The 98,122-nt window shown below is 35.2% G+C and carries 90 protein-coding genes, 5 tRNA genes, 1 other RNA gene and 1 pseudogene (1 of these 97 running past the window's edge); 60 read left to right on the plus strand and 37 right to left on the minus strand.

What is annotated here, in order from left to right; translation table 11 throughout:
- The 14 genes from AB9K26_RS01590 to AB9K26_RS01655 all read right to left on the minus strand — a co-directional run.
- A protein-coding gene (locus tag AB9K26_RS01590; RefSeq protein WP_369970782.1) for a YitT family protein crosses the window boundary here: on the minus strand, positions 1–870 show its 5' portion. The gene continues 45 nt to the left of window position 1, outside the view; the window shows 870 of its 915 coding nt (coding positions 1–870); it begins with the start codon at positions 868–870; the stop codon falls past the left edge of the window.
- A 10-nt stretch (positions 871–880) separates the two neighbouring features.
- Positions 881–1,756 (minus strand): alpha/beta hydrolase, encoded by an 876-nt coding sequence (locus AB9K26_RS01595; protein WP_369970783.1) that lies wholly within the window; start codon positions 1,754–1,756, stop codon positions 881–883.
- On the minus strand, positions 1,753–1,980 hold the full coding sequence (locus AB9K26_RS01600; protein WP_369970784.1) for a hypothetical protein: 228 nt from the start codon (positions 1,978–1,980) through the stop codon (positions 1,753–1,755). The genes AB9K26_RS01595 and AB9K26_RS01600 overlap by 4 nt, the downstream gene beginning before the upstream one ends.
- Positions 1,981–2,032: 52 nt before the next feature.
- Positions 2,033–2,797 carry a tryptophan synthase subunit alpha gene (gene trpA / locus AB9K26_RS01605; RefSeq protein ID WP_369970785.1) on the minus strand — a complete coding sequence of 255 codons (765 nt, stop codon included), beginning with the start codon at positions 2,795–2,797 and terminating at the stop codon, positions 2,033–2,035.
- Between the two features lie 110 nt (positions 2,798–2,907).
- A complete protein-coding gene (locus AB9K26_RS01610; RefSeq protein ID WP_369970786.1) occupies positions 2,908–3,174 on the minus strand; it encodes a GIY-YIG nuclease family protein in 267 nt (88 codons plus the stop codon).
- Positions 3,175–3,255: 81 nt separating this feature from the next.
- On the minus strand, positions 3,256–4,437 hold the full coding sequence (trpB, locus tag AB9K26_RS01615) for a tryptophan synthase subunit beta (RefSeq protein ID WP_369970787.1): 1,182 nt from the start codon (positions 4,435–4,437) through the stop codon (positions 3,256–3,258).
- Positions 4,421–5,041: a phosphoribosylanthranilate isomerase gene (locus AB9K26_RS01620; protein ID WP_369970788.1), complete on the minus strand. Its 621-nt coding sequence runs from the start codon at positions 5,039–5,041 to the stop codon at positions 4,421–4,423. Before AB9K26_RS01620 ends, trpB begins: the two co-directional genes overlap by 17 nt.
- Complete coding sequence (gene trpC, locus AB9K26_RS01625) at positions 5,038–5,823, minus strand: indole-3-glycerol phosphate synthase TrpC (RefSeq protein WP_369970789.1); 786 nt, start codon at positions 5,821–5,823, stop codon at positions 5,038–5,040. The genes AB9K26_RS01620 and trpC overlap by 4 nt, the downstream gene beginning before the upstream one ends.
- Positions 5,823–6,815, minus strand: a complete 993-nt coding sequence (trpD, locus tag AB9K26_RS01630; protein WP_369970790.1) for an anthranilate phosphoribosyltransferase — start codon at positions 6,813–6,815, stop codon at positions 5,823–5,825. Before trpD ends, trpC begins: the two co-directional genes overlap by 1 nt.
- Before the next feature lie 82 nt (positions 6,816–6,897).
- Complete coding sequence (locus AB9K26_RS01635) at positions 6,898–7,206, minus strand: four helix bundle protein (protein ID WP_369970791.1); 309 nt, start codon at positions 7,204–7,206, stop codon at positions 6,898–6,900.
- A 51-nt stretch (positions 7,207–7,257) separates the two neighbouring features.
- Positions 7,258–7,830 carry an aminodeoxychorismate/anthranilate synthase component II gene (locus tag AB9K26_RS01640; RefSeq protein ID WP_369970792.1) on the minus strand — a complete coding sequence of 191 codons (573 nt, stop codon included), beginning with the start codon at positions 7,828–7,830 and terminating at the stop codon, positions 7,258–7,260.
- Positions 7,827–9,227 carry an anthranilate synthase component I family protein gene (locus tag AB9K26_RS01645; protein WP_369970793.1) on the minus strand — a complete coding sequence of 467 codons (1,401 nt, stop codon included), beginning with the start codon at positions 9,225–9,227 and terminating at the stop codon, positions 7,827–7,829. The genes AB9K26_RS01640 and AB9K26_RS01645 overlap by 4 nt, the downstream gene beginning before the upstream one ends.
- Positions 9,228–9,467: 240 nt before the next feature.
- Positions 9,468–10,040: a YceI family protein gene (locus AB9K26_RS01650; RefSeq protein ID WP_369970794.1), complete on the minus strand. Its 573-nt coding sequence runs from the start codon at positions 10,038–10,040 to the stop codon at positions 9,468–9,470.
- Positions 10,037–10,498, minus strand: a complete 462-nt coding sequence (locus tag AB9K26_RS01655) for a MarR family transcriptional regulator (RefSeq protein ID WP_369970795.1) — start codon at positions 10,496–10,498, stop codon at positions 10,037–10,039. Before AB9K26_RS01655 ends, AB9K26_RS01650 begins: the two co-directional genes overlap by 4 nt.
- Positions 10,499–10,604: 106 nt before the next feature.
- Here AB9K26_RS01655 and AB9K26_RS01660 point away from each other — a divergent pair, with 106 nt between their 5' ends.
- From AB9K26_RS01660 to AB9K26_RS01680, 5 genes are all read left to right on the plus strand, one after another.
- Positions 10,605–11,123: a TlpA family protein disulfide reductase gene (locus AB9K26_RS01660; protein ID WP_369970796.1), complete on the plus strand. Its 519-nt coding sequence runs from the start codon at positions 10,605–10,607 to the stop codon at positions 11,121–11,123.
- 8 nt (positions 11,124–11,131) lie between these two features.
- Entirely contained in the window at positions 11,132–11,746 is a 615-nt protein-coding gene (locus tag AB9K26_RS01665; protein WP_369970797.1) for a thioredoxin family protein, read from the plus strand.
- A 119-nt stretch (positions 11,747–11,865) separates the two neighbouring features.
- Complete coding sequence (locus AB9K26_RS01670) at positions 11,866–12,180, plus strand: rhodanese-like domain-containing protein (RefSeq protein WP_369970798.1); 315 nt, start codon at positions 11,866–11,868, stop codon at positions 12,178–12,180.
- 13 nt (positions 12,181–12,193) lie between these two features.
- Complete coding sequence (locus AB9K26_RS01675; protein WP_369970799.1) at positions 12,194–12,592, plus strand: rhodanese-like domain-containing protein; 399 nt, start codon at positions 12,194–12,196, stop codon at positions 12,590–12,592.
- A 130-nt stretch (positions 12,593–12,722) separates the two neighbouring features.
- Positions 12,723–15,128 (plus strand): protein-disulfide reductase DsbD domain-containing protein, encoded by a 2,406-nt coding sequence (locus tag AB9K26_RS01680; protein ID WP_369970800.1) that lies wholly within the window; start codon positions 12,723–12,725, stop codon positions 15,126–15,128.
- Here the strand turns inward: AB9K26_RS01680 and AB9K26_RS01685 are convergent, their stop codons facing one another.
- Both AB9K26_RS01685 and AB9K26_RS01690 read right to left on the minus strand, forming a co-directional pair.
- The gene (locus tag AB9K26_RS01685) at positions 15,129–15,857 is read right to left on the minus strand and encodes a nitroreductase family protein (protein WP_369970801.1); all 729 of its coding nucleotides are present in this window, start codon (positions 15,855–15,857) and stop codon (positions 15,129–15,131) included.
- 24 nt (positions 15,858–15,881) lie between these two features.
- Entirely contained in the window at positions 15,882–16,124 is a 243-nt protein-coding gene (locus AB9K26_RS01690; protein WP_369970802.1) for a hypothetical protein, read from the minus strand.
- Between the two features lie 126 nt (positions 16,125–16,250).
- On the opposite strand from AB9K26_RS01690, the gene AB9K26_RS01695 reads away from it, so the two are divergent.
- Together AB9K26_RS01695 and AB9K26_RS01700 are read left to right on the plus strand one after the other, a co-directional pair.
- Positions 16,251–18,563: a transglycosylase domain-containing protein gene (locus AB9K26_RS01695; protein WP_369970803.1), complete on the plus strand. Its 2,313-nt coding sequence runs from the start codon at positions 16,251–16,253 to the stop codon at positions 18,561–18,563.
- 93 nt (positions 18,564–18,656) lie between these two features.
- The gene (locus tag AB9K26_RS01700; protein WP_369970804.1) at positions 18,657–20,015 is read left to right on the plus strand and encodes an NAD-dependent succinate-semialdehyde dehydrogenase; all 1,359 of its coding nucleotides are present in this window, start codon (positions 18,657–18,659) and stop codon (positions 20,013–20,015) included.
- 17 nt (positions 20,016–20,032) lie between these two features.
- Here AB9K26_RS01700 and AB9K26_RS01705 read toward each other — a convergent pair whose 3' ends face one another.
- The 3 genes from AB9K26_RS01705 to ssrA all read right to left on the minus strand — a co-directional run bounded on the left by AB9K26_RS01705 (position 20,033) and on the right by ssrA (position 22,479).
- A complete protein-coding gene (locus tag AB9K26_RS01705) occupies positions 20,033–20,509 on the minus strand; it encodes a hypothetical protein (protein WP_369970805.1) in 477 nt (158 codons plus the stop codon).
- 31 nt (positions 20,510–20,540) lie between these two features.
- Entirely contained in the window at positions 20,541–21,449 is a 909-nt protein-coding gene (locus AB9K26_RS01710) for a sialate O-acetylesterase (RefSeq protein WP_369970806.1), read from the minus strand.
- A 634-nt stretch (positions 21,450–22,083) separates the two neighbouring features.
- Positions 22,084–22,479, minus strand: a transfer-messenger RNA (tmRNA) gene (gene ssrA / locus AB9K26_RS01715).
- A 336-nt stretch (positions 22,480–22,815) separates the two neighbouring features.
- Between ssrA and AB9K26_RS01720 the strand changes: the two genes are divergently transcribed.
- Complete coding sequence (locus tag AB9K26_RS01720; protein WP_369970872.1) at positions 22,816–24,021, plus strand: NAD(P)-dependent oxidoreductase; 1,206 nt, start codon at positions 22,816–22,818, stop codon at positions 24,019–24,021.
- A gap of 138 nt (positions 24,022–24,159) precedes the next feature.
- Positions 24,160–26,562, plus strand: coding sequence for a hypothetical protein (locus AB9K26_RS01725; protein ID WP_369970807.1), 2,403 nt, complete (start codon positions 24,160–24,162; stop codon positions 26,560–26,562).
- A 48-nt stretch (positions 26,563–26,610) separates the two neighbouring features.
- Here the strand turns inward: AB9K26_RS01725 and AB9K26_RS01730 are convergent, their stop codons facing one another.
- The 6 genes from AB9K26_RS01730 to AB9K26_RS01755 form a co-directional block, all read right to left on the minus strand.
- Positions 26,611–27,264 carry a DUF1361 domain-containing protein gene (locus AB9K26_RS01730; protein ID WP_369970808.1) on the minus strand — a complete coding sequence of 218 codons (654 nt, stop codon included), beginning with the start codon at positions 27,262–27,264 and terminating at the stop codon, positions 26,611–26,613.
- Entirely contained in the window at positions 27,252–27,632 is a 381-nt protein-coding gene (locus AB9K26_RS01735; protein ID WP_369970809.1) for a DUF2809 domain-containing protein, read from the minus strand. The genes AB9K26_RS01730 and AB9K26_RS01735 overlap by 13 nt, the downstream gene beginning before the upstream one ends.
- Before the next feature lie 379 nt (positions 27,633–28,011).
- Entirely contained in the window at positions 28,012–29,403 is a 1,392-nt protein-coding gene (gene creD / locus AB9K26_RS01740; RefSeq protein ID WP_369970810.1) for a cell envelope integrity protein CreD, read from the minus strand.
- A 50-nt stretch (positions 29,404–29,453) separates the two neighbouring features.
- Positions 29,454–29,747, minus strand: coding sequence for a winged helix-turn-helix domain-containing protein (locus AB9K26_RS01745; protein ID WP_369970811.1), 294 nt, complete (start codon positions 29,745–29,747; stop codon positions 29,454–29,456).
- A 64-nt stretch (positions 29,748–29,811) separates the two neighbouring features.
- Positions 29,812–30,420: a hypothetical protein gene (locus tag AB9K26_RS01750; protein WP_369970812.1), complete on the minus strand. Its 609-nt coding sequence runs from the start codon at positions 30,418–30,420 to the stop codon at positions 29,812–29,814.
- A gap of 106 nt (positions 30,421–30,526) precedes the next feature.
- On the minus strand, positions 30,527–32,299 hold the full coding sequence (locus tag AB9K26_RS01755; protein WP_369970813.1) for an ion channel: 1,773 nt from the start codon (positions 32,297–32,299) through the stop codon (positions 30,527–30,529).
- A gap of 93 nt (positions 32,300–32,392) precedes the next feature.
- Between AB9K26_RS01755 and AB9K26_RS01760 the strand changes: the two genes are divergently transcribed.
- The gene (locus AB9K26_RS01760; protein WP_369970814.1) at positions 32,393–32,752 is read left to right on the plus strand and encodes a DUF1801 domain-containing protein; all 360 of its coding nucleotides are present in this window, start codon (positions 32,393–32,395) and stop codon (positions 32,750–32,752) included.
- Position 32,753: 1 nt separating this feature from the next.
- Here the strand turns inward: AB9K26_RS01760 and AB9K26_RS01765 are convergent, their stop codons facing one another.
- The 3 genes from AB9K26_RS01765 to AB9K26_RS01775 form a co-directional block, all read right to left on the minus strand.
- Positions 32,754–33,227: an N-acetyltransferase family protein gene (locus AB9K26_RS01765; RefSeq protein WP_369970815.1), complete on the minus strand. Its 474-nt coding sequence runs from the start codon at positions 33,225–33,227 to the stop codon at positions 32,754–32,756.
- A 3-nt stretch (positions 33,228–33,230) separates the two neighbouring features.
- Positions 33,231–34,049 (minus strand): 3-deoxy-8-phosphooctulonate synthase, encoded by an 819-nt coding sequence (kdsA, locus tag AB9K26_RS01770; RefSeq protein ID WP_369970816.1) that lies wholly within the window; start codon positions 34,047–34,049, stop codon positions 33,231–33,233.
- Between the two features lie 85 nt (positions 34,050–34,134).
- A complete protein-coding gene (locus AB9K26_RS01775; protein ID WP_369970817.1) occupies positions 34,135–34,494 on the minus strand; it encodes a hypothetical protein in 360 nt (119 codons plus the stop codon).
- A gap of 259 nt (positions 34,495–34,753) precedes the next feature.
- Between AB9K26_RS01775 and typA the strand changes: the two genes are divergently transcribed.
- The 9 genes from typA to AB9K26_RS01820 all read left to right on the plus strand — a co-directional run bounded on the left by typA (position 34,754) and on the right by AB9K26_RS01820 (position 45,403).
- A complete protein-coding gene (typA, locus tag AB9K26_RS01780; protein WP_369970818.1) occupies positions 34,754–36,553 on the plus strand; it encodes a translational GTPase TypA in 1,800 nt (599 codons plus the stop codon).
- 79 nt (positions 36,554–36,632) lie between these two features.
- Positions 36,633–36,845 (plus strand): hypothetical protein, encoded by a 213-nt coding sequence (locus AB9K26_RS01785; RefSeq protein WP_369970819.1) that lies wholly within the window; start codon positions 36,633–36,635, stop codon positions 36,843–36,845.
- Complete coding sequence (locus AB9K26_RS01790) at positions 36,835–38,217, plus strand: class I SAM-dependent methyltransferase (protein WP_369970820.1); 1,383 nt, start codon at positions 36,835–36,837, stop codon at positions 38,215–38,217. The genes AB9K26_RS01785 and AB9K26_RS01790 overlap by 11 nt, the downstream gene beginning before the upstream one ends.
- Entirely contained in the window at positions 38,214–39,701 is a 1,488-nt protein-coding gene (locus AB9K26_RS01795; protein ID WP_369970821.1) for a sulfatase-like hydrolase/transferase, read from the plus strand. The genes AB9K26_RS01790 and AB9K26_RS01795 overlap by 4 nt, the downstream gene beginning before the upstream one ends.
- Before the next feature lie 184 nt (positions 39,702–39,885).
- The gene (locus AB9K26_RS01800; protein ID WP_369970822.1) at positions 39,886–40,719 is read left to right on the plus strand and encodes a GNAT family N-acetyltransferase; all 834 of its coding nucleotides are present in this window, start codon (positions 39,886–39,888) and stop codon (positions 40,717–40,719) included.
- Complete coding sequence (locus AB9K26_RS01805) at positions 40,716–41,819, plus strand: DegT/DnrJ/EryC1/StrS family aminotransferase (RefSeq protein ID WP_369970823.1); 1,104 nt, start codon at positions 40,716–40,718, stop codon at positions 41,817–41,819. The genes AB9K26_RS01800 and AB9K26_RS01805 overlap by 4 nt, the downstream gene beginning before the upstream one ends.
- Complete coding sequence (locus tag AB9K26_RS01810) at positions 41,820–43,118, plus strand: O-antigen translocase (RefSeq protein WP_369970824.1); 1,299 nt, start codon at positions 41,820–41,822, stop codon at positions 43,116–43,118.
- A 37-nt stretch (positions 43,119–43,155) separates the two neighbouring features.
- Positions 43,156–44,649, plus strand: a complete 1,494-nt coding sequence (locus AB9K26_RS01815) for an O-antigen translocase (protein WP_369970825.1) — start codon at positions 43,156–43,158, stop codon at positions 44,647–44,649.
- Positions 44,642–45,403, plus strand: a complete 762-nt coding sequence (locus AB9K26_RS01820) for a transferase (RefSeq protein ID WP_369970826.1) — start codon at positions 44,642–44,644, stop codon at positions 45,401–45,403. Before AB9K26_RS01815 ends, AB9K26_RS01820 begins: the two co-directional genes overlap by 8 nt.
- Before the next feature lie 6 nt (positions 45,404–45,409).
- Here AB9K26_RS01820 and AB9K26_RS01825 read toward each other — a convergent pair whose 3' ends face one another.
- Both AB9K26_RS01825 and AB9K26_RS01830 read right to left on the minus strand, forming a co-directional pair.
- Positions 45,410–45,886 (minus strand): DapH/DapD/GlmU-related protein, encoded by a 477-nt coding sequence (locus AB9K26_RS01825; RefSeq protein WP_369970827.1) that lies wholly within the window; start codon positions 45,884–45,886, stop codon positions 45,410–45,412.
- Between the two features lie 9 nt (positions 45,887–45,895).
- Positions 45,896–47,035 carry a glycosyltransferase gene (locus AB9K26_RS01830; RefSeq protein ID WP_369970828.1) on the minus strand — a complete coding sequence of 380 codons (1,140 nt, stop codon included), beginning with the start codon at positions 47,033–47,035 and terminating at the stop codon, positions 45,896–45,898.
- 91 nt (positions 47,036–47,126) lie between these two features.
- On the opposite strand from AB9K26_RS01830, the gene AB9K26_RS01835 reads away from it, so the two are divergent.
- Both AB9K26_RS01835 and AB9K26_RS01840 read left to right on the plus strand, forming a co-directional pair.
- Positions 47,127–47,909: a glycosyltransferase gene (locus AB9K26_RS01835; protein ID WP_369970829.1), complete on the plus strand. Its 783-nt coding sequence runs from the start codon at positions 47,127–47,129 to the stop codon at positions 47,907–47,909.
- A gap of 6 nt (positions 47,910–47,915) precedes the next feature.
- Positions 47,916–48,311, plus strand: coding sequence for an FdtA/QdtA family cupin domain-containing protein (locus AB9K26_RS01840; protein ID WP_369970830.1), 396 nt, complete (start codon positions 47,916–47,918; stop codon positions 48,309–48,311).
- Here AB9K26_RS01840 and AB9K26_RS01845 read toward each other — a convergent pair.
- Positions 48,291–49,235, minus strand: a complete 945-nt coding sequence (locus tag AB9K26_RS01845; RefSeq protein WP_369970831.1) for a glycosyltransferase family 2 protein — start codon at positions 49,233–49,235, stop codon at positions 48,291–48,293. The genes AB9K26_RS01840 and AB9K26_RS01845 overlap by 21 nt on opposite strands.
- Positions 49,232–50,122: a glycosyltransferase family 2 protein gene (locus AB9K26_RS01850; RefSeq protein ID WP_369970832.1), complete on the minus strand. Its 891-nt coding sequence runs from the start codon at positions 50,120–50,122 to the stop codon at positions 49,232–49,234. Before AB9K26_RS01850 ends, AB9K26_RS01845 begins: the two co-directional genes overlap by 4 nt.
- 140 nt (positions 50,123–50,262) lie before the next feature.
- On the opposite strand from AB9K26_RS01850, the gene AB9K26_RS01855 reads away from it, so the two are divergent.
- Positions 50,263–51,840, plus strand: a complete 1,578-nt coding sequence (locus tag AB9K26_RS01855; RefSeq protein ID WP_369970833.1) for a right-handed parallel beta-helix repeat-containing protein — start codon at positions 50,263–50,265, stop codon at positions 51,838–51,840.
- Here AB9K26_RS01855 and AB9K26_RS01860 read toward each other — a convergent pair.
- Positions 51,837–52,520, minus strand: a complete 684-nt coding sequence (locus AB9K26_RS01860) for a cell division ATP-binding protein FtsE (protein ID WP_369970834.1) — start codon at positions 52,518–52,520, stop codon at positions 51,837–51,839. The two genes, AB9K26_RS01855 and AB9K26_RS01860, sit on opposite strands and share 4 nt — an antisense overlap.
- 230 nt (positions 52,521–52,750) lie before the next feature.
- Here AB9K26_RS01860 and AB9K26_RS01865 point away from each other — a divergent pair, with 230 nt between their 5' ends.
- The 3 genes from AB9K26_RS01865 (at position 52,751) to AB9K26_RS01875 (ending at position 59,235) form a co-directional block, all read left to right on the plus strand.
- On the plus strand, positions 52,751–55,774 hold the full coding sequence (locus AB9K26_RS01865; RefSeq protein ID WP_369970835.1) for a tetratricopeptide repeat protein: 3,024 nt from the start codon (positions 52,751–52,753) through the stop codon (positions 55,772–55,774).
- A gap of 4 nt (positions 55,775–55,778) precedes the next feature.
- On the plus strand, positions 55,779–57,497 hold the full coding sequence (locus AB9K26_RS01870; protein ID WP_369970836.1) for a TonB-dependent receptor: 1,719 nt from the start codon (positions 55,779–55,781) through the stop codon (positions 57,495–57,497).
- Between the two features lie 97 nt (positions 57,498–57,594).
- Positions 57,595–59,235 carry an amidohydrolase gene (locus AB9K26_RS01875; protein ID WP_369970837.1) on the plus strand — a complete coding sequence of 547 codons (1,641 nt, stop codon included), beginning with the start codon at positions 57,595–57,597 and terminating at the stop codon, positions 59,233–59,235.
- Here the strand turns inward: AB9K26_RS01875 and AB9K26_RS01880 are convergent.
- Positions 59,210–59,917, minus strand: coding sequence for a class I SAM-dependent methyltransferase (locus AB9K26_RS01880; RefSeq protein ID WP_369970838.1), 708 nt, complete (start codon positions 59,915–59,917; stop codon positions 59,210–59,212). The two genes, AB9K26_RS01875 and AB9K26_RS01880, sit on opposite strands and share 26 nt — an antisense overlap.
- A gap of 43 nt (positions 59,918–59,960) precedes the next feature.
- Here AB9K26_RS01880 and AB9K26_RS01885 point away from each other — a divergent pair, with 43 nt between their 5' ends.
- From AB9K26_RS01885 to AB9K26_RS01905, 5 genes are all read left to right on the plus strand, one after another.
- Complete coding sequence (locus tag AB9K26_RS01885) at positions 59,961–60,455, plus strand: YkgJ family cysteine cluster protein (protein ID WP_369970839.1); 495 nt, start codon at positions 59,961–59,963, stop codon at positions 60,453–60,455.
- A 10-nt stretch (positions 60,456–60,465) separates the two neighbouring features.
- A complete protein-coding gene (locus AB9K26_RS01890) occupies positions 60,466–61,362 on the plus strand; it encodes a hypothetical protein (RefSeq protein WP_369970840.1) in 897 nt (298 codons plus the stop codon).
- A 4-nt stretch (positions 61,363–61,366) separates the two neighbouring features.
- Positions 61,367–62,200: a sterol desaturase family protein gene (locus AB9K26_RS01895; protein ID WP_369970841.1), complete on the plus strand. Its 834-nt coding sequence runs from the start codon at positions 61,367–61,369 to the stop codon at positions 62,198–62,200.
- Positions 62,201–62,484: 284 nt separating this feature from the next.
- Positions 62,485–63,120: a hypothetical protein gene (locus tag AB9K26_RS01900; RefSeq protein ID WP_369970842.1), complete on the plus strand. Its 636-nt coding sequence runs from the start codon at positions 62,485–62,487 to the stop codon at positions 63,118–63,120.
- Positions 63,121–63,273: 153 nt separating this feature from the next.
- Positions 63,274–63,666, plus strand: a complete 393-nt coding sequence (locus AB9K26_RS01905) for a hypothetical protein (protein ID WP_369970843.1) — start codon at positions 63,274–63,276, stop codon at positions 63,664–63,666.
- Between the two features lie 4 nt (positions 63,667–63,670).
- Here the strand turns inward: AB9K26_RS01905 and AB9K26_RS01910 are convergent, their stop codons facing one another.
- Positions 63,671–64,918, minus strand: a complete 1,248-nt coding sequence (locus tag AB9K26_RS01910) for an exo-beta-N-acetylmuramidase NamZ domain-containing protein (RefSeq protein WP_369970844.1) — start codon at positions 64,916–64,918, stop codon at positions 63,671–63,673.
- 21 nt (positions 64,919–64,939) lie between these two features.
- Between AB9K26_RS01910 and AB9K26_RS01915 the strand changes: the two genes are divergently transcribed.
- From AB9K26_RS01915 to AB9K26_RS02055, 29 genes are all read left to right on the plus strand, one after another.
- The gene (locus AB9K26_RS01915; protein WP_369970845.1) at positions 64,940–66,178 is read left to right on the plus strand and encodes an ABC transporter permease; all 1,239 of its coding nucleotides are present in this window, start codon (positions 64,940–64,942) and stop codon (positions 66,176–66,178) included.
- A 209-nt stretch (positions 66,179–66,387) separates the two neighbouring features.
- On the plus strand, positions 66,388–67,368 hold the full coding sequence (locus AB9K26_RS01920; RefSeq protein WP_369970846.1) for a PLP-dependent cysteine synthase family protein: 981 nt from the start codon (positions 66,388–66,390) through the stop codon (positions 67,366–67,368).
- A gap of 84 nt (positions 67,369–67,452) precedes the next feature.
- Positions 67,453–68,259, plus strand: a complete 807-nt coding sequence (locus tag AB9K26_RS01925; RefSeq protein WP_369970847.1) for a DUF6597 domain-containing transcriptional factor — start codon at positions 67,453–67,455, stop codon at positions 68,257–68,259.
- 65 nt (positions 68,260–68,324) lie between these two features.
- The gene (locus tag AB9K26_RS01930; protein WP_369970848.1) at positions 68,325–69,626 is read left to right on the plus strand and encodes a WD40/YVTN/BNR-like repeat-containing protein; all 1,302 of its coding nucleotides are present in this window, start codon (positions 68,325–68,327) and stop codon (positions 69,624–69,626) included.
- A 49-nt stretch (positions 69,627–69,675) separates the two neighbouring features.
- Positions 69,676–70,944 carry a DUF2851 family protein gene (locus tag AB9K26_RS01935; protein ID WP_369970849.1) on the plus strand — a complete coding sequence of 423 codons (1,269 nt, stop codon included), beginning with the start codon at positions 69,676–69,678 and terminating at the stop codon, positions 70,942–70,944.
- Between the two features lie 37 nt (positions 70,945–70,981).
- Positions 70,982–71,209 (plus strand): PspC domain-containing protein, encoded by a 228-nt coding sequence (locus AB9K26_RS01940; protein WP_369970850.1) that lies wholly within the window; start codon positions 70,982–70,984, stop codon positions 71,207–71,209.
- Positions 71,210–71,211: 2 nt separating this feature from the next.
- Positions 71,212–72,234, plus strand: a complete 1,023-nt coding sequence (locus tag AB9K26_RS01945; protein ID WP_369970851.1) for a TrkA family potassium uptake protein — start codon at positions 71,212–71,214, stop codon at positions 72,232–72,234.
- Positions 72,235–72,331: 97 nt separating this feature from the next.
- Positions 72,332–73,954, plus strand: a complete 1,623-nt coding sequence (locus tag AB9K26_RS01950; RefSeq protein ID WP_369970852.1) for an alanine/glycine:cation symporter family protein — start codon at positions 72,332–72,334, stop codon at positions 73,952–73,954.
- Between the two features lie 16 nt (positions 73,955–73,970).
- Complete coding sequence (locus AB9K26_RS01955) at positions 73,971–74,840, plus strand: ComEA family DNA-binding protein (protein ID WP_369970853.1); 870 nt, start codon at positions 73,971–73,973, stop codon at positions 74,838–74,840.
- 21 nt (positions 74,841–74,861) lie between these two features.
- The gene (locus AB9K26_RS01960) at positions 74,862–76,028 is read left to right on the plus strand and encodes an acyl-CoA dehydrogenase family protein (protein WP_369970854.1); all 1,167 of its coding nucleotides are present in this window, start codon (positions 74,862–74,864) and stop codon (positions 76,026–76,028) included.
- 23 nt (positions 76,029–76,051) lie between these two features.
- Positions 76,052–77,482 carry a carboxypeptidase-like regulatory domain-containing protein gene (locus AB9K26_RS01965; protein WP_369970855.1) on the plus strand — a complete coding sequence of 477 codons (1,431 nt, stop codon included), beginning with the start codon at positions 76,052–76,054 and terminating at the stop codon, positions 77,480–77,482.
- A gap of 94 nt (positions 77,483–77,576) precedes the next feature.
- Positions 77,577–77,771 carry a 30S ribosomal protein S21 gene (rpsU, locus tag AB9K26_RS01970; protein WP_369970856.1) on the plus strand — a complete coding sequence of 65 codons (195 nt, stop codon included), beginning with the start codon at positions 77,577–77,579 and terminating at the stop codon, positions 77,769–77,771.
- Positions 77,772–77,882: 111 nt separating this feature from the next.
- Positions 77,883–78,773, plus strand: coding sequence for a tyrosine-type recombinase/integrase (locus AB9K26_RS01975; protein WP_369970857.1), 891 nt, complete (start codon positions 77,883–77,885; stop codon positions 78,771–78,773).
- 24 nt (positions 78,774–78,797) lie between these two features.
- The gene (hpf, locus tag AB9K26_RS01980) at positions 78,798–79,100 is read left to right on the plus strand and encodes a ribosome hibernation-promoting factor, HPF/YfiA family (protein ID WP_369970858.1); all 303 of its coding nucleotides are present in this window, start codon (positions 78,798–78,800) and stop codon (positions 79,098–79,100) included.
- Positions 79,101–79,201: 101 nt separating this feature from the next.
- Positions 79,202–79,275: transfer RNA gene (locus AB9K26_RS01985), tRNA-Thr, on the plus strand.
- A gap of 45 nt (positions 79,276–79,320) precedes the next feature.
- Positions 79,321–79,403 (plus strand) — tRNA-Tyr (locus AB9K26_RS01990).
- A 41-nt stretch (positions 79,404–79,444) separates the two neighbouring features.
- Positions 79,445–79,517, plus strand: a tRNA-Gly gene (locus tag AB9K26_RS01995).
- A gap of 64 nt (positions 79,518–79,581) precedes the next feature.
- Positions 79,582–79,653, plus strand: a tRNA-Thr gene (locus AB9K26_RS02000).
- Positions 79,654–79,706: 53 nt separating this feature from the next.
- Complete coding sequence (tuf, locus tag AB9K26_RS02005) at positions 79,707–80,894, plus strand: elongation factor Tu (RefSeq protein WP_369970859.1); 1,188 nt, start codon at positions 79,707–79,709, stop codon at positions 80,892–80,894.
- A gap of 62 nt (positions 80,895–80,956) precedes the next feature.
- Positions 80,957–81,029 (plus strand) — tRNA-Trp (locus AB9K26_RS02010).
- Between the two features lie 15 nt (positions 81,030–81,044).
- Positions 81,045–81,236, plus strand: coding sequence for a preprotein translocase subunit SecE (secE, locus tag AB9K26_RS02015; protein ID WP_369970860.1), 192 nt, complete (start codon positions 81,045–81,047; stop codon positions 81,234–81,236).
- A gap of 25 nt (positions 81,237–81,261) precedes the next feature.
- Positions 81,262–81,819, plus strand: a complete 558-nt coding sequence (gene nusG / locus AB9K26_RS02020) for a transcription termination/antitermination protein NusG (protein WP_369970861.1) — start codon at positions 81,262–81,264, stop codon at positions 81,817–81,819.
- Between the two features lie 73 nt (positions 81,820–81,892).
- Positions 81,893–82,333 carry a 50S ribosomal protein L11 gene (gene rplK, locus AB9K26_RS02025; protein ID WP_369970862.1) on the plus strand — a complete coding sequence of 147 codons (441 nt, stop codon included), beginning with the start codon at positions 81,893–81,895 and terminating at the stop codon, positions 82,331–82,333.
- 11 nt (positions 82,334–82,344) lie between these two features.
- Positions 82,345–83,034, plus strand: a complete 690-nt coding sequence (gene rplA, locus AB9K26_RS02030) for a 50S ribosomal protein L1 (RefSeq protein WP_369970863.1) — start codon at positions 82,345–82,347, stop codon at positions 83,032–83,034.
- Positions 83,035–83,053: 19 nt separating this feature from the next.
- The gene (gene rplJ / locus AB9K26_RS02035; protein ID WP_369970864.1) at positions 83,054–83,575 is read left to right on the plus strand and encodes a 50S ribosomal protein L10; all 522 of its coding nucleotides are present in this window, start codon (positions 83,054–83,056) and stop codon (positions 83,573–83,575) included.
- 58 nt (positions 83,576–83,633) lie between these two features.
- A complete protein-coding gene (rplL, locus tag AB9K26_RS02040) occupies positions 83,634–84,011 on the plus strand; it encodes a 50S ribosomal protein L7/L12 (RefSeq protein WP_369970865.1) in 378 nt (125 codons plus the stop codon).
- 125 nt (positions 84,012–84,136) lie between these two features.
- On the plus strand, positions 84,137–87,949 hold the full coding sequence (gene rpoB, locus AB9K26_RS02045; RefSeq protein WP_369970866.1) for a DNA-directed RNA polymerase subunit beta: 3,813 nt from the start codon (positions 84,137–84,139) through the stop codon (positions 87,947–87,949).
- A gap of 65 nt (positions 87,950–88,014) precedes the next feature.
- Complete coding sequence (rpoC, locus tag AB9K26_RS02050) at positions 88,015–92,316, plus strand: DNA-directed RNA polymerase subunit beta' (RefSeq protein WP_369970867.1); 4,302 nt, start codon at positions 88,015–88,017, stop codon at positions 92,314–92,316.
- Positions 92,317–92,433: 117 nt separating this feature from the next.
- A complete protein-coding gene (locus AB9K26_RS02055; protein ID WP_369970868.1) occupies positions 92,434–92,748 on the plus strand; it encodes a DUF3467 domain-containing protein in 315 nt (104 codons plus the stop codon).
- A 157-nt stretch (positions 92,749–92,905) separates the two neighbouring features.
- Here the strand turns inward: AB9K26_RS02055 and AB9K26_RS02060 are convergent, their stop codons facing one another.
- Positions 92,906–93,136, minus strand: a complete 231-nt coding sequence (locus AB9K26_RS02060; RefSeq protein WP_369970869.1) for a (4Fe-4S)-binding protein — start codon at positions 93,134–93,136, stop codon at positions 92,906–92,908.
- A gap of 137 nt (positions 93,137–93,273) precedes the next feature.
- Positions 93,274–94,863, minus strand: coding sequence for a peptide chain release factor 3 (locus AB9K26_RS02065; protein ID WP_369970870.1), 1,590 nt, complete (start codon positions 94,861–94,863; stop codon positions 93,274–93,276).
- A 400-nt stretch (positions 94,864–95,263) separates the two neighbouring features.
- Here AB9K26_RS02065 and AB9K26_RS02070 point away from each other — a divergent pair.
- A pseudogene (locus AB9K26_RS02070) lies at positions 95,264–98,122 on the plus strand (hypothetical protein); the annotation flags it as partial.

Genomic DNA, 98,122 nt, shown 5'->3' on the forward strand with positions numbered 1-98,122 from the left:
CTTTTTGTTGAGGTAGCGTCTTAAAACACCTCCTTTAACACTATTGACATCAAACTCTACAATAAAGGCTTCCTCGTCAATATGGGAAACAATTCGGTACATCTTCTTGATGTCAATACGATTGATGATGGTATGTATAATATCAAAATCTTGTATTTCACCTTTACTTCCGAAGCCTTTTTTTCCTTTATAAATGGTCATTCCTGCTCCCAATTCCTTAATGATTGAAATCTTTATAGCTTCATATTCTTTGGAAACAATGGTAATACCGATAAAATCTTCAAATCCTTCAATAATCAAGTCGGTCACTTTAGCCGTAACGATATAAGTAAGGATGGAATACAAAGCAATCTCAACAGAAATGACGAGTGCTGTAATTGAAAATAGAATGACATTGAAGAATAAAATAACTTTACCAATACTGATCCCAAAACGATCATTGATAAAAACACCCAATATTTCTGAACCATCTAACACCGAACCATTTCTAATGGCTATGCCAATTCCAGATCCGAGAAAGAGTCCGCCAAAAATGGAAATGAGCAATTTATCGTCTGTTATGGTGTCGAAATTTTCAAAGTGAATAAAAAGAGCCAAGCCTAAAATACTGATAATCGACTTTGCTATGATTCGTTTTGAAAGTGTGAAATAGCCAAGAATAAGAAACGGAACACTAAAGATTATGAGTAATAACGAAAGGTTAATATCAACGAGTGTTTCGATTAAAAGAGCGACTCCTGTGACACCTCCATCAAGAAATCCGTTTGGTAATAAAAAAGCTTTTAATCCAATACTGGCAAGGACAATTCCCAAAAAAATTTGAGCATATTCGGAAATTGTTTTGAGTACTTTTTTTCGTTTCGATTCCATAAAATTAAGATTAATCTTTTATTGCCTTGCTAATAAAACGTATCCCATCGGGAAGTGCCGTTTTCCAATAATTCCAATCGTGTGAGCCATCTTTAACTCGATACTCGTGTGGAATTCCTTTCTGTGTTAATAAGATATGCAATTGGGCATTTCCAACAGTTACAAAATCATCATCACCACAATCAAAATAAATTTGAATTGATTTAAGAATGTTAGCATTAGTATGTTTCACCCAATGCAAAACATCATAATCTTCAATTGTACTATTGAGTCTATCTTTCCCTTTTTTCCCAATCACAGATGGAGAAATGCGACCAAAATAAGGTTCAAAGGTCTCAGAAGCTTCGTTTGCAATTTCCTCTTCAGTAGAGATTCCTGCACTAAAGGCCACACTAACTCCAAATATATCATGGTGTTTAAACGCTAATCGTAAAGCACCAGAGCCTCCCATTGATAAGCCACAGATGGCACGCTGTTTTTTATTTTTTTTTATTCGGTATTTAGATTCAATTAAAGGAATAAATTCAGTTATAAACATATCTTCATAAGGGTAGCTGCCATCCTCTTTGTTCATGTATAATCTATCATCTCCATCAGGCATGATGACGACCATCGGAACGATGTCTTCAGATGTAATAAGCTTGTCAACTGTAGTTTGTAAGTCGCCAATTCTAATCCAATCGGTTTCATTTCCTAAGAATCCATGGAGGAGATATAAAACTGGATATGTTTGTTCGGATGAGTTATAATTTTCAGGCAAGTATACCGAATAGTTTATCTCCTTATTCAATAACTTACTGTCTATAGATAAACTTTCCATAATGCGACTCTGACCAAAGCCATAATGACCATAAATCAGAAGCATGAAGACAAGAATTTTTTTCATGATGGATGCTTTACACGAATTAATTTAACAAAAACCAAACGCATTAATAAAACCCATGGAAATCCATGAAGAAAGGTATCAAACCAATCCATGGCCTGCATGCCTTTGGCACCTCCAGCAATCCATTTCAGTTTTCCCCAAATGTGCGGTTCTGGAACGAATGGTGCTAAGCCTAAAGTGAAACAAAGGAGCAGGATGATTTTATAGTTATTGAGTGTCTTCATGCATTAAGTATAGATTGTATAAAACCTATTCAAAAATAATGAATCAGCTTTTTTAATTTCTGATATCATCTATAAATTTTGATATGTCCTCTAAAGGGTTATTCTTCAAGAATTTAATAAAAGCAGAACCTATAATTGCGCCTTTACTATAAGTTGTTGCTTGCGTAAAGGTATCATGGTTGGAAATTCCAAAACCAACTATCTGTGGATTTTTCAAATTCATATCAGCAATGCGCTTGAAATAATCCAATTGTGGTTTTCCAAAACCAGATTGACTACCAGTAACACTAGCAGTGCTAACCATATAAATGAAACCATTAGAAATTTCATCAATGTACCGAATGCGTTCTTCAGAGGTTTGAGGCGTTATTAAAAGCACATTTATAAGATTGTGTTTGTCAAATATAGTTTTGTAGTTGTTATGATAAACATCTACTGGTAGGTCTGGAATGATCAGTCCGTCAATACCTATATCCTCACATTTGGCACAAAAAGCTTCGACGCCATATTGCAGTATCGGATTGAAATAACCCATAATGATTAAAGGAATGGAAACGGTATTTCGAATATCTTTTAGTTGTTCAAAAAGGATTTCGGTTGTCATTCCATTTTTTAAGGCTTGGGTTGAACTTTGCTGAATGGTTGGTCCATCTGCTAAAGGATCGCTAAATGGTAATCCGATTTCTATCATGTCTACACCACTTTTTTCCAAATTCTCAATAATAGAAACGGTGTCATCAAGATTCGGAAATCCAGCTGAAAAGTAGATAGACAATAATTTTTTGTCTTCCTTGAGTTTATGCTGTATTCTGTTCATTTTTTCTTTTCAGTAGCTGAAATAAATTCAGTTTAACTTATTTTTTAATTATTGATAACTATTTCAAAAGGACGATCTCATCGTCAACCTGAACTTGTTTCAGGTTCTCATTATATTTGTAATGTATTTAATTTTCTAATTAAGTTAAGTTTCCATTCCTTTTTCCAGTTTTTGATTTGTTTTTCACGTGCTAAAGCTTGATTGATATCGGTGAATTCCTCAAAGTAGATTAAATCCTTTAGATTGTATTTTGAAGTAAATTTTGAACCAATGCCCTTTTGGTGTTCAATTATTCTCTGACTTAAATTTGCAGTGATGCCAACATAAAATGTAGTTCTGTATGTATTAGTGATTATATAGATATAACTTTTTTTCATGACAAGATGAGATGCTGAAACAAGTTCAGCATGACGTTCCAGTTTTTAAGTTTTATTCTTTTTTTGTGAATCCTGTTCATTTTAAAGTTTAAAATAATCAATATAATTCTCTAAATCTTTGTCGCCTCTACCAGATAGGTTGATGACAACAATGTCGTTTTTCTGAAATGTTTTCTGATTAAAAATGGCTAAGGCATGAGACGTTTCAATAGCTGGAATAATACCTTCCAACTGACTTAGTTCTAGACCAGCAATCATGGCTTCATCATCTGTAATCGATATGAATTCTGCACGACCTGAAGCATATAAATGTGCATGCATTGGTCCGATACCAGGATAATCCAATCCAGCAGAAATAGAATAAGGCTCAGTAATTTGTCCATCATCGGTTTGCATCAAAAGCGTTTTGCTTCCATGGATAATCCCTTCTCGGCCAAGCATTGACGTTGCAGCACTTTCTCCAGAATAAACACCCTTTCCAGCAGCTTCAACTGCAATAAGATTGACATCAGTATCGTTAAGGAAATGATAGTAAGCACCAGCAGCATTACTGCCTCCTCCAACACAGGCGACTACATAATCAGGTTTGTCAGTGTTTTCTTGTGCCTTCAATTGTACTTTGATTTCTTCTGAAATTACTGCTTGAAATCGTGCTACCATATCTGGATAAGGATGAGGTCCAACCACGCTTCCAATAATATAATGTGTATCTATCGGATTGTTGATCCAATCACGAATAGCTTCATTGGTAGCATCTTTTAAGGTTTTGCTTCCCGACTTAGCAGGTCTAACTTCAGCGCCTAACATTTTCATGCGTGCCACATTAGGTGCTTGACGTGCCATATCGATTTCTCCCATATAGACTATGCATTGCATTCCCATAAGCGCACAAACTGTTGCTGTGGCAACACCATGTTGTCCAGCACCTGTTTCGGCAATGATTCTAGTTTTTCCGAGATGCTGAGCCATTAATATCTGACCAATGGTGTTGTTGACTTTATGTGCACCTGTATGATTTAAATCTTCTCGTTTTAGATAAATCTTGGTGTTGTACTTTTTACTCAATCGTTTAGCAAAATAGAGAGGAGAAGGCCTTCCAACGTAATCTTTCAAAAGTTGTTCAAACTCTTTTTTGAACGAAGGTTTACGCATTATCTCGAGATAATTGAGACGTAGCTCCTCAACATTTGGATAGAGCATTTCAGGAATAAATGCACCTCCAAAATCACCATAATAGCCTTTATTGTTAATATTGTAGTTCATACATAAATTGTTTTAAATCTTTATGGTTCTTTAAACCAGGTTCTATTTCAAATTTGCTATTGACATCAATGGCATAACAATATGTGGAAGCTTCAGTTTTTAAAAATAATTGCAATTCTTTTGTTTCTTCAAGTCCGATGCCACCACTTAAAAAAAAGGGTTTTGTGGATGAATACTTATTTAAGATGTTCCAATTGAATGTGTAGCCATTACCACCTGGAAGCTTTCCTTTGGTATCAAATAAAAAGTAGTCACAACCAGTTTCATAAGGCCTCAATACGGAAAAATCAAAGTTGTCATGAATACTGAAAACTTTTATGATTTCAACTTCTAATCCTTTTAATTTTAAACAATACTCTGGAGATTCATTGCCATGCAGTTGTACGGCATTTAAGTTGTGTTTTTTTACGGAGTCCATTACGACGTTTATTTCAGCATTGACAAACACACCAACCTTTTTAATGTGTTCAGGTAAGTCAGGAATCTTGCCATCAAAAAAGCGGGTTGATTTCTCATAAAAAATAAATCCGAGATAGTCTGGATTTAATTCAGCTATGGTTTTAATGTTTTCTGTATTTGTCATGCCGCAAACTTTCAATTTCATGACTCTAAGTTTTTGATGAATTCGGTTGCGCTTTGACCTGGATCATTCGTTTTCATGAAGTTTTCACCAATCAGAAAACCTTGGTATCCATACAATTGAAGTGATTTAATAGCTTTAGTATTGCTGATGCCACTTTCTGAAACTTTAATAAACTCATCAGGAATCAAATTGCTTAAAGATTTACTAGTTTCTAAACTAACTTCAAAGGTTTTAAGGTTACGATTATTCACGCCAATCATATCAATAGTTGGCATCATGGATTTTTGGAGTTCTTCTTCATTGTGAATTTCCAATAGGACATCTAATCCAAGTGATTTTGCTAAAGTTGAAAATTCAGAAATCTCTTCTTTGGTCAAAATAGCTGAAATCAACAATATGGCATCTGCGCCAAAGGCTTTAGCTTCCACAATTTGATAGATGTCAATAGTGAAATCTTTTCTCAATAGTGGTAAAGTGCAACTCGCTCTTGCCATGAGCAAATCGTCTAAACTACCACCAAAATATTTACCGTCGGTAAGAACCGAAATGCCACAAACTCCAGCAGATGCATAACCTTTAGCAACATCATAAACATTCAAACTATGATTGATGGTCGCTTTGGATGGTGAGCGACGTTTATGTTCGGCAATGATACCATTTTTACTTTGCGCCAGTCGTTCGGACAAGGCTATAGGTTCTCGATTAAAAAGTACTGATTGTTCTAGTTGCTGAATAGGTATCAACTCTTTTTTATAGTTGATCTCAATGCGTTTGTCACGTACTATTTTTGATAGGATATCCATTAGTTCGTCAATTCTATAAGTTGTTTCAATTTGGTATTTGCTTGTCCGCTTTTTAGGCTTTCCTTGGCCAATTCAAAACCATCTTGATGAGAGATTTGTTGAACTGTAGCTATCGCTAAACCTGCATTGGCACAAACCACATTGTTTTGTTCTTCAGTTCCATTACTTTCAATAATAGTTTTAAATATTTTAGCTGCTTCATCAACAGTAGCTCCTCCAAAAATGTCTGAAGGTAAAACTTGATCAATATTTAAATCACTTGGATGCAACATGATTTCTGAGTTGTTAGTCACAATTTTGGTGTTTCCGGTGAGTGAAATTTCATCATAGCCATCCAATGCATGAACAATACTGTAGTTTTTATCTGTATTTTGATACAGATAACTGTAAAGTCGTTGTAATTCCAAACTAAAAACGCCTACCATTTGATTTTTTGGAAAGGCTGGATTCACCATTGGTCCGAGCATATTGAAAAATGTTTTTACACCTAATTCACGTCTTATTGGCGCCACATTTTTCATGGCAGGATGGAATAGAGGAGCATGCATGACACAAATTCCCGCTTTATCAATGCATCGCTTTAAAATGTCTTCATTATTTGTGAATTTAACACCTAAGGCTTCCAGTACATTTGAAGATCCTGATGCTGAAGATACACCATAGTTGCCATGTTTAGCAACTTTAATTCCTGCGCCAGCAGTTACCAAAGAGGATAACGTTGATATGTTAAAAGTGTCTTTGCCATCACCACCAGTGCCACATAAATCAATGGTATTAAAATCTGATAAATCCACAGGAATACACAATTCAAGCAAAGCATCTCGAAACCCTTGGAGTTCTTCAATGGTAATACTGCGCATCATGTAAATGGTTAGAAAGGAAGCAATTTGGCTTGTATTGTATTGTCCTTCTGAAATATCTACCAATACACGTTTGGCTTCCTCAGTAGAAATGCTTTCGTGATTTATTAGTCTGTTAAGTATATGCTTCATTGTTTTTTAGAAATGAGATCTTAGATAATAGAATCTAGATTTTTGAAAATTTTTTAATTAATGTATAAATCATTTTTTGGATTTAAGTTAATAATTCAAAAACATGTTTTAATTCGTTTTCTTGTAAATACCCGATTCTGTTTATTAAAATTAATTGGGTGTTCAATTCATTACAAGATCCATTGGCTATGGATAAAAAATGTTTGAATTCTTTGTTAGAATTCCTAACAGCACCTTCTGCTATATTTGAAGGAATTGATATTGCACTTCTTTGTATCTGGCTAGTTAAACCATATTTTTCTTCTGAAGGTAGCTTTGTACAAACATTATATACTTCTTCAACAAGAAGCATTGATTTTTGCCAAACCACTAATTCTCTATAGTTGTTCATGTCTATTGTCTAATATCTATCGTCTAATATCTATTGTCTAATATCTAAAATCTATTGTCTTTTATCTTTTATCCAGTTTTCCAAAATTTGCTTTCCTTGTGGTGTTAAAACCGATTCTGGATGAAACTGTACGCCTTTCACATCATAAACTTTGTGCCTCAAGGACATGATTTGTCCATTGTCATCAAAAGATGTGGCTTCCAAAGCTTCAGGTAAATTGGTATCGACAACCCAAGAATGGTAGCGACCCACTTCAATTTGTTTGGGCATATTATGAAATAGAATTTCATCATCTACAGTAATCTTTACTAAAGTGGCTACACCATGAAATACTTCATTAAGGTTGCTTATCGTTCCACCGAAGACTTCTCCAATAGCTTGCTGACCTAGACATACACCCAAAATACTTTTTGTAGGTGCATAGGTTTTGATAATGTCTTTAAGCAATCCAGCCTCATCAGGTATTCCTGGCCCTGGAGATAAGACTATTTTTTCAAAGGGTTCAACCTCTTCAAGACTTAATTTGTCGTTTCGTTTTACGATGACTTCACAGTGTAAATCTTCTAGATAATGGACCAGATTATAGGTGAAACTGTCATAGTTGTCAATTACTAATACTTTCATATCTCTTTTGCTAATTCTATCGCTTTTGTTAAGGCGCCAAGTTTGTTATATACTTCCTGAAGCTCATGTTCAGGATTTGATTTAGATACCAATCCTGCTCCAGCTTGCCAATGCAATCTATGGTTTTTGCTTAAAAATGTTCTGATCATGATAGCATGATTGTAGTTTCCTTCAAAATCCATAAAACCAATGGCGCCACCATAAAACTCACGACTAGTTTTTTCGTAAGTTTCAATGAGTTGCATCGCTTTGTGTTTTGGAGCTCCACTAAGGGTTCCTGCTGGGAACGTGTCAGCAACCACTTGAATGGTTGGTGTGTTTTTGTGAATTTTTCCAGTGACCTTACTCACTAAATGAATCACGTGAGAAAAAAACTGAGCTTCTCTGTAGGTCTCTACTTTAACCTGACTGCCATGACGACTTAAATCGTTTCGAGCCAAGTCGACCAACATCACATGTTCGGCATTTTCCTTATCGTCTTCAGCGAGTTGCTTTGCTAGCTTTTGATCTTCCTCATCGTTCCCAGTACGTTTAAAAGTTCCAGCGATTGGATGGATTTCAGCTTGTGAATCCTTTACCACTAATTGTGCTTCTGGAGAACTTCCGAAGATCTTAAAATTACCGTAATCGAAATAAAATAAATATGGTGACGGATTGATACTTCGCAAGGCTCTATATACATTGAACTCATCACCTTTAAACGCTTGCTCAAATTTTTTAGACAATACCAACTGAAACACATCACCTCGAGCACAATGTTTTTTTGCTAATTCTACATGCGTTTTATAGTCCTCATCTGTGAGGTTTGAGGTTATTTCTGAATCGGTCTGAAAATTATAAGATGCAAAATTCTTGGAATGGATCAATTGAAGTACTTCATCAATATTGTTTTCAGTTTCAAAACAATGTGCAAAAATATAGGCTTCGTTTTTAAAATGGTTGATGGCAATGATATTTTGATAAACGGCATAGTAGATGTCAGGAATTCCCAAAACCTTATCCTTTTTCGAAATATCGATATCTTCAAAATACTTAACAGCATCATAGGCTGTATATCCGAATATACCATTATTGATGAATTTGAAATTGGTATCTGAATTGATTTTAAAACGTTTAGTGAACTTGTGAATTTCTTCCGTTACGGAAACGCTTTCTGTATAGTTTTTCTTTGAACTTCCATCGGGATATAGTTGTTCAATGGTGTTGTTTTTAACTTGAATGGAGGCAATCGGATTGAAGCAGATATAGGAAAAACTGTTGTCATTGGCATGGTAATCACTACTTTCCAATAAGATACTGTTAGGGTAATTATCTCGAATTTTCAAATAGATACTCACTGGTGTAATGGTATCTGCCAATATTTTTTTGTAATGTGTATAGAGACTAAAGGTTTTCATTGTTGTTTAAATTAAAAAAGGCTTGTCGTGAATGACAAGCCTTTTCAATATTTTGTAAAAATATACTATAGGTTTAGTTCACGAAGACTGAGTTTCGAGAATTCCACCACCAAGTATGATTTAATTTTGTGTTCATAATTATCAGGTCCAAATATAGAAATGAAATTTTAGAATTCAAATAAAAGAGAAAAGATTCTCACAAGTCGTGAGAATCTTTTCAAGCTATTAATCAAATTTCAATTAATATTTAAGAGTAACGTTGATGTCAAATTCATCATAAATAGCCTTGTCTTTTAAATCATCAAAGAAACTATTGGAACGGTATTTAATATCATATTTTGTTCTGTCAATTTTAAAATTAGCAGTTACAGTGTTTCCATCAACCGTCATTTTCAAAGAATGAGGAAGTGTTTGTCCTTTAATGGTCAAATCTCCAAATACTCTGTAATCTCCATTTTCTCCTGTGACTTTGTTGATTTTGAAAATGGCTTTTTTATGTTGGTCTACACCAAAAAAATCATCAGATTTAAGGTGGCCTTCTAATTTTTCTTTTCCTCTACCAGCCTCTAAATCGGTTACATTTATAGTGGTCATATCGATTACGAATTCACCTCCAACTAAGTTTTCACCATCGAATTGTAAAGCACCTTCAGATAAATTGATGGTACCTTCATGAGATCCAGTTACTTTATAACCTTTCCAAGTTACAGAGCTATCTTTTACAGCTACTTTTTTATCTTCAATGGTAGTGAATGAGGCAATAGATATTGCTAATACCATTAGCAATCCGGTTTTTAAAATGTTGTTTTTCATTGTTCTTTTGATTTAAGTTTTAATAATAATTTGTTTAATTGTTCTAATTCGGTCATTGTCAGATTTGAGGTGATGTCTTTTTCTGTTTGTTCAATAATTACATCTAAGGTTTTCAATATTTCTAGACCTTCAGAAGTAATGTAAATTTCAATCTTGCGTCTATTTTCCTTGCATTGATTACGTTTGACAAACCCCTTTAATATTAATTTATCTACTAAGCGCGTTGTGTTACTCATCTTATTCACCATGCGCTCTTGAATATCTTGCAGATTTATGGGATTACCTTTTTGTCCTCTTAAAATCCGTAATACATTAAATTGTTCTATAGATAAATCGTAAGGTTTCAAAACAGCTAAAATTTCGTTTTTTACCCATGTGCTGGATAAAAACATATTGATTACCATTTGCTTTTCTAATGGTAATCCTGTTTTTGTTTTTAAACGTTCCTTTAGATTCATTTATATACAATAATTGTATATACAAATGTATACTTTATTTTAAATATCAAAACTAATATTTTGTTAAAGTTTTAATTCCGAATGGAAGGAATACTAACTTTATATCATGAAGTATTTATGGTTATTGGTTTTGGTTCTTACTTTTTCATGTAAAGAACAGGAACATAAAAAGGAAGTTGCAACTTTGTCTGATCCGGAAATCTCAAGTGAAACATTAGAAGTTTATGATTTTGATGGATTGCAGAAGTTTTTGAATACAACAGACGATAAAGTCCATGTGGTTAATTTTTGGGCGACTTGGTGTAAGCCTTGTGTGAAAGAATTGCCATATTTTGAACAAATCAATGAAAAATATAAAGGTGATGTAGAGGTCTTGTTAGTGAGTTTGGACTTTCCTAGTAAATATGAAACAAAGTTAAAACCTTATATAAAGGAAAAAAAATTACAATCAAAAGTGGTCGCTTTAGATGATGTGAACTCAAATGTATGGATTCCAAAAGTAGATGAAGAGTGGACTGGAGCTATTCCTGCAACGATTATTTTCACAAAGGACAAACGCAAATTTTATGAGCAATCTTTTGATTATACAGAACTTGAAAACGAAATAAAACAATTCCTTAAATAAATAAACCCATGAAAAACACATTTAAAACAGTATTCTCGCTAATTACCATTGTGGCTTTATCGTCCTTTACCTATTTAGGAGGAGGCCATGGTTATCATGTTGGCGATGTTGCTACAGATTTTGAATTAGAAAACATTGACGGTAAAACAGTTTCCCTATCCGATTATAAATCGGCTAAAGGATTCATTGTCATCTTTACCTGTAACACGTGCCCTTATGCAGTGGCTTATGAAGATCGTATAGAAGCTTTGAATAAGAAGTATGCAGATCAAGGCTATCCTGTTATCGCTATTATGCCTAACAATACAGATGTAAAGCCTGGCGATAATATGGAAGCAATGCAAGCTCGAGCTAAGGCTAAAGGATTTACCTTCCCATATTTAATGGATGAAGGTCAAAAGATATATCCGCAATATGGAGCGACCAAAACACCTCATGTATATGTATTACAAAAAACCACAAAAGGTAATGTTGTTAAATACATTGGAGCTATTGACGATAATTACCAAGATGCCAGTGCTGTCAACACAAAATATGTAGAAGATGCCGTAGATGCTTTGTTGGCTGGAAAAGAAATCAAGGAAACTCAAACCAGAGCTATCGGGTGTTCTATTAAAGTTTAAAATCATTTGACAAAGAAAATTTATGAACCTGGAGTGTAACACTTCAGGTTTTTTTTCGTCTTTTTCATAAGGAAAAGTTAATTTTGCATGGTTTTTGATACTAAATTAATTTATCAATTATGGCAGATTTAACACAAGAAGAGTGGATTTCAAAATTGAAATCGGATAATAATGCAGTAATTTTAGACGTTAGAACACCTATGGAAGTGGCTCAAGGAGTAATACCTGATGCCATTCATATCGATATTCATAGAGGTCAAGGCTTTGTTTATGAGGTAGATCAATTGGATAAAAACAAAAGTTATTTTGTGTATTGTAAAGTAGGAGGGAGAAGTGGTCAGGCTTGTGCTATTATGAATCGATTGGGATTTGAAAAAACATACAACCTATTAGGAGGCTTCAGTGCATGGCAAGGTGAAGTATCCTATTTATAAACCAATCAAAAAAATGAAACATTTTAGAATTTTAACACTAATGGTTATAACGCTTTTGCTTTTCAATTGCAAAGACAATAACAATTCTACAGTAAAAGTGATCACTCCAGATGAAATGCAAACCCTTCTGGAGTTGGAAGAAGTTCAAATTGTTGATGTAAGAACTCCTGAAGAGTATGAACACGGTTTTATCAACAATTCTCAAAACATCGACTTTATGTCACCTACATTTGATGAGGATATTGCTAAGTTGGATAAGTCCAAACCTGTTATCTTATATTGTAAATCAGGTGGTCGCAGTGCTAAATGTTCCGAAAAGCTTGAAGAAGCAGGTTTTGTGAAAATTTATGACTTGGAAGGTGGCATCACCCAATGGCAATTTGAAGGCAGGGAAGTCAAAACTTTTGAATAAAAAATTGAACCGAACATTATGTTCGGTTTTTTTATGCCTTACATTGAGATTTGTTAATCTAGTTCTAATGCGCTCGTTTAATCCTATTGTTTTTTATAAATTAGCGTCATTCAATACCTAATGACTTTTGATGAAGAATCTTGTTATAACACTGTGTAGTGTTTTAGTGTTTTCCCTAACAGCTTTTGCCCAAGTTTTAGAACCTGTAAAATGGGAAACTTCTGTTACTAAAATATCAGATACTGAATACGATTTAATTGCCACAGCTACTATCGATGAAGGTTGGCATTTGTATTCACAAAATGTTCCTGAAGACGGACCAATTCCTACGACGTTTAATTATACTACAACAAGCGATTTTAAATTGGTTGGTAAAACACTTGAAGATGAAGGTCATACCATTGACGATCCAGTGTTTGAAATGAAAATCAAGTTTTTTGAACTTAAAGCAGACTTCAAACAACGCATAAAAATCTTAAATAAAGATTTGTCTATAGTTAAAGGTGAAGTCGAATTTATGGTCTGCGACGATAAGCGTTGTTTGCCTCCAAGCTATGTCGATTTACAGTTTGATCTTTCTGTAGGACAAGAAATTAATAATATTCCTGCTGGAGGATTATTTCAAGCTTCCAGTGATGAAGCATCTCAAATAGTAGAACCTGTTAAATGGAAAAGCGACGTTGAAAAAATTTCGGATACTGAATTTGTTCTAGTATCAATAGCATCTATTGATAAAGGTTGGAAACTTTACTCTCAAAATGTTCCTGAAGACGGACCGATTCCTACTGAATTTATATATGAATTGCCTGAGGGTGTTGAATTGGTTGGAACAACTTCTGAACCTGAAGGACAAGTAGTTCAGGATAAAGTCTTTGAGATGGAAATCAAATTCTTTAAGAACACAGCAGAGTTTAGACAACAGGTTACATTAGCAGATAGTTCTGTTAAAGCAATTACTTCTGAAGTTGGATTTATGGCCTGTAATGATGAAAGATGTACAGCACCAACGTATGTGGATTTAAATTTTGATTTGACCAATGTTACAAAGCTGGCATCTGCAGAATCAACTTATACTTCTTCTAAAGAAGATGGTGCCACGCGAGGCTTATGGTCGATTTTTATCGTGGCGTTCCTTTCCGGTTTTGTTGCTTTGTTAACGCCTTGCGTCTTCCCAATGATTCCAATGACGGTTAGTTTCTTTATCAAACAAAGTCAATCTAAAGCAAAAGGAATCAGAAATGCCATTATCTACGGCTTGTCAATTATTGTGATTTATGTATTGCTAGGAACGATTATTACAGCCATTTTTGGTGCGGATGCTCTCAATGCTCTTGCGACCAATGTATGGTTTAACTTGATATTTTTCTTACTACTGGTGGTATTTGCTATTTCCTTTTTGGGCGCATTTGAAATTGTGCTTCCAAATTCTTGGGCAAACAAAGCAGATCGTCAAGCCGATAGAGGCGGATTTATTGGTATTTTCTTTATGGCCTTGGCATTGGCCATTGTGTCATTTTCATGTACAGGACCAATAGTGGGTACGATTTTAGTAGAAGCTGCTTCTAAAGGAGGTATTGCTCCAGTTGTTGGTATGCTTGGTTTTTCAGCAGCTATTGCATTACCTTTTGCATTATTTGCAGCATTTCCAGGATGGTTAAATTCCCTACCAAAATCAGGAGGATGGTTAAATACGGTTAAAGTGGTTCTCGGATTTTTAGAATTGGCATTGGCATTTAAATTCTTGTCTCAAGCAGATTTAGTATTACAATTACACCTGCTTGAGCGTGAAGTGTTCTTAGCCATATGGATTGCTATTTTTGGAGCCTTGTCCTTATATCTCTTCGGAAAAATACAATTACCTCATGATTCACCTTTGAGTCATATTTCCGTAGGCCGATTGATGCTCGGGCTCTTAACCTTATCGTTTACAATTTACATGATTCCTGGACTTTGGGGAGCACCATTGAATCTGATTAGTGCATTTCCGCCACCTTTAGATTATAGTGAATCGCCTTATGGTGTAGGGAATTCCAAAAATGGAACGGCATTGAGTGCTTCCGATCATTCCGAATTGCCCGAGGGTGGACATTTGTTGGCACCTCATAATATTCTAGCATTTAACGATTACGATAAAGGTCTTGCTTATGCTAAGGAAGTTGGAAAACCAGTCATGATAGATTTTACGGGTTGGGCTTGTGTGAATTGTAGAAAAATGGAACAAAATGTTTGGGTCAAGGACCGTGTTTTGAATACCTTAAAGAATGACATTGTTTTAATTTCTTTGTATGTAGATGATAAGCGTCCGTTGCCTGAAGATGAAGTTATGGAATCAAAACTAAGACCAGGAAAAAAACTAAAATACATTGGTCAGAAATGGAGTGAACTACAAACCATAAAATATAAAACCAATACGCAACCTTTTTATGTTCTAATGGGTCATGATGAACAAAATTTAATCGCTCCTGTTGGTTATACGCCTGATGCAGATGAATATTATAATTGGCTTAGCGAGGGAATTGGTAATTTTAAGAAGTAATTATTTTTCAAAGTAAACTTCCTCAAAGGGTACTCGAAATCGTGGACCATAAATTCCTTTGTCGTCTCTAATCCCACAGCCAATAATCATATTGATTTCGGCTCCTCGAGGTAATCCCAAAATTTGTTTTACACGAAGGGTGTCACTTCCTTCCATAGGGCAAGTATCATAACCTATAGCAGCCATGCTGATCATGAAATTTTCGGCTGCTAATCCTGCACTCTTATGAGCAACAATACGCATATCGCTTTGCCTGGTTTGACGATAAATGGGTCTAAATAATCCAACGATCTGAAATATCCAATATCTTAAGAAGCCAAGGATTCCGAGAATATCAAAATAGATGTTAGGAATTAATTTTTTATAATAATCGGTAGCTTGTTTTTTGCGTTTTTGCAACCTTGGTTCTAGGTCAGGTTTGTCAAAAGCCTTATTCAAAAATGCAATATTGGCTTGAGCGCGTTTTCTCCATAGGTCTTTTCTGGTAACCACAACTACTAATTGTTGTGCAGTTTTAGCTGCATTTTGATTAAAGCAGGCTTTAGCTATAGCTCCTAAGGTGTCCTTTGAAGTAACATGGTAAAACTCCCATAGTTGAAGATTGCTACTGGTAGGTGCTAACGCTGCATTTTGCAAACATTGCTTAACTTTTTCCGAATCGATAGCAATATCTTTATAGATACGTGTCGATCGTCGGTATTGAATGGCTTCGGTAACTGTTTTTTCCATAGATGAAAAATAAGTAATTAAAATCTAGGAGAAAAACCATCCATAACATTTAAGTCCTAACCAATATCCACAACCTAGTATAAAAGGGTAGAATAAGAATAACCAAAGGTAATCCAATACTTGAAGTTGACTAAAAGTTGCTGAACCATTTTTGGTTAACAGTCCGATAAAGTCATACCAGGATTTTAATCCGAGATAAGCGGCCAGTACATTTGCTATAATGGCAATAATAAGGATAAAAAGACCTATAAGATAAATTTTAAGCATAGAAGTTTATTCTTAAAGATAAGAAAATGATTATGAAACAGTTGATTCCCAATATTGAAAAAAAATGGTCATAAAACAACAATTTTACAATTTCGTCCGTATATATTTAAACCGCTATTCTGAACTATGAGACCAAAAATCAAATCCCTTTGGCTAAAACGTAGTATTAAAGCTTTTGGGCTTGGTCTACTAATGTTTTTTCTATTCTTTTTTTCTGTGTACATCGGACTTTGGGGTAAACTACCTACAAAAAGCGAGTTGAAGGATTTAAATCAAGCTGAGGCTACGGTGCTTTTAGATGCCAATGAGGAACTTTTAGGGAAGTATTTCATTTTTGATCGTCAGATTATTTCCTATGAGGATCTACCACAGCATTTGGTTGATGCTCTTATTGCAACTGAAGATGCACGTTTTTATGAACACAGTGGTGTCGACTATACTAGTTTTTTACGTGTATTTTTTAAGTCTATTCTTCTTCAGAATAATAGTTCAGGAGGAGGTAGTACCATAAGTCAGCAGTTGGCTAAAAACATCTATGGTAGAGAAGATTTTGGTTGGTTTAGCATGCCTGTTAATAAAACCAAGGAAATGATTTTGGCAAAACGCTTCGAAAGTGTGTATTCCAAGGAAGAAATTATTGCCCTTTACTTAAATACGGTCGCATTTAGTGAAAATGTTTACGGCATCGAAAGTGCTTCTCAACGCTTTTTCAGTCAAAAAACCAAAGATTTGAGTTTATCGCAAGCAGCAGTTTTGGTCGGAACTTTAAAAGCACCACATAGTTATAACCCAAGATTATTCCCAGAACGTAGCCAATTGCGTCGTGACGTGGTTTTAAAGCAGATGGAAAAATACAATTACATTTCTTATGAAGTAAATAAAAAAACATGTGAACAGCCACTAGAGATTCAGTATAGAAGATTCAATCACTCTGAAGGAATTGCACCTTATTTTAGGGAATTGGTTCGTAAAGATGTGATTAGGATTTTAGACAGTATCAATTCGGAAACTAAGTCAGAATACAATCTTTATAAAGACGGATTAAAAATCCAAACCACAATCGATATTGATATGCAGCGTTATGCCGAAAAGGCTATGAAGCAGCATATGTCGTCATTGCAATCGCAATTAGAGGCATCTTATGGATCACGAGCACCTTGGCAATCCAATACGTCATTAATTGATAAAAAAATCAAGCAATTACCAATTTATAAACGCTTGAAGAAAACAGGGTTAAAAGAAGGCCAGATTATGGATTCCCTTCAAGTCAAAAGTAAAAAATCATTGTTTTCCTGGAAAGGTGAGATAGTGAAAGACCTCTCAACTATCGACAGTTTAAAATATATGATGAAGTTTCTCAATTCAGGATTTTTAGCAGTTACTCCACAGTCAGGTGCCATCAAGGCTTATGTAGGAGGTATTGATTTTGAATATTTCAAATATGATCATATATCACAATCTAAAAGACAGGTTGGTTCAACGTTTAAGCCCTTTGTGTATGCAACGGCTTTAGAACAGGGAATGAAAGCTTGTACGTATTATTCGGTTAAGGAGGTTACTTACACAAATCAAAAAGATTGGACACCAACAAACTCTGGAAAGGAAGAAGAGGATCGGCACTTAAATTATTCTTTAGAAAAAGCCATCAGTGAATCGGTCAATACCATTGCCGTAAAAGTTTTGGAAGATGTTGGGATTGATGCCGTTACAAAGCAAGCTCATAAAATGGGAATTCAATCGAAACTACCTCAAGTACCTTCATTAGCATTGGGTACAGCCGAATTGTCAATGCTTGAACTCACCACGGCATTTACAAGTTTTGCTAACCAAGGTCAAGTTTCTAAACCCTATTACATCACTAAAATTGTAGATAAATCTGGTAAGGTCATTTATGAAAGTCCGAAACCGCAATCATCAGAACCTGCCCTGTCTGAAACAACAACAGAGACTATGATTGAAATGATGAAATCTACCATCAATACTGGTACTGCCAGACGTATTCGTACAACTTACGGATTGCAAAACGATTTGGCAGGAAAAACAGGAACTACCCAAAATAATAAAGATGGTTGGTTTGTAGGGATCAGTCCAAACTTACTTATGGTTTCATGGACAGGCAATGATGATCATCGTTTAGGGTTCAGTAATACAGGAATAGGCCAAGGAGCCAATTCAGCTTTGCCAACAGTAGCTTTATTTTTAAAACAACTGAATAGTGACTCAAAATATAATGCTATTACCAAGGCTAAGTTTGATACGCCTTCTGAAGATGTCATTGCTGCCTTGGATTGTCAAGATGAAAAGCGAGATGGATTTTTAAAACGTCTTTTTTCAAAAGATAAAAAAGAGCGAGCCTTTGAATCTGAAGAGGAAGAGAAAAAGAAGAAAAAGAAAGGTATCTTTTCATTTTTAAAAAAGAAAGACAAAAACCAATCTTAAAAATTTAAGGTTAGATGTCCTAAAATTATATTAAAACGGTCGGCATTATGGTTTAAGATTAAAAAAACTCTTATCTTAAATAAAAACATAATAATGGCTACAATAACAACTACAAATCCTTACACCCAAGAAGAACTTAAAACATATTCCTTAATTTCTGATAACGATTTAAATGCAAAACTTGAGCTTGGCCAAGAACAGTTTGACCAATGGAAATCAGTTTCTATTAAAGAGCGCTCTAAGTTATTAAAGCAAGTGGCTAAACTATTGCACAAGCGAACTGAGAAATATGCCAAACTAATGCTTTCTGAAATGGGAAAACCAATAACCCAAGGAATAGCTGAAGTTGAAAAATGTGCTTGGGTCTGTGATTTTTATGCTAAGAATGCCGAACGGTTTTTAGCCGACCAGCTTATTGAAACAGATGCAAAAGAAAGCTTTATCAGTTATGATCCACTAGGTGTGATTTTGGCAATCATGCCGTGGAATTACCCATTTTGGCAAGTGATGCGATTTGCCGCACCAACACTCATGGCTGGAAACACTGCTGTTTTAAAGCATGCTTCCAATGTTAGTGGATGTGCATTGGAAATCGAGCAATTGTTTTTGGATGCTGGTTTCCCAAAAGGTTGTTTTCAGACGCTTTTGGTTTCCCACGAACAAATTGAGACCATCATTTCTAGTTCTACAATTAAAGCGGTAAGCTTAACAGGAAGTGAACCAGCAGGAAGAAAGGTTGCTGAGTTGGCAGGATCACAATTGAAAAAGTGTGTTTTGGAATTAGGAGGAAATAATGCTTGTATCGTTTTAAATGATGCCGATTTAGATAAACATATTAAAACCATGGTTCAGGCCAGAATGCAAAATGCAGGACAAAGTTGTATTGCAGCCAAGCGTTTTATAGTTGAAGCATCAATTTATGATGAATTCATGAAAAGATTTCAAGACGAAGTCTCAAATTTAATTTTAGGAGATCCATCACAAAATGAAACCGATATGTCTGCAATGGCTCGTGAGGATTTGGCTAAAGAAGTTGAGCAACAAGTTCATAAGTCTATTGATAAAGGTGCCAAAGTTGTTTATGGTAATTCCAGAACTGGAGCCATCTTTCAACCGACCATCGTTGAAAATGTACAACCTGGAATGCCGCTTTTTGATGAAGAAGTGTTTGGTCCTGTAGCTGCCATTATTAAAGTAGAAAATGAGGAGGAAGCTTACCAAATGGCAATGAGATCTAGATTCGGATTAGGAACTATGGTGTTTACTAAAGATGTTAAAAAGGCAAGGCATCAGATAGATGATATAGGAGATGGTGCTTTCTTTATCAATGAAATGGTTAAATCAGATCCAAGATTACCATTTGGAGGGACAAAAGCATCAGGTTATGGTAGAGAGTTGTCCAAAGAAGGTATCATGGAGTTTGTCAATAAAAAAACCGTTTACATAAAGTAACTTTTTGACCTTTAAGCTTACTTGCTTTTATGCTGCCTTATGATCTTCTTTATAGCTCTGGTTGGTTTCATGTTATTGTTGCTGTCTGAACAATAGTTCACCAATATCGTTTCAGCTTTGGTATAAATCTCGTCGGCAGTTAGATCTTTTTCTCCTTTATGTTCGATAATGGCTTTTGACATTGCTGCTAGATACAATCCAAACAAATCAGAATTCCCTTTGGTCAGATCCATTTCCCTTTCACCAATTTCAAAGTAATAGTCTGGTGTACCTTCCATCCATTTCATGATATATTGTACAGCGGTTAAACGATTAAAAGGCTCATAATCTGAGGGATTTTCAAAAAGGTAGTTAGCACATTTTAAAACAACATCCTTTTCAGTACGATAACTCTCAACATACTTGAATTCGTACTTGGAAAGTTTTTCAAAATTTTGACAAAATGAAAACTGAAATAAAAATGTAATGGCTAGAATAAGATAAAATTGTTTCATAGATTGTTGTGTTAATTATGATTGAAATTTATCATTGTTTACATAAGGCATAAATAGCATTTGCAAACTGTTTTCCCAAGTCAATATAACCGATGCTGTCATAATGCCAAGGATCAGAATATTTATAATATCTAGTGCTTCTCACAATGGTAGCATTGGTGTCAGTTCTCGCAAATTTTTCTTGCGCATATTGAATGAGTTCGCCATATTTCCAAACTTTGCCTACATCACTATTCCAAGAATCCGAAATTTTACCTATTACAATCGGTAAATCATCAGTCCTAAACGTCGCTCGCATCAAGTCCATTAACCGTTTCAGATTATCATAATAACGAAGTGCTATGGCTTCCGTAAATGCGGCATCAGCTTCACCTTGCATCCAAATTATTCCTGTTGGAATAAGATGGTCTTTCTTTCCATTTTCATCAATGTCAGTCGTTTTTAAGGCATTGTTTACTGTTGTTAAAAAATGATCGTATTGATTGATTCCGCTCTTACCTTGAAAATCTGGTTCCCAAGACCCGAAACCTCCTGCCGCTAAACTGTCGATGGAAGAGCCTCCTCGAGAGTATTTAATGATGGCAATTTTTTCGTTGGGATAGAGTTTTTGAAGCTGTTTGGCAAACGATAGCTCGATTCCAAAACGATTGGAAAGCGTATTGGTCTTACCATCAGAAGTGAAACCTGTACCATGTCCAGGTTTTAGGGTTTCCCAAATACCTTTTCCGCCATTTTGGGCTTCATCAGGAACAGGATTGCCTTCAAAAATCCATACATTATCATAATTAGATCGCAATGAATCTGGTAAATCCTTAGTGTATCCAAAGCCTTCCATATTGGATTGACCTCCTAAATAAAACAAACGGATTGGGTCGTTTTCTTGGGACTGTATTGAGACTGAGAAACTAAAAAGAAAGAGAAAAATAACGTATTGTTTCATTTTCTACTGAATATGAATGGTTTTAAATGACTTAGTAAATATAAAAATTTATGGTATTAAGATATAAAAATATCTAGCGTACCAAGTTAAGTCCTGAATAGCTTTGGATGACATTAATTTCAAAATGAGGTTTCCCGTAAGGTAAATCAGTTTTTAAGCATTAATGTTATGCTGTTATTTTAGATTAACATGATTTCACAATATAAGGTCGATCAAGAAACGGTTGATGTATCAAATCAATCGAACCCAATTTTATTTATTTCCATACTGCTTTTGCTAATTTATATTTTGATCAAACTTTATAAATATTTTGATAATGATCAATTTGATGATTGATTTACAAGGTTTGCATAATTATAGGGTTATGAATTAGCTTCGCTGTTCCCTGTTGCTCCCATTCGGTAAATGAACCTTTTGGTCTTTACATCTTTAAATTTGAAAAGCCCAACAAGTAAACTCGTTGGGCTTTTCGGTTTAAATTTGTTATTAAGCTTCGCTTAATTGTGGAGTCTGAGGATTAAAGCTCCCGCCTTACCAAAATTGGAAATCAAAATTTTGATTTGTTTTATGTCATTTCAATCTTGAAAATAAATTTTCAGATTTCCACTTTATAAAACCAGCCAATTTTGGCTTCATGTGGAGTCGGAGGGATTCGAACCCTCGTCCAAACAAGCTATTAAAGAGCTTTCTACACGTTTAGTCTTTTCTTGGTTTGTAGGCGAAAAGCTGGCTAAAGACAACCTACTTATCACTTAGCTTCTAAATCTCGAAAGTGCATCGAAGCGCTACACAATCTTAGTCAATATTTACGATGCCTCTAAGTAGAACGCCATTAACCAAGGCTTTCTGGAGACATTTAGCTTTCCTACCTTGTAGGACGTGGCTTAATCTTACTATAATTCAGATTAGGCAGCTAAAGCGTAGTTATTCTCGCCGTTTAAAAAGTTGATCTAGCCTTTTACGTGTGTCAAGATCCTTACACGACGTGCTTACCGTTTAATGAGTCTCGCTGTCAAAACCAGTCGACCCCATTGTAATGAGATAGCAAAATCTTGTTTTGCGACATCGAATTAATCCTAAACTTGGTTCAGGATCTCATACCTATCTCTCTAATTCTTTTGGGCGTTTCCCTCTTTCACTATCGTTTCAGAGGGTCAGGCTTTTCGCTATATCTTTTGCAAAGGCAAAAGGATGCCGCTACAATCCTTAACGCAAATATCCAAAGGAGCGCAAAGTTATCAAAAAGTTTGTATAACCTTACATTTCCTCCTATTTTCGTGCAAATTTTATACCATTGTCGCTTTGGCAGTATAGCCTTTGTAGATAACAATTCAATAGTCCAATTTTAAAATTACACAGAATGAGTATCACTTTTGGAATTATCAAAGAGCGTAAAAATCCACCAGACAGACGTGTGGTGTTTTCTCCTGAAAAACTGGTTGAAGCCCAACTCGCTTTTCCACAGGCAAAATTTGTGGTGGAAGCTTCAGATATTCGTGTGTTTCCTGATGATGCCTATCGTCAAAAAGGATTTACGGTAACCGACGATATGTCAGACTGCGATGTATTGCTTGGTGTCAAGGAAGTGCCTCTTGATGCGCTTATTCCGAATAAAAAATACTTCTTCTTTTCACATACCATCAAAAAGCAACCTTATAACCGAAAATTACTGCTTGAGATTTTAGAGAAGCATATTGAATTATATGATCATGAAACCATTGTCAAGAAAAGTGGAGCACGCCTTATTGGTTTTGGTCGTTATGCTGGTTTGGTTGGTGCTTACAACGGATTTAGAGCGTTGGGATTACGTGATGGTTTGTTCAACTTGCCTAAAGTAGAAACCCTTGCCGATTTGAATGAAGTCAAAGCTGAATTGGATAAAATTACCATTCCGAATGTAAAAATCGTATTGTCAGGAACAGGAAAAGTCGCTTATGGCGCCAAGGAAATTCTCGATCATTTAAAAATTAAGGAAGTCAGTGATGCCTTATACCTTACATCGCAATTCACAGAACCTGTCTACTGCATGATTGATGTGATGGAATACAGCAAGCGATTGGATGGCAAGGTTGGTAATAAGTTTGAATTTTATAAGGACCCTTCAGGTTATGAAAGTAATTTTATGCCTTATGCCAAAGAAACCGATGTTTTTATTGCTGGTCATTTTTATGGTGATGGTGCACCTTTTATTTTTACTCGTGAAGATGCTAAGCATCCCGATTTTCGTATCAATCTGGTAGCTGATATTTCTTGTGATATTGACGGACCAGTAGCCTCGACCATTAGACCATCAACCATTGCAGACCCATTTTATGGTTACGATCCACATTCAGAAAACGAAGTGGCTTTTGATGCCGACGAAGCCATCACTGTCATGGCTGTCGATAATTTACCTTGTGAGTTGCCAAAAGATGCGAGTGAAGGTTTTGGTGACATGTTTATGGAGCATGTGATTCCAGCCTTTTTCAATGGTGATGAACGTGGTATTTTAAAACGCGCAAAAATGACCACATCTGATGGAAAATTAACCGAGCGATTTAAATACTTACAAGCTTATGTTGATGGTAGGTAATTAATTTCCTCTTATTTTCTATAACCTTACTTAGGTTGTTAGTTGACTTTAAGGAATTTCAATAAAAATTTTCTTACTTTTATGAGGCAATCATTGTAAGATTAGCAATTAACATTTGACAATCAACAACTTAACTCCATGACATTAATCAAAAGATGTTTTGTAATAGTAGGACTGCTATTACTCACAACCACATGCTCTGAAGACGATAACTGGAACACTGATAATCCACCCATCAACCAACAGCAAAATTCTAATTTTTCCGAAAACTTTGGAAGTCCAATAAACGCTCGTTTCATTGGAAAAGTCATCAATGAAGCTAACAATCCAATTTCTGATGTGACCATTATGGTTGGTAATACTATAACCACAACAGATGCCAATGGTGTTTTTTCAGTTGAAAGTGCTTCGGTGTTTGAAAAGTTTGCTTACATAAAAGCATCTAAAGATGGTTTTATCGATGGCTCTAGAGCTATCGTGCCTTCAGATGGTATCAATCAGGTAACTATTATGTTATTAGATTTAGACACCACGGCAAGCATCAATTCTGGAGAAACGAGTACTGTTAATTTGCCTAATGGTGCTCAAGTAGTTTTTGATGGAGCCTTTGAAGATGCACAAGGCAATCCTTATTCTGGTGCAGTAAAAGTGACCTTAAAGCATTTAAACCCTGATTCTAATGTCATGGAAATGCAAATGCCAGGTATGTTGTTTGCAGAAAACACCAATGGTTCAGCCCGAATATTAGAAACATATGGAATGATTGCTGTAGAAATGCGTAGTACTTCAGATGAAGAACTCAATTTAGCTAATGGCAGTTCTGCACAAATCTCAATACCTATGCCTTCAAGTGTCAACAACGCTCCAAATACAATTCCGTTATGGTATTTTGACGACGAAGGTGGTTATTGGAAAGAGGAAGGACAAGCCACCTTACAAGGCAATAACTATGTTGGTAATGTTTCACATTTTACTTTTTGGAACTGGGACTTTGATTATCCTTTTGTTCAATTGTGTATAACACTAACTGATATGGATGGGAATGTTTTGCCTTATACAGCCCTAGACCTTTATTCACCTGCATTGGCATCAACAGGTACCTATGGCTATACCAATGGTTCAGGTATTGAATGTGGTTTAGTTCCTGCTAACGATGAATTAACACTTACAGTTCCTGCTTATGGATGTGTCAACAATGACTTCAGTACTGCAATCGGTCCTTTTTCAACAGATCAGAATATAACGATACAAGTGACTGATGCTGATGCTTTGACTACCAATTTTATTGGTGTATTCAACGATTGTGATGGCAATCCAATTACAAATGGTTATATGCAATTGTTTTATAACGATTCTACCCAAACCATTCCAATTGATAATGGCATCATCGACTTAACAATCGATTACTGCAGTAGTGATACAAGTTACTCTGCATTGGTTGTCGATTTGTTAGGTAGTCAAACCACAGATGTAACAACAGGTGATTTTGTACAACCAACAACAGATTTAGGGACACAATTATCTTGTGTGGACCTGGTTGATAGTGATGGTGATGGAATTTTGGATATTGATGAAGATGTCAATGGTGATGGTAATTTAGATAACGACGATACTGATGGTGATGGGATACCTAATTATTTAGATGAAGATGATGATGGTGATGGCGTTAATACTGCTGATGAAGATCGTGATAATGATGGTAATCCTGCAAATGATGATAGTGATGGTGATCAAACACCAGATTATTTGGATGCTTTAGACGTTTTGATTTATGCATCTGAAATTTCTGGAACTGGCTGTGCACCTAATATTGAATATGATTTTAATGTCATTATTGATCAAGTATATGGAGAACTTATCAATAATACCTATGCATTTTATCTTTTGGAACCTGATGCGGTTGCAGGTATAAATCCGATACCAAATCCTTTTATTGATGACGGTTCCACAAATTCAATCTTTGTGAAAGCAACAAATATCTTATCCAATCAATCTGATATTTCCGAGATATATTTGTTTGAAATCTATGCAGATTCAGATCAAGATGGTTTAACCGACTGTGAAGAAACTACAGGAGTAAACAGTAACAATTCAAATTGTGATCCTAACGGTAATATTACAGATCCAAACGATGCTGATAGTGATGATGACGGATTTGATGATTGCGAAGAAGCTGAAGCTGGTACAGATCCAAATGATGCTTCAAGTTTTCCTGATATAATAGATAGTGATGGTGATTCGGTTTTAGATAGTCAAGAAGCTATTGATGGTACAGATCCTAATGATGTTTGCGATTACAATGAAGCCAATTTTGATTATAGTTTGGCTACTAACGCTTGGTATAGTGCCAATTGTGATGGCGATTTTCATATAAACGAATGCGATCCAAGTCCGTTAGATCCTTGCGGATTTGAATTTGGATTTTGCGATTTTGCACCAACAACAGCTGAATGGGATGCTCTAGACTGTGATAGCGATGGTGTTTCCAATGGTGTTGAAATGACCAACGGTACAGATCCTGGTGATCCTACAGATAATTAAAGAATGGTACATTTAATAGTAAAGGGAAAGCATTGTGCTTTCCTTTTTTTATGCTTTTAATGAAACAGACTTCAATAGCCAATAGGTGATGCCCAAAAAACAACCAAACATTATTGTGAATAACCAAGCTTCAGTGTTGGGTTGAACAATGATTTTCAAAGTATCTGAAAAGATTGCTGAGGGCTGATTGATTATTTCCCAAGAATTGTAACGTAAAAAGCGTCCGAGATAGATTCCAAAAGCTGTGAGTCCAAATACAGTAAATACAATTGGTGCTATCAATTTTGGTCTGATGTAATGCACTAGAAGTTCTTCCATATCCAAAAGCGAAAGGTAAAAGAGGATTAATCCGTTTAAGGCAAATGACAAAATGACCAACACATCCAGCCATAAAAGCGAATTATTGGAGTTGCTTATGTGAAATAAATCGGTGGTTATATAAGGCGCATTAGGCAAAAACAAAAGCCATATCATAAATGTTGCCAAGAATGTTAATTTATTCATTTTTGGCTTGCTTACCATTATAGTTGTAATAGCGAATGGAATTACAGCAAGAAATAAATTCCATACTAAAAACAAGAGATAAAACGATTGATGAAGTTTTGCTCTCACCATTAATAATACAATGCTCAAGGTTAAGGACAAGGATAGTAAAGCCATCATTTTGAAACGGTTGATAAAAAGTGTTTTTAAGGTTTCCATATTGAAGTTTTTAAGTCAATAATTAAAATGGTTAAGGTGCCTAAAGCATAGGCTATAAGATCTGATATATGAAAGGTGCTTCCCAAGATGAGATTGGCTAGGGTATTTTGTCTTAGTTTAAAAAAATCCAAAAGATTGAAAAGTTGTAAAAACTCTACGGCAAATGCTATACAGAGTACTATTATAGCTAAGCTAATCGGACGAATGTCTTTAATACTCTTTATGGCACAATACATTAAAATCACCACCAAAAAGTCTCCAAAAGTATGACGAATAAAACCTGTTTTTAAGGTTAAGGCAATGGCAATTTCAATCACCAAAATGACGAGGCTAATTATAAAGTAGACAGTATTGAACTTAAGTGTCATATCAAAATATTATAATAAGGAAACGTAATAATCATGTACATATATAAAATAGCAATAGGGATATTTAGCAGCATCATAAAGCATGTTTTTATGACTTGGATTCTCTGTGACGGATTGAATATTCCATAGCCTATCAACATTATAAAAATTATCAAATTCACAATAACCATTATTAAAATACAAGCAAAGGCAAATTCAATCGCTAGAAAGCCTTCACCAAAGTATAGGTATAACGATAATAGAGAAGTGCCTATGACAAAACTAATTAACGCTATGGCTTGTCCGAATTCGTGAATATTATTTAGCATACGTTTTAATTTAAATGAAACCTCGTTCATTTCAAGAAATGAAAGCGGAACGAGGTCACACCACCAACTAATTAATCGTTACTCCAATCAATTTTCCTTGAGACAAACATGACGATGGCAAGGATGATAAAGAGTCCAATACTACCAACGAGTAGAGCATAATTTTCCAATTGAATGATCACATAGATGAACGCATACAAAGCTGTCAAAGAAGTGCCAATCAAGACGGAAAACTTGTTACTCTTTAAAATAGACCTTGAATATAAAGTGATTAAGGCCACAACCGCTATTCCTGCTACGAGATAAGCGTTAAGGAAATTACTGTGTTCAGAAATAGAAACCAATAAGGTATAGAACATAGTCAATGCCAAGCCGATCATTAAATATTGGAAAGGATGGATTTGTATTTTGCTCATGGTTTGAATCAAGAAGAATATGAGAAAAGTGAGTGCGATCACTAAAAATCCATATTTAGCAGAACGTTCACTTTTTTGATATTCATCGACCATGACCATAAACTTTGTTCCGAAGGCAAACTCCCTAAGATCTGGAATGTTGTTTAAATGTTGTTGTGAAAAGGCACGATTGATGTGAAGTACTTTCCAATCTGCTTTAAATCCGTCTTTTGAGATTTCCTTGGTTTCATCATTAGGTAGATAATTACCAATGAAACTAGGATCAGCCCAATTGGAAATCATCTTCATGGTCGTAGTTTTACCAATTGGTATCAAATCAATTTGTTCAGTCCCATTAAAAACTATTTGGATATTGAATGTATCATTGTGGTCATCTGAAAGGTCTTCTGCTTTGATAAAACTCGATTCTAAAATATCCAAGCGATTATGACTATTGGAATTATTGTTGTAATTGCTTTGGAAACTGTACTCCTCTGCATTCATTTTCAAAACCATTTCACTTCTGATACCTTTCAAGTTTGAGGTTTTTATGATGATGGAAGCTTTATCCCAAATGATATCTTCGGTTTTGATGCCTTTTGCATCCAGATTAGCTGGAATGAATTCTCCTGAAAAATCCATGACAGTTGTAAATACAGCCGATTCAAAATTGCCTCTTTTTAAAGGTTTGGAATCTACATTGGCATCAGTATGTAAACTCTCTGGAAAGATATAAGCGTAATTGATGTGCGTTTCGGTCTCCTTAAAATAGGTCTTGGTTTTTTCGTTATAGGTCTTGGTTTCCGAATAGGTTTTATAAGGTAGTTTTAAAATGGGTCCATATACAACGACATTATTTCCCCATTTTTCATTGATTTCCTTTACGACATCTGCTTGTCGTAAGGCACGTTCGTTAATCAAGCTATTGATGTAAGATAGTGGTATGAGTAAGACAATAATTAAAAATCCAACCATAAGCATGCGTGCTGTGATTGAGTTTTTTAACCAATAAAAAAATTTGTTTGTTTGAGGTTGCCGATTTGGTTGAGGTGTGTTTGACTGTTCCATGTTTTTTAATTAAAGTACTTTGAAATACAAAGTAAAGAGTTAAAAAAATATTATTGTTTATGTATTAATTTTTCAAGGGCTTCAATATGTTTTTTAAATTCTGCTCTACCCAATTTGGTGGTAGAGTAGCGTGTATTTGGTTTTCTCCCGATAAACTGTTTTTCAACTTCAATATAGTTGGCATTTTCCAAGGCTTTGGTGTGACTTGCCAAATTACCATCGGTAGCACCTAACAATTCTTTCAATGTATTAAAATCAGCATATTCATTTACCATTAAGACCGACATGATTCCCAATCGGATTCTATGGTCAAAGACTTTGTTTATGTTATTTATGATGCTCAAATCGAGTTCAAAATTTAGAGGTTAAAGTTAAAGGTTTTTCAGCCATTATGCTGACACCTTAAATTTATCGTTTATCGTATTTGAAATGCATCCAAGTTCCATAAACGATATGCATGATTCCAAAACCTGCGACCCAAAACCAAAATCCATAACTCGGTACTACAGCACATATCAAGCCTAATATAATTTCAGTAAAACCTAAATAACGAATATCGCCTAAGCTATATTTAGACGCATTAATCAATGCCAAACCATAAAATATCAACATCAAAGCAGCTGTATGTCCATAACGTTCTTGATTTAAGATGATCAGTATGTAAATACCACCAGTAACCAAAGGAATTAAAAAATTAATCAATAGACGTTTTGATGAGCTATCCCAAATTTTTTCACCATTTTTCTTTGCCTTTTTGGTCGTCAAGATGATGCCTGTTAAGATACTTAAAGCCGCAACACCTAAAAGAATACCAACACAAATTCTAAAGACATAGCCATCTAATATAAGATAGCCTCTTACCGAATTTGACACTAAGTAATAGGCAATGGCTGCACCAACAAGGGCATATATTCCAGCTAAAACTCCTGAAAGACCACTTAATGAAATAAATCGTGATGATTTGTTCATCATAGATTTAATCTCTGTGATATCGTCTAAATATTTTTTGGATTCCATATAAAGTACTTTGAATTGCAAAGTAAATAAATATAATTGATTTATCGACTATAAATTTTTGTTAAATATTTGATGCCGAAATTGTTTTTATGGATTTTTTTGAGAGTCAACTCAATAGTTGGGAAATCAGTGATACACTAAATATTGTAAGCATAAACCAGCCAATAAAACCTTGAATAATGGCAAGATATCTTGGTAAACCTTTTATTGGTATCTCTCCAAAGCCAAGCGTGCTAAAGGTATTGATGCTAAGCATTAGCGCGTTGAGAAACTTGATTATGATGTCGTAAAGAATAGCAATAATGAAAACAAAGATGATAATCAGCCCTTTCCACCATTTGTGTTTTTTTGGAACATCTTTCCATGTTCCTTTGAGGATATCAAAACGCTTTAAGATACTGGAAGTGAATTTTGAACCCAAAATAGACCAGCGATACAAAGGTAAAGCCGTGGCTTTGAAAAACTTTGGTGTCGTATGTTTTGAAGTTTCAATATAGTTTTTGAATTCTTCGTATTCTAACATTTTTTTTCTGGTCTCGTCTTGATAGATTTCATGCATTCCAGAATCTACATTCAAATATTTCATAAAGAAATTATAGCGATTCATGATTCTGTTTTTTCCGTTAGAATCCCAGTCATTTGGAAAAAGAAAGTAGAATAGCGCGAAGATCAAAATAACATACATCGAAATAACTATCGCTTTACTGGGTTTGGTTCCATAATCTGAAAACATACCGATAAAACGATTGATTTGCCATTGAAAAAATGTATCAAAATTTCGGTTTGCTTTATAATCATGTTTTAATCGATCAGTTTCTAAGTCTTTTATAGCAACATAGACAGCATTTGCAGATTTAAAGTCTCTTTTAGATCTGTAATTTTTTTCTAACTTCTCCAAGTTCTGAACATAGGAGGTAAAAAATATATTATCTTCAAGAATTCTCTTGTTTGCATATTTTTTTACGTCCATTGAATCAAGTTTAAAAAACTTAATTTGAAAATCGGTTTCAGCATATAGAAATTTATCTTTTAGGTCTTCCCAAGAATAAAATCCATTTTCAGTAAAATCAATACTTGTAAAATAATTGAACTTGTTGCCTTCAATTGTTGTGTAATCATTTACCTTCATATTGAAGGGAAACATAGTGTATCCAAATCCATGGAAGGAATTGTTCTTAAAATTGCCAGGGAAAGTACTAAATTGTATTTGGTGGTAATTATTGTAAATGTCATTACTTTGGAAAGTACTTAAGTTTGAACAAATTAGTGGAGTGCTAAAAAATTTCCGTTCCAAATTTCTATAATCGAAAACGTTTGATAAAACCATAATAGACCCTTGTGAATTATCATTAACCTTATAATAATTTTCAAAAAAAACATGAGATACTACTTTGTTATTTTTAAATAAGAAGGTTGTAGAAAAATTATAATAGGGTGCATATTTTGTAAATCTTTTATCTAAATTCTTAGGTATGGTAGGTGGCGGATTTTTATTTTCATCATAATTTACCCAAAAGGTCAGATCTCCTTTGAACGTAGAAGCTTCTACGCATAACGCCATTGAGTTTATTATTTCTACTTCTTCATTAAAACTTAAATAGTTGAGTGAGCCTTTTCGGTCAAAATGAACATAATCTAATTTTATTGGCTTATTAATGACAATTGTATCTCGTTTAGAATTTAAAGAATCTAACTTTTTAAAGCGCTCATCTGTAGATTCATTAAATACAATTAATGCTTCAGATAATGAAAAAACAGAATCTTTTGACGTTTCAATTGCATCGAAAAAATCTGTATAAGACATTTCCTTTAGTACAGTATCCTGTCCGTGAATAAAAATGGATAGTAAGCAAAACAGTAAGGTTACAAATGATTTCATGGTTGGTATTCAAAAGTAATCTCAATAAAGATATATAATTTATTGTAAGAAAATTTTCCTTTCCTTAATTTGTAATGGACTAATAAACTAGAGATGAATCCTGCTGAAGCCTATATTCTTAAACAAAAAGAACCCTTCAAGTCTATCTTGTTGCACTTACAAGTTTTAATTGAACACACGTTTCCTGAGGCTGAACTGAAGTACAAATGGAAAATCCCATGCTACTACGTTGATAAACGACCAATTTGTTACCTCAACCAAAGTAAAGATTATGTCGATGTTGGCTTGTGGCATTCAGCACATCTAACAAAGCATACTGAACATTTGGTTTCTGAACATCGTAAAGTCGTAAAATCCTTACGGTATAAATCTCTGGAAGATATAAATGATGCTGTTTTTATTGCTGTGATGGAAGAGGTCGCAAGCCACAAAAACAAATCATTTTTGAAGTAGGCTAGAGGTCTTTGTAAACGATATAATTTTCTAAAATGACATCTCTAACAGAAACTTTTTGTTTTTTCTCTACCTCATAAAAATGAGAATCAAAAAAAGGTAAGGCTGTAATGCTAACATCAGATTTTATACGTTCAAATCCGTTCATGCTTACACGAGATTCCATGATGCGCAACAATTTTGAAGCGATTGTTTTGCCTTGAAAATCTTTATGTACAAACAAGCCATCTAAATAGTTGCCATCTTTCAAATATGAAAACCCAACAATTTGATTATCGAGCTCAGCAACTAAAAAGTAAAGGGATTTAATACGTTTTTCCCATTTTTTAGTTTTGTCTGCTCCTGAAGCCCAAGCTTCAACTTGTTTTTCAGAATAATCCTTAGAATTCACATTCCTAATGGTATCTCTAAAAAGTGCCGTGATTTCAGGAAGATCCTCTAAAGTAGCTTCCCTAAATTCTAAATCCTCTAACATGATTTAAAGGTTGTTGATGGTGTTTCTAATGGCTACAAGATTGGTCAATAAACCTTCCAATTTATCTAAATGCAACATGTTTGCACCATCGCTTTTGGCATTGGCAGGATCGAAATGGGTTTCAATAAACAAACCATCTACATGATTAACTACACCTGCTCGGGCAATAGTTTCAATCATTTCTGGACGTCCACCTGTAACACCTACACTTTGGTTAGGTTGCTGCAGAGAATGGGTAACGTCTAAAACAGTAGGTGCATATTGGCGCATTGTTGGAATACCTCTAAAATCGACAATCATATCTTGATATCCGAACATGGTACCACGATCTGTAATCCATGCGTTTTCATTTCCGGTGTCTTTCACTTTTTGAACTGCATGTTTCATCGATTCCGGACTCATAAACTGCCCTTTCTTAAGATTGACCACTTTTCCGGTTTCAGCAGCAGCTACTACTAAATCGGTTTGTCTTACCAAGAAAGCAGGAATTTGAAGAACATCAACATACTCGGCAGCCATAGCAGCATCAGTTACTTCGTGAATATCTGTTATGGTTGGCACCTCAAAAGTTTCAGATACTTTTCTTAAGATCTTTAATGCTTTTTCATCTCCAATCCCTGTAAAGCTATCAATTCGACTGCGATTGGCTTTTTTGAAACTGCCCTTAAAAACATAAGGAATTTTAAGTTGATCGGTTATTCCAACCACTTTTTCAGCAATTCTGAGTGCCATCTCTTCACCTTCTATGGCACAAGGTCCACATAGTAAAAAGAAATTATTGGAGTTGATATGATTCAGTTTCGGAACGTCTATGCGATTCATTCAATATGAAGTTTCAAATTAAAGCGCAAAGTTACGAAATTAAACGCTGCATAACCACCAATAAATTTTAGTGAGCTTTTAGATGTTAAAAGGCACGCTGAATACTGTTGCGAATCATCCACAAGGCCATCACAAAATTGGCAACCACAAATAATCCACCATAAACAATGAATTGTTTAGTTGTTGTCGACAAATTGATAATATTAAGCATATCAGATATATATGCTAAAATTAAATAGGAAGACAAACAAACAAATGTAATGCCTAATGTAAAGTTGAGCTTTCTGCTCGGTTTAACAATTTGCCAAACAAATGGGATGCCGAACAGTAATATTGGAAATGCGGAAATACCAACATTTCTATTTACAATCGTAAACCAGTATGCAATAATGGCAATAAAATACAAATACGGAATGAATTTGGAATAAGTGCTTAAGAATTTCATCTGTAATAGGGTTTTTTTGTTACAAATGTAAATCGCCTTCTTTAAGCGGTTGGTTAGTGGCTATTTACTATTAATCAATACTCTAACGAAAGTTACGAAGCTTAAGTATCTCTCTTGTGCATTATAACATATAATTAACTAATAAAGTTCCTTTCTCTTTACAAAAAGTTAAAGTTTTGAAATCAAATAATTTATGAAACTATTGAAGAATTAATAGCTTATTTAATGTACATTTGCACGCTCAAATAAAAGCTGAAAAATGGCTACAATAAAAAACATTGCAATTATTGCCCATGTTGACCATGGCAAAACGACGTTGGTAGATAAGATCATGTACCATTGTCAACTGTTTCGTGACAACGAAAACACAGGAGATTTAATTCTTGACAATAACGATTTGGAACGTGAACGTGGTATTACCATTACGTCTAAAAATGTTTCTGTAACATATAAGGATACCAAGATCAACATCATTGACACACCAGGTCACGCCGATTTTGGAGGTGAGGTTGAACGTGTCTTGAATATGGCAGATGGAGTTTTGTTATTGGTGGATGCTTTTGAAGGTCCAATGCCGCAAACGCGATTTGTACTTCAAAAAGCTATCGACTTAGGATTGAAGCCATGTGTGGTCATCAATAAAGTAGACAAGGAAAACTGTACGCCTGATGAGGTTCATGAAAAAGTGTTTGATCTTATGTTCGAACTGGGAGCAGAGGAGTGGCAGCTAGATTTTCCAACGGTTTATGGTTCAGCGAAACATAATTGGATGAGTGAGGATTGGAATAATCAAACGGATAATATTGAGCCATTGCTAGATATGGTTATTGAACATATTCCAGAGCCAAAAATTGAAGAAGGAACTACTCAAATGCTGATTACCTCATTGGATTTCTCATCATTTACTGGTCGAATTGCTATTGGTAGATTGACAAGAGGAACCTTGAAAGCTAATCAGAATATTTCATTGGTAAAACGTGATGGTAGTATCGTAAAATCAAAAATTAAGGAACTTCATACTTTTGAAGGATTAGGTCGTAAGAAGGTTGAAGAGGTAGAAGCTGGTGATATTTGTGCTATTGTTGGATTGGAAGGTTTTGAAATTGGTGATACGGTTGCCGACTTTGAGAATCCTGAAGGTATGAAAACCATTGCTATTGATGAGCCAACGATGAGCATGCTATTTACCATCAACGATTCACCATTTTTTGGAAAAGATGGAAAATACGTCACGTCTCGCCACATTAAAGAGCGATTGACCAAGGAATTGGAAAAGAACTTGGCGTTGCGTGTTGAGGAAACCGACAGTGCTGATAAATTCATGGTGTTTGGTCGTGGTGTCTTGCATTTATCGGTTTTAATCGAAACCATGCGTCGTGAAGGTTACGAATTGCAAATTGGTCAGCCACAAGTTATTGTTAAGGAAATTGATGGTGTGAAATGTGAGCCAGTTGAGGAAATGACTATCGATTTGCCTGAAGATGTTTCTGGAAAAGCCATTGAGCTGGTTACCAAACGTAAAGGTGAAATGATTAGTATGGAAGCCAAAGGTGACCGAATGGTTTGTGAATTCATGGTGCCTTCAAGAGGTATTATTGGTTTGCGAAATCAATTGTTGACGGCCACTGCTGGAGAAGCTATTATGGCACATCGCTTTAAGGAATACCAACCGATCAAAGGAGGCATTCCAGAGCGTCAAAATGGAAGTTTGGTTTCTATGGAAAATGGTCAGGCCATTCCTTATTCTATTGATAAACTTCAAGATCGTGGTAAATTCTTTATCGATCCAGGTGAAGATATTTATGAAGGACAAGTGATTGGTGAAAACTCTAGAGGTGATGACATGACCGTTAATGTCACAAAAACCAAAAAGTTGAGCAACGTGAGAAGTGCTGGTGCTGATGATAAAGCTAAAATTGTACCTGCTATTAAGTTTTCTTTGGAAGAGGCATTAGAATATATTCAGAAGGATGAATATGTTGAGGTAACGCCAAACCATTTGAGACTTAGAAAAATCTTACTGAAAGAAGTAGAGCGAAAACGTAACAAAGCTTTATAGTCTGTAAAAAAGATAATTCTAAAAGGATTAGTTGCTTATACGTTTAGGTTTAGTTTTCTATATTTACAAAAACTAAGATATGAATGTCTTCTTATATTTCGATCCAGGTTTAGGCGCAATGATCATACAAGCTATCGTTGCTGCTGTGGCTGGTGTTGTTTTGTTTTCCAAAAATGTGATGCATAAGATCAAAGTGTTTCTTGGAATTGCAAAACCAATCGATGAAGACCATTTTGATGACATTAATATCGAAGATCCAGATATAGAAAAGCAAAACAAACGTGACGAATAAAGATAGGCATGCATCTTCATTTCGCGATCCTTCAGGTCATGTCTTTTTAGAAGATGGAGACGTTAAACGCTCTATATTTCCTATTTATTTCAAGCAATACGAAGCGCTTAAAACACAGGGTATATTTAAAAAACTTTGGCAAGCAGGTCTTCTTGTAAAGCATGAGGAATTGTCGACTTCAGATACTGAAGTCATTATTAAGCCAGAACAAATTCCGTTTATAACTTATCCTTACGAATGGAGTTTCAATCAATACAAGGAAGCCGCACTTTTAACCTTAAAGATTCAGAAGTTTTGTTTAGATCACGGATTCTCATTGAAAGATGCTTCAGCATTCAATGTTACTTTTCATAAAGGCAAAGCGATTTTTATCGATACCTTGTCATTTGATTTTTATCAGAACAATTCGCCTTGGAGAGCTTATAAGCAATTCATAACGCATTTTTTAGGACCCTTAGTTTTAGCGCGATATCATGGTTCGCAATCAATGAAATTGATGAGTAACTATATTGATGGCATTCCAATTAAGATGTTGTCATCAATGTTGCCATTCAAAACAAAGTTGAATTTGTTTTTGTACTCCAATATTCACTTGCTTGCAAAATTTGAGGATAAGCACAATGAGGATTACAGCGGAAAGACGAAACAAACGACATTATCTAAAAAAGCTCAACTTAATATTGTTACATCCCTATACGATTACATAAAAAAACTTGAGCTAAAAGAGTCCACTGAATGGGGAAACTATTACAATAAAACTAATTACAGTGATGCGGCTTTTGTTGAAAAATCCCAAATCATAAATGGATGGCTCAGCAAATTGAATAGTAAGAGAATCATTGATGTTGGGGGGAATGATGGCACTTTTGTACGTGAGATAAACAACAATCTTGATTTGGCAATTGTAAGTGACATTGACAATAATGCGGTTGATTTTAATTACAAGACCATTAAGAAAAACAAGGAAACATACATACTTCCTATGGTTCTAGATGTTTTAAATCCTTCGCCTGCTGTCGGATTTGAAAATAAAGAACGCCATTCGTTTATATGTCGGGTTCAGAATTTAGCACCAGATGCGGCTTTAGCCTTGGCTTTGATACATCATATGACCTTGTCTGGAAATGTACCTTTTGAAATGTCGGCTCAATTTTTTGCATCTTTTTCCGAATATTTGATTATCGAGTTTCCGAAGCGCAGTGATTCTTGGGTACAACGCTTATTGAATACCAAAGGCGAATTCAAATCTCATTTCGATTTTTATGCCATTGAACATTTTGAAAGCTCTTACAAAACCCATTTCAACTTGATTGAAAAGCAATCTATAGCTAATTCAGAGCGCGTGATGTATCTTTTTAAAACCATAAAATGATTAGAGATAAGATAGCTAAATTTATAAGCAGTAATAGAGAATATCCAGTATTGTTTGGTTTGGCTACAGGAATTCAACCCTTATTGTATTTGTACGATTCGAATTTCAATATGGTTAATTCATGGCCTCAATTCCTTTTTTTAGCTTCTTTCTTCATTGCAATTCCAATTGCAGTTTTTTTATTGCTATCGTTCCTTCTTAAAGTCTTAAAAGCCTCAGCAAATTTTAAGTCTAAGATGTTTTCGGTTTTGAATTTTTGCTTGTTCACTTTTTTTGTGGGTTATGTCACCTTCGGAATACAGAAGCGATTACTGCTGATCACTTTATTGGTAGCTGTTTGTATTCTTGCCATCATTTTTTATAAGCATCTTAAAAAAGTAGTGGTATTCCAATTGCTATTGGCTGTATTGGTTTTGGTAAAATTAACACCAAGCTTATACTATTTTGTGCAATACTCTTACGAATGGCAAGAACCAAAGGACGATATTAAAAATGTAGTGTTCAAAAAACGCCCAAACATTTATTATTTGCAACCAGATGGTTATGTGGATTTCAATATTCTGACGAGTGGTTATTATGCGTTTGAAGATATGGGAATGGAAACATTTTTAGAAGATAATGGATTTCGTATTTACAATGATTTCAGAAGTAATTATACTTCTACCTTAACTTCTAACAGTTCCATGTTTTCAATGAAGCATCATTATTATTATGCTTATCTGAATTCAGATCGATTTTATAATTCTAGACAAATCATAACAGGGAAAAATCCAGTAATTGACATCTTTAAGAATAATGATTACCATACAAATCTTATCTTGGATGCCCCTTATTTAGTGACCAACAGGCCAAATATTTTATACGATTATTGCAATCTTGATTATGATGAAATAGCCTACCTTCCAAGAGGGTTTGAATTTGAAAAAGATACTAAAGAAGCACTTTTCAAGGCTATGGAAAATAAGGTTGGATCGAAAAGTAGCTTTTATTTTGTTCGCCAACCCTATCCTGGTCATATACAAACAAGACCCACAGAAAGTAAAGGGAAAGAAGAGGAACGCAGTGCCTACTTGCAAGATTTAAAAACATCCAATGAATGGTTGCGTATCGTTATCAGGGAAATTAATCAAAAGGATCCCAATTCCATAATTGTAATTTCCTCAGACCATGGTGGTTATGTTGGGTATGATTATATGAGAGAAAGTTATATTAAAACTACAGACGAAGATTTAATTCAATCTACATTTTCTTCACTTTTAGCTGTTAAGTGGCCAACCCAAGAGGTACCTGATTATGAAAATACCTTAAAGTCATCAGTTAATTTGTTTAGGGTTTTGTTTGCTTACCTGGCGGAAGAGGACCATTACTTACAAAATTTAGAACCAGACATCAGTTATGGACGAATCAGGCAACAGGCTCCTGAAGGTGTTTATGAGCTTATTAATGAGAAAGGTGAAGTAGTTTTCAATAAAATTTCTAAGTAAACATATAAATTAGTACTTTCAAGCGTTAATATAAAAACACCGATTTATTTATTCAATTGAGCTATACCACTTAGGTCTAAAGGACGTTTGGGACGATTTTATTAAACGTTCCAAAAACGGAACATTTCTGTTCCAAAGGGATTTTATAGAATACCATAAAGACCGTTTCCAGGATTATTCTCTCATGATTTACAAAGAGGATAAGCTTTTTATGGTTCTTCCTGCTCATTTGAAAGAAAATGTGCTATACTCGCATCAAGGATTAACATATGGAGGCTTTGTTTTGGGTAATTCGGTTAAACTAAAAAGCGTTCTTGAAGGATTTAAATGTGTTCTGAAATATCTTGAGGAACGTAAGGTCGACTCCTTGTTTTTAAAACCGATTCCAAATATTTATTGTAAATCACCAAGTGATGAACTTGAATACTTGCTTTTTCTAACTGAAGCTAATTGCTACAGAAAAGATACGTTATCGGTTATCGATTTCAACAATAGAATAAAAGTTTCAAATGATAGAAAAAATGGCTACAAAAGGGGTGTCAAAAATAACCTAAAGGTTAAGGAAGTCGATACATTTGAAGAGTTTTGGAACGATATCCTTACCAAAAATTTACAATCCAAACACCAAGTTCAACCTGTACATTCGGTAGAGGAAATTACTTATTTAAAAGAAAAGTTCCCAAAGCACATAAGGCAATTTAATGTCTATGATGGCGATGAGATTGTTGCAGGAACAACCATATTTGAAACCTCACAATTAGCACATTCACAATATATTTCTGGTAATGACGATAAAAATGCTTTAGGAAGTTTAGATTTTTTGCACATGTACCTTTTGGATGATGTTTTTAAAGACAAGCAATATTTTGATTTTGGCATTTCGAATGAAGATGAGGGAACCAAAATTAATGAAGGCTTGCAATATTGGAAAGAAGGCTTCGGAGCCAGAACCATTGTACAGAATTTTTATGAAGTGCCTACTAAAAATCATAACTTGTTAAATGATGTGTTTTTATGATTAAGTTTCTTGACCTACATAAAATCAATTCGCGTTTTAGTAATGAGTTTTCAGAGAAGTTTTCCTCATTTTTACAGTCAGGACACTATATCTTAGGTCAGGAAGTTCAAGCCTTTGAAACGCATTTTGCTACTTATTGTGACGTTAAACATTGTATAGGTGTTGCTAACGGACTCGATGCCTTGACGCTTATTTTTAGAGGATTTATTGAATTAGGAGCTTTACAACCAAACGATAAAATACTCGTACCTGCCAACACATATATTGCAAGTATCTTGTCGGTAATCAATTCAGGATTGCAACCTGTTTTTGTAGAACCAGATGAGACAACATTCAATATCAGTCCGTCAGAAATAGAAAAGAACTTAAGCTCTGATGTAAAGGGAATCTTAGCAGTTCACTTATATGGCCAATTAGCAGATATGGAATCCATAAATGCGATTGCAAAAGCAAATAATTTCTTGGTAATTGAAGATGCAGCACAAGCACATGGTGCTATTCAAGGTTCAGATGGAAACAAGGCAGGAAACTTATCAGATGCAGCGGCATTTAGTTTTTATCCTAGTAAAAATCTAGGAGCTTTAGGTGATGCTGGAGCTGTTACTACCAACCATGATCAACTCGCAGATAAAATTAGAATTTTGCGAAATTACGGAAGTTCAAAAAAGTACATCAATGACATTCAAGGAATCAATAGTCGTTTGGACGAACTTCAAGCAGGTATTTTAAATATTAAGCTCGAGCACTTAGATGCTGATAACAAAAAAAGACAAGACATAGCCCAACAGTACTTTAGTGGTATCAAAAACCCAAAGATACAATTACCAGATTGTCGAGATATTGAAGCACATGTGTTTCATGTTTTTGTTGTTAGGGTTGAGCAGCGAGAGGATTTTATCCGTTATTTGGAAGCTCACAATATTGGATATCTCATTCATTATCCCATTCCGCCACATAAGCAAAACGCCTTATTGCCTTATAAAACCTTATATTTGCCAGTAACAGAATCTATTCACGATTCCGTTTTGAGCTTGCCTATGAGTCCAGTAATGACTTCTGAGGAAGTTCAAACAGTTATAAATGCCCTAAATAATTACTAATTGAAGAAACTCATAAAGTACATTAATACCAATGTGCTGTTTAAGGTAGCGCACCTTAATACTGCCACTATTGCTACAAAAATTATTGCTGGTATTTTGACTTCAAAAGCGATAGCTGTTTTTATTGGAGTAGAAGGGATGGCACTTATAGGTAATTTGAGAAACTTCTTGAGCGCCATTCAATCGTTTGCCATTTTAGGGTTCTATAATGGTTTTGTAAAAACCATAGGGAAGTTTAAGGAAGATGCCGTTGAGCTTAGTAAAACGATATCAACCACTTACTATTTGGGGTTTTTCTCTACGATTTTGATGTCGTTTTTGTGTTATTACAATGCGAGTTTCATCAACGGATTTCTATTTTCTGAAAATTATAATTTCACCTATGTCATTCAGGTTTTAGCCTTGGCCTTACCATTCTATTCCTTGAATATGTTCTGTTTTGGAATCATGAACGGATTCTCAAATTACAGAATGCTTTTGGTTATTAATATTATAGGGCAAGTTCTAGGACTTCTAATCACACTATACTTAATCTATATTGAACATATTGATGGTGCTTTGGTTGCAGCAGTTATAGCACCTTCACTTATTTTCTTGATTACCTTGGTTGGTATCATTAATCGTAGAAGTTTAATCGGACAAATTAAGATTACAAATGTTAGTATAGAGGTGTTGAAAACCTTTGCACCTTATGCGGTAATGGCATTGGTGACGTCTATAGCTTTGCCTCTAACATCAATCATGATTCGGAATTTCATTATCGATGAATTGGGTATTAGACAAGCTGGTTATTGGGAAGCCATGAATAGAATTTCAGATTACTACCTCATGTTTGTAACATCCATTATGACCTTGTATATCATTCCGAGATTCAGTGAGATTGATAATAAAGAAGAATTCAGAAAGGAAGTATTTGATTTCTATAAATCGATTATGCCGATTTTTGGTATCGGACTCTTACTTATTTATTTTTTACGACCATTCATTGTAAACTTGGTGTTTTCTGACGCCTTTCAACCAGTAGAAGAATTGTTCTTTTGGCAGTTGCTAGGCGATTTTGTAAAGGTGTTGTCTATAGTCATTGCCTATCAGTTTTTAGCAAAGAAAATGTTTGCTCAATTTATCATTATAGAAATTTTCCTTGTAGTTATCTTATACTTAACGAGTATTTATTTGATAGAACTATTTGGTCTAAAAGGCGCAGTAATGGGTCACTTTTTTAGCTATTTAATGCATTATCTTATCGTGTTGTTGGTGTTTAGCAGTTCCCTTTTTGGAGTGATTAACACTAAAGAATAAAAGAGATTTAATTACATTCGTATATAACTAATAGTTTATGCAGGAGGCGAATAAATCCTATAACCAAATATTTAAGTCGACATCTCTTTTTGGTGGTGTTCAAGTATTGAATATAGGAATAGCCATCATCAGATCAAAAGTCGTAGCCCTTTTGATTGGTCCAACAGGAATGGGAATTATTGGTTTATTAATGTCTACATTAAAGGTTATTGGTGAATTCACAAAGCTAGGTTTAGATACTACAGCGGTTAGGGAAATTGCATTATCCAATACCAAGGAAAAAGATGAACAAGATGTATCTGAAGTCATTGCTACGGTTCATAAAGTAGTATGGTTTACTGGAGCTTTAGGAATATTGGTGACCATACTTTTGTCGCCAATCTTGAGTTATTTAGCTTTTGAAGACTATAATCATACCTTGGCATTTATATGGATTTCCTCTTCATTGCTTTTCAATCAGTTGGCTGTTGGAAAATTATCTATTTTACAAGGATTCCGTAAATTAAAAAAATTAGCCAAATCAAATCTTTTGGGTAATTTTATAGGACTTCTTGTAAGTCTGCCTCTGTATTATATTTTCAAGCTGGATGCTATCGTTCCAGTGATTATTGCTACTTCGATATTGAATTTTTTCTTTAGTTGGTTATTTACTCGTAAACTAGCATACAAAAGAGTGAACCTGTCTTATAAGCAAGCATTTCAATCGGCAAAAGGGATGTTGGGTTTTGGTTTGATGTTGAGTATTCATGGCTCAATGGCATTGATTACCGCGTATGTGTTTCAGGTATATTTAAGCCATGTTGGAGGTGTAGCTGAAGTGGGTTTTTATCTGGCAGGTTTTATGATTATAAATTCGTATGTCGGAATGGTTTTTAACGCTATGAGAACGGATTACTTTCCTAAACTGTCTGGAATTATTGAGTTAAAATCTGAAGTTGATCAAACCGTGAGCCAACAAGCAGTAATTGGTGTTTTGATTATTGGACCACTGGTTTTAACCTTTTTGATTTTTATGCCTTTAATTATTAGGATTTTGTATTCTGAAGAGTTTTTAGTGATTTCAGATTTCCTTTCTTGGGCGATACTTGGCATACTCTTTAAAACACTTTCCTGGTCGATAGGTTATGTGATCCTTGCTAAAAGTGATAATAAATTGTTTATTAAAACGGGCTTGTTTTTTAATTCCTTGTTATTGATTATGAATATTACGGGTTATTATTTTTATGGTCTGGAAGGTGTTGGTATTAGTTTCTTGGTTTACTATGTATGTCATTTTATCGGATTGAAAATAATAACACACAATGTCTATGGGTTAAAACTTTCAAAAGAACTGATTTCAATTTTTTCAATATTGACCTTACTTTCCTTTGCCTGCTTTTTTGTGACAAAAACAATAGATGGTGACATTTTAAGTTATGTGCTTTATAGTGTACTTTTATTGGCCTCCTTTGGGTATTCTTATGTTGAATTGAATAAAAGGATTAATTTTAGGTCCTTATTAGAAAGAATTTTTAAACGTAATAATGATTAGGGTTTTAAAGAACATATACATCTTTTTGTTTAAGCTTTGGAAGAAAACTCAATTGTTCTTTTCGGTCAATTGGATAAAAACCGTATACTTTAATTTTAAGATGTTGCCTTTTGATCAGGCTATGAAGCTTCCTTTTTACTTTTACGGGAGTGTGAAATTTACAAGTCTTAAAGGAACGGTTAAAATAGAAGCACCTGTAAAAAAAGGCATGATTGGTTTCGGACAACGATTTGAAAAAATGTCTAGAGCCAAAGGAATTGGAGAAGTCATATTGAAAGGGAATTTGGTTTTTAAAGGCCATGCACATTTTGGTAAGGACGTTTTCCTTTGTGTTGAAGAAAATGGCTATTGCGAATTTGGATTCATGGGATGCTTAGGTTCCGATGTAATGTTATTATGCACCAATAAGATCATTATTGGAGATTGGGCTGGAATAGCTTACCAATCTCAAGTTATTGATACAAACTCACATCCAATGATGAACAGCAATTCTGGTGAGCATTATCCTATTTCTGGAGAAATTAAGATTGGTAACCATAATTCTATATCAAACCGTGTTACCATCATGGCCAATACCATTACTCCAGACAATTGTGTTGTGGCTTCCAATAGTCTTTGTAATAAAGATTATTCGCAACTAGGAGAGAATATATTGTTAGGTGGTGTTCCTGCAAAACTCATTAAGAAAGACTACAATAGAGATTGGGAAAGTGAAAAAGAAATGCTGATGCGTTACAAACGTGTAAAACTATAATTGGTTTTAGCATTTTTTATAAAACTTGGCTGGATTGCCAAACCATATCTCATCACTGGGAATGTTCTTATTTACATACGACAACGCACCAATTACGCTATTGTCTCCAATTTCTATTCCGTGATGTAATACGCAATTTGTTCCTAAAAAGACATTCTTGCCAATTTTGGCACCACCAATTTGTTCTTTGTTGATATCGAGATTGTTTGTCATTACTCTCGGACAAATATAGGTGTTGTCTCCAACTTCAAGTCCTCTAGCTAAAATGGAATCATATCTGATAATCACGTTATTGCCTACAGTGCAATTTCCAGAAGATGTGACTCTTGAGTCTAAGTAGCAATCCTTACCAATGATAGTACCTTTTCTCAATTCAACATAGTTTTTGATGATTGTATTATCGCCAATAACCACATCATCTTCAATTATACAAAATGCACCGATAGTGACGTTTTTTCCAATTTTAGCTTTCTCTGAAATCATTCTGGGCTTTTAGTTTGATGACCAAGTATTTAAATATTGTTTGGCACAATTTAAAAAATTATGCTCTCTTTCTATGAATTGTCTAGCGTTTTTTGAAATCTGCAGCATGGTCTCTTGATGTTGAATTAACCAGTCGAGCTTATCTGCAATTTTTTCAGCATCAGGTAAGGCATTAATAGCAACGCTGTCTTCTTTTAAATTATAATGTTCTAGCCATTCTTTTTCGGCACCTGTAAAGACTATTTTTCCTTTGGCCATTGCTTCTAAAGCATTATAGCCTTGATCATAGGCATACACTTGATCAAGAAAAATATGGCAATTTTCATAATGATTGAGATATTCCTTGTACGGAATGTTATAAGTTGTAGTGATCTCAACTTTATCTTTGTACTTTTCTTCTATAATTTTCAAAGCCTCTTCAAAGAAACGATTCCCTTTTTTTAACATGGAATTTTTATTCACGCCATGAAAAATCTTGATTTTTTCACCAGTATGAAACGGAATATAATCTAGTTTTTCAATATTGATCGGATTAGGAATTAATCCTAAATATCTTGGATGACCAACTAACGGAAGATGATAATCGAAATCTGTAGCAATAACGCCATTGCAGTGTTCATATATAAACTCGTGTAAGGCTTTGAATTGTGAATTGAGATATTGCAAATCAAATCGGTAGGCTTTTTCTAAACTTGAATCGTTCAAATAAGGCGTTAAAATGCTATATCTGAATTTTTCTTCAAGCATGTATTTGATGTTTATATAATCGGAGCCAGTCGATAGTAAAAAGAGTTTTTTGGACTTTTTGAGTAATTGTTTGATGAATCGTTTTTCATAAGGTGCTTTAATTACAAGCGACGATTCGTTAATGAGTTGAACTATATCAAAATGATCTAGTTTCCTTAATTTCAAAGAGGCCTTCAGGTAAATTTCCAAAGAACCTAGATCAATGGAAGTAAGCTTGTAAAAACCAACTCGAAACTTCTTAAGAATTTTGTGGTGAAATGAGTGATTTACATAGATGTCAACTGGATAGTTTTTAAAATTATCCCTATTTCCCATAATGATAACTTCATGACCTAATCGACTTAAACCTTCTTTTAAGGAGTTGTGAAGTCGACTGTATTCACCAACTAACAGAATTCGCATAAAAACACTACTTTTAAGCAAAAATAACAATTCCCACTACAAAGCCGTTAGTTCTATAATGCAATTCCAAATTGAAATTTTGATATCCACAATGATGCGGGAAAATCTAGACTTCCTAAAGCCTATGTTTCAGCATAATGATATACATGATTTTAATTTGCTCATTGTCAATCAAACGACAAAAGATAAAGTGTTGGTTTCTGATAATCCGAAGATAAAAGTTCTTAATTCGTTTGAGTTTGGTGTTCCAAAAAGTAGAAATTTAGCCATTCAGAATGCCTCTTTTGACATTTGCTTAATGGCAGATGATGATATTGTCTACAAGCCAAACCTTCACAAGACGATTATAGAGGCTTACAAGAAAAATGAAGATGCATCAATGGTTTCCTTTGAGGCAGTTGATGAAGATGAAAACAAATATACCAATTACCCTAGTGAAGGAATACATACTAAAAAAAGCCTGAAAAAAATCTATACTTGGGTGATCAGTTTCCGAAGAGCTCATTATCATAAAGAGCACATTTTATACAATGATAATTTTGGGTTTGGTGCCACATTTCAAGGAAACGAAGAATATGTTTTCTTGAGAAATGCCTTCGATTCCGGATTAAAAATGGTGCATGTATCTAAAACGATTGTCATGCATCCCTACGAAAGCTCTGGTCGAAAAATGGGAAGCGATAACGCGGTATTTGCAAGAGCTGCATTAATTCAACGGTTTTATGGAAACTTAAGTTATCTTTGGGTCTTTAGATATATTATTTTCTTGGTTAGAAACGGACATATTTCTACCAAAGAAATAATACAAAAATTGCAAACAGGATTTAGAGGCATTAAAACCTATAAAGAGCTAGATTCTCAAGGAAAAATTTAAACACAAATGGATATAACAATAATCGACATACCTAAAATTCATGATGTAAGAGGTAGTCTTGCTGTCATTGAAGGCGACTGTATACCTTTTGAGATGAAGCGTGTATATTATTTGTTCGATGTGCCAAGTGATGCTTATAGAGGAGGGCATTCCCATAAAGACCAAGTAGAGCTCTTAGTATCATTAAGCGGTAGTTTTGAAGTGGTATTAGATGATGGTAAGAGTAGAAAAAGTGTCATGTTGAATAAACCTGATAAAGGACTGTTGATTCCTAAAGGTATTTGGCGTGAATTGGAGAATTTTTCTTCTGGAGCGGTTTGTTTGGTTTTAGCTTCTGGAGAGTTTGACGAAAGTGATTACATTCGGGATTACGATAGTTTTTTATCCTCGAAACAGTCTTAAGTCGATATTGAATTTTCTCAGAAAAGTCCTGAACTTCATTAAAAAATAAATACCTGATTTTGGTAAATTATAAATAAGGCGATGCAACATGCCAAGATTGTTCTGATCAATTTTATGGTATTGTTTATTGGCTTGCGATAATTGATTTTCCAATTTGTATTGAATGGCTAATGCGTATCGATTCAAGTCTAAATACTTTTTTAAACTTGCATTGCCTTGAGCATTGTTTTGGTAATCGTCAAAATCTAAGTGCTGTCTTGAACTAAGTTTACTATGCGTAATTTTTTGTTCTGAAGATAAATTGTGTACAGCACTCACTTTATTGCTAAAAGCCACAGGAAAATTTAAGGCTATTCGTATCCATAGGTCTGTGTCTTCACCAGAATTGTAATTTTCATTGAATGTACCTACGCGTTCAAAAGTTGATTTTGGAACCATCACTGCTGAAGTCCATGCAATGCTATTAATTAAGCTTGATTCAAAGTAATCTGATAAGATGCCTTGCCAAGAAGAATCTTTAGAAATGTCTTTATATTTAGATGGTATCGATAGATTGCCCATTTGTTTTTTGTAGGCCTTACAATAGAGTCCGCAGCTTGGAAATGCTTCAAAAAGCTTTTTAAGGTCTTCTAAGTGATGAGGATACCATATATCATCAGCATCTAAAAACACGATTTTATCAGATGTCACTTTTGAAATACCAAAGTTCCTGGCATGGGAGACGCCTTGGTTTTCAATGCTGTATATTTTTAAGCGATCTTCCTGTATAGATTGAATGATTTCTAAACTATTATCTGTAGAGCCATCATTTACAACAATGACCTCAAAGTCCTGAAAGGTTTGTGTCCACACACTATTGAGAGTGGTTTTGATATGCTTTTCCTTGTTGAAAAGCGGAATAACTACAGAGAAATAAGGATTCATTTAGAACTTTCTTTATAACACATGTAACCAATTTTATAGAACTGAAACAGTTTTATGGATGGATTATTACCCAATAAATTCTTTTTTAACGATGATTTTAAAAGACGGAAAACAAATGAAAACAAATAATGGATTCTAGATACTTTTAGTTTTTTAAAAAAGGTCAATAAATCATTTTGATGCGTCTTAATCTCATCATTCTTATAAAGATGTCGCAACGTTTCAACGGCCTCTTCAGTTTTCTTTAGATAATCGCTATTGGTGTCTAAACCCAAATGGAACACTTCGTTATCAATATGCAAAACATTTGCATTTTCAGATTTCAGAATTGCTCCAAAGTAGTTGTCATAACCATAGCCCTTTCTTTTAATTCTTGAATTGATATTCAAAAAAAGTGATTTCTTGATTAAAAAGTTGGCAGAGATGACAATTTTGTAAGGTCTTTTGTTTCTAATAGTTGCTGAAACTTCCTCATTGTTTTTTCCATAAGTCCAACGAAGTAGATATCGAGGTTCAGGTCTGTCTTTGTGATATGCAAATCCACCGTAAATGGCATCATAATCTGAATCTAAAAATGTCAAATAGTTTGATATAAAAAGCTCAGGTTTTGGAATGACATCAGCATCTAAAAACAAAAGCCAGTTAAATTTAGATGTTTCAGCTAAAATTTGTCGAGCTTTGATGCGGCCCACATTTTCACTTCCTGTAATGTATTCGGTATAACTCAAATTTGTAATACCTTTATTTTCTAAAGTGAAGTTTGATTGCGAACCATCATCATAGCAAATAATTTCAAATTGTACATTGCATAATTCCAATTGCGTATGAACATGCGTTACCAAAGGAACCACATTATAATTGTAAACCGGAATTAGAATTGAAATCATTAGTGCTAAAATAAGAATTAAAATGGTTACCTAAACCCACTTAAACGATGAGTTGCGTAACTTGGTATGGAATTTGTCAATTCTAGATTATGAAACAGATTTTTTACATATGTTTTAGCGTTTGCTTCACTATGTTGTGTATGGCACAGCAAGAATATCATGTGTTTCCAAAAGATGATGTCAATACTCCTGGAACACCTCTTGGTGATGGTTCTCTTACAAATCCATGGGATTTACAAACAGCCCTTAGCCAGACTACACAAGTAGTAAATGGGAATGATACTATTTGGCTTCATGAAGGTATTTACAAGGGAAGATTTGTAAGTACTGTTGAAAGTCGAATTCCTGATGTATATGTTACAGTGTCAGCATATGATAATGATAAAGTCATCTTGGATGGGAATATAGAATCTGATACCGTTCCAGTGTTGGAAGTCAATGGCAAACAAGTCATTTTTCAAAATTTTGATATAACCTGGTTAGGTGAATTCTCGAGGGATGAAAAGGACGATCATTTTAGGATTGGCATAGGTGTGAGGCACTTAAAAGGAGCGAATTGTAAATTCTATAATCTTAAAATTCATGATATTCCTGGACTAGGTTTCGGATTTTGGAAACATGGTGAGGCTTCAGTGATTCAGAATTGCATGATATACAACAATGGATACATTTCTAAAATAGGAAAAGGAACAGGTGAAGGCATTTATGTTCAAAATTTAAGTGATAAAACACGATTGATAAAAGACAATATTATTTTTAATAATTACTATAAAGGGATAGAAGTTTGGTCTGCTGGAAAACGTGCCAGTTATGAATATGTAAAACACATAACCTTAGATGGTAATATCCTATTTAATAATGGATCACCATCTGGGAATTATCTCGATAATGTTATTGTGGCTTCAGATGATAAAAATGGAATTAATGTTGCTAAACATATCACTTTGGAAAACAACATTCTCTATCACAATACTAGGTTTTCCAAAGGTGAATTTCAAGGTGATGCACCATCTCTAACGCTTGGCTTCAATAAACTTGCTCCTATTGAAGACGTCATTGTGCGAAATAATGTGATTATAGGTCGTGCCAATGGTTTGAGGATTTTAGAAGTCAAAACATTGTCGTTTACAAACAATATTGTACATACTGGTTTTGTTCAGTTAGGAGCTTCAGCTTCAAAAAACGCTACAAATTGGAATTTTGTCAACAATGCCTATTATGCCAATACAAAGGCTTCTCCTTTTAGGTTGTCTAGAGGAAAGGATTACACTTTTGAAAATTGGAAAACAGCATTTACAATTGATGAAAGAAGCTCAATGATCTCAAAAACAGATTTTGAGCTACCATCTGTATTGGCATTCAATAAAAATAAAGTCAATTCCAACCGATTTTATGTGGCTTTGTTTGATAAAGAAGGCATGAATGTTTCGGTTGATGTCAGAGATTACAATATGTTTAAAGGTGACCGTTTCACGATTTATGATGCGGAAAATCCAGATGTAGTTTTGAAAATCGGACAAGTTTCTGAAAACGGAACTGTAACATTCCCGATGAATAACACTGGGTTTCAAAGTCCGTTACACAATTCCATAGCAGTAAAGACACCTTCAAATTTTGGCGCCTTTATTATTGAATTTAAACCTCAAAACAGTGAAGTGCCTGAGCAACAAGACAGCGAAGGTTTTTTCGAGCGCTTCTTTAAATGGTTAGGCTTTTAGTTTTTGCGTTGAACCACTTCAAAAACTTTGTTTTCGTCGCATTTTAAGGTTTTGCTTGGGTATTTCAACAGAAGGGCATAGTCATGTGTGGCCATCAGAATGGTACGTCCATTTTTGTTGATACCACGTAATACTTCCATAACCTCAATACTGGTTTGAGGATCGAGGTTTCCTGTAGGCTCATCGGCTAAAATCAATTCAGGCTCATTCAAAAGTGCCCTTGCAATGGCAATACGTTGTTGTTCACCTCCAGAAAGTTCGTGAGGAAATTTAAAGCCTTTGGTTTTCATGCCTACTTTATCAAGAACAGTGGCGATGCGTTCTGTGATTTCGGTCTTATCTTTCCAACCGGTTGCTTTTAATACAAATTCTAGGTTGCCGTTAACGGTTCTATCCGGAAGTAGCTTAAAATCTTGAAAAACGATTCCTAGCTTTCGTCTTAAAAAAGGAATGTCTTTTTCCTTTAATGTTTTTAAATCATAATCTACTATGTGTCCTTCGCCTTCAGTTAGTTGTAAATCGCCATATAAGGTTTTCATGAAACTACTTTTGCCGCTTCCGGTTTTTCCGATCAGATACACAAAATCACCTTTTTTCATTTCGATATTCACATCAGACAGCACCATACTGTCACCTTGATAAATAGAGGCATTTTTCAGCTGTAAAATAGTTTCAGACATAAAGCGGTTTTAAAATGTAAATGTATCATAAAATACCTTGAATTTCCAATTTTCCAAAATCAAATTATAAAAAGGGGTAATTGGTTTTGATTAACATAGTCATAAACTAAAAACGTAACAAAATCGTATAATATCAATCCATTTAATAAGTCTGTGCATAATTATAGCACGATTATTGCGTTATAGATTTGAGATAATTTATTTTTGACATCAATTAAAAATCGAACCTAATGACTTTCAGAAAGCTGAGTGTTTATCTTGTGTTTTTCTGCTTTAGCCTAAGCATTCAAGCACAGCAATCCGCTACCTATACAAGTGATCTCGTTGATTATCAAAAAGCGTTAACACTATACAATAACAAGCAGTATCAAGCAGCACAATCATTATTTGAAACGCTAAAACAGGAAGCTCCAAATGAAATCTTGGAATCCGATTGTGCGTATTACATTGCTAATTGTGCGGTACGCTTAAATCAAAAAAATGCGGATGACTTAATACAGGATTTTGTGGATACCTATCCGACGAGCACCAAGCGAAATACTGCTTTTTTGGATGTTGGAGATTATTATTATGCCAATAACAAATATGCTTATGCCAGAAAATGGTACGATAAGGTAGACGAAAATAGCGTGTCTCGATCTGAGCGTGATGCTTTTCATTTTAAATATGGTTACAGTTTGTACTCAACAGGGAATGAATCAGGAGCAAAATCGCATTTAAATCGTGTAGTCAACTCCAAGGAATATGGCTCACAAGCGAAGTATTACATTGGTTACATGGCTTATGAAGGTGACGATTATGATACTGCTAACACGTATTTCGATCAAGTAAGTGATGAGGAAAAATACAAAGAAAAACTATCGTATTACCAAGCTGATTTGAATTTTAAATTAGGAAAGTTTGAAAAGGCAATCGAGTTGGCCAAAGAACAACTTGATAATAGCAGTCCGCAAGAACAATCAGAATTATCAAAAATTATTGGAGAGAGTTATTTCAATCTGGAACAATACGCAGAAGCACTTCCATACCTTAAGGCTTACAAAGGGAAAAGAGGAAAGTGGAACAATACGGACTATTATCAGTTAGGTTACACCTATTACAAACAGAACGATTTTGAAAATGCTGTTTCAGAATTCAATAAAATAATTGACGGTAATAATGCAGTCGCTCAAAATGCCTATTACCATTTAGGGGAAAGCTATATCAATCTAGAAAAGAAGCAGGAAGCCTTGAATGCTTTCAGAAATGCCTCGCAGATGGATTATGATTTACAGATTCAGGAAGATGCTTGGCTTAATTATGCGAAAATAAGTTATGAGATTGGAAACCCTTATCAATCAGTTCCTCAAGTTCTTTCTGGATATTTGGAAAAGTACCCAAAAACTAGTTACAAGGAAGAGATTGAAACACTTTTGATCGATTCGTACATTACTTCCAAAAACTATGAGGAAGCCTTAAAACTTTTAAAGTCGAAAACCAGTTTTGAAAATCGTTTAGCCTTTCAGAAAGTCGCCTTTTACAGAGGTATTGAAGTGTATAACGAGGGTAATTTTAATGAAGCAAAATCATTGTTTGAGTCTTCCATAAAAGAAGCTAAAGATCCTGTTTTTACAAGTAGGGCAACGTTTTGGAATGCTGAAACCGATTACCATCTCAATAATTTTGATGACGCTTTAATCGGATTTAAACAATTCAAACAACAAAGTGAGTCTTCAAATACAAGTGAAATCAATAACATTGATTACAATATTGCCTATACGTATTTCAAGTTGAAAAACTACGATCAGGCAACAACCCATTTTCAAGATTTCATCACGAATCATAAAGACGACAAGCTTCGATTGAATGATGCTTACTTGAGATTAGGCGATGGCTATTTTGTATCTACTAATTATAATAAGGCGATTCAATCTTATGAGCAGGCTATTGCCTTAAATGAAATCGAAGCCGATTATGCCACTTTCCAAAAGACGATGAGTTATGGCTATTTAGGACAAGCAGATAATAAAATTAACGGATTGAATAGTTTTATTGCCGATTTTCCGCGTTCTGGACTTAGAGATGATGCATTATATGAATTGGCCAATTCTTATGTAAAATCCAATCAGGTAGATCAAGCCATGACTACTTACAATAAGTTGGTAGCCGAATACCCACAAAGTATTTTTGTATCTAAAACCTTACTAAGACAAGGACTAGCGTATTACAATACCAATGATAATGAAAGGGCTTTGGGAAAATTCAAAAAAGTGGCAAAGGATTTTCCATCTACAGGTGAAGCCAATCAAGCAGTCGCGACTGCACGATTGATTTATATTGATTTGGGTCGTGTAGATGAATATGCAACTTGGGTAAGAACACTCGATTATGTTGAAGTAACCGATGCCGAGTTGGATAATACAGCTTATTTGGCAGCAGAAAAGCAGTATTTAGACAACAATACAGATGCGGCTATTCGACAGTTCAATAAATACTTGAATGAATTTCCGAATGGATTGCATGCGCTTAATTCCCACTTTTACTTAGCGGAATTATACACCAAAAAAGAACTTTCTGAAAACGCACAACCACATTATGAATATGTGGTTGGTAAAGCAAAAAACGAGTACACAGAACAATCGATCGTAAAATTATCTGAAATCTATCTGAACAATTCCAAATGGAATAAAGCCATTCCACTTTTAAAACGTTTGGAAAATGAAGCTGATTATCCTCAGAATGTCATTTATGCACAATCCAATTTAATGAATGCATACTACCAGCTCGAAAATTATAATGAGGCAACTGTATATGCTGAAAAAGCACTTGGTCATTCCAAAATTGATAACAAAATTAAAAGTGATGCCTATATCATTATAGCACGTTCGGCTATAAAAACTGGAGATGATACCAAGGCAAAATCCAACTACGCTAAGGTAGAAGCCACAGGTTCAGGTGCAGTGGTAGCTGAAGCCTTGTATTACAATGCCTATTTTAAAAACAAGGATGGAAATTACCAAAGCTCCAATACTGTAGTTCAAAAATTAGCTAAAGATTACAGTAGCTACAAATACTACAGTGCCAAAGGTTTGGTGGTTATGGCCAAAAACTTTGATGCACTAGGTGACGCCTTTCAAGCGACTTATATTTTGGAAAGTGTCATTTCAAATTTCACCCAATTTGATGATGTTGTCGAAGAGGCAAAATCAGAACTCAGTAGAATTAAAGTTAAACAAGCCGAAACCAATGCCTCAGTTGAAACCGAACAAAATTAAAATGATGAGTAACAAAATTTCATATAGCTTCCTAATTGTATTGGTCTTTGGAGTATTTACATCAACAGCTCAAGATCGACAAAAAGATACCATAGATACAGATGTGGTTAATGTTATCAAGCCATATACACCTACGATTTCCGATGCGTTTAAAATCAAGGAAACTCCAACAATTAACGATTCTACAACAGGAAAAAAGAAAGAGATTAAATATAATATATTTTCCATTCCTGTAGCTTCCACATTTACTCCTGCTAAGGGGAAAGCAGCTAGTGTTGATAAGGAAAAACCTGTCAAATTATACGACAATTATGCGTCTTTAGGCGTTGGAACCTATACAACTATCTTGGGTGAAATATATTTAAACCACGAGTTGAGTAATACCGAACGTGTAGGTGGTTATTTTAGCCATCACTCGTCAGCTGGCGATATTGAAGGCATTAATTTTGACAACAATTTTTCTGAAACAGGTCTTAATGCACATTACAGTCAGAAGCTAAGTGATTATGCTTGGAAGGTTGAAGGAGGTTTTCAACTCCAATCCTTTAATTGGTATGGTGTACCAGACCAAAGTATAGACCGATTTGATGTCGATCATTCATTCTACACAGCGAATGTTGGTGGTCAAGTTACGTTCGAAGATGCCATCATTGATAATGTTAATGTATTGTATAGACGCTTTGGTGATGATCAGGATTCTGGTGAAAATCGATTTGTTATAAGTTCAGGGTTTGATATACCTGTAGCCGATGAAAACATTAATACTGAAGTTACCATAGATTATATTGGTGGGTCATTTGATCGCAGTTATTTAATTGATGAAGAATTAAATTACGGTAATATCAATGTCGGAATTGCGCCAAGCTATCAAATGACACAAGATGACTTAACTGTAAATGTGGGCGCGCAACTGGTTTATTTCAATGATATTGAAAACAGTAAAAATAAGTTGTTTATTTATCCAAATGTGACAGCATCCTATCGTTTGGTAGACGAAATCATGATTGCCTATGCTGGAATTGAAGGCGGATTGATACAAAATTCCTATTACCAATTTGCTCAAGACAATCCGTTTGTATCACCTACACTTTTCGTAGCACCAACAGATCAGGTATACAATGCATCTATCGGACTTAAAGGGCGTTTGTCAAATAATTTGAGTTATAATGTTAGCGGTCATTATATGGCTGATAATAATAAAGCCTTGTTTAAAAGTAATCCGTTATTGGGTACTGCTGAAGAAAACTATCAATTTGGAAACTCTTTGGGTGTTGTTTATGATGATGTCACCACTTATTCCGTTGCAGGAGCCTTAAACTTCGATGTGAATAGAAACTTTAAGTTGGCATTAAAAGCACAGTATTTTGGGTATAGCACAGATGTAGAGGCTGAAGCTTGGAACTTACCAGATATTGAAGCGTCCTTGTTTCTAGATTATCAAATAGATGAACATTGGTTTGCAGGCGCCAATCTCTTTTTTGTAGGTGAGAGAAAAGACCAGTTTGCCATAGAGCAAAGCTTCTTTCCAGTTGATGATCCAATGACTGTAACTTTAGATAGTTTTTTTGACATCAATGCTCATGTTGGCTATAAGATTAATAGTCAGTGGTCGGTATTTGCTAAAGCCAACAATATTGCCAATCAAGATTATCAACGTTGGATGAACTATCCAGTTCAAGGCATTCAATTTTTAGCAGGAACAACTTATCAGTTTGATTTTTGATTTCTGAAGTTATTTCAGAATGAAATTTTTAATACAAAGCATTGGTTTTTTATTTAAAACTGATGCTTTTTGTATTTTTAGCCTATAAATTATTTCCATGAAAAAATTCAGCCTTCTTTTATTGCTATTTGTACTCTTCTCTTGTACTGATGAAAAACAAATGGTCGATACCATTGTTTTTAATGCTAATGTTTACACGGTTGATGAGACGTTTAGCAAAGCACAGGCTTTTGCAGTTAAAGACGGTAAGTTTGTTGAAATAGGTACTTCCGAAGACATTCAAAATAAATATACTTCTGAAAACATTCTTGATGCTCAAGGAAAAACCGTTTTACCTGGATTGATAGATGCACACGCTCACTTCCTAACCTTAGGACAAATACAAAAGCAGGTCAATTTGGTTGGTGTCAAAAGTTTTGAGGATATGATAAAGCGTGTTTTGGATTTCCAGGAAAAACATCAAATGCCTTTTATTAAGGGTAGAGGTTGGGACCAAAATGATTGGGAGGATAAAGATATGCCAGACAATACCATTTTGAATCGATTATTTCCAAATACACCTGTAGCATTAACGCGCATTGATGGTCATGCTTCCTTTTGTAATCAAGCAGCTTTAGATTTGGGCAATGTCACAGTAAATAGTACTATTGATGGTGGTGAAGTAGAGGTTAAAAATGGAAAGTTAACAGGTATTTTGTTGGATAATGCTGAACAGTTGGTGATGAATAATTGGCCTGATTTTGAAAAAGAACAACTTATTGAAGCCTTGTTGGCTGCTCAAAACATATGTTTTGAAAATGGCTTGACCACCATTTCTGATGCTGGACCAGATATATTTACCTCACCTTGGATTGAAACCATTGACCTTATCGATAGTTTGCAAAGAACAGGTGATTTAAAGATTCGAATGTATATGATGGTTCCTGGAACAAAACCAAATCTAGATCATTTTTTAGCCAAAGGAACTTACAAGACCGAACGACTCAATGTGCGCTCTTTTAAGTTTTATGCCGATGGTGCTTTAGGTTCAAGAGGTGCCCTATTGCGTGAACCATATTCTGATAGACAGCATTCACATGGATTACCTGTTATGTCTTTGGAACACATCAAAGAATCGGCAGAGCGAATCGCTGATTCTGAGTTTCAAATGAATACACATGCCATTGGAGATTCAGCAAATCATGTCGTATTGGAAACCTATTCTAAAGTTTTGAAAGGAAATAGAGATCGACGTTGGCGTATTGAACATGCCCAAGTGGTATCGCCTGAAGATTTTGACTATTTCAAAACTATATTGCCTTCTATTCAACCAACGCATGCTACAAGTGATATGTATTGGGCTGAAGACCGATTGGGAAATGAACGGATTAAAGGCGCTTATGCCTATAAAAAATTATTGAATGCTTATGGAAAAGTTGCTTTCGGAACTGATTTTCCTGTAGAACAGGTAAGTCCGTTCTTGACGTTTTACGCGGCAGTGACACGACAAGATTTGAAACAATATCCTAAAGACGGCTTTCAAAGTGAGGATGCTTTGAGTAGAGAGGAAGCTTTAAAAGGAATGACAATTTGGGCCGCGTATTCCAATTTTGAGGAAAACGAAAAAGGCAGTATTGAAGTTGGTAAATTAGCTGATTTTGTTATATTGGATAAAGATATTATGACCATTGAAGCCATTGAAATTCCTAAGACAAAAGTAGAATATACCTATGTCAATGGTGAGGCGCAACAATTCTAGCCAAATAATCAAAATGCTCACCATCCATAACTTTTTCACATTCTAAACCAACAGTTTCGCAAGCTAATTTGAGACGATCAAAATCGAGATATAGCCATTTCATTGGGTCTTCAGATTCTCCTTTGTAACTGATATAATAGTCCAGTTCTCCATAGTAGTCTGCATTGGTGTCCATCCAAATTCCACCATCGTCATCTTCATACATATATTGAATATCTGAAGAATCTATAAGTATCTGTCCATTAGGATTCAGAAGCGATTTTAGATGCTTTAGGTGTTGAGATACTTGATTGAGGGTTTGAAAAATACCAGTACCATTCATAAGTATTAATATCGTATCAAAGGTTTCGGTTTCAGCTAGAATAGAAACCATTTCAACATGCTCCAATCCACGCGCCTTAGCAACAAAAATAGCACCTTCGGAAATATCAATGCCTTTTACAGTCAGTCCTTTTTTTTGTAGATATAACGCATGGCTTCCAGAACCGCATCCAACATCTAATACAGATCCTTTAGCCAAATCCAATGCCTTCTGTTCAAGTTTGGGCATGTCTTTATAGGTTCTGAATAAATAGGGAAGAGGTAATGTGTCTTCTTCAGAAATACTAGTAGAAGTGATGATATCTTCGGTATAATTATTGTTGTGATAGTCGCGTAAAGCTTTACCAAAAACATCCTTCATAATCTGAGTTTAAAAGCAGTGATTAATATCTTATTTTTGTAGTATGCAAGATTTCATAAACCATCTTCCAAAACTAGCCAAAGATAAGCATAAGGAAAATAAAACTTTCTTTAGTAAGCTAAAAAGAAAGCCGCCAAAGCAATTAGATTATGTGATGCAGGAACTTCATGAGGCTGAATTTGAGCGAACCGATTGTTTAGAATGTGCCAATTGCTGCAAAACAACAGGACCACTTTTCACGATGAAAGATATTGAACGCATATCGAAATCTTTTAAAATGAAGCCACAGCAGTTTATTGAGTCCTATTTGCGAATTGATGAGGATAAGGATTATGTACTACAAACGGTTCCGTGTACGTTTTTAGGTGAAGATAATTATTGTTCTATTTACGATGTAAGGCCTAAAGCTTGTCGTGAATTTCCGCATACAGACCGAAAGAAATTTCAGCAAATAGGCAACTTGACCATGAAAAATGTAGCGATTTGCCCAGCTGCCTATAATATAGTTGAAGCGATGAAAGCTCGTATAAAATTGTAATTAATCTCATATGAAGAAACTAGTGTTTTCAGTTGTTTTGTGCCTTGGAATGATAGCAAATGTTCTGTCACAAGATTGGATGACCTCTCTTGAAGTTGCTAAAAGTTTAGGGCTGGTTCAAAACAAACTACTCTTTGTTATTTGGGAAGATGCCTATTATAATCCGTATCCTGTACTTATTAAGGATGCCAAAGGAAATGCTGTGGTTGAGGACATGCTATCTAACGATAGTCTAAATGAAGCGATATGGAAACATTTTGTGCCAGTTGTGCTGAGTGAGTCAAGATATGAAGAGTTGCTTAATGACATAAAAGACAAACGGCCACAATCATATATTGATAAGTTCAATGATGATAGTATCAAAATCATGGATGTCAATGGTAATATTCTCAATACAAAAGTAGAGTACTATGATTATCTCGATATTGTAAAATTTATAGTGAAATATGCTTTGGATACCAGTTATCTTCAAGCAGAATTAATGAATTTCAGAACACAAAAAGATTTCAATACCACCTTTAGATTGGCGTCAAAATATATGGACTTTTCAGTTTTGGTCAGTAAAGATTTAAGGAAAGAAGTATTGCAGTTATCTGATTTTTATCTAAGAGATGCTAAAGATTTTATTTCTGAAGAAGCCAATGAAGTCCGTACAGAGTTAGCCCAAAAAGTAGAATTACTAAACTTTAAACAGGAATTAATTCTCAATAATCCCCGTAAAGTTTTACGACGTCTTAAAAAAATTGAATCATCAACTATTGCTTCTTCTAATGAAGAGCTTTGGGCATTTTTGCATTACACGGCTTATCTGTTGCTTAAAGACGAATCGAATGCAAGTGTATGGAGAACTAAAGTTTCTTTAGTAAATTTGAAAAAGGCAAACATGATTGTAAACATTAATTCCTGAATTTTTGGAAACGATAATTAATTATTTTGAAACCATTCCATCACTTCATAGAAGTTTGATTTTAGTTGGTGGACTCACATTTTTTTGGTTGCTTGAGGGAAGTTTACCCTTGTTTAAATTCACCTATAAAAAATGGAAACACGCCATTCCAAACATTTTCTTTACACTAACGACTGTTGTGGTCAATTTCAGTTTGGCCTTTCTCTTGATTGCAACATCAGATTGGGTTAAAGAGAATGAATTTGGCATCATTAATTGGATACCAAACCTTCCACTTTGGGCTTATGTGTTGCTCGGACTTTTGCTTTTGGATTTTATTGGAGCTTATTTAGCGCATTATGTAGAACATAAAGTGAAACCGCTTTGGATGGTACATTTGGTTCATCATTCAGATCACAATGTCGATACCACAACTGCCAATCGCCACCATCCTCTTGAAAGTGTCATCAGATTTGCCTTTACACTGGCTGGCGTTTTTATTGTTGGGACTCCAATCGCTATTGTGTTTTTGTATCAATCGTTATCACTTGTGGCTACTCAGTTTACACATGCGAATATTAAATTACCGGAAAAAGTTGATGACTTGATGAGTTATATACTTGTTTCGCCTAATATGCATAAAGTGCACCATCATTATCAATTGCCTTACACCGACAGTAATTATGGCAATATTTTTTCAATTTGGGATCGTATTTTTGGGACCTACATGAAATTAGAGCCTTCAAAAATAGTTTATGGTGTTGATACCTTTCCCGATGAAGAAGCTAATGGAAAAATAGGAGAACTTCTTAAACAGCCTTTCCATAAATATAGAAAACCAACGACTACAAATTCTTAAAAAAGATATTGAATACCCTTTTGACATTCGATTAAGTGTTCATTTTTAGGGATTTACGTTTTTTTTAGTATTGTAGGAAACCATTGAGTTTAATGCAGTTCATCTTCTTTTTTTTACGTTATTTTTCATTCATCTAGACTTTTTTGGAATTCAACGCTTTTCTTATTAAGCACGTTTTCTTCCCTCTACATTTGATATAAAATACATACAATCCCTCTTTGAATGTAAAGTCCCTCATTGAGCGATTGGTTTAGTTTTTAGTTAACCTTTAAATGACCCCAATCATGAACAAGATTACTACAAATGGTATATCCATTAATGCCCTTTTGGGTCTCATTTTGTTACTTTTTATAAGTGTTCAAAATGTATCATCACAAGAGACCTATACGTCGATACGAAAGAATGTCAATCCATTGGCACTTAATTTAAGCCACAACTTATCAAATACACAAGATACGCTGTTACTTGAGAATAAGGCGTTGTTTAAGCGTGTTAGGTTTATTGGTAAAAAAGCTGAAAAGGTATTTGATTTTAAACCTGCTGTTAAGAAAGCCAAAATTCCATTAAATGAATTACCGCTTGGTAAGTACATGGTCATGTTTTATCAAGCTGATAAAATTATTGTCTTTGAAATAAACAGAATATTACCTTTTGATTTGTTTGATGGATTGGAATCTGATGTAGCCTTAAACAACAAATTCGATATGAAATCGAGTGAATTGAATCCAATTGATTTTGAATCAGAAACCTCTACTTTTGATACTTTGGCCTCCAATACAATAACTTCAGAGTACACTGATGGAATAGAGGATACTTATAAACCTTATAATCTTTCGGACCTAGATAGGGAATTAGTTCAAAGTCGCGCTGATTATAGACGCAATCACCTTAGACCCAACGGCAAACCATATACAGATTGATTTCCTGACCAATTGTAAGAATTTAGCCATACTCCGATTTTATATGCCGTTCATAGATATTTTTGTGCAGAATGTTCCAACTGTGTTTAGTTTTAAGGTTCGGGATTATAAATATGCTATTAGTTCAAGCAACGTTGACATAAACAACGTGATATGAAATTAGCTGTATTTATAATCTTTTTTGTTTTCTGTGTCTTTTCAATAGAAAAAGCCCATGCACAAAAAGACTTTGCTGTTCTTGAAAAAAATGTCAACGTAAGGGCAAAGGATTTATCGCAAAGACTTAACGCTACAAAAGATACCTTAATTCTCAAAAGTAAGACCATGATTCAAAAGGTCTATGCTGTTAATATGGATTATAAACGTGAAGTAGATATGTCTGTTATGGATACTTCCGTGAAAATTCCTTTAAAAAACCTATCAAAAGGAAAACATGTTTTTGTAGCTGTACAATCACCTATGCGATTTGTATTTGTGGTTAAGATAATTGGTGATAACTCAGTTTTATTAGCCATGGATGATACCAAAGTGACTCCAAAAAAATAAATACCTAATCATAGATAAGATAAGTGGCTCTTCTATCTTTGAATTCTGATAGTCCAGCTTCCCAAGATTGCTTTATATCTTCTGATGATAATCCACTTTCTATTTGTGTCTGTAATTGTTTGGTGCCAGCTAATTTGACAAAAAAATCATTGAAAAAAGGCTGTTTGCCTACCGAGTTCTTATAGGCATTAATAAGATAATCTAAATGTATAGCCTTAAATGGCTTAGTGTCTCTTAAATCCTCGCCATAACATAATTCACCTTTGTGTTTTGGATATTTGGCACCTTCATTTGGCTGAGGAATGAACTTAAAAGCGTATTTGTCTTTGTCTAAGAACGGACTTCCATAAACTTGAAATTGACCAGATGTTCCGCGGCCAGCACTGACATTAGTGCCTTCAAAAAAACATAAACTTGGATATAAATTTATTGCGATATCATTTGGAAGGTTCGGAGATGGTTTAATCGGCAAACTGTAAGACTTATTATGTGCATAATGCTCCATTTCAATAATGGTTAAATTACATTGTACACCATCCTTCAGCCAAGCTTCACCATTGATCATTTTGGCATATTCACCAATCGTCATACCGTGAACTACAGGAATAGGATGCATACCTACAAAACTTTGATGTTCCATTTCTAAAATTGGCCCATCAATATAATGTCCATTCGGATTAGGTCTATCAAAAACAATAAGAGGAATATTAGATTCGGCACAGGCTTCCATGACGTAATGTAGCGTGGAGATGTAGGTATAAAAACGTGCACCAACATCTTGAATGTCAAATATGATAAGATCCAAATCAGTTAATTGTGCTTTTGAGGGTTTTTTATTGCTTCCATATAAGGAAACAATTGGTAAATTGGTCTTGCTGTCAACACCATCTTTAACCATTTCACCTGCATCAGCCATGCCTCTAAAACCGTGTTCTGGAGCAAATACCTTTTTGATGCTAATATCTAATGCCAATAATGAATCGACAAGATGCGTATAACCATCAGTATTTAAAATAACCGAAGTCTGATTAGCAACAATCCCAATATTTTTATTTTTCAATAAAGGTACATATGCCGATGTTCGATTGGCACCAACAATTATATTTGCGTCACCCTGAACTTGTTTCAGGGTCTCATCAATATAAGTCGAATTATCTTTTGGTGTTGTGTCTCCATGCTTCCTCTCGTTTCCACAAGAAATTAATAAAACAATCCCAACAACTATCGGGAATAAAACAGTATTTTTGAACATTGAAAAACGCATATATTAATTTTGAATTACGAGTTCTTTATAGCAAAACGCATTATTGGTAGTAAAGCGTATAAAAGTAGTGTTTCAGCACCAATTATAAAAATTGGAATTACTGCTATTGCTATTGGAATTATAGTGATGCTCATTGCGATTGCTACAGGTATTGGACTTCAAAAAAAGGTACGCGAAAAAGTGGTGGCTTTCAATGGTCACCTTACCATAAACAATTACGATAGCAATATCTCCAACGAATCTTTGTCGCCAATTTCCACTGAACAGGAATTCTATCCAAATTTCAATACAATTGAAGGTGTACAACACATTCAAGCTGTGGCAACTAAGTTTGGTGTCATACGAACGGAAACCGATTTTGAAGGCATTGTCCTCAAAGGTGTTGGAGAAGATTATGATTGGACCTATCTCAACGAATTTTTGGTAGAAGGTGCTTTGCCAGATTACTCTAATGCCCTAAACAATGAGGTCATGATTTCTAGCTATTTGGCGAACCGATTACAGTTTCAGGTTGGTGATAGCTTTCAGATGGTTTTCGCAAAGGAAACTATTGATGATTTGCCTTTTATTCGTCAGTTCAACATCGTTGGGATTTTCAATTCCGGATTTCAAGAAATAGACGAAACCTTTCTTATTGGTGATATCAGACATGTGCAGCGAATGAACCGATGGGAACAAAACCAAATAGGTAATTTCGAAGTGTTTATTAACGATTACAAACAGTTGCAAACTATGGACGCCAAAATTCGAGCGGCTACACCTTCTAACCTCGATACACAAACCATAGAGGAAAAATATTATACAACCTTTGAATGGATTAAAATTTTTGATAACAACACCTATGGAATCATTGCCATTATGATCATCGTCGCTGGCATCAATATGATCACGGCACTTTTGGTCCTTATTTTAGAACGCACACAAATGATTGGTATCTTAAAAGCTTTGGGAAGTTCCAATTGGAGCATTAGGAAGATTTTTCTTTACAATGCAACCTACCTTGTTGGTCTTGGTTTGGTTTGGGGCAATCTCATCGGATTGGCATTGTTGTTTGCTCAAAAGTATTTCGGCCTCTTAAAATTTCCAGACCCAGAACAATATTATGTGTCGATTATTCCAGTGCATATAAGCTTAGACTATATTTTATTGCTCAACATCGGAACTTTTATTGCCTGTATGCTCATGCTGTTGATTCCTTCCATTATTATTACCAAGATTTCTCCAGTAAAGGCGATGCGTTTTGAATAGTCTTTTGTTTTGGGCGTTCCACTACCAAGCTAAAGCTTTGCAGTGTCAGGTTTTCGGCAGTCGCTTTTTACAACTTTATTTGTAAAAGAGCTCCAACAATGCCTCAACCCTTAACGCGAGCTGTTATTTGAGGTTAGGGTTTAAAACAAATCTACTTTTACTTTCAACTTTCCACATTTACCTTAAATTTGCATCGCAAATCATAACGAATGGAATACGCAGAAAATATTTTAGAAACCATTGGTAACACACCATTGGTAAAAATCAATAAGTTAACCGTTGAATTACCTTGCTTGGTGTTATCCAAATACGAAACCTTTAATCCTGGAAACTCGGTAAAGGATCGTATGGCTCTCAAAATGATTGAAGATGCTGAAGCCGACGGTCGATTGAAACCTGGAGGAACCATTATTGAAGGAACTTCTGGAAACACAGGAATGGGATTGGCATTGGCTGCTATCGTAAAAGGCTACAAATGCATATTTGTAATTAGCGATAAGCAATCCAAAGAAAAAATGGATATCCTTAGAGCTGTAGGAGCTGAGGTTGTGGTTTGCCCAACAGATGTAGAGCCAACAGATCCAAGGAGTTATTATTCGGTGTCCAAGCGATTAGGAGAGGAAACTCCTAACTCATGGTATGTGAATCAATATGACAATCCGAGTAACGCCAAAGCGCATTACGAAAGTACAGGTCCAGAGATTTGGAAACAAACCGATGGTAAAGTGACGCACTTTGTGGTTGGTGTTGGTACTGGTGGAACCATTTCAGGTGTTGGTAAATATTTAAAGGAGCAAAATCCGAATATCAAGGTTTGGGGTGTTGATACTTACGGTAGCGTATTCAAAAAATATCATGAAACTGGCATCTTTGATGAAAATGAAATTTATCCTTATGTTACCGAAGGTATTGGTGAAGATATTCTTCCAGAAAATGTTGACTTTTCAATTATCGATGGTTTTACAAAGGTAACCGATAAGGATGCTGCTGTGTATACCCAATTATTAGCGAAGGAAGAAGGCATGTTTTTAGGAAATTCGGCTGGTGCAGCTATTAAAGGCGTATTGCAGTTAAAAGAACATTTCAAAAAAGATGATGTTGTAGTCGTCCTGTTTCATGATCATGGGAGTCGTTATGTAGGTAAAATGTTCAATAACGATTGGATGAAAAAAATGGGCTACATTGATTAAAACAGCTACTGAAATCATATAAAAATTTGGGATCCTGAGTTTGTGCTCAGGATTTTTTATATTCGTAAAACACTAATTGTCAGAATGCTATTTAAAAAATACCAATCTTCAAAACGCTATAAGCATATTATTGCCTATTACTGGACTTTGAAATCTTCAGATGGTGAAAGTTCGGAAACGAAGTATAGGTTTGTTCCTGATGCTTATGTCGATTGGGTATTTCATTTGGGTGAACCTTGGCAATGTGATTTTCCTAATGTGGAGAATAATCATAAAACAGGTCAATCCCACGTATTCGGACAAATTAAGCAACATTTAGATCTAACCTTGCCAAGAAAAGGATTGGATATTTTCGGAGTTAAATTTTATCCATGGTCTGTAAGCCAAATTTGGAACTTGGATATGCACTATGTCACCGATAATTGTTTGGATTTAAATCTGTTGGAAATACCACAAATCAATACGCTTCACGAGAGAATTTATAATACCATTTCAGTTAAAGGAAAAATAGAAGTTATTGAAAGCTTCCTCAATCCCTACTTAAATTCTATTGATAATGATAGATCGGTTCAACAATATCTTCTTTCTGAAGAAAATTCTAACAACGTTGAAAGTAAGGGCATCGGAAAACGGCGTTTGCAGCAACGGTTTAAATCTGAAATAGGAATTTCCCCAAAGTTGTTTCTAAGAACATTAAGAATCAATGCAGCCATAGATCATATGGTAAAACGAAATGATGAGTCACTAACTCAGTTAGCTCTAGGTTTTAATTATTTTGATCAAACACATTTTATCAAGGACTTTAAATATTTTACAGGGATGTGTCCGACCTCTTTTTTAAATGCTATCAATCCCAATGGTGATATTTTAAATCTTCGCATCCCTTCCTAAATTTCGCTTTTTTACTATTTCATTGAAGTATGGGATTTTATTTTGTGCAAAATAAATCTTTATAGATGAATACTTTAAATAAGTTTCTAATTACAGTCCCATTTGTAATAATGTCTTTTGCTGGTATAGCACAATCTTGGCAAACTTTAAACGCATCCACATTAAGTTGGCGTTTTGAAGACATGCAATTTATAGATACTGAAATTGGTTGGGTAGTCGATGGTGGTGGTCAGATATTGAAAACTACTGATGGCGGACTTAACTGGACCCAACAATTTTATGATTCTGATTACTATTTTAGAAGTGTAGAATTTTTTAATGAGCAGATTGGATTTGCCGGAAGTCTCTCTAATGGAAACCCTTCAGCATCACTTTTTAAAACTACCAATGGAGGTGACACTTGGGTAGATATTAGTGCTTCATTACCTGTAAATGTTCCTGGTATTTGTGGTATGCATATGGTTGATGAAAATACAATCTTTATTACTGGAGTCTTTTATGGTTCTGGTTACATAATGAAATCTACAGACCAAGGTGAAACGTGGACCTATACAAATATGCTATCTTTATGTAATGGTATTGTCGATGTCTTTTTTAAAGATCAAAACATCGGATTTGCAGTAGGTCAAAGTGCTCAAGGCACAGGTTTGAGAGCGATTATTATTGGTACAACAAATGGTGGAGATTCTTGGGCAACTTTAGCCACTGGTAATGACATTAATCAACGCGCTTGGAAGATACAAGAACTTAATGATAATGTACTCTATGCTTCAGTTGAGGCATTTACAACAACGCCAGAATATTTTAAATCTACAGATGGTGGACAAACATGGCAACTTCATTCAGTAACTGCTGCACCAGTTTCAGGAACGATCCAAGGTGTCGGATTTCTAAACGAACAAGTGGGTTGGGTTGGTGGATTTAATACCTTCTTTTTTGAAACTGAAAATCAAGGTGCAAATTGGGAATATCAATCAAATATTGGCTCTAGCTTTAATAGGTTTCAGCGAATAAATGATACTTTAATGTATACTTCAGGTGTTAATGTTTACAAATACGTTGATCCATCGCTTTTAAGTATTGAAGAATTTGAGATTCCTAAACCCAAAGGCCATACAATTACCTTTTTGCCCTCAAATGTTATTGACGACCATACTGAAATTAAACTTGACCTTGTAACCAACACATATTGTGAGTTGAGTGTATACAATGTGAATGGTCAAAGATTAGAGACCATATATGAAGGTAGAAAAAATAAAGGCGAGCATCACTTTTCATGGAATAGTTCGTATCTAGCCTCAGGTCAATATTATCTGGTTTTAAACACCTATTATGGCTATCAATCCTCTAAGTTTGTTGTCAACTAATTGATTATCCGATATTTTGTAGTGTTGAAAAATATCTTATTTTCGTTGAATGAGAGAAAATTTTCTACACTATGTTTGGGGATTCAAAAAGTTTGAACTGTTGCACCTTCAAACGGCACAGTTTCAATCACTGCGAGTAGTATCTGTAGGAACATACAATGAAAATTCTGGTCCTGATTTTTTCAATGCTAAACTTCGTATTGACAATCAACTTTGGGCTGGCAATGTAGAAATTCATATCAAGTCCAGTGATTGGTATGCTCATCGTCATGATCATGATGATACTTATGATAATGTGATTTTGCATGTGGTTTACGAACACGATGCAGATGTTTTCAGGAAAGATGGGTCTATAATTCCAACATTAGTCTTAAAACCTTACATTCATAAAAATGTTTACCTTAATTACCAACGGTTATTTGCTAGAACTAAATCATGGATCCTTTGTGAAACTGATTTTGCTTCTGTTGATGATTTTGTTCTAAAACATTGGTTGGAACGTTTGTACTTTGAACGTTTGGAACAAAAGGCGAAACACATCAAAACGTCACTAAAAGCAACAAATAAGAATTGGGAAGCTGTTTTGTTTATGATGTTAGCAAAGAATTTCGGACTCAAAGTCAATGGCGATGCATTTTTTAGTATGGCAAAAAGTTTCGATTTTAAGATCGTTCAAAAACTGCATAACCAAAAGGATATCGAAGCCTTGTTTTTTGGACAAGCGGGATTGTTGGAAACTGAAAATCAAAATGTGTATTACAAGGAGCTTCAAGAAACCTATAAGTTTCTCAAACAGAAATTTCAGTTAAACAATTCCAACATTATTCCATTACAATTTTTTAGGTTACGTCCATTAAATTTTCCAACTATACGCTTGTCGCAGTTAGCTGCTCTTTATATAAAAGAGTTCAATTTGTTTTCGAAAATAATTGAAATTAATACTCTTGAAGGGTTTTATGATATCTTTCAAGTGGAGGTTTCAGAATTTTGGAAATCACATTACACATTTGCTAAATTGTCTCCACCAAGAACTAAGGTCTTAACTAAGTCTTTTATCGATTTGTTACTAATAAATACCATCTTACCCATTCAATTTTGTTATAAAAAAGAACATGGGAAGTTGATTGAAGATGACTTAATGGTGATCATATCAAAAATTAATTCTGAGGAAAATACAATCATTAAGAAGTATAATGCTATAAAGAAAATATCTACTTCAGCTATGCATTCCCAAGCGCTGATTCAATTAAAAACAAAATACTGTGATAAACATCAATGTTTAAAATGTGCTATAGGAAACACGCTTTTAAATCGATAAAATTTTCAAACGTTTAAACTAAAGATTAAATTGCACTATGAAATTGTTTTACCAAATGTTATATTTTTTCCAAAAACGAGGCTATTACGTTTGTCAACGTATTGCTGATCGTTTGGGAATTAGAGCAAAAGTGGTAAGAACATCCTTCATGTACTTAACCTTTGTTACCTTTGGTTTCGGATTTGCACTCTACCTTTTTATTGCGTTTTGGATGCGAATCAAAGACCTAGTTTATACCAAACGATCTTCTGTATTTGACCTATAATAATGAATAATCCTGTAATTAAACTTTTTAGAACTAAAATTTACACCGCAGTATTTCTGTTGGTCTTATTGATTTTAGTTGGTGTGATAGGGTTTATGGTTACGGCAAATTATTCGCTGGTAGATGCATTCTATATGACTGTCATTACCATAACAACCGTTGGCTTTAAGGAAGTTCAACCCTTAGATGATAGTGCTAAAATTTTTACCATATGTTTAATATTGGCCAGTGTAGTGATTTTGGGTTACGCCATAACGGTCATTACAGAATATATTTTAAGTAAAAATGATTTAAACGTCTTAAAACAAAAAAAGATGCAAAAAAAGATTGATAACCTTAAAAACCATATCATTATTTGTGGTTATGGGCGTAATGGTAAACAGGCTGCAGCTAAATTGGTCACATATAAAAAACCATTTGTAATAATAGAAAAGAACAAGGAAGTCATTGAGCGAAATCAAGATGATAACCTGCCTTTTATTTTAGGAAATGCCAATGAAGATGACATTTTGATAAGAGCTGGAATTGAACGAGCAAATACCTTAATTTGTGCTTTGCCAAATGATGCCGACAACCTCTTTGTAGTATTGTCTGCAAGGCAAATCAATAAAAATATGAACATCATCAGTAGAGCTTCGCAGGAAACTTCTTATGAAAAATTAAAATTAGCTGGAGCGAACAATGTTATCTTGCCAGACCGCATTGGTGGTGACCATATGGCGTCTTTGGTAGTGGTTCCAGATTTGGTAGAGTTTATTGACAACCTTGGTATTGTTGGTGAACGTAATATCAATATCGAGGAGGTTTTGGTAGATCAACTTTACGATACCTCACAGGTAAAGACTATTAAAGATTTGGATTTACGTCGCAAAACGGGTTGTACAGTGATTGGTTTTAAAGATGGAAAGGGCGAATATTTAGTGAATCCAGAAGCTGACACCGATTTAATTGAAGGCTCTAAAATCATTGTATTGGGACGACCGGAACAGATTGAAAAGTTGAACTCCCTATACGATATTAGGTAGCCTAAGAATCCATTTTAACTAGCGATGTTTTATAAACTCATTTTTTTTTAGCATCTTGTAACTCTTATAAAATGCTAACTAATTTAAAATTTCGAATATGAAGAAATATCTTCTGTCATTTTTTGCTGTAATCCTACCTATAATCACATTTGCGCAGCAAACTACTTCTGAAAAAATTGATGAGGTTTTCACTGACTATACAGGTTGGTTTGTTGATGCCATATTTTATGAAATTCCGTTTTCGGAAGATTATCAAATTCCTTGGGTGTTAATTGTACTTATTGGTGGTGCCCTGTTTTTTACCATTTATTTCAGATTTATCAATGTTACAGGATTTAGAACTGCCATTAAAGTGGTTAGAGGTCAATATGAAGACATTGAAAAACATGGAGCAGATACTTTGTATGGAGATCAAACTCCAAATGAAACAGAAGATATCATTGAAACTATAAGAGATGAAAGTGCCGATGGTGAAGTATCGCATTTCCAAGCGCTAACGGCTGCTTTGTCTGCTACCGTTGGTTTAGGGAATATCGCAGGAGTTGCGGTTGCTTTATCTATTGGAGGACCAGGAGCAACGTTCTGGATGATTGTAGCTGGCCTTTTGGGTATGGCTTCCAAATTTGCTGAATGTACTTTGGGTGTTAAATATCGTGATGTGGGAGAGGATGGAACCGTTTATGGTGGTCCAATGTATTATCTCACAAAAGGTCTTAAATCAAAAGGAATGGGAGGCTTCGGAAAAGTATTAGCGGTCTTGTTTGCCATTTTTGTTATTGGAGGCTCATTTGGCGGTGGAAATATGTTCCAAGCCAATCAAGCAGCAGCTCAATTTATTAAGCTTTTTGATTTAGAAGGTGGTAACGCCGGACTGTATTTCGGAATCGTAATGGCTATTCTTGTAGCGATTGTTATTATTGGTGGTATTAAACGTATTGCTAAAGTCACTGAAAAGGTTGTGCCATTTATGGCTGGAATTTATGTGCTTGCTGCTTTAATTATTCTTGGCGCTAACTTTACCTTAATTGATGATGCGTTTGCTCTGATTTTTGAAGGTGCTTTTTCCGGATTGGGAATTGCTGGTGGTCTTGTTGGTGTGATGATACAGGGTATTCGTCGTGGTGCCTTTTCAAATGAAGCTGGTGTTGGTTCTGCTGCTATTGCACACTCAGCAGTTCGAACAAAATATCCAGCTAGTGAAGGTATTGTAGCCTTATTAGAACCATTTGTTGATACCGTTGTTATTTGTACTATGACGGCATTAGTGATTGTAATTACCAATTTTGATGGTGCTTTCATGGAATATGGTGTACAAATTACAGAAGGTGTTGAAATTACAGCTCAAGCATTTGATTCTGTAATTCCGCATTTCTCAATAATTCTTACTATAGCCGTTATCTTATTTGCTTTTTCAACTATGATTTCTTGGTCGTATTATGGAATGCAAGGTTGGGTGTTCCTTTTCGGAAGAGGAAAAACATCTGATATGGTCTATAAAATCCTATTTCTGTTTTTTGTGGTTGTAGGAGCTTCGATAAGTCTAGGTGCTGTGATTAATTTCTCTGATGCCATGATATTTGCCATGGTCGTACCTAATATTATTGGTGTTATTTTACTATCGCCAATCATTAACAAGGAATTGAAAAGATACTACAAAGCTATTGCGGTAAAAGAAGACGCTATCGATGAAGGCGCAGAAGATTTGAACGATCATCTATAGTATAAGATAAGAATTTATGAAAGATTTTAAATCCCACTTGACGTTTACCAAACAACAGCGCAGTGGGATTTTGTTTTTGCTACTACTTATTGTTGCTCTTCAGTGTGTTTATGTGTTTATAGATGTTCCTTCAGAAGATACTAAAATCGATGCTCAAGAAATCGCCTTTTTTCAAGCTGAAATTGATTCTCTGAAGGCAGTCAAAATAGAAGAGAGCACACCTAAAATCTATCCTTTCAATCCGAATTTTATAACAGATTATAAAGGTTATACACTTGGTATGTCAAATGAGGAAATCGACCGATTGTTAGCCTTTCGGAAACAAAACAAATGGATCAATTCTGCTGAAGATTTTCAAAAAGTGACTTTGGTGTCAGATGAATTACTGGATGAATTATCTCCCTATTTTAAGTTTCCAGAATGGATTACCAATCCTAAACCTAAAACTTATAGCTACGATTCCAATACGCCTAAGACCTATGATCAAAAAATCGATTTAAATCTAGCCACAGCATCGCAACTAAAACGTGTGAATGGAATAGGAGAAAAACTATCGGAACGCATAGTGGCTTACAGAGCAAAGCTTGGAGGTCGGTTTACTTCAGAGGTTCAATTACAAGATGTATACGGGTTGTCGGAAGAAGTCATTCAACGCATAAATAATGATTTTGTGGTCAAGACCCCAAAAGAGGTTTCAAAGATTTCTCTTAATTCAGCAACTATAGAAGAACTCGTTACGATTCAGCATATCGATTACGAAATAGCAAACTACATACTGCAAGAGCGTACGCTTAGGGAAGGCTTTAAATCCTTGGATGAATTAACAAAAGTTAAAGACTTTCCCATCAAAAAAATTGAGATAATTAAGTTATATTTGACCCTCTAATTCAGATAAAAAATTGCACTTATGAATAGCATGTACTTCACCGAAGAACATCAAATGTTTAGACAGAGTTTACAGGATTTTCTTCAAAAGGAAGTGGTTCCTCATATTGAAAAATGGGAAGAGACAGGACACATCGAACGTTTTATTTGGAAGAAATTTGGCGAGATGGGTTTCTTTGGAATTGCCTATCCTGAACAGTATGGTGGAATGGATCTCGATCTTTTTTATACAGTCATTTTACTGGAAGAACTTCAAAAAATCAATTCTGGCGGATTTGCAGCGGCCATTTGGGCGCATGTTTATTTGGCCATGACACACGTCAATAAAGAAGGAAGCCATGAGCTTAAGGAAAAATATTTAACACCAAGTATTACAGGTGATAAAATAGGTTGCCTTTGTATTACGGAACCTTTTGGAGGAAGTGATGTAGCTGGTATGCGAACAACAGCTGTTAAAGAAGGTGACACCTATGTCATCAATGGTTCCAAGACTTTTATTACTAATGGTGTTTATAGTGATTATCTTGTAGTAGCGGCTAAAACAAATCCAGAATTGGGAAATAAAGGCATCAGTATTTTTATGATTGATAGAGAGACACCTGGCGTTTCTGCAACGAAACTCGATAAATTGGGTTGGCGTGCTTCAGATACTGGAGAGATTGCTTTTGATAATGTTGTCATTCCTGCTTCAAATTTGATGGGTGAGGAGAATAAAGGCTTTCCGTATATCATGCAACATTTTTCATTGGAACGATTGATTATGGGTATCAATGCACATGCTAGGGCTGAACATGCTTTAGAGTATACTTTAAAATATATGAGCGAGCGTGAAGCCTTCGGAAAATCAATAGACCGTTTTCAAGCGTTGAGACATAGAATAGCGGATCGCTATACCGAAATGGAAATCTGCAAGGAGTTCAATTATTCGGTTGCAAAACGACTTAATGACGGACAATACGTGGTTAAGGAAGCGACAATGTCTAAATTGCAATCCACTAAAATGGCTGATGAGGTTATTTATGATTGCTTGCAATTTTTAGGAGGTTATGGATATATGGAAGAATATCCTTTAGCTAGAATGCTTCGCGATAGTAGACTTGGACCTATTGGAGGAGGTACTTCGGAAATATTACGTGAAATCATTGCCAAAATGGTTATCGATAAAAAAGATTATAAACCTGCTACATAATTGCTAGACCAAAACAACTCAATATGAGAGCAACTTTATTGAAACTTAGTTTACTTATTGCATTATTTTCAATTAGTTGTACGCTTTCTGCGCAAATTGAGTTGAAGAATAAAGTTGTAGACTTTACAACTTTAATGCCACTCGAAAGCGCGAGCGTTTACGTTAAAAATACAACGATTGGAACGGTGACCAATCAAGATGGCAAGTTTGTACTTCAGGTACCTGAAGAGTTTGCTAATGACACACTTGTCATTTCATCAATAGGTTACAAAAGCTTTAAGTCAACTGTCAATGAATTTGATAACACACAAGAAATTTATCTGGAAGAAGATATTGCAGCTTTAGATGAAATTGTATTGGTAGCTGAAACGCGACCAACCACTGGAAACGAGATCATGCTGAAAGCACTTGAAAAATTATCTCAAAATTTACCAGATTCGGCGTATCTCCAAAAAGGCTTTTTAAGGCATAAGGAGCGCAATGCAAAAGAATTCAAATGGCTTATTGAAAGTGCGATCACAGTTTATGATTCAGGCTATTCGGTAACATCTGATGAGCATCTGAAAATCAATGTAGATCAAGTTCGAAAAAGTTATGACTTAAGAGATATTGATAGTCTTTTTTCATATTCTTCCTATTTGAAACGCTACGAAAATTTAAAAGGCTTAAAGGCCGAAAATCTAAAAAGGGATACGATTGAAACGGCATCACTTATCAAAGCAATTAAATGGAACGATACACGAGTTAACGGACTTGAAAATTTATTCAAAGGTAAATTGAATTTACTACGCAATTCAAACACTTCAAATGCTTTATTTGGAGAAGATATACTAGATAGCCACCAATTCAAACTTGATACAGTTCTGGTAGATAACGATCGTAAAATCTATAAAATCCAAATTTCAGATAGCCAGGATTTTGTAGGTCTTGATACAGAAGGTATTTTTAACGAAGGTTATAAGGCTCAAGGTTGGGTGTATATTTATTGGGATAATTACGCCATCAAAAAAATCGAGTATGAATTGGTTGCTGCTTCTAATGCTCAAAAAATTAGAAGCAAAACACTTTTTGGAACACAAACCAATCATAAACTAGTTATGACTTATATGGAGTATAACGATAAGATGTACCCAAGTTATATCTACTACGAAACGCCAAAATTGGTGAATGTCGGATTAAAAACCGATGAAAAACTGTCAGAAGAGGAAAAAGCTAAGTACAACAAAGAAGAGCGTTTTTATTATACGGTTCAGGAGATTTTGTTTTCTGAAGTCATATTAGATAATGACATTATTGCTCAAGCGTTGGAATCTTCCCCTTGGGATCCTGATATGTTTTCATCGAAACCTTATGATAAATCCTTTTGGAGCAGTTACAATATTCTATTGGAAAGTGAAGAAGATGAACAGTTAATAAAAGACTTGAGCAAACGTGCTTCGTTATTCAAACAATAAGCTATTTTTAAAAAGTGATTTTTTTATTTTGAAATTTTAAATTCCTTTCTATATTTGCAGCCTGAAATTCTAAAAGAGAGGAGGTTAAGACACTATGTTAAAGATACCAGTTAAAGAAGGAGAAAATATAGATAGAGCTTTAAAGCGCTACAAGAGAAAGTTTGACAGAACAGGTACTAAGCGCGAGCTAAATGCACGTAAGCAGTTCACAAAACCTTCTGTTGAGCGTAGAGCACAATTGCAAAAAGCACAGTATGTTCAAGGCTTAAGAGATCAAGAAAACGTATAATCTCGAAGATAAGAATACAAAATCCCATTAGCAATAATGGGATTTTTTTATGTCTATTTGTTTTGAATTTAAACTTCGTATTTTTAAATTGAATATCAATTCGTGGGATATATGTCGCTAAAAGCTTTTACAAATTATTTATTGTTAGAAAAAAACTACTCCAAATTAACGTTACAAGCTTATCATAATGATATTGAAGACTTTTCAGTATTTGTAACAGATCGTTTCGATTCCAATTCAATTATAAAGGTAAATTATCCACAAATAAGAAGTTGGATTGTTGAGCTGGTAGATAATGGTATTACAAACCGCAGTATCAACAGAAAAATATCTTCGTTAAATACCTATTATAAATTTCTTCTGAAAACAGAACAGATAGAAGTGAATCCTCTTGCTAAACATAAAGCTTTAAAAACCGCAAAAAAGGTACAGGTTCCATTTTCCCAAACTGAAATGGATTCGGTTATGAAAGAACTAAATGACGCTAAAGGTTTTGAAGAATTAAGAAACCGTTTGATAATTGAACTTTTTTATGCTACTGGAATCCGACGAATAGAACTTGTGCAATTAAAGCTAGAGGACGTTGATCTTGCCAATAAAATGTTAAAGGTTACAGGAAAGCGAAATAAAGAACGATTTATTCCATTAATACCATCGGTCGCTGAAAGTGTTGAAGCTTATACAAAAGTTAGAAATGACCTAGAGGTTATTGAAGATAAATCACATTTGTTCTTAACCAAAAAAGGGGTTAAAATTTATGAAACGCTTGTCTACAGAATTATAAATGATTACTTTAGTAAAGTATCGACTAAGGTTAAACGCAGTCCTCATATTATTAGGCACTCGTTTGCTACGCACCTTTTAAACCAAGGTGCTAACCTTAATGCTGTAAAAGAACTTCTTGGGCATTCAAGTTTGGCAGCTACCCAAGTTTATACACATAATAGTATAGCAGAACTAAAAAAAGTTTATGCTAATGCGCACCCAAGAAGTAAAAAATAATTGTCTAACCAAAAAAGATTGAATATGAAAGTAAACACTCAATCCGTAAATTTCAATGCAGACAGAAAATTAATTGCCTTCATACAGAAGCGTATGGATAAATTGGATTTATTTTATGATAAGGTCATTGATTCTGATGTGTATTTGAAGGTTGAAAATACTAGTGGAAAAGAAAATAAAATATTTGAAGCCAGAGTAAATGTTCCAGGCGATAGTTTTGTGGTAAAGAAACAATGCAAAACATTTGAAGAAGGAACAGATATGGCTGTTTCTTCATTAGAAAGACAGTTGAAAAAGCGAAAACAAAAATTAAGAGCTTATATGTAGTAAAATTTTTCAAAAAATGTTTTGAATAAATAAATAAATCTTTACATTTGCAGTCCGTTAGAAATAGCGGGCTTTTTTTGTAAGAAAAAAGTGGTATAAAAGCCGATATAGCTCAGCTGGCTAGAGCAGCTGATTTGTAATCAGCAGGTCGTGGGTTCGAGTCCCTCTATCGGCTCTTAAAATTACCACAAACACAGAGAAAGTAACGTTCATTTAAATTGGGGAGATACTCAAGCGGCCAACGAGGACAGACTGTAAATCTGTTGTTTTTTAACTTCGCAGGTTCGAATCCTGCTCTCCCCACATAATTATACCTTCAATTGTATTAAGGCAATTGTAAAAACGCGGGAGTAGCTCAGTTGGTAGAGCGTCAGCCTTCCAAGCTGAATGTCGCCGGTTCGAACCCGGTCTCCCGCTCTAAATCAAGTAAAGTTCTAGCTTGATATTAGGTAAACGTTTCTGTTTAGAAAACAACCTTAAGGCCGGTGTAGCTCAGGGGTAGAGCGTTTCCTTGGTAAGGAAGAGGTCACGAGTTCAAATCTCGTCATTGGCTCTTTTTAAGAAAAAATTTGAACACTAATATAAATAAGATTAAATAAATTTAAAATGGCAAAGGCAACTTTTGATCGTTCAAAACCACACCTTAACATAGGTACAATTGGACACGTAGATCACGGTAAAACAACTTTAACAGCTGCTATCACTAAAGTATTAGCTGATGCAGGTTTATCAGAAGCAAGAAGTTTCGATACTATCGATAACGCTCCTGAAGAAAAAGAAAGAGGTATCACAATTAATACTTCTCACGTAGAGTATCAAACAGCTAACCGTCACTATGCGCACGTTGACTGTCCAGGTCACGCCGATTACGTAAAGAACATGGTTACTGGTGCTGCTCAAATGGATGGTGCTATTTTGGTTGTTGCTGCAACAGATGGTCCTATGCCACAAACTCGTGAGCACATCTTACTTGGTCGTCAGGTAGGTATTCCTCGTATCGTTGTATTCATGAACAAAGTTGACATGGTTGACGATGAAGAGCTTTTAGAGTTAGTAGAAATGGAAATCAGAGATTTGTTATCTTTCTATGAGTATGACGGAGATAATGGTCCTATCATTGCTGGATCTGCTTTAGGAGCACTTAACGGTGAGCAAAAGTGGGTTGATACAGTTATGGAATTGATGGAAGCTGTTGATAACTGGATTGAAGAGCCTGTTCGTGATATGGATAAGCCATTCTTGATGCCAATTGAAGATGTATTCTCAATTACTGGTCGTGGAACGGTTGCTACTGGTCGTATTGAAACTGGTGTGGCTAACACAGGAGATCCTGTTGAGATTATCGGTATGGGAGCTGAAAAATTGACTTCTACTATTACTGGTATCGAAATGTTCCGTCAAATTTTGGATAGAGGTGAAGCTGGTGATAACGCAGGTATCTTGTTAAGAGGTATTGAGAAAACTCAAATCTCAAGAGGTATGGTAATTACTAAGCCAGGTTCAGTAACACCACATGCTAAATTTAAAGCTGAGGTGTATATCTTGAAAAAAGAAGAAGGTGGACGTCACACTCCATTCCATAACAATTACCGTCCGCAGTTCTACGTTCGTACAACTGACGTAACTGGAAACATTTCTCTTCCAGATGGTGTTGAAATGGTAATGCCTGGTGATAACTTAACTATTACTGTTGAGTTGATCCAACCAATTGCAATGAACGTAGGTTTACGTTTCGCTATCCGTGAAGGTGGTAGAACAGTTGGTGCAGGTCAGGTAACTGAAATTTTAGACTAAAATATTTTTTTATAAATATGGATTAAGGTGTTCGTCTGAGGCGAACGCCTTGATTTATATTTACGGGTTTAGCTCAGTTGGTAGAGCACTGGTCTCCAAAACCAGGTGTCGGGAGTTCGAGTCTCTCAACCCGTGCAAATATAAAATCAAATGGCAGGAATAGTAAATTACGTTAAAGAATCGTTTGAAGAGTTGAAGAACAATGTGACATGGCCTTCATGGTCAGAGGCGCAAAGCCTCACAGTATTGGTTGCTGTGTTTTCAATAATTTTTTCTTTGGCTATTTGGGGAATCGATACAGTTTTTAGCAAAGTCATTAAGGCGTATTTTGGCTTGATGTAACAAACACTTTAAAAAGGAGATTAAGATGTCTGAGACAAATGGAAATAAAAAGTGGTATGTTGTTAGAGCTGTAAGTGGCCAAGAAAATAAAATCAAGACCTATATCGAAAATGAGATAGCTAGATTAGGTTTGGAGGATTTTGTTGACCAGGTATTGGTTCCAACTGAAAAAGTAATACAAATACGTAACGGGAAAAAAATCAACAAAGAACGTGTTTATTTTCCTGGTTACATTATGATACAAGCCAATCTTAGTGGTGAAATACCTCACATTATTAAGTCAATTACAAACGTGATTGGCTTCTTAGGGGAAACAAAAGGAGGAGATCCTGTTCCTTTAAGACAGTCTGAGGTGAATAGAATGCTAGGTAAGGTTGATGAACTTGCAGTTGATACTGACGTGAATGTGGCCATACCATATACAGTTGGTGAAACGGTTAAAGTTATTGATGGACCGTTCAACGGGTTTGACGGAACTATCGAGAAAATTAATGAAGAGAAGCGTAAACTTGAAGTAATGGTTAAGATTTTCGGAAGAAAAACACCGTTGGAATTGAGTTATATGCAAGTTGAAAAAGTATAATAATTGTTACAAATATAGAACGTACGCTTTTTAGCTTCCTACTTAAAAATCGTACCACACTAAAATTAGTAAAATGGCAAAAGAACTAGACAAAGTAGTTAAGTTACAAGTTCGGGGAGGTGCTGCGAATCCATCGCCACCGGTTGGACCCGCTTTAGGTGCTGCTGGAGTTAATATCATGGAGTTCTGTAAGCAATTTAATGGTAGAACACAAGATAAAGCTGGAAAGGTTTTACCTGTTGTTATATCAGTTTACAAGGACAAGTCTTTCGACTTCGTGATTAAAACGCCTCCTGCGGCAGTACAATTATTAGAAGCGGCCAAAGTAAAGAAAGGATCTGGAGAACCAAACCGAAAGAAAGTAGCTAAAGTCACTTGGGATCAAGTGAAGACAATCGCAGAAGACAAAATGCAAGATTTAAATGCATTTACTGTTGAGTCTGCTATGAAGATGGTTGCAGGTACTGCACGATCAATGGGAATCACAGTTAAAGGTGGTGAAGCACCTAACTAAAATTTTTTGAAATGGCAAGAATAACAAAAAAGAGAAAGGAAGCTTTAGCTAAAGTAGAGAAGAACAAATTGTACTCTCTTGAGGAAGCTTCATCACTATTAAAAGAGATTACATATACCAAATTTGATGCCTCTGTTGACTTAGCGGTAAGATTGGGTGTAGATCCTCGTAAAGCCAATCAAATGGTTAGAGGTGTAGTGTCTTTACCACATGGAACAGGAAAAGACATGAAAGTTTTAGCTTTAGTAACTCCTGATAAGGAAGACGAAGCTAAAGAAGCTGGTGCTGATTACGTAGGTCTTGACGAATACCTTGATAAAATCAAAGGTGGTTGGACAGATGTTGACGTTATCGTTACCATGCCTGCTATCATGGGTAAATTAGGTCCATTAGGTAGAGTGTTAGGTCCAAGAGGTCTAATGCCAAACCCAAAGACAGGAACAGTGACTATGGATATCGGTAAAGCCGTATCTGAAGTTAAAGCTGGTAAAATTGATTTCAAGGTTGACAAAACTGGAATTGTACATGCTCCTATCGGAAAGGCGTCTTTTACAGCTGATAAGATCAAGGAAAATGCAATGGAATTGTTAACCACACTGAATAAATTAAAACCAACAGCAGCGAAAGGTGTTTATATGAAGAGCATTTATTTGTCAAGTACAATGAGCCCAAGCATTGCTGTAGATCCAAAAATAAATTAAGTAGTTAATCTTTAGTATTATGACAAGAGAAGAAAAATCGCAAGTAATTGAAGAGTTGACTGCTCAGTTAGCAGAAAATACAAATATCTATTTAACTGATATTTCTGGATTGAACGCAGGAAACACTTCAGATTTACGTCGTGCTTGTTTTAAAGCCAACGTAAAGCTTAACGTTGTAAAAAATACATTGTTGACGAAAGCTATGGAAGCTTCCGATAAAGATTTCGGTGAACTTCCAGGTGTTTTGAAAGGTAATACTTCAGTAATGTATTCTGAAACTGGTAATGCTCCAGCTAAAGTAATTAAAGCCTTCCGTAAAAAATCTGATAAGCCTTTGCTTAAAGGAGCTTTTATAGAAGAAGCAATTTACATTGGCGACGAACAATTAGATACTCTAGTAGATATCAAGTCTCGTGAGGAATTAATTGGTGAGATCGTTACCTTATTACAATCTCCAGCTAAAAACGTTATCTCAGCACTTAAATCAAGTGGTGGAACATTGGCAGGAATTGTTAAAACTTTATCCGAGAAAGAAGGATAATCAAATGTGTACGCACTTAAACAAATTATATTATTAAAAATTTTTAAAAACGGTAGAAATGGCAGATTTAAAAGATTTTGCAGAACAATTAGTTAATTTAACGGTAAAAGAAGTTAATGAATTAGCTACAATATTAAAAGACGAGTACGGTATCGAACCAGCAGCAGCTGCAGTAGCAGTAGCAGCAGGTGGTGGTGCAGCAGCAGGTGAAGCAGCTGAAGAAAAGTCTGAATTTGATGTAATCCTTAAAGCGGCAGGTGGTTCTAAATTAGCTGTTGTAAAATTAGTTAAAGAATTAACTGGTTTAGGATTAAAAGAAGCAAAAGGTCTAGTTGACGAAGCTCCATCTCCAATCAAGGAAGGTGTAGCTAAAGATGAAGCTGAAGCGTTAAAGTCTCAGTTAGAAGAAGCTGGAGCTGAGGTTGAGCTTAAGTAAGCTCAGCAAACCTACAATTTATGGTTTAGGTCTTCCGAAACACTCGGAATGACCTAAACCCTTTTGTGTATTAAATAGGTACACAAATAAACCAAGTTATTTTTTAATCAAAATCTCGTTCATCGATGTTAGCAAACACAGCTGAAAGATTAAATTTCTCTTCCATAGTTAATAGAACTGAGTATCCTGATTTCTTGGATATTCAAATTAAATCCTTCCAGGATTTTTTCCAGTTAGAGACAAAATCAGAAGAAAGAGGCAATGAAGGGCTCTACAATACCTTCATGGAAAACTTCCCGATTACAGATACACGTAACCAATTTGTACTGGAGTTTTTAGATTATTTTATCGATCCTCCTCGTTATACCATAGAGGAATGTATTGAAAGAGGGCTAACATACAGTGTACCACTTAAGGCACGTTTGAAACTGTATTGTACAGACCCAGAGCATGAAGACTTTGAGACGATTGTTCAAGATGTTTACCTAGGAACAATTCCTTACATGACACCTAGCGGAACGTTTTGTATCAATGGTGCTGAGCGTGTAGTAGTGTCACAATTGCACAGGTCACCTGGTGTATTCTTTAGCCAGTCTTTCCATGCCAATGGTACTAAATTATACTCAGCAAGGGTAATTCCTTTCAAAGGATCTTGGATTGAATTTGCTACAGATATCAATCAGGTCATGTATGCATACATTGACAGAAAGAAAAAGTTACCTGTTACAACATTATTTAGAGCTATCGGATTTGAACGTGATAAGGATATTCTTGAGATTTTCGATTTAGCTGAAGAAGTTAAAGTGTCTAAATCTGGTCTTAAGAAAGTTATCGGTCGTAAACTTGCTGCTCGTGTGCTTAATACATGGCACGAAGATTTCGTTGATGAAGATACAGGTGAAGTGGTGTCTATCGAGCGTAACGAAATAGTTTTAGATCGTGATACCGAAATAGATAAAGATAATATAGCTGAAATCCTTGAAGCTGGAGTAAAAACCATCCTATTGCATAAGGAAAGTGCCCAACAAGGGGATTATGCTATCATCCATAATACATTACAGAAAGATCCAACAAACTCTGAAAAAGAAGCTGTTGAACATATTTACCGTCAATTACGTAATGCTGAACCACCAGATGAGGAAACAGCAAGAGGTATTATTGACAAGTTATTCTTCTCAGACCAACGTTACTCTTTAGGTGAAGTAGGTCGTTACAGAATGAACAAGAAATTAGGATTGGATATCGGAATGGATAAGCAAGTACTTACCAAAGAAGATATCATTACGATCATTAAATATTTAATTGAGTTGATCAACTCAAAAGCTGAGATCGATGATATCGATCACTTATCCAACCGTCGTGTACGAACTGTTGGTGAGCAGTTGTCTTCTCAGTTTGGTGTCGGTTTAGCGCGTATGGCTCGTACCATTCGTGAGCGTATGAACGTACGTGATAATGAAGTCTTTACACCAATTGACTTGATTAATGCGAAGACTTTATCTTCAGTAATCAACTCATTCTTCGGAACAAACCAGTTATCTCAGTTCATGGATCAAACCAATCCATTAGCTGAAATCACACATAAGCGTCGTTTGTCTGCTTTAGGTCCTGGAGGTCTGTCTCGTGAAAGAGCAGGTTTCGAGGTTCGTGACGTTCACTACACGCACTACGGAAGATTATGTCCCATTGAAACTCCTGAAGGACCGAACATTGGATTGATTTCATCTCTTTCTGTGTATGCTAAAGTAAATGCTATGGGCTTCATCGAAACGCCTTATAGAAAAGCTGAAGATGGTGTTGTTGATATCAAAAACGATCCAACATATTTAAGTGCTGAAGAGGAAGAAGACATGTTGATTGCACAAGCAAACATTCGTGTCGATGATAAAGGAAAAATCATTGAAGACAAGATTATTGCACGTCAAGAAGGCGATTTTCCTGTTATTGATCCCGTAAACGTTCACTACACTGATGTGGCACCAAACCAGATTGCTTCTATTTCGGCTTCATTGATTCCATTCTTGGAACATGATGATGCAAACCGTGCCTTGATGGGATCTAACATGATGCGTCAGGCTGTACCATTATTACGACCTGAAGCGCCAATCGTTGGAACTGGTCTTGAACGCCAAGTGGCTTCAGATTCAAGAGTATTGATTAATGCTGAGGGTGACGGTGTTGTTGAATACGTTGATGCCAACGAAATTGTCATTAAATACAAGCGCACTGAAGAGGAAGCAATGGTGAGCTTTGATAGCGATACCAAAACCTATCCTTTGGTGAAGTTTAGAAAAACGAACCAAGGAACTTCTATCAACCTTAAGCCAATTGTTACCAAAGGTGATAAGGTGGTTAAAGGACAAGTATTATGTGAAGGTTATGCGACTCAAAACGGCGAATTGGCATTGGGTAGAAATATGAAAGTAGCCTTCATGCCTTGGAAAGGGTACAACTTCGAGGATGCTATCGTGATTTCTGAAAAAGTAGTTCGCGATGATATCTTTACCTCAATCCATATAGATGAATATTCTCTTGAAGTTAGAGATACAAAACTAGGTAATGAAGAGTTAACCAATGATATTCCTAACGTTTCTGAAGAGGCTACAAAAGACCTTGATGAAAACGGTATGATCAGAATTGGTGCTGAAATCAAACCTGGAGACATTCTTATTGGTAAGATTACGCCTAAGGGAGAATCTGATCCAACACCTGAAGAGAAATTATTACGTGCGATTTTCGGTGATAAAGCTGGAGATGTTAAGGATGCGTCCCTAAAAGCATCACCTTCTTTACATGGTGTTGTTATCGACAAGAAGTTGTTCTCAAGGGCAATCAAAGATAAGCGTAAGAGAGCTAAGGATAAAGAAGATATCGAAGCACTAGAGAATATCTATTACAAGAAGTTTGACGACTTAAAAGATGTTTTAGTTGAAAAACTATTCGCTCTTGTAAATGGTAAAACAGCTCAGGGTATCTTTAATGACTTAGGAGAAGAAATCATTCCTAAAGGAAAGAAATATACACTTAAGATGTTAAATGCTGTAGATGATTATACGCATTTAACTTCTGGAACTTGGACGACAGATGATCACTTAAATGCTTTGGTTGCTGATTTGATTCACAATTATAAGATTAAGGAAAATGATCTTCAAGGTTCTTTACGTCGTGAGAAGTTTACCATTTCTGTTGGTGATGAGTTACCATCAGGAATTATCAAATTGGCTAAAGTATACGTTGCTAAAAAACGTAAACTTAAAGTTGGTGATAAAATGGCTGGACGTCACGGTAATAAAGGTATTGTGGCACGTATCGTTCGTCAGGAAGATATGCCATTCCTTGAAGATGGAACACCTGTTGATATCGTATTGAATCCACTTGGTGTACCATCTCGTATGAACATCGGACAGATTTATGAAACAGTTCTTGGTTGGGCTGGACAAAAATTAGGTCGTACCTATGCGACGCCTATTTTTGACGGTGCAACTCTCGATCAAATCAATGAATTTACTGATGAAGCTGGTGTGCCAAGATTTGGTCATACTTACCTTTACGATGGTGGAACAGGAGATCGTTTCGATCAAGCGGCTACCGTTGGTGTGATCTATATGATTAAACTAGGTCATATGATTGACGATAAGATGCACGCACGTTCTATTGGTCCTTACTCATTGATTACACAGCAGCCTCTTGGTGGTAAAGCACAGTTTGGTGGTCAGCGTTTTGGTGAGATGGAGGTTTGGGCGCTTGAGGCTTATGGTGCTTCAAGTACACTGCGTGAAATCTTAACCGTGAAGTCTGACGATGTGATAGGTAGAGCTAAAACTTACGAAGCTATCGTAAAAGGAGAGCCAATGCCAGAGCCAGGACTACCTGAATCTTTCAATGTATTAATGCACGAATTGAAGGGCTTAGGATTAGATATTAGATTAGAAGAATAAAATAAAAGGGGAATCCATTCGGCCGTTAAAAGTCGAATGGATAAACTATAGACTATAAAGTTATTATGGCTAGAAGACAAGATAAGAATACAGTACAGAGATTTAATAAAATCTCCATTGGTTTAGCATCTCCAGAGTCTGTTTTGGCAGCATCACGTGGTGAGGTTTTAAAACCGGAAACTATTAATTATCGAACACATAAACCAGAACGTGATGGTTTATTCTGTGAGCGTATTTTTGGTCCTGTTAAGGATTTTGAATGTGCTTGTGGTAAATATAAAAGAATTCGCTACAAAGGTATCGTTTGTGACCGATGTGGTGTTGAGGTAACTGAAAAGAAAGTACGTCGTGACCGTGTTGGGCATATCAACTTAGTTGTGCCTGTTGCTCACATCTGGTATTTCCGTTCATTACCAAATAAAATTGGATATTTATTAGGATTGCCTTCCAAGCGTTTGGATATGATTATCTATTACGAACGTTATGTGGTAATTCAACCTGGTGAAGCTAAAAATGCGGAAGGTGAACCATTACAGAAAATGGACTTCCTTACTGAGGAAGAATACCTAAATATCCTTGAAACCCTTCCGAAGGAAAATCAATATTTAGAAGATTCTGACCCTAACAAGTTTATCGCTAAAATGGGAGCAGAGTGTCTTATTGAATTGTTATCGCGAATCGATTTAGATCAACTTTCTTATGAATTGCGCCACAAGGCCAATACAGAAACGTCAAAGCAACGTAAAACGGAAGCTTTAAAGCGTCTTCAAGTGGTTGAAGCTTTTAGAGAGTCAAACGAAAACCGTGAGAATAAGCCAGAATGGATGATCATGAAGGCGATTCCAATCATTCCACCAGAATTAAGACCTTTGGTGCCTCTTGATGGTGGCCGTTTCGCAACATCCGATTTGAATGATTTATACCGCCGTGTTATTATCCGTAATAACCGTTTGAAGCGTTTGGTTGAAATCAAAGCACCAGAAGTAATCTTACGTAACGAAAAGCGTATGCTACAAGAGTCTGTAGATTCGTTATTCGATAACACACGTAAGGCTTCTGCAGTAAAGACCGATTCTAACCGTCCGTTGAAATCACTTTCAGATTCATTAAAAGGTAAGCAAGGTCGTTTCCGTCAAAACCTTTTAGGTAAGCGTGTCGATTATTCAGCACGTTCGGTTATCGTCGTTGGACCAGAATTAAAATTATTTGAATGTGGATTGCCAAAAAATATGGCAGCTGAACTTTACAAACCTTTCATCATCAGAAAACTGATAGAAAGAGGTATTGTTAAAACAGTAAAATCTGCAAAGAAAATCATAGATAGAAAAGAGCCTGTTGTTTGGGATATCTTAGAAAATGTTCTTAAAGGACATCCAGTATTACTAAACCGTGCTCCTACATTACACAGATTGGGTATCCAAGCCTTCCAACCTAAATTGATTGAAGGTAAGGCAATCCAGTTGCATCCATTGGTATGTACGGCTTTTAACGCCGATTTCGATGGTGACCAGATGGCTGTGCATTTACCACTTGGACCTGAGGCTATTTTGGAAGCTCAGTTATTGATGTTAGCATCACATAACATTTTGAATCCAGCGAATGGTTCTCCTGTAACGGTTCCTTCTCAGGATATGGTACTTGGTTTATACTATATGACCAAGCATAGAAGATCTACTGAAGAGGTGCCTGTGAAAGGCGAAGGGCTAGTATTTTATTCTCCAGAGGAAGTAACTATTGCTTACAATGAGAAGAAAGTTGACTTGAATGCTGGAATTAAAGTAAGAGTAAAAGATTTTAATGAAGAAGGAGAATTAACAACGCAGTTAATTGAAACCACTGTCGGACGTGTACTTTTCAATGAAAAAGTACCTGAAGCTGCAGGTTACATTAATGAGGTTTTGACTAAAAAGTCATTAAGAGACACTATTGGAAACATCCTAAAAGTTACTAGTGTTCCTGAAACTGCTGAATTCCTTGATGAAATCAAGACCTTAGGTTATAAGTTTGCATTCCAAGGTGGATTGTCATTCAGTTTAGGTGATATTATCATTCCTGCTGAAAAACAAACCATGATCGACAAAGCAAATGGCTTGGTTGATGGAATTATGGCCAACTATAACATGGGATTGATTACCAATAACGAACGTTACAACCAGGTAATTGATATTTGGACTTCTACCAATGCTGAATTGACAGAATTGTCTATGAAGCGTATCCGTGAAGATCAACAAGGATTCAACTCGGTGTATATGATGCTTGATTCTGGAGCTCGTGGATCGAAAGAACAAATCCGTCAGTTGACAGGTATGCGTGGATTGATGGCGAAACCTAAGAAATCTAATGCTGGAGGAGGTGAGATTATTGAAAACCCTATCCTATCTAACTTTAAAGAAGGACTTTCAATTTTAGAATACTTTATCTCTACTCACGGTGCACGTAAAGGTCTTGCCGATACGGCTCTTAAAACAGCGGATGCTGGTTATTTAACACGTCGTTTGGTTGATGTATCTCAAGATGTTATTATCTATAGTGAAGATTGTGGTACTTTAAGAGGTATCGAGGTTAGTCCATTGAAGAAAAATGAGGAAATCATTGAAAGCCTTGAGTCTAGAATTGTTGGTCGTACATCATTAAACGATGTTTATGACCCAATTACTGAAGAGCTTTTAGTTGAAGCTGGTGGTCATATTAATGATGTTATCGCTAAGCGAATTGATGTATCTGCTTTAGATACTATTGAAGTACGTTCGCCTTTGACTTGTGAAGCAAAACAAGGAATTTGTGCAAAATGTTACGGTAGAAATCTTGCCACTGGTAAAATGGTACAAAGAGGAGAAGCTGTTGGTGTTGTTGCTGCCCAATCTATTGGTGAGCCTGGAACTCAGTTGACACTTCGTACATTCCACGTAGGTGGTATTGCAGGAAACATTTCCGAAGAGAATAAATTAGTCGTTAAGTTTGACGGTATTGCTGAAATAGAAGACCTTAAAACAGTAAAAGGTACTGACAACGAAGGTAATAAAGTTGACGTGGTGATTTCTCGTACATCTGAATTGAAATTAGTAGATGCTAAAACAGGAATTACCTTAAGTACTAACAATATTCCTTACGGTTCCAATATTTTTGTGAAACCAGGAGATAAGGTGAAGAAAGGTGATGTGATTTGTCAATGGGATCCATACAACGGTGTGATTATTTCAGAATTTGCTGGTAAGGTGAAATATGAAAATATTGAACAAGGTATTACTTACCAAGTAGAAATAGATGAACAAACAGGTTTCCAAGAAAAAGTAATTTCTGAATCTAGAAATAAGAAATTGATTCCTACACTTCACATTGAAGATGGAAAAGGTGAAACGATTCGTTCTTATAACTTACCTGTTGGTGCACACTTGATGATTGACGATGGTGAGAAGATTAACGTTGGGAAGATTCTTGTGAAGATTCCTCGTAAATCTGCTAAAGCAGGTGATATTACTGGTGGTTTACCACGTGTAACAGAATTATTTGAAGCACGTAATCCATCAAATCCAGCTGTTGTTAGTGAAATCGATGGTGTGGTGTCTTTTGGAAAAATCAAGAGAGGTAACCGTGAAATCATTATCGAATCTAAATTAGGTGAGGTTAAGAAATACTTAGTGAAATTATCTAATCAAATCCTGGTTCAGGAAAATGATTACGTTAAAGCTGGTATGCCACTTTCAGATGGATCAATCACGCCTAATGATATCTTAAACATCAAAGGACCTGCTGCTGTTCAGCAGTACTTAGTGAACGAGGTACAAGAAGTTTATCGTTTGCAAGGGGTTAAGATCAATGACAAGCACTTCGAGGTTGTTGTGAGACAAATGATGCGTAAGGTGAGAATCATTGATTCAGGTGATACCGTATTCTTAGAAGATCAATTGGTGCATAAATCTGACTTTATTGAAGAAAACGATAAGATTTTCGGATTGAAAGTTGTTGAAGATGCTGGAGATTCACAAACGTTGAAACCAGGTCAGATACTTTCACCTAGAGATTTAAGAGATGAGAACTCTTTACTTAGAAGAGAGGATAAGGCTTTAGCTACTGCTAGAGATGCAAAACCAGCTACAGCAACTCCTATCTTACAAGGTATTACTAGAGCTTCACTTCAAACTAAATCATTTATTTCTGCTGCATCGTTCCAGGAAACGACTAAGGTACTTAACGAAGCTGCAGTTAATGGTAAGGTTGATGAACTCGAAGGATTGAAAGAAAATGTTATCGTCGGACATAGAATTCCAGCAGGAACTGGTGTTAGAGCTTACGACAACATTATTGTAGGTTCTAAAGAGGAATTTAATGAAATGATGAAGGCTAAAGAAGAAATGAACTACAACTAGTATTTCTTTTAGGCATTGAAACATAAGTACCAACGAACGTTGGAACTTCTAGAATTATTAAAGTCCTGCTGGTTCAGTAGGACTTTAATTTTATAATATTATTTAAAACTATAAATTATGGCTGAAGACAATAAAAACAAAAAACAAGGTATCAATATAGAATTAGACGAAAAGGTAGCAGAAGGGACCTATTCAAACCTTGCAATTATCAACCACTCTGTATCAGAATTTGTCATTGATTTTGTAAGCATTATGCCTGGAACTCCAAAGAGCAAAGTGAAATCTAGAATCATTTTAACGCCTCAACATGCTAAAAGACTATTGAAGGCATTAGGAGATAACATCAGCAGGTTTGAAGCTGCTCATGGTGAAATCAAAGATTATGAAAAAGCGCCTATTCCGTTGAATTTTGGACCTACAGGACAAGCATAATTTTAGGTTTTAAAAGGAATAGTTTTTAACTTTTTCAAAATATGCCTTTAGAAAAACGCCAATTCCGTTGAATTTTGGACCTACAGGTCAGGCTTAAAAATAGAATCCCTTTTGAAAACTCGTTTCAAAAGGGATTTTTGCAATTCAGTATCTATAGTTAAGCGACTTCTTTTTTATTGATGTGGTATTGTAAAGCACCAGAAGGACACTTTCTTATTTGGGACATTATTTCATCTGTTGTAGCACCTTCTAAGTCTATCCAAGGGATTACTGATTGGCGAAATACATTCGACAGCTCTAAAGCACATCGTTCTGCGTTAATACATTGACAGGGATTGTAGGTTACAGTAATATCGCTATTACTGAAAACGTGCGGATTCGTTTTCATAAGTAGATCAATTTGGGGTTAATCGTATTTTAAATGTAATTACTATAACGATTTAGGATTAAAAAAATCGACAAAACGTATTATTTTATCGATTAAATACATATTTTTAATTGTCTTATCGATGAATGACATCTATTTTAATCAAATTCTGAAGTAAAATGTAGCGTAATATTTGGATATTTCTGTTGAGTCATTTGTAAAGAAAATGCCGAATCTGCCAAGAATACTAATTGTTCATGCTTGTCCTTAGCCAAAAATCGTTGTTTAACTCTCAAGAATTCTTTAAACTCTTCACTTTTTGGATCTTTAGGATCTACCCAACAAGCTTTGTAAACATTTAAGTTTTCATAGGTGCATTTTGCACCATATTCATGCTCAAGTCGGTATTGAATAACTTCATATTGAAGGGCTCCAACGGTACCAATCACTTTTCTGCCATTGAGTTCGAGAGTAAATAACTGGGCTACACCTTCATCCATCAATTGATCAATACCCTTGTAAAGTTGTTTTGATTTCATCGGATCGGCATTATTGATATATCTAAAATGCTCTGGTGAGAAACTTGGAATCCCTTTGTAATTCAATACTTCGCCTTCAGTTAAAGTGTCTCCAATCTTAAAATTTCCAGTGTCCTGTAGTCCAACAATATCACCAGGATACGAAATATCTACAATTTCTTTTTTCTCGGCAAAAAAAGCATTCGGACTTGAGAATTTCATTTTTTTATCATGCCGAACATGCAAATAAGGCGTATTCCTTTTAAACTCACCTGAAACAATTTTGATAAAAGCCAATCGATTTCTGTGGTTAGGATCCATATTGGCATGAATCTTAAAAACAAATCCTGTAAAGTCTTTTTCTTCAGGCTTAACTAAACGCTCTTCACTTCTCTTAGGTCGAGGCTTTGGAGCAATCTCGACAAAACAATCCAATAATTCTCGAACACCAAAATTGTTCAAGGCTGAACCAAAAAATACAGGTTGCAGATCACCGTTAAGGTACTCTTCTTTATCAAAACTTGGATAAATACCTTCCACCAATTCAATTTCATCCCTTAAGGTTTGTGCAGATTTTTCTCCCACAAGGCGATCTAGTTCTGAAGAGCTTAAATCATTTATTTCAATGGTTTCCTCTATATCTTTTCGGCTATCTCCACTGAAAAGATTGATGTTTCTTTCCCAGATATTATAAATACCTTTAAAATCATATCCCATTCCAATAGGAAAACTAAGTGGTGTGACTTTTAATCCTAATTTTTGTTCAATTTCATCGAGAAGATCAAAAGCATCCTTTCCTTCGCGATCTAGTTTATTAATAAAAACAATCATTGGAATATTCCGCATTCTACAAACTTCAACTAATTTTTCGGTTTGTTCCTCAACCCCTTTAGCGACGTCTATAACAACAATAACACTATCTACGGCAGTAAGTGTTCTAAACGTATCTTCGGCAAAATCCTTATGTCCAGGTGTATCAAGAATATTAATTTTTATCCCATCGTACTCAAAAGCAAGTACTGATGTAGCCACAGAAATTCCCCTTTGACGCTCAATTTCCATAAAATCACTGGTTGCGCCTTTTTTGATTTTATTGCTTTTAACTGCACCAGCCTCTTGAATAGCACCACCGAAAAGAAGTAATTTTTCGGTTAATGTGGTTTTACCTGCATCTGGATGGGAAATAATTCCAAATGTTCGTCGTCTATTGATTTCTTTAATAAAGCTCATAGTCATTTTTAATCGTTGCAAATATAAATCTTATTAATAGATTAAAACTTAAAACAGCCTTTTATCGTAGGTATAATTGATGCAATCTTTTAAAAACCATCTATGGATTTGTTCAAATAGGAATAATGAAATAGCGATTTTAAGAAAATTACTGAAATTGTACTTTTAACCGACAAAAACACTAGTTTAATCGGTAAAATAAATGTTAATTTTTATGGTTTGTTGATTGCATAATTGTTACATTTGAATCAGATTAATAGCACTAACATTGAACCTACAAACACAAACAGTAAGTCTGTTTCATACATTTTTGTGTATGAATCATGGCTTTTTTTGTTTTTAGATAGTTTCTCTTTGGTGTTTCAATTAATAGAAGAATAATAAATTTATATAAGATTTTATGAAAATCTCTACTCTATTCTCGTTATACATTAAGTTAGGTATTCTAGCCTCATTTCTATTATTAACAGTTGAAAGTTCATTTTCGCAAACAATTACCGCTCAAGATGATGACTTCAGTACAACTCCTTTTAATCCTATAACAGGAGCTACGACACTCAGTGTCTTTAATGATAATGGAAATGGTAATGACGATGCTGATGGATCTCCGGCTAGTGATGCAAATATTGATGATAATATTGTGATTTCCAATGATGGCGGACTTACTGGAGTATCAATTAATACAGATGGAACTATCAATATACCTATAAATAGTTCACCTGGAGCCTATACAGTAGAATATACGATTTGTTTAGATGTTAACAATACAATTTGCGATACAGCTAATGTCTCAATTGTTATTGGTGATTGTTTGGATTTCCCATTAAATGATTGCGATAATGATGGTGTTCCTAATGCTTCAGATATTTGTGAGGGATTTGATGATTCAGCTGATGCAGATGGCGATAATGTTCCAGATGGGTGTGATCTTGATGATGATAATGATGGATTATTGGATTCAGTGGAATGTAATGCTTCTAATGCTTTGGTTAATGGCAATTTTGATTCGAACCTAATTACTGGTTGGACTGAATCTGGAGATGCCGATTGGTTCAGATCAGGAATAGGTGGAGGTATTGCTAGATTTACAGCAGATAATTCTGATTCTACCTTTGAACAAACAGTTACTGTTTATCAAAATGTTATTACGGCCTTTACGTTTCAAGATGCAGCTGACGCATCTAGTCCAATTGATGCTACTTTAGAAATATCCATAGATGGTACCATAATATACAGTAAGACAGCAGCTGAAATACAAGCCGATAATGGAGGAGTCAATGTGTTTTCAACACAAACCTTCTTTTTTGTGTCTCCTACTGGTACTGCCACAATATCGATTAGAGCATTTTCTAATGGTACAGGTGTTTCAGATGATTTTAGACTAGATAATGTAATAGTTGAATTATGTCAAGATCTTGATGGAGGAGGAGTTCCTGATTTCTTAGATTCAGATAGTGATAACGATGGTTGTCAAGATGCTCTTGAAGGAGATGGCGGATTTACACTTGCAGACTTAGATATTGATGATACTTTAGGGGATGTTGTAGATGCAAACGGAATACCTATTGTTGGTGGTTCAACTGGGCAACAAAATGATGTTAGTGCTCTTAATCCAAATATTACTTCTGATGAATGTGATGATGATCTTGATGGAGTGAGTAATATAACAGATCAATGTCCTGGTTTTGATGATGCCCAAGATAATGATGGAGATTTAATTGTTGATGGATGTGACCTCGATGACGATAATGATGGAATTTTAGATACAGTTGAACAAGGCTATACTACAAGTGACCAACCAATATGTGGCTCGCACACTACTTTAGACTTTAGTAATGCACCTATCGAAGAGCTTGGAGATGGCTCTATCACAACAGTTCTTGAAGGTGAAGTTTTTAGATTCCCTTCAGTTTCAACAGGTATTGATGCTTTAGTCACAATAAATCTTGTTTACAATTGTTTTGTAACGGTTATTGATGAAAACTCTACCGACCCTACATTTTTCAAACCCGAAACTCGCTTAGGAAACGTTCCAGCTGGTCAACAACCATTTGTTGAGTACCAATTTGATTTTGTTCAATCAGGTACCAATACACCTGTTGTTCTACCTGAATTGTTTATTAATTTCAATGATTTAGATGGAAATGCTGACATACTTGAACAAAACTGGACAGAATATCCAATTACTTACACTGTTGATAATCCTACCGATGTTACAATAACTGATGAAAGTCCTTGGCTAGTTGGAACATCAGGTACAGTAAATTTTTCTGGGACCTCTAACAATAACCCTTCTGTTAATTTTTCAGCAAGTTATTCAAATACGTCAAGACAAATTATAAGATTGGGTGTTAGTGTTACAACTGCTGATAACCCCTTAACTAGAAGACATAGTGTTGAGTTTAATTGTGTCGCTAATTTTAATAACCCAGTAACTACTCTATTTGATATTGATAAGGATGGTGTCCCAAATCATTTAGATTCAGATAGTGATAACGATGGCTGTAATGATGTTGTTGAATCTGGAGGTATAGATATTGATAATGATGGCATTCTAGATGGAACTGGTTTAAATGGTAATGGATTGGTGACAGGTGGAGTAGGAGGTTATGATGGCGTTAATGGTTCTGAGATTATAAGTGATGTTGTAAATACTATTACAATAACTCCTGATCCTGCTATAATTTGTGAAGCTGAAGACTTAGTGCTAACAGCTGTAGCAACAGGAGTTCGTGTAACAGATTATGGTCTTAATGGAAGCACTAGCGACGATACAACTATAGCTATTCCAAATGCTGATTACTTGTATCAATGGTATCTAGGTGGAACCGCATTAACTGACGGAGTACAATATTCAGGTACACAAACGGCTGTTTTGACTATTCTTAATATTCCTGCAGGTTTTGATACGAATACTTATAGATTAGAAGTATCAACAATAAATAATACATGTCCTGAAGAAGAAAGCATAACCATCACCGTCGACCCGCTTCCGAACGCCGTTACGGTATCTGCTACCGCACCTAGCGTGTGCTCTGGCGATGACGGTGAGTTCGTGGTCAGTGGCGATGCCGGTGCCCCCGTGACCTACAGTATAGACTGCGGCCCGTCGGTAATAGGAGTAATACCTACCGATGGGACGATGGAGATTGCGGTTGGGGGGAGTACTCCAGCGGCGACAATCGATGTCAGCAACGTTTCCAATACGAGCTGTGACCTTGACCTTACGGGCGTTAGCGCTACGATCACCGTCGACCCG

Source organism: Psychroserpens sp. XS_ASV72 (genome assembly GCF_041224425.1).
Taxonomy (GTDB): domain Bacteria; phylum Bacteroidota; class Bacteroidia; order Flavobacteriales; family Flavobacteriaceae; genus Psychroserpens.

Excerpts from the sequence above, each read along its gene's own strand:
- AB9K26_RS01595 (WP_369970783.1), bottom strand. The coding sequence starts at position 1,756 with ATGAAAAAAATTCTTGTCTTCATGCTTCTGATTTATGGTCATTATGGC.
- AB9K26_RS01600 (WP_369970784.1), bottom strand. The coding sequence starts at position 1,980 with ATGAAGACACTCAATAACTATAAAATCATCCTGCTCCTTTGTTTCACT.
- trpA (WP_369970785.1), bottom strand. The coding sequence starts at position 2,797 with ATGAACAGAATACAGCATAAACTCAAGGAAGACAAAAAATTATTGTCT.
- AB9K26_RS01610 (WP_369970786.1), bottom strand. The coding sequence starts at position 3,174 with ATGAAAAAAAGTTATATCTATATAATCACTAATACATACAGAACTACA.
- trpB (WP_369970787.1), bottom strand. The coding sequence starts at position 4,437 with ATGAACTACAATATTAACAATAAAGGCTATTATGGTGATTTTGGAGGT.
- AB9K26_RS01620 (WP_369970788.1), bottom strand. The coding sequence starts at position 5,041 with ATGAAATTGAAAGTTTGCGGCATGACAAATACAGAAAACATTAAAACC.
- trpC (WP_369970789.1), bottom strand. The coding sequence starts at position 5,823 with ATGGATATCCTATCAAAAATAGTACGTGACAAACGCATTGAGATCAAC.
- trpD (WP_369970790.1), bottom strand. The coding sequence starts at position 6,815 with ATGAAGCATATACTTAACAGACTAATAAATCACGAAAGCATTTCTACT.
- AB9K26_RS01635 (WP_369970791.1), bottom strand. The coding sequence starts at position 7,206 with ATGAACAACTATAGAGAATTAGTGGTTTGGCAAAAATCAATGCTTCTT.
- AB9K26_RS01640 (WP_369970792.1), bottom strand. The coding sequence starts at position 7,830 with ATGAAAGTATTAGTAATTGACAACTATGACAGTTTCACCTATAATCTG.
- AB9K26_RS01645 (WP_369970793.1), bottom strand. The coding sequence starts at position 9,227 with ATGAAAACCTTTAGTCTCTATACACATTACAAAAAAATATTGGCAGAT.
- AB9K26_RS01650 (WP_369970794.1), bottom strand. The coding sequence starts at position 10,040 with ATGAAAAACAACATTTTAAAAACCGGATTGCTAATGGTATTAGCAATA.
- AB9K26_RS01655 (WP_369970795.1), bottom strand. The coding sequence starts at position 10,498 with ATGAATCTAAAGGAACGTTTAAAAACAAAAACAGGATTACCATTAGAA.
- AB9K26_RS01660 (WP_369970796.1), top strand. The coding sequence starts at position 10,605 with ATGAAGTATTTATGGTTATTGGTTTTGGTTCTTACTTTTTCATGTAAA.
- AB9K26_RS01665 (WP_369970797.1), top strand. The coding sequence starts at position 11,132 with ATGAAAAACACATTTAAAACAGTATTCTCGCTAATTACCATTGTGGCT.
- AB9K26_RS01670 (WP_369970798.1), top strand. The coding sequence starts at position 11,866 with ATGGCAGATTTAACACAAGAAGAGTGGATTTCAAAATTGAAATCGGAT.
- AB9K26_RS01675 (WP_369970799.1), top strand. The coding sequence starts at position 12,194 with ATGAAACATTTTAGAATTTTAACACTAATGGTTATAACGCTTTTGCTT.
- AB9K26_RS01680 (WP_369970800.1), top strand. The coding sequence starts at position 12,723 with ATGAAGAATCTTGTTATAACACTGTGTAGTGTTTTAGTGTTTTCCCTA.
- AB9K26_RS01685 (WP_369970801.1), bottom strand. The coding sequence starts at position 15,857 with ATGGAAAAAACAGTTACCGAAGCCATTCAATACCGACGATCGACACGT.
- AB9K26_RS01690 (WP_369970802.1), bottom strand. The coding sequence starts at position 16,124 with ATGCTTAAAATTTATCTTATAGGTCTTTTTATCCTTATTATTGCCATT.
- AB9K26_RS01695 (WP_369970803.1), top strand. The coding sequence starts at position 16,251 with ATGAGACCAAAAATCAAATCCCTTTGGCTAAAACGTAGTATTAAAGCT.
- AB9K26_RS01700 (WP_369970804.1), top strand. The coding sequence starts at position 18,657 with ATGGCTACAATAACAACTACAAATCCTTACACCCAAGAAGAACTTAAA.
- AB9K26_RS01705 (WP_369970805.1), bottom strand. The coding sequence starts at position 20,509 with ATGAAACAATTTTATCTTATTCTAGCCATTACATTTTTATTTCAGTTT.
- AB9K26_RS01710 (WP_369970806.1), bottom strand. The coding sequence starts at position 21,449 with ATGAAACAATACGTTATTTTTCTCTTTCTTTTTAGTTTCTCAGTCTCA.
- AB9K26_RS01725 (WP_369970807.1), top strand. The coding sequence starts at position 24,160 with ATGACATTAATCAAAAGATGTTTTGTAATAGTAGGACTGCTATTACTC.
- AB9K26_RS01730 (WP_369970808.1), bottom strand. The coding sequence starts at position 27,264 with ATGGAAACCTTAAAAACACTTTTTATCAACCGTTTCAAAATGATGGCT.
- AB9K26_RS01735 (WP_369970809.1), bottom strand. The coding sequence starts at position 27,632 with ATGACACTTAAGTTCAATACTGTCTACTTTATAATTAGCCTCGTCATT.
- creD (WP_369970810.1), bottom strand. The coding sequence starts at position 29,403 with ATGGAACAGTCAAACACACCTCAACCAAATCGGCAACCTCAAACAAAC.
- AB9K26_RS01750 (WP_369970812.1), bottom strand. The coding sequence starts at position 30,420 with ATGGAATCCAAAAAATATTTAGACGATATCACAGAGATTAAATCTATG.
- AB9K26_RS01755 (WP_369970813.1), bottom strand. The coding sequence starts at position 32,299 with ATGAAATCATTTGTAACCTTACTGTTTTGCTTACTATCCATTTTTATT.
- AB9K26_RS01760 (WP_369970814.1), top strand. The coding sequence starts at position 32,393 with ATGAATCCTGCTGAAGCCTATATTCTTAAACAAAAAGAACCCTTCAAG.
- AB9K26_RS01765 (WP_369970815.1), bottom strand. The coding sequence starts at position 33,227 with ATGTTAGAGGATTTAGAATTTAGGGAAGCTACTTTAGAGGATCTTCCT.
- kdsA (WP_369970816.1), bottom strand. The coding sequence starts at position 34,049 with ATGAATCGCATAGACGTTCCGAAACTGAATCATATCAACTCCAATAAT.
- AB9K26_RS01775 (WP_369970817.1), bottom strand. The coding sequence starts at position 34,494 with ATGAAATTCTTAAGCACTTATTCCAAATTCATTCCGTATTTGTATTTT.
- typA (WP_369970818.1), top strand. The coding sequence starts at position 34,754 with ATGGCTACAATAAAAAACATTGCAATTATTGCCCATGTTGACCATGGC.
- AB9K26_RS01785 (WP_369970819.1), top strand. The coding sequence starts at position 36,633 with ATGAATGTCTTCTTATATTTCGATCCAGGTTTAGGCGCAATGATCATA.
- AB9K26_RS01795 (WP_369970821.1), top strand. The coding sequence starts at position 38,214 with ATGATTAGAGATAAGATAGCTAAATTTATAAGCAGTAATAGAGAATAT.
- AB9K26_RS01800 (WP_369970822.1), top strand. The coding sequence starts at position 39,886 with ATGATTTACAAAGAGGATAAGCTTTTTATGGTTCTTCCTGCTCATTTG.
- AB9K26_RS01805 (WP_369970823.1), top strand. The coding sequence starts at position 40,716 with ATGATTAAGTTTCTTGACCTACATAAAATCAATTCGCGTTTTAGTAAT.
- AB9K26_RS01815 (WP_369970825.1), top strand. The coding sequence starts at position 43,156 with ATGCAGGAGGCGAATAAATCCTATAACCAAATATTTAAGTCGACATCT.
- AB9K26_RS01820 (WP_369970826.1), top strand. The coding sequence starts at position 44,642 with ATGATTAGGGTTTTAAAGAACATATACATCTTTTTGTTTAAGCTTTGG.
- AB9K26_RS01825 (WP_369970827.1), bottom strand. The coding sequence starts at position 45,886 with ATGATTTCAGAGAAAGCTAAAATTGGAAAAAACGTCACTATCGGTGCA.
- AB9K26_RS01830 (WP_369970828.1), bottom strand. The coding sequence starts at position 47,035 with ATGCGAATTCTGTTAGTTGGTGAATACAGTCGACTTCACAACTCCTTA.
- AB9K26_RS01835 (WP_369970829.1), top strand. The coding sequence starts at position 47,127 with ATGATGCGGGAAAATCTAGACTTCCTAAAGCCTATGTTTCAGCATAAT.
- AB9K26_RS01840 (WP_369970830.1), top strand. The coding sequence starts at position 47,916 with ATGGATATAACAATAATCGACATACCTAAAATTCATGATGTAAGAGGT.
- AB9K26_RS01845 (WP_369970831.1), bottom strand. The coding sequence starts at position 49,235 with ATGAATCCTTATTTCTCTGTAGTTATTCCGCTTTTCAACAAGGAAAAG.
- AB9K26_RS01850 (WP_369970832.1), bottom strand. The coding sequence starts at position 50,122 with ATGATTTCAATTCTAATTCCGGTTTACAATTATAATGTGGTTCCTTTG.
- AB9K26_RS01855 (WP_369970833.1), top strand. The coding sequence starts at position 50,263 with ATGGCACAGCAAGAATATCATGTGTTTCCAAAAGATGATGTCAATACT.
- AB9K26_RS01860 (WP_369970834.1), bottom strand. The coding sequence starts at position 52,520 with ATGTCTGAAACTATTTTACAGCTGAAAAATGCCTCTATTTATCAAGGT.
- AB9K26_RS01865 (WP_369970835.1), top strand. The coding sequence starts at position 52,751 with ATGACTTTCAGAAAGCTGAGTGTTTATCTTGTGTTTTTCTGCTTTAGC.
- AB9K26_RS01870 (WP_369970836.1), top strand. The coding sequence starts at position 55,779 with ATGAGTAACAAAATTTCATATAGCTTCCTAATTGTATTGGTCTTTGGA.
- AB9K26_RS01875 (WP_369970837.1), top strand. The coding sequence starts at position 57,595 with ATGAAAAAATTCAGCCTTCTTTTATTGCTATTTGTACTCTTCTCTTGT.
- AB9K26_RS01880 (WP_369970838.1), bottom strand. The coding sequence starts at position 59,917 with ATGAAGGATGTTTTTGGTAAAGCTTTACGCGACTATCACAACAATAAT.
- AB9K26_RS01885 (WP_369970839.1), top strand. The coding sequence starts at position 59,961 with ATGCAAGATTTCATAAACCATCTTCCAAAACTAGCCAAAGATAAGCAT.
- AB9K26_RS01890 (WP_369970840.1), top strand. The coding sequence starts at position 60,466 with ATGAAGAAACTAGTGTTTTCAGTTGTTTTGTGCCTTGGAATGATAGCA.
- AB9K26_RS01900 (WP_369970842.1), top strand. The coding sequence starts at position 62,485 with ATGAACAAGATTACTACAAATGGTATATCCATTAATGCCCTTTTGGGT.
- AB9K26_RS01905 (WP_369970843.1), top strand. The coding sequence starts at position 63,274 with ATGAAATTAGCTGTATTTATAATCTTTTTTGTTTTCTGTGTCTTTTCA.
- AB9K26_RS01910 (WP_369970844.1), bottom strand. The coding sequence starts at position 64,918 with ATGTTCAAAAATACTGTTTTATTCCCGATAGTTGTTGGGATTGTTTTA.
- AB9K26_RS01920 (WP_369970846.1), top strand. The coding sequence starts at position 66,388 with ATGGAATACGCAGAAAATATTTTAGAAACCATTGGTAACACACCATTG.
- AB9K26_RS01925 (WP_369970847.1), top strand. The coding sequence starts at position 67,453 with ATGCTATTTAAAAAATACCAATCTTCAAAACGCTATAAGCATATTATT.
- AB9K26_RS01930 (WP_369970848.1), top strand. The coding sequence starts at position 68,325 with ATGAATACTTTAAATAAGTTTCTAATTACAGTCCCATTTGTAATAATG.
- AB9K26_RS01935 (WP_369970849.1), top strand. The coding sequence starts at position 69,676 with ATGAGAGAAAATTTTCTACACTATGTTTGGGGATTCAAAAAGTTTGAA.
- AB9K26_RS01940 (WP_369970850.1), top strand. The coding sequence starts at position 70,982 with ATGAAATTGTTTTACCAAATGTTATATTTTTTCCAAAAACGAGGCTAT.
- AB9K26_RS01945 (WP_369970851.1), top strand. The coding sequence starts at position 71,212 with ATGAATAATCCTGTAATTAAACTTTTTAGAACTAAAATTTACACCGCA.
- AB9K26_RS01950 (WP_369970852.1), top strand. The coding sequence starts at position 72,332 with ATGAAGAAATATCTTCTGTCATTTTTTGCTGTAATCCTACCTATAATC.
- AB9K26_RS01955 (WP_369970853.1), top strand. The coding sequence starts at position 73,971 with ATGAAAGATTTTAAATCCCACTTGACGTTTACCAAACAACAGCGCAGT.
- AB9K26_RS01960 (WP_369970854.1), top strand. The coding sequence starts at position 74,862 with ATGAATAGCATGTACTTCACCGAAGAACATCAAATGTTTAGACAGAGT.
- AB9K26_RS01965 (WP_369970855.1), top strand. The coding sequence starts at position 76,052 with ATGAGAGCAACTTTATTGAAACTTAGTTTACTTATTGCATTATTTTCA.
- rpsU (WP_369970856.1), top strand. The coding sequence starts at position 77,577 with ATGTTAAAGATACCAGTTAAAGAAGGAGAAAATATAGATAGAGCTTTA.
- AB9K26_RS01975 (WP_369970857.1), top strand. The coding sequence starts at position 77,883 with ATGTCGCTAAAAGCTTTTACAAATTATTTATTGTTAGAAAAAAACTAC.
- hpf (WP_369970858.1), top strand. The coding sequence starts at position 78,798 with ATGAAAGTAAACACTCAATCCGTAAATTTCAATGCAGACAGAAAATTA.
- tuf (WP_369970859.1), top strand. The coding sequence starts at position 79,707 with ATGGCAAAGGCAACTTTTGATCGTTCAAAACCACACCTTAACATAGGT.
- secE (WP_369970860.1), top strand. The coding sequence starts at position 81,045 with ATGGCAGGAATAGTAAATTACGTTAAAGAATCGTTTGAAGAGTTGAAG.
- nusG (WP_369970861.1), top strand. The coding sequence starts at position 81,262 with ATGTCTGAGACAAATGGAAATAAAAAGTGGTATGTTGTTAGAGCTGTA.
- rplK (WP_369970862.1), top strand. The coding sequence starts at position 81,893 with ATGGCAAAAGAACTAGACAAAGTAGTTAAGTTACAAGTTCGGGGAGGT.
- rplA (WP_369970863.1), top strand. The coding sequence starts at position 82,345 with ATGGCAAGAATAACAAAAAAGAGAAAGGAAGCTTTAGCTAAAGTAGAG.
- rplJ (WP_369970864.1), top strand. The coding sequence starts at position 83,054 with ATGACAAGAGAAGAAAAATCGCAAGTAATTGAAGAGTTGACTGCTCAG.
- rplL (WP_369970865.1), top strand. The coding sequence starts at position 83,634 with ATGGCAGATTTAAAAGATTTTGCAGAACAATTAGTTAATTTAACGGTA.
- rpoB (WP_369970866.1), top strand. The coding sequence starts at position 84,137 with ATGTTAGCAAACACAGCTGAAAGATTAAATTTCTCTTCCATAGTTAAT.
- rpoC (WP_369970867.1), top strand. The coding sequence starts at position 88,015 with ATGGCTAGAAGACAAGATAAGAATACAGTACAGAGATTTAATAAAATC.
- AB9K26_RS02055 (WP_369970868.1), top strand. The coding sequence starts at position 92,434 with ATGGCTGAAGACAATAAAAACAAAAAACAAGGTATCAATATAGAATTA.
- AB9K26_RS02060 (WP_369970869.1), bottom strand. The coding sequence starts at position 93,136 with ATGAAAACGAATCCGCACGTTTTCAGTAATAGCGATATTACTGTAACC.
- AB9K26_RS02065 (WP_369970870.1), bottom strand. The coding sequence starts at position 94,863 with ATGAGCTTTATTAAAGAAATCAATAGACGACGAACATTTGGAATTATT.